The sequence below is a fragment of the Glaesserella parasuis genome (assembly GCF_017352235.1).
Taxonomy (GTDB): Bacteria; Pseudomonadota; Gammaproteobacteria; order Enterobacterales; family Pasteurellaceae; genus Glaesserella; species Glaesserella parasuis.
Window position 1 is genome coordinate 688,645 of record NZ_CP071487.1, and the last position, 115,343, is coordinate 803,987.

General features: G+C 39.3%; 112 protein-coding genes, 1 other RNA gene and 6 pseudogenes (2 of these 119 only partly in view). 67 read left to right on the forward strand and 52 right to left on the reverse strand.

What is annotated here, in order from left to right; all coding sequences use genetic code 11:
- Positions 1–1,278, forward strand: the 3' portion of a protein-coding gene (locus tag J1G47_RS03525) for an aminotransferase-like domain-containing protein (protein ID WP_207326758.1). The gene continues 264 nt to the left of window position 1, outside the view; 1,278 of the gene's 1,542 nt are visible here — the last part of the coding sequence; the start codon falls outside the window, past its left edge; it ends in the stop codon at positions 1,276–1,278.
- A gap of 3 nt (positions 1,279–1,281) precedes the next feature.
- Here the strand turns inward: J1G47_RS03525 and J1G47_RS11760 are convergent, their stop codons facing one another.
- The 4 genes from J1G47_RS11760 to J1G47_RS03540 all read right to left on the reverse strand — a co-directional run bounded on the left by J1G47_RS11760 (position 1,282) and on the right by J1G47_RS03540 (position 3,368).
- Entirely contained in the window at positions 1,282–1,734 is a 453-nt protein-coding gene (locus J1G47_RS11760; RefSeq protein ID WP_234924169.1) for a HipA domain-containing protein, read from the reverse strand.
- The gene (locus tag J1G47_RS11765; protein ID WP_234924170.1) at positions 1,670–2,161 is read right to left on the reverse strand and encodes a HipA N-terminal domain-containing protein; all 492 of its coding nucleotides are present in this window, start codon (positions 2,159–2,161) and stop codon (positions 1,670–1,672) included. Before J1G47_RS11765 ends, J1G47_RS11760 begins: the two co-directional genes overlap by 65 nt.
- On the reverse strand, positions 2,155–2,394 hold the full coding sequence (locus J1G47_RS03535) for a helix-turn-helix domain-containing protein (RefSeq protein ID WP_010786623.1): 240 nt from the start codon (positions 2,392–2,394) through the stop codon (positions 2,155–2,157). Before J1G47_RS03535 ends, J1G47_RS11765 begins: the two co-directional genes overlap by 7 nt.
- Before the next feature lie 146 nt (positions 2,395–2,540).
- Entirely contained in the window at positions 2,541–3,368 is an 828-nt protein-coding gene (locus tag J1G47_RS03540) for an alpha/beta hydrolase (protein WP_207326759.1), read from the reverse strand.
- Positions 3,369–3,498: 130 nt separating this feature from the next.
- Between J1G47_RS03540 and tldD the strand changes: the two genes are divergently transcribed.
- The 3 genes from tldD to nusG all read left to right on the forward strand — a co-directional run bounded on the left by tldD (position 3,499) and on the right by nusG (position 6,188).
- A complete protein-coding gene (tldD, locus tag J1G47_RS03545; RefSeq protein WP_207326760.1) occupies positions 3,499–4,944 on the forward strand; it encodes a metalloprotease TldD in 1,446 nt (481 codons plus the stop codon).
- Between the two features lie 253 nt (positions 4,945–5,197).
- Positions 5,198–5,608 carry a preprotein translocase subunit SecE gene (gene secE, locus J1G47_RS03550; RefSeq protein WP_112062755.1) on the forward strand — a complete coding sequence of 137 codons (411 nt, stop codon included), beginning with the start codon at positions 5,198–5,200 and terminating at the stop codon, positions 5,606–5,608.
- Position 5,609: 1 nt separating this feature from the next.
- Positions 5,610–6,188 carry a transcription termination/antitermination protein NusG gene (gene nusG / locus J1G47_RS03555; RefSeq protein ID WP_207326761.1) on the forward strand — a complete coding sequence of 193 codons (579 nt, stop codon included), beginning with the start codon at positions 5,610–5,612 and terminating at the stop codon, positions 6,186–6,188.
- Positions 6,189–6,313: 125 nt separating this feature from the next.
- Here nusG and J1G47_RS03560 read toward each other — a convergent pair whose 3' ends face one another.
- From J1G47_RS03560 to J1G47_RS03575, 4 genes and pseudogenes are all read right to left on the reverse strand, one after another.
- Positions 6,314–6,568, reverse strand: coding sequence for an alpha/beta hydrolase (locus J1G47_RS03560; protein WP_005713300.1), 255 nt, complete (start codon positions 6,566–6,568; stop codon positions 6,314–6,316).
- A gap of 281 nt (positions 6,569–6,849) precedes the next feature.
- Positions 6,850–8,302, reverse strand: a pseudogene (locus J1G47_RS03565) (FGGY-family carbohydrate kinase).
- A 68-nt stretch (positions 8,303–8,370) separates the two neighbouring features.
- A pseudogene (locus tag J1G47_RS03570) lies at positions 8,371–8,994 on the reverse strand (DctP family TRAP transporter solute-binding subunit); the annotation flags it as partial.
- A pseudogene (locus tag J1G47_RS03575) lies at positions 8,978–9,268 on the reverse strand (Ldh family oxidoreductase); the annotation flags it as partial. The pseudogenes J1G47_RS03570 and J1G47_RS03575, both read right to left, overlap by 17 nt.
- A gap of 224 nt (positions 9,269–9,492) precedes the next feature.
- Here J1G47_RS03575 and J1G47_RS03580 point away from each other — a divergent pair.
- On the forward strand, positions 9,493–10,281 hold the full coding sequence (locus J1G47_RS03580) for an IclR family transcriptional regulator (protein WP_176443931.1): 789 nt from the start codon (positions 9,493–9,495) through the stop codon (positions 10,279–10,281).
- 389 nt (positions 10,282–10,670) lie between these two features.
- Here J1G47_RS03580 and J1G47_RS12290 read toward each other — a convergent pair whose 3' ends face one another.
- Together J1G47_RS12290 and mobA are read right to left on the reverse strand one after the other, a co-directional pair.
- Positions 10,671–10,823, reverse strand: coding sequence for a hypothetical protein (locus J1G47_RS12290; protein ID WP_236932878.1), 153 nt, complete (start codon positions 10,821–10,823; stop codon positions 10,671–10,673).
- Positions 10,824–10,949: 126 nt separating this feature from the next.
- On the reverse strand, positions 10,950–12,062 hold the full coding sequence (mobA, locus tag J1G47_RS03590; RefSeq protein WP_207326762.1) for a molybdenum cofactor guanylyltransferase MobA: 1,113 nt from the start codon (positions 12,060–12,062) through the stop codon (positions 10,950–10,952).
- 84 nt (positions 12,063–12,146) lie between these two features.
- Between mobA and J1G47_RS03595 the strand changes: the two genes are divergently transcribed.
- Complete coding sequence (locus tag J1G47_RS03595; protein WP_010786615.1) at positions 12,147–12,416, forward strand: DUF1040 family protein; 270 nt, start codon at positions 12,147–12,149, stop codon at positions 12,414–12,416.
- Between the two features lie 38 nt (positions 12,417–12,454).
- Positions 12,455–13,093 carry a thiol:disulfide interchange protein DsbA gene (gene dsbA / locus J1G47_RS03600; protein ID WP_005713308.1) on the forward strand — a complete coding sequence of 213 codons (639 nt, stop codon included), beginning with the start codon at positions 12,455–12,457 and terminating at the stop codon, positions 13,091–13,093.
- 41 nt (positions 13,094–13,134) lie between these two features.
- Here the strand turns inward: dsbA and J1G47_RS03605 are convergent, their stop codons facing one another.
- From J1G47_RS03605 to J1G47_RS03620, 4 genes are all read right to left on the reverse strand, one after another.
- The gene (locus J1G47_RS03605) at positions 13,135–13,650 is read right to left on the reverse strand and encodes a protein disulfide oxidoreductase (RefSeq protein ID WP_020457609.1); all 516 of its coding nucleotides are present in this window, start codon (positions 13,648–13,650) and stop codon (positions 13,135–13,137) included.
- A 1-nt stretch (position 13,651) separates the two neighbouring features.
- On the reverse strand, positions 13,652–14,272 hold the full coding sequence (fabR, locus tag J1G47_RS03610) for an HTH-type transcriptional repressor FabR (RefSeq protein WP_035499694.1): 621 nt from the start codon (positions 14,270–14,272) through the stop codon (positions 13,652–13,654).
- Entirely contained in the window at positions 14,269–15,159 is an 891-nt protein-coding gene (oxyR, locus tag J1G47_RS03615) for a DNA-binding transcriptional regulator OxyR (protein ID WP_010786612.1), read from the reverse strand. Before oxyR ends, fabR begins: the two co-directional genes overlap by 4 nt.
- Before the next feature lie 123 nt (positions 15,160–15,282).
- Positions 15,283–16,089: a sulfite exporter TauE/SafE family protein gene (locus J1G47_RS03620; RefSeq protein ID WP_005713317.1), complete on the reverse strand. Its 807-nt coding sequence runs from the start codon at positions 16,087–16,089 to the stop codon at positions 15,283–15,285.
- Between the two features lie 252 nt (positions 16,090–16,341).
- On the opposite strand from J1G47_RS03620, the gene J1G47_RS03625 reads away from it, so the two are divergent.
- Together J1G47_RS03625 and J1G47_RS03630 are read left to right on the forward strand one after the other, a co-directional pair.
- Positions 16,342–18,033 carry a solute:sodium symporter family transporter gene (locus J1G47_RS03625; RefSeq protein WP_005713320.1) on the forward strand — a complete coding sequence of 564 codons (1,692 nt, stop codon included), beginning with the start codon at positions 16,342–16,344 and terminating at the stop codon, positions 18,031–18,033.
- A gap of 66 nt (positions 18,034–18,099) precedes the next feature.
- Complete coding sequence (locus J1G47_RS03630) at positions 18,100–19,548, forward strand: sulfatase-like hydrolase/transferase (RefSeq protein ID WP_015939923.1); 1,449 nt, start codon at positions 18,100–18,102, stop codon at positions 19,546–19,548.
- A 74-nt stretch (positions 19,549–19,622) separates the two neighbouring features.
- On the opposite strand, the gene rpe is transcribed toward J1G47_RS03630, so the two are convergent.
- Complete coding sequence (rpe, locus tag J1G47_RS03635) at positions 19,623–20,297, reverse strand: ribulose-phosphate 3-epimerase (RefSeq protein ID WP_010786606.1); 675 nt, start codon at positions 20,295–20,297, stop codon at positions 19,623–19,625.
- A gap of 213 nt (positions 20,298–20,510) precedes the next feature.
- Here rpe and J1G47_RS03640 point away from each other — a divergent pair, with 213 nt between their 5' ends.
- The 10 genes from J1G47_RS03640 to gntR all read left to right on the forward strand — a co-directional run bounded on the left by J1G47_RS03640 (position 20,511) and on the right by gntR (position 28,460).
- Positions 20,511–20,777, forward strand: coding sequence for a type B 50S ribosomal protein L31 (locus J1G47_RS03640; protein ID WP_005713327.1), 267 nt, complete (start codon positions 20,511–20,513; stop codon positions 20,775–20,777).
- 18 nt (positions 20,778–20,795) lie between these two features.
- Positions 20,796–20,921 (forward strand): type B 50S ribosomal protein L36, encoded by a 126-nt coding sequence (gene ykgO / locus J1G47_RS03645; protein ID WP_005713329.1) that lies wholly within the window; start codon positions 20,796–20,798, stop codon positions 20,919–20,921.
- Positions 20,922–21,092: 171 nt separating this feature from the next.
- Positions 21,093–21,650: a ferredoxin-type protein NapF gene (napF, locus tag J1G47_RS03650; RefSeq protein ID WP_160413265.1), complete on the forward strand. Its 558-nt coding sequence runs from the start codon at positions 21,093–21,095 to the stop codon at positions 21,648–21,650.
- A 52-nt stretch (positions 21,651–21,702) separates the two neighbouring features.
- Positions 21,703–21,987, forward strand: a complete 285-nt coding sequence (locus J1G47_RS03655; protein WP_005713334.1) for a chaperone NapD — start codon at positions 21,703–21,705, stop codon at positions 21,985–21,987.
- Between the two features lie 32 nt (positions 21,988–22,019).
- Complete coding sequence (gene napA / locus J1G47_RS03660; RefSeq protein ID WP_160416231.1) at positions 22,020–24,503, forward strand: nitrate reductase catalytic subunit NapA; 2,484 nt, start codon at positions 22,020–22,022, stop codon at positions 24,501–24,503.
- A 178-nt stretch (positions 24,504–24,681) separates the two neighbouring features.
- Positions 24,682–25,440: a ferredoxin-type protein NapG gene (gene napG, locus J1G47_RS03665; protein WP_005714270.1), complete on the forward strand. Its 759-nt coding sequence runs from the start codon at positions 24,682–24,684 to the stop codon at positions 25,438–25,440.
- Positions 25,440–26,309, forward strand: a complete 870-nt coding sequence (napH, locus tag J1G47_RS03670) for a quinol dehydrogenase ferredoxin subunit NapH (RefSeq protein WP_010786601.1) — start codon at positions 25,440–25,442, stop codon at positions 26,307–26,309. Before napG ends, napH begins: the two co-directional genes overlap by 1 nt.
- The gene (locus tag J1G47_RS03675; RefSeq protein ID WP_005714265.1) at positions 26,306–26,734 is read left to right on the forward strand and encodes a nitrate reductase cytochrome c-type subunit; all 429 of its coding nucleotides are present in this window, start codon (positions 26,306–26,308) and stop codon (positions 26,732–26,734) included. The genes napH and J1G47_RS03675 overlap by 4 nt, the downstream gene beginning before the upstream one ends.
- Positions 26,734–27,324 carry a cytochrome c3 family protein gene (locus tag J1G47_RS03680; protein ID WP_005714264.1) on the forward strand — a complete coding sequence of 197 codons (591 nt, stop codon included), beginning with the start codon at positions 26,734–26,736 and terminating at the stop codon, positions 27,322–27,324. The genes J1G47_RS03675 and J1G47_RS03680 overlap by 1 nt, the downstream gene beginning before the upstream one ends.
- Before the next feature lie 134 nt (positions 27,325–27,458).
- Entirely contained in the window at positions 27,459–28,460 is a 1,002-nt protein-coding gene (gntR, locus tag J1G47_RS03685) for a gluconate operon transcriptional repressor GntR (RefSeq protein WP_041603183.1), read from the forward strand.
- On the opposite strand, the gene J1G47_RS03690 is transcribed toward gntR, so the two are convergent.
- The gene (locus J1G47_RS03690; RefSeq protein ID WP_075605494.1) at positions 28,457–28,972 is read right to left on the reverse strand and encodes a gluconokinase; all 516 of its coding nucleotides are present in this window, start codon (positions 28,970–28,972) and stop codon (positions 28,457–28,459) included. The two genes, gntR and J1G47_RS03690, sit on opposite strands and share 4 nt — an antisense overlap.
- Before the next feature lie 197 nt (positions 28,973–29,169).
- Between J1G47_RS03690 and J1G47_RS03695 the strand changes: the two genes are divergently transcribed.
- Positions 29,170–30,519, forward strand: a complete 1,350-nt coding sequence (locus J1G47_RS03695; RefSeq protein WP_010786597.1) for a GntP family permease — start codon at positions 29,170–29,172, stop codon at positions 30,517–30,519.
- Positions 30,520–30,576: 57 nt separating this feature from the next.
- Here the strand turns inward: J1G47_RS03695 and J1G47_RS03700 are convergent, their stop codons facing one another.
- The gene (locus J1G47_RS03700) at positions 30,577–30,897 is read right to left on the reverse strand and encodes a MazG nucleotide pyrophosphohydrolase domain-containing protein (RefSeq protein WP_160413318.1); all 321 of its coding nucleotides are present in this window, start codon (positions 30,895–30,897) and stop codon (positions 30,577–30,579) included.
- A gap of 63 nt (positions 30,898–30,960) precedes the next feature.
- Between J1G47_RS03700 and J1G47_RS03705 the strand changes: the two genes are divergently transcribed.
- The 3 genes from J1G47_RS03705 to J1G47_RS12300 all read left to right on the forward strand — a co-directional run bounded on the left by J1G47_RS03705 (position 30,961) and on the right by J1G47_RS12300 (position 32,464).
- Complete coding sequence (locus tag J1G47_RS03705; RefSeq protein ID WP_010786596.1) at positions 30,961–31,521, forward strand: LOG family protein; 561 nt, start codon at positions 30,961–30,963, stop codon at positions 31,519–31,521.
- Between the two features lie 132 nt (positions 31,522–31,653).
- Positions 31,654–32,217 carry a transposase gene (locus J1G47_RS12295; RefSeq protein ID WP_457769181.1) on the forward strand — a complete coding sequence of 188 codons (564 nt, stop codon included), beginning with the start codon at positions 31,654–31,656 and terminating at the stop codon, positions 32,215–32,217.
- A gap of 73 nt (positions 32,218–32,290) precedes the next feature.
- Complete coding sequence (locus J1G47_RS12300) at positions 32,291–32,464, forward strand: hypothetical protein (protein WP_021115467.1); 174 nt, start codon at positions 32,291–32,293, stop codon at positions 32,462–32,464.
- A gap of 38 nt (positions 32,465–32,502) precedes the next feature.
- Here J1G47_RS12300 and J1G47_RS03715 read toward each other — a convergent pair whose 3' ends face one another.
- The 4 genes from J1G47_RS03715 to J1G47_RS03725 form a co-directional block, all read right to left on the reverse strand.
- Positions 32,503–33,057, reverse strand: coding sequence for an IS256 family transposase, variant Zn-binding type (locus J1G47_RS03715; RefSeq protein WP_418251393.1), 555 nt, complete (start codon positions 33,055–33,057; stop codon positions 32,503–32,505).
- The gene (locus tag J1G47_RS12305) at positions 33,009–33,137 is read right to left on the reverse strand and encodes a transposase-like zinc-binding domain-containing protein (protein WP_416037107.1); all 129 of its coding nucleotides are present in this window, start codon (positions 33,135–33,137) and stop codon (positions 33,009–33,011) included. Before J1G47_RS12305 ends, J1G47_RS03715 begins: the two co-directional genes overlap by 49 nt.
- Before the next feature lie 75 nt (positions 33,138–33,212).
- Positions 33,213–33,905 carry an L-ribulose-5-phosphate 4-epimerase gene (gene araD / locus J1G47_RS03720; protein ID WP_005712736.1) on the reverse strand — a complete coding sequence of 231 codons (693 nt, stop codon included), beginning with the start codon at positions 33,903–33,905 and terminating at the stop codon, positions 33,213–33,215.
- Positions 33,899–34,759: an L-ribulose-5-phosphate 3-epimerase gene (locus J1G47_RS03725; RefSeq protein WP_005712738.1), complete on the reverse strand. Its 861-nt coding sequence runs from the start codon at positions 34,757–34,759 to the stop codon at positions 33,899–33,901. Before J1G47_RS03725 ends, araD begins: the two co-directional genes overlap by 7 nt.
- A 332-nt stretch (positions 34,760–35,091) precedes the next feature.
- Between J1G47_RS03725 and J1G47_RS03730 the strand changes: the two genes are divergently transcribed.
- From J1G47_RS03730 to J1G47_RS03750, 5 genes are all read left to right on the forward strand, one after another.
- Complete coding sequence (locus J1G47_RS03730; RefSeq protein ID WP_005712744.1) at positions 35,092–36,888, forward strand: PTS ascorbate-specific subunit IIBC; 1,797 nt, start codon at positions 35,092–35,094, stop codon at positions 36,886–36,888.
- Positions 36,889–36,940: 52 nt separating this feature from the next.
- Positions 36,941–37,411 carry a PTS sugar transporter subunit IIA gene (locus J1G47_RS03735; RefSeq protein WP_005712747.1) on the forward strand — a complete coding sequence of 157 codons (471 nt, stop codon included), beginning with the start codon at positions 36,941–36,943 and terminating at the stop codon, positions 37,409–37,411.
- Between the two features lie 231 nt (positions 37,412–37,642).
- Positions 37,643–38,323, forward strand: coding sequence for a 3-keto-L-gulonate-6-phosphate decarboxylase UlaD (locus J1G47_RS03740; protein WP_005712749.1), 681 nt, complete (start codon positions 37,643–37,645; stop codon positions 38,321–38,323).
- Positions 38,324–38,618: 295 nt separating this feature from the next.
- Positions 38,619–39,062 (forward strand): type II 3-dehydroquinate dehydratase, encoded by a 444-nt coding sequence (aroQ, locus tag J1G47_RS03745; RefSeq protein WP_160403386.1) that lies wholly within the window; start codon positions 38,619–38,621, stop codon positions 39,060–39,062.
- 95 nt (positions 39,063–39,157) lie between these two features.
- Positions 39,158–39,634 carry a DUF805 domain-containing protein gene (locus J1G47_RS03750; RefSeq protein ID WP_005712752.1) on the forward strand — a complete coding sequence of 159 codons (477 nt, stop codon included), beginning with the start codon at positions 39,158–39,160 and terminating at the stop codon, positions 39,632–39,634.
- 274 nt (positions 39,635–39,908) lie between these two features.
- Here J1G47_RS03750 and J1G47_RS03755 read toward each other — a convergent pair whose 3' ends face one another.
- Positions 39,909–40,622 (reverse strand): hypothetical protein, encoded by a 714-nt coding sequence (locus tag J1G47_RS03755; RefSeq protein ID WP_207326763.1) that lies wholly within the window; start codon positions 40,620–40,622, stop codon positions 39,909–39,911.
- A gap of 60 nt (positions 40,623–40,682) precedes the next feature.
- Positions 40,683–41,159 carry a hypothetical protein gene (locus tag J1G47_RS11770; RefSeq protein WP_234924171.1) on the reverse strand — a complete coding sequence of 159 codons (477 nt, stop codon included), beginning with the start codon at positions 41,157–41,159 and terminating at the stop codon, positions 40,683–40,685.
- Between the two features lie 231 nt (positions 41,160–41,390).
- On the opposite strand from J1G47_RS11770, the gene mnmE reads away from it, so the two are divergent.
- Positions 41,391–42,749, forward strand: coding sequence for a tRNA uridine-5-carboxymethylaminomethyl(34) synthesis GTPase MnmE (gene mnmE / locus J1G47_RS03765; protein ID WP_021114457.1), 1,359 nt, complete (start codon positions 41,391–41,393; stop codon positions 42,747–42,749).
- Positions 42,750–42,845: 96 nt separating this feature from the next.
- On the opposite strand, the gene J1G47_RS03770 is transcribed toward mnmE, so the two are convergent.
- The 6 genes from J1G47_RS03770 to wecA all read right to left on the reverse strand — a co-directional run bounded on the left by J1G47_RS03770 (position 42,846) and on the right by wecA (position 49,191).
- Complete coding sequence (locus J1G47_RS03770; RefSeq protein WP_035491433.1) at positions 42,846–43,667, reverse strand: SDR family NAD(P)-dependent oxidoreductase; 822 nt, start codon at positions 43,665–43,667, stop codon at positions 42,846–42,848.
- Positions 43,664–45,385, reverse strand: coding sequence for a protein-disulfide reductase DsbD (locus tag J1G47_RS03775; protein WP_207326764.1), 1,722 nt, complete (start codon positions 45,383–45,385; stop codon positions 43,664–43,666). Before J1G47_RS03775 ends, J1G47_RS03770 begins: the two co-directional genes overlap by 4 nt.
- Positions 45,386–45,475: 90 nt before the next feature.
- Positions 45,476–46,720 carry a UDP-N-acetyl-D-mannosamine dehydrogenase gene (gene wecC / locus J1G47_RS03780; protein WP_207326765.1) on the reverse strand — a complete coding sequence of 415 codons (1,245 nt, stop codon included), beginning with the start codon at positions 46,718–46,720 and terminating at the stop codon, positions 45,476–45,478.
- On the reverse strand, positions 46,720–47,808 hold the full coding sequence (wecB, locus tag J1G47_RS03785) for a non-hydrolyzing UDP-N-acetylglucosamine 2-epimerase (protein ID WP_010786584.1): 1,089 nt from the start codon (positions 47,806–47,808) through the stop codon (positions 46,720–46,722). Before wecB ends, wecC begins: the two co-directional genes overlap by 1 nt.
- Before the next feature lie 54 nt (positions 47,809–47,862).
- Positions 47,863–48,114: a hypothetical protein gene (locus J1G47_RS03790; protein WP_010786583.1), complete on the reverse strand. Its 252-nt coding sequence runs from the start codon at positions 48,112–48,114 to the stop codon at positions 47,863–47,865.
- 69 nt (positions 48,115–48,183) lie between these two features.
- Positions 48,184–49,191 (reverse strand): UDP-N-acetylglucosamine--undecaprenyl-phosphate N-acetylglucosaminephosphotransferase, encoded by a 1,008-nt coding sequence (wecA, locus tag J1G47_RS03795; RefSeq protein WP_207326766.1) that lies wholly within the window; start codon positions 49,189–49,191, stop codon positions 48,184–48,186.
- Positions 49,192–49,335: 144 nt separating this feature from the next.
- Between wecA and hemL the strand changes: the two genes are divergently transcribed.
- Entirely contained in the window at positions 49,336–50,619 is a 1,284-nt protein-coding gene (gene hemL, locus J1G47_RS03800; RefSeq protein WP_075605458.1) for a glutamate-1-semialdehyde 2,1-aminomutase, read from the forward strand.
- Between the two features lie 426 nt (positions 50,620–51,045).
- On the opposite strand, the gene J1G47_RS03805 is transcribed toward hemL, so the two are convergent.
- Together J1G47_RS03805 and J1G47_RS03810 are read right to left on the reverse strand one after the other, a co-directional pair.
- Positions 51,046–52,050, reverse strand: a complete 1,005-nt coding sequence (locus J1G47_RS03805; RefSeq protein ID WP_026916430.1) for a virulence RhuM family protein — start codon at positions 52,048–52,050, stop codon at positions 51,046–51,048.
- A gap of 120 nt (positions 52,051–52,170) precedes the next feature.
- Positions 52,171–53,286 carry an efflux RND transporter periplasmic adaptor subunit gene (locus tag J1G47_RS03810; protein ID WP_035491420.1) on the reverse strand — a complete coding sequence of 372 codons (1,116 nt, stop codon included), beginning with the start codon at positions 53,284–53,286 and terminating at the stop codon, positions 52,171–52,173.
- A gap of 157 nt (positions 53,287–53,443) precedes the next feature.
- On the opposite strand from J1G47_RS03810, the pseudogene J1G47_RS03815 reads away from it, so the two are divergent.
- Positions 53,444–53,710, forward strand: a pseudogene (locus J1G47_RS03815) (aldo/keto reductase); the annotation flags it as partial.
- Positions 53,711–53,801: 91 nt separating this feature from the next.
- Here J1G47_RS03815 and J1G47_RS03820 read toward each other — a convergent pair.
- The 3 genes and pseudogenes from J1G47_RS03820 to J1G47_RS03825 form a co-directional block, all read right to left on the reverse strand.
- Positions 53,802–55,550, reverse strand: coding sequence for an ATP-dependent nuclease (locus tag J1G47_RS03820; protein ID WP_005712778.1), 1,749 nt, complete (start codon positions 55,548–55,550; stop codon positions 53,802–53,804).
- 111 nt (positions 55,551–55,661) lie between these two features.
- Positions 55,662–55,787, reverse strand: a complete 126-nt coding sequence (locus J1G47_RS12015) for a hypothetical protein (protein WP_005712780.1) — start codon at positions 55,785–55,787, stop codon at positions 55,662–55,664.
- A gap of 28 nt (positions 55,788–55,815) precedes the next feature.
- Positions 55,816–56,130 (reverse strand): annotated as a pseudogene (locus tag J1G47_RS03825) (DUF4143 domain-containing protein); the annotation flags it as partial.
- Between the two features lie 196 nt (positions 56,131–56,326).
- Here J1G47_RS03825 and J1G47_RS03830 point away from each other — a divergent pair.
- The 6 genes from J1G47_RS03830 to rraA all read left to right on the forward strand — a co-directional run bounded on the left by J1G47_RS03830 (position 56,327) and on the right by rraA (position 60,401).
- Complete coding sequence (locus tag J1G47_RS03830) at positions 56,327–56,770, forward strand: MarR family winged helix-turn-helix transcriptional regulator (RefSeq protein WP_207326767.1); 444 nt, start codon at positions 56,327–56,329, stop codon at positions 56,768–56,770.
- 117 nt (positions 56,771–56,887) lie between these two features.
- On the forward strand, positions 56,888–57,103 hold the full coding sequence (locus J1G47_RS11775; protein ID WP_010786574.1) for an ABC transporter six-transmembrane domain-containing protein: 216 nt from the start codon (positions 56,888–56,890) through the stop codon (positions 57,101–57,103).
- Between the two features lie 9 nt (positions 57,104–57,112).
- Complete coding sequence (gene ygfZ, locus J1G47_RS03840; RefSeq protein ID WP_010786573.1) at positions 57,113–58,003, forward strand: CAF17-like 4Fe-4S cluster assembly/insertion protein YgfZ; 891 nt, start codon at positions 57,113–57,115, stop codon at positions 58,001–58,003.
- Positions 58,003–58,590 (forward strand): ribonuclease HII, encoded by a 588-nt coding sequence (rnhB, locus tag J1G47_RS03845; RefSeq protein WP_075592750.1) that lies wholly within the window; start codon positions 58,003–58,005, stop codon positions 58,588–58,590. Before ygfZ ends, rnhB begins: the two co-directional genes overlap by 1 nt.
- Positions 58,587–59,837 (forward strand): paraquat-inducible protein A, encoded by a 1,251-nt coding sequence (locus J1G47_RS03850; protein WP_015939904.1) that lies wholly within the window; start codon positions 58,587–58,589, stop codon positions 59,835–59,837. The genes rnhB and J1G47_RS03850 overlap by 4 nt, the downstream gene beginning before the upstream one ends.
- Before the next feature lie 63 nt (positions 59,838–59,900).
- On the forward strand, positions 59,901–60,401 hold the full coding sequence (rraA, locus tag J1G47_RS03855; protein WP_005712787.1) for a ribonuclease E activity regulator RraA: 501 nt from the start codon (positions 59,901–59,903) through the stop codon (positions 60,399–60,401).
- Between the two features lie 390 nt (positions 60,402–60,791).
- Here the strand turns inward: rraA and J1G47_RS03860 are convergent, their stop codons facing one another.
- Entirely contained in the window at positions 60,792–63,560 is a 2,769-nt protein-coding gene (locus tag J1G47_RS03860) for an ESPR-type extended signal peptide-containing protein (RefSeq protein ID WP_207326768.1), read from the reverse strand.
- Positions 63,561–64,588: 1,028 nt separating this feature from the next.
- On the opposite strand from J1G47_RS03860, the gene frdA reads away from it, so the two are divergent.
- From frdA to ffs, 5 genes are all read left to right on the forward strand, one after another.
- Positions 64,589–66,373 (forward strand): fumarate reductase (quinol) flavoprotein subunit, encoded by a 1,785-nt coding sequence (frdA, locus tag J1G47_RS03865; RefSeq protein ID WP_112063042.1) that lies wholly within the window; start codon positions 64,589–64,591, stop codon positions 66,371–66,373.
- Between the two features lie 6 nt (positions 66,374–66,379).
- On the forward strand, positions 66,380–67,150 hold the full coding sequence (locus J1G47_RS03870; RefSeq protein ID WP_021112083.1) for a succinate dehydrogenase/fumarate reductase iron-sulfur subunit: 771 nt from the start codon (positions 66,380–66,382) through the stop codon (positions 67,148–67,150).
- A gap of 12 nt (positions 67,151–67,162) precedes the next feature.
- Entirely contained in the window at positions 67,163–67,555 is a 393-nt protein-coding gene (gene frdC, locus J1G47_RS03875) for a fumarate reductase subunit FrdC (protein ID WP_010785938.1), read from the forward strand.
- Positions 67,556–67,565: 10 nt separating this feature from the next.
- Complete coding sequence (gene frdD / locus J1G47_RS03880) at positions 67,566–67,910, forward strand: fumarate reductase subunit FrdD (protein ID WP_010785937.1); 345 nt, start codon at positions 67,566–67,568, stop codon at positions 67,908–67,910.
- A gap of 135 nt (positions 67,911–68,045) precedes the next feature.
- Positions 68,046–68,144, forward strand: an RNA gene (gene ffs / locus J1G47_RS03885) — signal recognition particle sRNA small type.
- An 84-nt stretch (positions 68,145–68,228) separates the two neighbouring features.
- On the opposite strand, the gene cysZ is transcribed toward ffs, so the two are convergent.
- The gene (cysZ, locus tag J1G47_RS03890) at positions 68,229–68,984 is read right to left on the reverse strand and encodes a sulfate transporter CysZ (RefSeq protein ID WP_075592525.1); all 756 of its coding nucleotides are present in this window, start codon (positions 68,982–68,984) and stop codon (positions 68,229–68,231) included.
- Positions 68,985–69,092: 108 nt separating this feature from the next.
- Here cysZ and zipA point away from each other — a divergent pair, with 108 nt between their 5' ends.
- Complete coding sequence (gene zipA, locus J1G47_RS03895) at positions 69,093–69,911, forward strand: cell division protein ZipA (RefSeq protein ID WP_005712716.1); 819 nt, start codon at positions 69,093–69,095, stop codon at positions 69,909–69,911.
- A 63-nt stretch (positions 69,912–69,974) separates the two neighbouring features.
- On the forward strand, positions 69,975–72,002 hold the full coding sequence (gene ligA, locus J1G47_RS03900) for an NAD-dependent DNA ligase LigA (RefSeq protein WP_012621494.1): 2,028 nt from the start codon (positions 69,975–69,977) through the stop codon (positions 72,000–72,002).
- Between the two features lie 57 nt (positions 72,003–72,059).
- On the opposite strand, the gene recQ is transcribed toward ligA, so the two are convergent.
- The 6 genes from recQ to J1G47_RS03930 form a co-directional block, all read right to left on the reverse strand.
- Positions 72,060–73,889 carry an ATP-dependent DNA helicase RecQ gene (gene recQ, locus J1G47_RS03905; RefSeq protein WP_207326769.1) on the reverse strand — a complete coding sequence of 610 codons (1,830 nt, stop codon included), beginning with the start codon at positions 73,887–73,889 and terminating at the stop codon, positions 72,060–72,062.
- Positions 73,889–74,197 (reverse strand): iron donor protein CyaY, encoded by a 309-nt coding sequence (gene cyaY, locus J1G47_RS03910; protein ID WP_012621496.1) that lies wholly within the window; start codon positions 74,195–74,197, stop codon positions 73,889–73,891. The genes recQ and cyaY overlap by 1 nt, the downstream gene beginning before the upstream one ends.
- A gap of 82 nt (positions 74,198–74,279) precedes the next feature.
- On the reverse strand, positions 74,280–74,909 hold the full coding sequence (lexA, locus tag J1G47_RS03915; RefSeq protein ID WP_012621497.1) for a transcriptional repressor LexA: 630 nt from the start codon (positions 74,907–74,909) through the stop codon (positions 74,280–74,282).
- Between the two features lie 294 nt (positions 74,910–75,203).
- The gene (locus J1G47_RS03920) at positions 75,204–75,701 is read right to left on the reverse strand and encodes a hypothetical protein (RefSeq protein WP_160402703.1); all 498 of its coding nucleotides are present in this window, start codon (positions 75,699–75,701) and stop codon (positions 75,204–75,206) included.
- Positions 75,702–75,838: 137 nt separating this feature from the next.
- The gene (locus tag J1G47_RS03925; protein WP_075605804.1) at positions 75,839–76,681 is read right to left on the reverse strand and encodes a hypothetical protein; all 843 of its coding nucleotides are present in this window, start codon (positions 76,679–76,681) and stop codon (positions 75,839–75,841) included.
- A gap of 1 nt (position 76,682) precedes the next feature.
- The gene (locus tag J1G47_RS03930) at positions 76,683–77,438 is read right to left on the reverse strand and encodes a tetratricopeptide repeat protein (protein WP_075592522.1); all 756 of its coding nucleotides are present in this window, start codon (positions 77,436–77,438) and stop codon (positions 76,683–76,685) included.
- A 306-nt stretch (positions 77,439–77,744) separates the two neighbouring features.
- Between J1G47_RS03930 and plsB the strand changes: the two genes are divergently transcribed.
- The 5 genes from plsB to J1G47_RS03955 all read left to right on the forward strand — a co-directional run bounded on the left by plsB (position 77,745) and on the right by J1G47_RS03955 (position 84,701).
- Positions 77,745–80,180: a glycerol-3-phosphate 1-O-acyltransferase PlsB gene (gene plsB, locus J1G47_RS03935; protein WP_160415884.1), complete on the forward strand. Its 2,436-nt coding sequence runs from the start codon at positions 77,745–77,747 to the stop codon at positions 80,178–80,180.
- A gap of 193 nt (positions 80,181–80,373) precedes the next feature.
- Positions 80,374–80,916 carry an adenine phosphoribosyltransferase gene (apt, locus tag J1G47_RS03940; RefSeq protein ID WP_005712695.1) on the forward strand — a complete coding sequence of 181 codons (543 nt, stop codon included), beginning with the start codon at positions 80,374–80,376 and terminating at the stop codon, positions 80,914–80,916.
- Between the two features lie 87 nt (positions 80,917–81,003).
- Positions 81,004–83,022 (forward strand): DNA polymerase III subunit gamma/tau, encoded by a 2,019-nt coding sequence (gene dnaX / locus J1G47_RS03945; RefSeq protein ID WP_207326770.1) that lies wholly within the window; start codon positions 81,004–81,006, stop codon positions 83,020–83,022.
- 5 nt (positions 83,023–83,027) lie between these two features.
- Complete coding sequence (locus tag J1G47_RS03950) at positions 83,028–83,924, forward strand: ABC transporter ATP-binding protein (RefSeq protein WP_005712691.1); 897 nt, start codon at positions 83,028–83,030, stop codon at positions 83,922–83,924.
- A gap of 21 nt (positions 83,925–83,945) precedes the next feature.
- A complete protein-coding gene (locus J1G47_RS03955) occupies positions 83,946–84,701 on the forward strand; it encodes an ABC transporter permease (RefSeq protein WP_021112098.1) in 756 nt (251 codons plus the stop codon).
- Between the two features lie 92 nt (positions 84,702–84,793).
- On the opposite strand, the gene J1G47_RS03960 is transcribed toward J1G47_RS03955, so the two are convergent.
- Positions 84,794–85,231 carry a type II toxin-antitoxin system HicB family antitoxin gene (locus J1G47_RS03960; protein ID WP_005712689.1) on the reverse strand — a complete coding sequence of 146 codons (438 nt, stop codon included), beginning with the start codon at positions 85,229–85,231 and terminating at the stop codon, positions 84,794–84,796.
- Between the two features lie 29 nt (positions 85,232–85,260).
- Complete coding sequence (locus tag J1G47_RS03965) at positions 85,261–85,446, reverse strand: type II toxin-antitoxin system HicA family toxin (protein WP_005712688.1); 186 nt, start codon at positions 85,444–85,446, stop codon at positions 85,261–85,263.
- 367 nt (positions 85,447–85,813) lie between these two features.
- Here J1G47_RS03965 and sbcB point away from each other — a divergent pair, with 367 nt between their 5' ends.
- The 3 genes from sbcB (at position 85,814) to J1G47_RS03980 (ending at position 89,376) form a co-directional block, all read left to right on the forward strand.
- On the forward strand, positions 85,814–87,364 hold the full coding sequence (gene sbcB / locus J1G47_RS03970; protein WP_075592516.1) for an exodeoxyribonuclease I: 1,551 nt from the start codon (positions 85,814–85,816) through the stop codon (positions 87,362–87,364).
- A gap of 82 nt (positions 87,365–87,446) precedes the next feature.
- Entirely contained in the window at positions 87,447–88,406 is a 960-nt protein-coding gene (locus tag J1G47_RS03975) for an SAM hydrolase/SAM-dependent halogenase family protein (RefSeq protein ID WP_075592515.1), read from the forward strand.
- A 148-nt stretch (positions 88,407–88,554) separates the two neighbouring features.
- Complete coding sequence (locus J1G47_RS03980; protein ID WP_160404892.1) at positions 88,555–89,376, forward strand: PHP domain-containing protein; 822 nt, start codon at positions 88,555–88,557, stop codon at positions 89,374–89,376.
- Between the two features lie 105 nt (positions 89,377–89,481).
- Here J1G47_RS03980 and ilvN read toward each other — a convergent pair whose 3' ends face one another.
- Positions 89,482–89,973: an acetolactate synthase small subunit gene (gene ilvN / locus J1G47_RS03985; RefSeq protein ID WP_160402719.1), complete on the reverse strand. Its 492-nt coding sequence runs from the start codon at positions 89,971–89,973 to the stop codon at positions 89,482–89,484.
- Positions 89,966–91,687: an acetolactate synthase 3 large subunit gene (locus tag J1G47_RS03990; protein ID WP_112063031.1), complete on the reverse strand. Its 1,722-nt coding sequence runs from the start codon at positions 91,685–91,687 to the stop codon at positions 89,966–89,968. Before J1G47_RS03990 ends, ilvN begins: the two co-directional genes overlap by 8 nt.
- A 312-nt stretch (positions 91,688–91,999) precedes the next feature.
- Here J1G47_RS03990 and leuB point away from each other — a divergent pair, with 312 nt between their 5' ends.
- A complete protein-coding gene (gene leuB, locus J1G47_RS03995; protein ID WP_010785919.1) occupies positions 92,000–93,082 on the forward strand; it encodes a 3-isopropylmalate dehydrogenase in 1,083 nt (360 codons plus the stop codon).
- 316 nt (positions 93,083–93,398) lie between these two features.
- On the opposite strand, the gene J1G47_RS04000 is transcribed toward leuB, so the two are convergent.
- The 3 genes from J1G47_RS04000 to J1G47_RS04010 all read right to left on the reverse strand — a co-directional run bounded on the left by J1G47_RS04000 (position 93,399) and on the right by J1G47_RS04010 (position 98,280).
- Positions 93,399–96,488 (reverse strand): efflux RND transporter permease subunit, encoded by a 3,090-nt coding sequence (locus J1G47_RS04000; protein WP_062923911.1) that lies wholly within the window; start codon positions 96,486–96,488, stop codon positions 93,399–93,401.
- Between the two features lie 11 nt (positions 96,489–96,499).
- Positions 96,500–97,705: an efflux RND transporter periplasmic adaptor subunit gene (locus tag J1G47_RS04005; RefSeq protein ID WP_021116833.1), complete on the reverse strand. Its 1,206-nt coding sequence runs from the start codon at positions 97,703–97,705 to the stop codon at positions 96,500–96,502.
- A gap of 62 nt (positions 97,706–97,767) precedes the next feature.
- Positions 97,768–98,280, reverse strand: coding sequence for a TetR/AcrR family transcriptional regulator (locus J1G47_RS04010; RefSeq protein ID WP_234924172.1), 513 nt, complete (start codon positions 98,278–98,280; stop codon positions 97,768–97,770).
- A 388-nt stretch (positions 98,281–98,668) separates the two neighbouring features.
- On the opposite strand from J1G47_RS04010, the gene purH reads away from it, so the two are divergent.
- The gene (gene purH, locus J1G47_RS04015) at positions 98,669–100,267 is read left to right on the forward strand and encodes a bifunctional phosphoribosylaminoimidazolecarboxamide formyltransferase/IMP cyclohydrolase (protein WP_207326771.1); all 1,599 of its coding nucleotides are present in this window, start codon (positions 98,669–98,671) and stop codon (positions 100,265–100,267) included.
- 75 nt (positions 100,268–100,342) lie between these two features.
- Here the strand turns inward: purH and metC are convergent, their stop codons facing one another.
- The 3 genes from metC to J1G47_RS04030 form a co-directional block, all read right to left on the reverse strand.
- The gene (gene metC, locus J1G47_RS04020; protein WP_075592491.1) at positions 100,343–101,533 is read right to left on the reverse strand and encodes a cystathionine beta-lyase; all 1,191 of its coding nucleotides are present in this window, start codon (positions 101,531–101,533) and stop codon (positions 100,343–100,345) included.
- The gene (locus J1G47_RS04025; protein ID WP_044009094.1) at positions 101,530–102,093 is read right to left on the reverse strand and encodes a methylated-DNA--[protein]-cysteine S-methyltransferase; all 564 of its coding nucleotides are present in this window, start codon (positions 102,091–102,093) and stop codon (positions 101,530–101,532) included. Before J1G47_RS04025 ends, metC begins: the two co-directional genes overlap by 4 nt.
- A gap of 544 nt (positions 102,094–102,637) precedes the next feature.
- The gene (locus tag J1G47_RS04030) at positions 102,638–103,915 is read right to left on the reverse strand and encodes an outer membrane protein transport protein (protein ID WP_021113857.1); all 1,278 of its coding nucleotides are present in this window, start codon (positions 103,913–103,915) and stop codon (positions 102,638–102,640) included.
- A 312-nt stretch (positions 103,916–104,227) separates the two neighbouring features.
- On the opposite strand from J1G47_RS04030, the gene J1G47_RS04035 reads away from it, so the two are divergent.
- The 13 genes and pseudogenes from J1G47_RS04035 to J1G47_RS04090 all read left to right on the forward strand — a co-directional run.
- Entirely contained in the window at positions 104,228–104,503 is a 276-nt protein-coding gene (locus J1G47_RS04035; protein WP_021118008.1) for a YfcZ/YiiS family protein, read from the forward strand.
- A 51-nt stretch (positions 104,504–104,554) separates the two neighbouring features.
- Positions 104,555–105,136, forward strand: a complete 582-nt coding sequence (locus tag J1G47_RS04040) for a Uma2 family endonuclease (RefSeq protein WP_005713681.1) — start codon at positions 104,555–104,557, stop codon at positions 105,134–105,136.
- Between the two features lie 188 nt (positions 105,137–105,324).
- A complete protein-coding gene (locus tag J1G47_RS04045; protein WP_044009091.1) occupies positions 105,325–106,005 on the forward strand; it encodes an acylneuraminate cytidylyltransferase family protein in 681 nt (226 codons plus the stop codon).
- A pseudogene (locus J1G47_RS11780) lies at positions 105,992–107,161 on the forward strand (flippase); the annotation flags it as partial. The gene J1G47_RS04045 and the pseudogene J1G47_RS11780, both read left to right, overlap by 14 nt.
- A gap of 78 nt (positions 107,162–107,239) precedes the next feature.
- Complete coding sequence (locus tag J1G47_RS11785) at positions 107,240–108,127, forward strand: glycosyltransferase family 52 (RefSeq protein WP_234924183.1); 888 nt, start codon at positions 107,240–107,242, stop codon at positions 108,125–108,127.
- The gene (locus tag J1G47_RS04055; RefSeq protein WP_160437336.1) at positions 108,124–109,218 is read left to right on the forward strand and encodes a hypothetical protein; all 1,095 of its coding nucleotides are present in this window, start codon (positions 108,124–108,126) and stop codon (positions 109,216–109,218) included. The genes J1G47_RS11785 and J1G47_RS04055 overlap by 4 nt, the downstream gene beginning before the upstream one ends.
- Entirely contained in the window at positions 109,218–110,291 is a 1,074-nt protein-coding gene (locus tag J1G47_RS04060) for a glycosyltransferase (RefSeq protein ID WP_051621642.1), read from the forward strand. The genes J1G47_RS04055 and J1G47_RS04060 overlap by 1 nt, the downstream gene beginning before the upstream one ends.
- Positions 110,267–110,953, forward strand: a complete 687-nt coding sequence (locus tag J1G47_RS04065; protein WP_207326773.1) for a glycosyltransferase family 25 protein — start codon at positions 110,267–110,269, stop codon at positions 110,951–110,953. Before J1G47_RS04060 ends, J1G47_RS04065 begins: the two co-directional genes overlap by 25 nt.
- 1 nt (position 110,954) lies before the next feature.
- Complete coding sequence (locus tag J1G47_RS04070; RefSeq protein WP_035493560.1) at positions 110,955–111,707, forward strand: glycosyltransferase family 2 protein; 753 nt, start codon at positions 110,955–110,957, stop codon at positions 111,705–111,707.
- 146 nt (positions 111,708–111,853) lie between these two features.
- Positions 111,854–112,981 carry a sugar transferase gene (locus J1G47_RS04075; RefSeq protein ID WP_234924173.1) on the forward strand — a complete coding sequence of 376 codons (1,128 nt, stop codon included), beginning with the start codon at positions 111,854–111,856 and terminating at the stop codon, positions 112,979–112,981.
- Between the two features lie 124 nt (positions 112,982–113,105).
- Positions 113,106–114,263: a polysaccharide export protein gene (locus J1G47_RS04080; RefSeq protein WP_207326774.1), complete on the forward strand. Its 1,158-nt coding sequence runs from the start codon at positions 113,106–113,108 to the stop codon at positions 114,261–114,263.
- A 3-nt stretch (positions 114,264–114,266) separates the two neighbouring features.
- Positions 114,267–114,710, forward strand: coding sequence for a low molecular weight protein-tyrosine-phosphatase (locus J1G47_RS04085; protein ID WP_010785901.1), 444 nt, complete (start codon positions 114,267–114,269; stop codon positions 114,708–114,710).
- 18 nt (positions 114,711–114,728) lie between these two features.
- A protein-coding gene (locus J1G47_RS04090; RefSeq protein ID WP_207326775.1) for a polysaccharide biosynthesis tyrosine autokinase crosses the window boundary here: on the forward strand, positions 114,729–115,343 show its 5' end (the start). Its footprint extends 1,473 nt past the window's final position; the window shows 615 of its 2,088 coding nt (coding positions 1–615); the start codon lies at positions 114,729–114,731; the stop codon falls past the right edge of the window.

The window sequence follows — 115,343 nt, forward strand, 5'->3', positions numbered from 1 at the left end:
TTAACTGAAATCCTGTTTAGTCTAATGCCATTCTCAATGGGGGCAAAGGGGTTGATTTATTCGGTGCAAAAGAGCGGTTATTTTGTTGCACCTTTTTACCCGTCTTCTCGTCCGCACGCCAATAGTGAAATTAGGTTGAACAAACAAGTCGAGATTAATTCGTTGGTGTTTCGTTATCTGAAATCCATTACGGATATTGTGCCTTTGGGGTCGCCTTTTCCGAGCCACGATTATCTCAATCCACCCAAATTGCTACAAATTCTAAGCCAGCTTAGCCGTGATAGAACGCAGATTGAGCCACAGCCTGTGTTGTCGGGCAATGTGGACTTGCGTAAATTAATCGCACAACGTTACCGCTTGCAAGGTGTTCCTACGCAAGCCGATGATATTGTGATTACGTCTGGCTGTTTAGACGCTTTGAACCTTTCGCTACAAGCCTTAACGCAACAGGGCGATTATATTTTATTACAGCAGACGGTATTTTATGGGGTGTGGCAGATTGCGGAAAAGTTAGGTTTAAATGTCGTCACCCTGCCCGACCACCCAAGCGGTTTTGACCTTGTGGCGTTTGAGCAAGCCTTACAGCGTTATCCGATCAAGGTTTGTTGGTTTATGCTCAACTGCCACAATCCGCTTGGGTTTACCGTTAGCCCTGAAATCAAACAGCGGATTGGGGAATTGTTAGCTCAATATCAAGTGCATTTAATTGAAGACGATGTGTATCAAGAGCTTTATTATCGGGGTAAAAAGCCCTTGCCGATAAAGGCGTTTGATGCACAAAACTGGGTGTTGCATTGTTCTTCTTTTTCTAAAATTTTAGGGGCAAACTTCCGTATCTGCTGGGTTCACGCAGGGCAATTTGCCGATAAAATCCAACATTTGCAACTGATGAGTACCATTTCTGCTAACGCTTTAATTCAACAAGCCTTGGTAGAATTTATCTCTAATCACCACTACGAGAAACATCTGCGACATCTTCGCCGTCATTTAGAAAAAAACAAAAAGCAGTGTTTGGATTACCTACGTCAGCACTTGCCTGCAAGTTGTCCTATCGAACACCACAGCAGCTGCTATTTCCTTTGGATACACCTGCCCGAACATTTGGATAGTATGCGGATTTATCAACAGTTACTCGAAGAAAAAATCAGCATTAGCCCAAGCGAGCTTTTTACTTTGCTTACTTCGCAGCATAAAGGGATTAGGGTTAATTGTTCGTTTGCTTGGAGCCAAGGGATCGAACAGGCGTTAGGGGTTTTGGTGAGGGTATTAACAAAATAGCGGTTACTTCATAGAAACTTTTTGCACCTGTTTCATTATGCCCGTGAATATTTGATCCCGTACATTTTCATCTATCTGTTTGGGTAGTGTTGTTGCTACGCTATCAATGGTTTCTTGCACTGTATCGCAAATTTGCTCTATCACTTGTTTCATATCACTTGAGCTAAATCCGACAAACTTAGCTGTGGCATAGAAATGTTCAGCATAAATTTTACTCCAATGCCATTTTTTTCCTTTTTGCGTGCTACGCAAGCTCATTGCCATTTGTAATTCACTGTGATGCCAACCTTTTCCGCCTAACATTGGATAAGCAGAAATTACGTCATACACAGGGGATAAGTGATAACGCCCTTGTTTTTCAATGGCGAGAGAAAAGTTTTTAGCGTGTCCATCAATGGCTGCCAGTAGCCAAAACAGAAATTGAAATAGAAATTCTGAAGTCCTGATTATTATCAATCATACCAAGCGGGGCATTGTATTGATAACTTTGTAGAATTTTCGTCATTTCACTTTCGTCTAATTCTGTGGCTTGAATTATTCGATGATTAGGAATTTGTTCATCTTCCCCTAAAAGAGTAATAGCACCCGCAGCATCGCGACCAATTTTAGCAAGTAAGTCAAAAGGTTGTTGTGTTTCAGCATTAAATCTTGTCGCAATTCTTGCTCGAATTTGAGGATTATCGGGCAGTAAATTATCAAAGAAATTAATCACTTCTTTGCCTTGATATGTTGCTCTTTGCAAGGGCATAGAAAGGGAAATCGGGCGAGCTAATGGGGAATTTAGCCAACTTTCAGCATAGGTAAAATGGTGGGAACCCGATAAAGTGCGGTCAAAATACCCAACCATTTCGCCATTCATTAATACTCGTAATCGCATTACCATTCATCATTCCCCTCTGTTTTTTCAGGACGAGGTTGGATATGTAGTTCATAGCCTAAACCTGAAAGTAACTTAAATAATGTTTCAATAGTGGCTTTATCGGTTTTTTTCTCAAAGGTGGAAATCGTGGCTTGTCTTAAAGCTACTTGATTTGCTATTTGCATTTGAGAAAGCTTTTTTTGCTTACGAATATCGCGTAGGCTATTTCCAAGCATATCTGGTGTCGTGATTAACATATTTCTTCCAAATTTATTTTATACTAAGTGAAGTATAATTTATGAAATATACGCTGTAAAGTATAACTATGGTTTTATACTTTATAGCGTATATAGATAATCTGAAATGATGTATAGAAGTATTGGGTATTTATTCCAATAACTTTTTAATGATTCATCAATGAAAACCGTAAAAACTCGACAAAATGATCCGCCCAGTGCATTTCGTGGTGGATTTCATTTGCCATAATTTTTAGACGAATATTATCGAGAGGATGTCCCGTGCGGATTAGTGCTTGGTAATAATGCAGCGTACAGTCAATATAAGCCTGATTCATATTTGAAATAAAATGTGAATCCACTTCATCGCCTTCATTCGTTCCCACTTGAATAAACACTTTGCTTGAGCAGTTGAGTGGGTGTGTATGAATAAATTCCATAAAGGCAGGTTCACTAAACCACGAGGCAAGAGAAAATACGCCTAAATGCCCGAATACTTCAGGATATTCCGCTCCCATATAAGCAGTGATAATACCGCCCATTGAGCTACCTGCAAGTAGAGTATGATCACGATCACGTTTAGTTCGGTAATGTTGATCGATGAAAGGCTTAACCGTTTCAACCACCCAACGCCCGTACGCCATTCCATATCCTCCAGCATTTTGGGTTTCAGGGGTAGAGCCTGTGTCTGTTGGCCACGGACCATATTCATCAAGACGATCAGGGCCTGCATTGTCAATACCAACAATGATCATCTTTGGAAATTCTTTGTGATTTTTAATCGTCGGAATCACTTTCCAAGAATGTCCCGAATAAGACTCTTTGCTATAAAAAATATTTTGTCCGTCGTGCATATATAACACAGGATAATGCCCTGCTTCTTCACGATACCCTTTGGGTAAAAGCACACGGATTCGGCGTTGTTGGTTGAGATAAGGTACATTTAGATAATGCTCTCGCATTTCAAGGAAATAATATTGAAGAGGATCTAGCATTGTAAAACTTCTTGGATAAAACAGATAATCGGGCGAAGTATATCACAAATCATCTTTCCCCTAAAAATTTCCCTATCATTTGCAAAAATCCGTTAAAATCTAACCGCTTGTTATTATTTAGAGAAAACCAATGTTAAACCAAGTTTCAAACAGTTTGCTGTTACCTAGCGGACTTCAATTATCCGATCTGACGAAAGTGTTGGATCATTTTTCTAGCCGTCAAATCGACTATGCTGATCTCTATTTTCAATTTAGCCAAGATGAGAGTTGGTCGTTAGAAGATAGCATTATCAAAGAAGGCGGTTTTTATATCGACCGTGGTGTCGGCGTGCGTGCGGTGTCAGGGGAAAAAACGGGCTTTGCTTATGCCGATCAAATCTCGCTCAGCCAGCTTGAGCAGTGTGCAATGGCAGCTCGTAGTATTACGCAAGAAAGCGGTCGGTTGTTGGTAAAACCTTTCAAAGAAACGACCGCTATCAAACGTTATGCCTCGATCAATCCCCTTGATACCTTAAGCCGTGAGCAGAAAGTTGAACTATTACACTTAGTCGATAAAGTGGCGAGAGCTGAAGATCCCCGTGTCATTCAAGTGAACGCAAATCTGTCCGCCGTATATGAAGAAATGTTAGTGTCTGCAACGGACAGCACTTTAGCAGCGGATATTCGCCCGTTAGTGCGTTTATCTATTTCGGTATTAGTAGAACAGAACGGTAAACGTGAGCGAGGCAGTGCAGGGGCTGGTGGACGCTTTGGCTTGGAATGGTTCTTAGCACCACACTATACAGGCGACAGTCGTGCCGTCTATCTTGCTAAAGAAGCCGTACGACAAGCGGTTGTGAATTTAGGTGCGGTCGCTGCACCTGCTGGCTCAATGCCGATTGTGCTTGGGGCTGGCTGGCCAGGGATTTTACTGCACGAAGCGGTCGGACACGGTTTAGAAGGCGATTTTAACCGCAAAGAATCATCAATGTTCACAAACAGAATCGGCGAACTTGTGACATCACCACTTTGTACCATTGTCGATGACGGTACTGTGCCAAATATGCGAGGTTCGATTACCGTTGATGATGAAGGTGTACCTTCACAACGTAATGTATTGATTGAAAACGGGATTTTAAAAGGCTATATGCAAGATAAGCTCAATGCTCGTTTAATGGGCGTTGCCCCAACAGGTAACGGTCGCCGTGAGTCTTATGCCCACTTACCAATGCCCCGTATGACCAACACCTATATGACAGAAGGCAATCACGAGTTCGACGAAATGATTGAATCTGTGGACTTTGGTTTATACGCTCCCCATTTCAGCGGCGGACAAGTGGACATTACCTCAGGCAAATTCGTATTCTCAACGTCCGAAGCCTATTTAATCGAAAAAGGCAAAATCACCAAACCAGCCACAGGGGCAACCTTAATTGGCAGCGGTATCGAAGCAATGCAACAGGTGTCAATGGTTGGCAAAAAAATGGAACTGGATTTAGGTATAGGCACTTGTGGTAAAGAAGGGCAATCTGTACCTGTTGGCGTTGGGCAACCTACGGTGAAGTTGGATAAGATTACTGTGGGGGGAAGGGGTTAGATGTGCTTTATTTTTGCTTACTAGTTGAAATTATCACAGATTGAATTTATGGTATTTTTTTAGAATGATTCTAAAAATAGATGACAAGGTTATAGTGCAAAGTAATAACGTACTTGAAAATCCTTGTAACACTCAAAAAATAATAAGATTCACAAGAAATTTGTGAAAAGATCGTGGCAACACCAGCAGAAAATGTTAGAATTGCACGCTTTATAATTGAATATTCACTTTTGTAATAAATTTTAGGTTGTATATGGCTAAAGAAATTCAAAACATAACCCTGGATAAAGTAGAAAAGGGTGTTAAAAGTAAAGGTATAAATAATGTATTATGGGTATTTTCAATTTCATTATTAACAATAGTAGCTATTGGAAATACCTATTTTGCAGAATACTTTTCATTAATTGTTCGTATATTGCTGTTAGTTGTACTATGTGTTGCTGCATTGGGTATTGCTGCAATGACTAACCAAGGTCAGCAATCAATTGGTTTTATCAAAGATTCGCGCCAAGAATTACGTAAAATTATTTGGCCAAATCGCCAAGAAACGACGCAAACAACTTTAATGGTTGTCGCAATGTGCGTTGTAGTGGCATTAGCATTATGGGGTATCGACTCTATTATTGTGTTAATTATTGATTTCCTAACAAATTTGAGATTCTAATATGAGCGAGATTGAAATAGTCGAACAAGAAAAAGATACAAGCAAAATGCGTTGGTTTGTATTACAAGCGTTTTCGGGCTTTGAAGCCCGTGTTGCAATGACTCTTCGTGAGTATATCAAATTGCATAATATGCAAGACCAATTTGGTGAGGTGCTCGTTCCCACAGAAGAGGTGGTTGAGAATGTTGGTGGACGCCGTCGTAAAACAGAACGCAAATTTTTCCCAGGTTATGTGTTAGTTCAAATGGAAATGAATGATGATACGTGGCATCTGGTAAAAAGCGTGCCGCGTGTAATGGGCTTTATCGGAGGTGCTGCGGATAAGCCTGCACCAATTTCTCAGAGTGAAGCAGAGCGTATCCTTAACCGTGTTCAAGAAACGGCGGATAAACCACGTCACAGAACAGAGTTCCACCCAGGTGAAGAAGTTCGTGTTAAAGAAGGTCCTTTTTCAGATTTTACAGGCACTGTGGAAGAGGTGGATTATGAAAAAGGTCGTGTCAAAGTGTCCGTTTCCATTTTTGGCCGAGCAACGCCTGTTGAACTTGAATTTAATCAGGTAGAGAAGCAAAATACTTAATAAATATTATTGCAATAAGTAAAGGAAGCCTATCGCTATTTTTAGCCAAATAGGCGGCATAGTAGACAGGCATGGCATTTTGTCTACTATGCCAAAGTTAAATGTTAAATAAATGTCTTATTTTTCTAATTCTTCTCTGTATATCCTTTTAATTTACAAATTAATTCAAGTATAAGCTCAAATTTATTCCAACCTTCCCGATCTAAAAAATGCCCCCCAGTTGGCAAACGGATATAGTCTGCTTTTAAATGTTTGGCTAAATCATCACTATATTGATGTGGCACAACAGTATCATCAAGCGAAGCGACAACATAAGATTTAAACGGCTGGCAGTCAGGTGAAACTGCATAAACATTAGAGAACGTGGTTAATTCAGGCAAATTGGGTAGAGGTTGATGGAATCCCGATACAAAAACTGCCCCCTTTCGTGCAGAGGGCTATTTCGCAGTTTGCTTGGCGGTACGCAAAAAAGTGTGAGTACGGAAATCGCTCGCCAAGTTGCCCGCCCGCCGTTTTCTTGCCCCGAACATCTGTTTGTATCGGTATACAACGGTTGTGGAGAGTGCAAAATTGCCTGTTTTGTAGGAGCCTTGGGATTGGAAATGTACAAGCGGTAAGAGCAGTTGCTAAATTTGCAATAAATCTTACCGCTTGAACTTATCTAGTGTAATGCTTTCAGCGTAGTAACTAACTGTTGATAACGCTGATATTTTTGTTGATAGGCTTCAAAATGTTCAGGATTTGGTTGCACTTGACGCATTGCTTGTTGCAATAGTTCTGGGGGATTTTCGTCAGCCGCTTCCATTGCCATCATCGCTGCCCCTAAGCAACCTGTTTCTTCAATATTTGGTACTTCTAAGATCACTCCTGTTAAATCCGCCAGCATTTGTAACCAAATTGGCGACTTCGTTGGCCCGCCTGTAACACGGAGTATCTGAGTATTCGGGAAGCGTTGTAGCATTCGGTTGAGATGATGCATTAAGCTGAACAGTACGCCTTCGTAAATGGCTTGGAGTAGATGAGCTTGTGTATGATATGCTTGTATTCCATAAAAACCTGCTTGCATACCTAAACCTGCGTTAGAGCCATAAAGGAATGGGACAAACAGTATAGAGCTAGCGGCAGGCACGAGTTCGGCAATCGTTTGATTAATGTGAGCGTAATCTAAATTCCACTGTTTGATAAACCATTCTAAATTACCCGCTGAAGTTGGGCTGGCTTCGTGGACGATAAATTTGCCCGCTTGTGCATAACGTCCGTAAACAAACGGTAAATCTTGGTTTGGATCGATATGGTCTGTGATACCACTGACAACCGACCAAGTACCGAGTACGGCATTAAGTTTGGTTTCATCATCTAACCCTGCACATAATGCGGTAGAGACGACATCGAATAAGCCGCCGACCACAGGTGTTCCCACCGCTAAACCACAAAAAGCGGAAGCCTTTTCGGTCACATAACCTGCCACTTGATTTGGGGCGATCACAAGCGGTAATTTATCAATGATTTCTTGCAAGCCAAGTATTTCAGCAAGTTGCGGATCGTATTTTCCTTCTGCCATATTGTAGAGATTGGACTCGGAAATATTGGTTTCTTCACAATGTAGTTCACCAGTAAGGCAAAAGCGTAAGTAGTCGTGTGACATTAATACAGAACCGATTTGTGCATAACGTTCTGGTTCGTGTTCTTTTATCCAACGTAAAATGGAAACGGGGTGCCCTGTCCATAAGGTTTGGCGGGTGATTGGGTAGAGTTTTTCTGGTATGCCTTCTTTTTGCCACTGTTTAACGATGTCGATAGAACGTTGGTCGGAAGATAAGATCGCTCTACCTAGTGGTTGTTTATTTTTATCCAGTAAAAACGCACCTTTTCCTTGAGCTGAAATGCCTACTCCTTTGATTGCGCTTGGCTCTACACCACTTTTTTTCAAGTGTTTGGCGAATAACATTAGCACAGACCTGCCAAAGTTGAGCCATATCCCTTTCTGCATAACCTGCTTTTTCGCTGATGACTGCCACATTTTCACGAGCAAGTCCGCAGATTTGTCCGTGACGATCAAACAGTGCTGCTTTAATAAAAGTGCCACCACAATCAATGCCTAAGTAGTAGTTCATTTGAGTTCCTTTTTATTTCTGTATTAGCAAATCCCCCTTTTGGGAAAAAGGGGGATAGAGAAGGTGTATTATTTCGCTAACCCATCAATTTTTTCAACTAATTCACTGCCGTTTTTCTCAATAAAGGCTTTGCGAACATTTGCTTCAATGATGGCTTTAAACGGTTTGTTATCTACTTCTTCAATCACTTGAATACCCGCTTTTTGTAATTTAGCGATGATCTCTTTTTCATTCTCTAAGTTAAGCTGGCGTTGATAGTTGCCTGCTTCTTTGGCAGCATCAAGAATTGCTTGTTGTAATTCTGGTGAGAAACTGTCGAATTTCGCTTTGTTCATTACAACAATTAATGGAGTATAACCGTGATTGGTTAAACTTAAATGTTTTTGTACTTCGTAAAGTTTAGCCGACCAGAAAATACCGATTGGGTGTTCTTGTGCATCTACTGCTCGTGTTTCAAGCGCAGTATAAAGTTCAGAAAGTGGCATTGGCACAGGATTTGCACCAAGTAGGCTAAATGCCTGAATATACATTGGGTTTTGGTTAGTACGGACTTTTAACCCCTTGATATCTTCAGGTGATTTAACTGGGTGTTTTGAGTTAGTAAATGAGCGGAACCCGACTTCCCAGAAAGCTAAGCCTTTTAATCCTTGTGCTTCTAAATCTTTTAATAAACCTTGACCGATTTCGCTGTTTTTTAGCAGTTAAGTTACCGATGGCTTGATGTGCGTCCCATTGTTCAATTGCCCCTAACGAAAGCACTTTGGTTGGCACTGCATCAGGAATAACATCGCCCTTTTCTAACTGTTGAATAAAACGAGGAAAACGGTTTACACCGTGAGAATAAACACCCGCTTGGGTAGTGTCAGCAAACATTGTGGCACACTCTTCTGCAATCTCTTCACGAACATTGCGGGCAAGTAGCACACGTTTAAATTCGGCTTTAAGCTCTTGATATGATACTTTCATTAGTAACCCCTTTGTTTCATATATCAAAATGATATTTCATAAATTAAACCTAAACAGATTAAAAGTCAATCAAACCATAAAAATAAAAACCATTTAAAATCAATATGTTATTTGTAAATTTTTAGTTTTGTGAGCAAGATCTCATTTTTATGGGATTGCATTCCAAAATATGAAACAGAAAAATATGCTATGATAGGAGGTATAAAATGAAATAGGAGAACAGAATGGCAGAGGAAAAAAGTGGTGGAAATCAAAGCCTTATTCGTGGTTTACGTTTAATGGATATTTTAAGTAACTTTCCAAATGGTTGCCCACTAGCGAAATTGGCTGAAATTTCAGAACTTAACAAAAGTACCGTACACCGTTTACTGCAAGGGTTACAAAACGAGGGGTATGTGAAAGCAGCAAGTTCTGTTGGTAGCTATCGTTTAACAACAAAATGTCTAAGTTTAGGGCAGAAAACCCTTGCTTCAATGAATATTATTCATTTAGCTTCCCCGCATTTAGAACGATTAAATCTTGCCTTAGGTGAAACCGTCAATTTTTCAAAGCGAGAAGACGATCACGCGATTATGATTTACAAGCTCGAGCCAACATTGGGTATGATGAAAACGCGTGCCTATATTGGGCAACATTTGCCACTTTATTGTTCTGCAATGGGTAAACTTTATCTTGCTTATGAAGAAAATAAAGAATATTTAGATCGTTATTGGCAGGCACATAGCGGTCAGATTGAGCAGAGAACTTGCAAAACCATTACGGACATTCAAGCTATGCGTCAAGAACTCAACGATATTCTTAAATCTGGTTTTGCAATGGATAGGGAAGAAAATGAACTTGGCGTGTGCTGCCTCGCTGTACCTGTATTTAATCACCTTGGCAGAGTGGAATATGCCATTTCAGTTTCAACTTCTATTCATCGTTTGAATGAATATACGATGGGGGATTTTATACGCGAGGTACAACAAACTGCACAAGCTATTTCGCAGGAGTTAGGGTGGAAGGAAATTTAATCTTACCAATGACTTACTATGTCTAATCTAAAGTAATTTAGAATATAAAGTATAGATTGGTGGCTAAGGAAGTGATTTACTATAAGCAGTAAACTATTATTTATGGTTATATGCTAATATAGATATCTGGCATAGTAGACGAAATAGTTGCTAATGTTTATTTTCTTTAAATATTAGCAACTCTTTTTATTTAAAAAATTATTTATAAACAACGTGTTATAGGTTTCGTTAACCCCTTGTGATTATTTGATTTCCACTTAAGTTTTCTAAATAATCCCTCTAAGTGATTTATTGTCTTTTCTATATTTAATTCAGAATATTTCTCATAGGTAAAAATAAAATCTATATAACGCTTTAAACTGGTATAAGTACTTCTTACATTACGATATTTATAAGGAATGTTGATAGGTTTGTTTTCCAGATGTGTAATCAGTCCAAATTTTTATTGGATCTAATTTATTCTTAAGGGAAAATGTTTTATGACACTTATGACAAAAATATCGTTGAATATTATTTGATGTCCTATGTTTTTTTATTTTCAGGCTTTGGCAAAATGGGCAGTTTTTTGTTCATGTTTCAAAAAGAGGGCTTAAAGCCTTGTACTATCGATATTATGTAGCAGTTGCTACATAAATTTTCCTACTATGTCGTTTATTAGCTCCAATACGTTACCCTTCCAAAACACCCACCATAAACTCCGCAATCTGCTCCACATTATTAATATCCAACAGATTTTCTCTTTCCAACGGATAATCCGTTGCGGTGGCAAGGGTGAAAGGATCTAACTCAGGTAAGGGTTTATCCATCTCTTTTCGGTGTAGCTGAATTTTCGGCAAGGTTTCGTGTTTGAAGCCTTCGACTAAAATCAGATCGACATTTTGTGTTTCCATCTGTTTTACCAGTACATTAAAAGACGCGAGAGTATTCGTTTCCACCATCATCGCCCAACGCTGTTCACACACAATCATTGTCGGATTTGCCCCTGCTAAACGTAGGCGATGGCTGTCTTTTCCTGCTTTATCGACATCGACATTATGATGAGAGTGCTTAATTAAACCTACTTTTATCCCTTTTTGATTTAACTGGGGAATGAGCTTTTCAAGTAAAGTGGTTTTGCCTGTGCCACTATAACCTGTCACTGCAAGCAACGGAACGCCCCCCTCTGTCCTGCGGAAATCTCCCCCCGCAAGCGGAGGGAGGGAATACGGAAGAAAATCTTCTGGGGTATTAAAATTGTTAAACGCCTGTTTTTGTTCGGAAAAATCAACGGCAATACTGCGTTGGCTTTGGAAAAACTGAAATAGACGGCGTTCGCCATTATTCAGGTAATCTTGTAATGCAGGTACGACAGAACGATGGATTAAAGCAAAAGTCGGGTGTGGGCGTTCACCGTCGTGGGCAAAGGCAATTTGAGCATTGTTGATCTGTAAGGCTGTACTTAGTTTTACGGCAAGATTTTCAGGTAAAAATGGGCTATCGCAAGGGACAAATAGCAAATATTCACTATCAATTTGCTCAAAGCCAGCTAACATACCGCTTAATGCCCCTTGAAAGCCTTCAAGACAATCGGCATAAAGCGGAATATCAGGATAGTGTTGCTGATACTGCGCTTGCAAGCGGTTCACATTCAACCAGATTTTGCAAATTTGTGGGGATAATCTTTCCAAAATATGAGAAATCAGAGGTTTACCTTGTAGAAGTTGCAATCCTTTTTGTACCCCATTCAAACGACGAGCAAGCCCCCCCGCTAAAATTACCCCTTGAATTTGATTAAATTGCATTTATTTTCCCCTTGTTTTTGCAAAATTGACCTTAAAAGTATATGATCCTGCCTAGTTTTTTCCAAATTTTTTAAGGATTTTCTGATGAAATGTAAACGTTTAGACGAAGTGTTAGAGCTATTAGGTGAACATTGGCGTAAAGAACCCGATCTTCACTTACTTGATTTATTACACAAACTTGCTGAAGAAGTTGGCAAACCGAATGATTTAGATGCACTGCGTGATGAAGTGTTAATTTATCAACTCAAAATGAGTGAAAAAGATAAAACCGAAGTGATCCCTGGTATCAAAAAAGATTATGAAGAAGATTTTAAAACCGCTTTATTAAAAGCGCGTGGAATTTTAAATGATTAATGTTGTCGTAGGATCGACTTTTTTAACTCGAGGAATTTATGAAGAAATTTGCTTTAAAAACCGTATTCATTGCCCTTTCTGCATTAGGGGCTTTTTCAACAACCGCAATGGCACAAGATCCTGTTGCAAATAAAGAGTATCTCGAAGTTCGCCAAGTGCCTTCGGCTCAAAAAGAGGTGTTAGAATTTTTCTCTTTCTATTGCCCACACTGCTATGATTTTGAATTGAATTACAAAATTCCAAGTAAAGTCAAAGCAGGTTTACCTGAAGGGGCTGTGTTAAAACAGTACCACGTTGATTTTTTAGGTCGTCAATCGACAGAATTAACACGAGCGTGGGCATTAGCAATGGCATTAGGCGCGGAAGATAAGGTGAAAACCCCATTATTTGAAGCGGCACAAAAAGATGCAATTAAATCAATGGACGACATTCGTGCGATTTTCTTAGCAAATGGCATTACCGCAGAACAATTTGACGGCGGCATTAATAGCTTTGCGGTGAATGGTTTAGTGACAAAACAAACTCAAGCTGCTGAAGAGTTTAAAGTGCGTGGCGTGCCAGCATTTTTTGTGAATGAACAATATCAGCTAAATCCAGAGGGTTTCTCCGACTCAGGCTCAACCAACGAATTTGTTCAACGTTATATTGATGCGATTTTATTTTTAGTGAAAAAATAGAGTGTATTTGCAAAACAAGCGTTCAGTCTGACCGCTTGTTTTTATCTCACCCAATCGGCTAACCATAACCGAATTTTAATCCCCCAATAGGTTGAGAAGCCAGTAGTGTGGCTAATCATTTTGCCATCTTTTACAATAATTAATGTCGGAGTCGCTTGAATATCCCAACTTTTTGAAAATGTTCCTATTGGATCATTGATAGTCACAAAATGATATTGATGAGTTTTCATATACTGTTTTACTTCATCATCACTTCCCGATTTGAGAGCAATACTTAAAACATTGGCGCCATCTAGTACAAGCTGAGAAATAGATGGGGAGGTATATTCACAAAATTTGCACCAACTGCCCCAAAAATAGAGTAACAGTGATTTTTGGTGGCTTAGTTGTGCAATAATTTGAGGATTTTTCTCCAAATCATATAAAACTTGTTCTGCAAATTGATGAGAGGGATTGGGTCTACGAAACCAATCTGCTGCAGTGTTGATCAATACAAATAAACTCACAAATAACAAAATATTTTTCATAGAACAGTTGATAATGCCATGCTTTTTCATTTTATTTCTTACCATCAGTATAAGCTGCAGCTCCTCTAGCTAGCATTCTTAATTGTGTAATTACACGTTGTTTTAATTTTTCTCGTTCTTGACTATTTAAGTCTAAAGCATGGGAACCTGCTGTGAAAACGAGAGTAACAAGTCCTTCAGATTGAATATAAGCTAGTTCCTGAGTTATTGCGTGATCTCTTTGTTGAATATATTCTGCGAGTTCTGCTACAAAATGCTGTATTTCACGTGACGTGGCAGTTCTAAATTCTTGCGAGGTTCCTGATCGTTCTCTCAGCAAAAGACGAAACATATTAGGGCGGTCTTCAATAAGTTCAAAAAAGGTTTCTACGGAGATAGCAATAACACTCCCCCCTTTTTCTAATCTTTTTCTAGCCTGGCGCATTAATTGACGTAAGATTAACCCTGATTCGTCTACCATTGCTAACCCCAATTCATCCATATCTTTAAAGTGTCGGTAAAAAGACGTGGGTGCAATGCCCGCTTCACGGGCAACTTCACGTAGACTTAAATTTGAAAAACTTTTGTCTGCAGTTAGCTGGTTAAATGCAGCATCAACTAATGCACGGCGAGTTTTCTCTTTTTGGATTGCTCTGATTCCACTACTCATTATTGAATCTCTGACATTATTTTTTGAATCTCTTTTGCAAGGCGTTCATATCGCAACCGTAACGGGGAGCCGGGGCGATAGATTAACCCAATTGTTCTATATGGTTCAGGATTATTAAAATGAATATAGTGTAAATTATCTGTTTTTCCAATTTTAGCTGCTAGTTCAGGGATAAACGCAATTCCTACATCTGCGGCAACCATATTACGTAATGTTTCTAAACTATTTGCTTTAAAGTGGCTGTTCTCTTTTGCTCCGATTGATAAGCAATAGTCCATCAACTGTGTTCGTAGACAATGTCCTCCATCTAGCATCAACATTTCTTGATCGCGTAATTTTGATAAGTCTATTGAGGTTGTTGTTGCCCATTTATGCTGATTGGATACTGCAAGTAGCATTTTTTCATTAAAAATAGGTATTTCGATAAATGGCGCGCTTTCTTTGTCAAAAGCTAAAATAACGCAATCTAGTTGTCCCGACTCAAGTTGTTCCACAAGTAATGATGTTTGTAGTTCATAAATATAAAGCTCTAATCTAGGGAAAAGTTGTTTTAGTTGAGGAAAAATTATCGGTGAAATATAAGGTCCTAATGTTGGAATGATACCAATATGTAAGGGGCCAGACATTACTTTACCTTGGTTGCTTGCCATTTCTCTAAGAATCTTCACTTCTCTTAACACAGTTTTTGCTTGTTCAACTAAGGTAAGCCCTGATTGGGTAAAGAGTACTTTCCGGCTAGTTCTTTCCAATAGCACAGTTCCGAGCTCATCTTCTAACTTACGAATCTGCCCACTCAGTGTGGGCTGGCTTACATTACAAGCATCAGCTGCTTTACGAAAATGTTTAAAATCAGCTAAAGCGATTAGATATTCTAGATCTCGGATATTCATATAATATTAGTCCCCATTAAATCAATAATTAAATTATGCCATATTTGATGACAAAATATTAATGTTTTAAATATACCATAGAGCATAACATCAAATTACGCTATCTAAATAATATTTACCAGCCTAATAACGAACACCCTGCAAGATCAACATATAACCAGCAATCACCAACAAAATACCGCTTAACAGCCTTTGCATTGTAAGCGGTTTTAAAATCCCTCTCAGCTTCATTGAAAAGAAACTGGTTAAAAATGAACATAGCACCACAATAGACACAACGGTAAAATTCACATATCCCACTTGCCAAGAGTTTTCTAAATAGACTGGTGGAATTTTGCTTAGATAACCGTATAAGTTTCCTAATCCACCAATAATCATCATATAGTTGCTATAAGCGGCGATTTGATGTGGTTTGACGCTTGGTAACAAACTAATAAGAGGTGCCATAATTGAGCCACCGCCAATACCTGTAATTCCTGCGACACTTCCACCAAATAAGCACACTGAAATTCCCTTAATGTTCTCTTTTAACGAGCTACAAGCGGTGGAATTCTCAGATTTTTTTGCGAGAATAAGACATAATGCAAGGACAACAAGTGTAGTCACAAACACTGCAACAATTGCCCAATTTGGAATGAAAAAACTGATTTCAAACCCAAGCTGAACGCCGATAATCATTCCAATTGACCACAGCAACAGAGATTTCATTTTGACAGGAACACGTTGTTTATAGAAATAGACTAAATTGATTGCCGCTGTTCCCATTACTGTCATTAAAGAGGTCGCCGCAACCATTTGTAACGAAAATTCAGGAAACAGCGTGTGTAAAATCGGCACCATTAGCACACCGCCGCCGATCCCAAACAGTGCTGACATTAAATTAGTCAGTATGCCACAGGCGATTAAAATCAAAATTGTGGTTATTGTCATAAATTCCCCCTAATATAGAGGTGTTGAAAGTCCTACAGCTTCTATTATGAAAGTGAAATCTGCTATCCCATTATGATCGTCCTCATATTTTTCCGAGTGAAATTTCATTATTTTCTAAATTTGTGAGCAAGATCACTTTACAGTTATGACAATTATCATAATTTATTTACATCTAACGAGATTATGCTAAAGCTGTTCTAAATTTCTAGAATAGCAACTTCATAAACTTTATCTGAAACTAAGGAGGACTATATGTTTCTTACGATAGTCAGTTTTATCATCGTAACCGCTGCAGTCGGTTTAATCTCTTGGTATAAAACCAAAGATGATGATTTAAGCACCTCAAAAGGTTATTTCCTTGCAGGGCGTGGATTGAGTGGTGCAGTCATCGGCTGCTCAATGGTATTAACCTCACTTTCAACGGAACAGTTAATCGGGATCAATGCAAACTCTTATGCAGGTAACTTCTCGATTATGGCGTGGACGGTACAATCTGTTATCCCACTCTGTTTCCTTGCATTATATCTGTTACCAAAATATATCCGTAACGGTTACACCACTATTCCAGAGTTCTTTGAAGCACGTTTTGACAGACAAACTCGTTTGATTATGTCCACGCTCTTCTTGTTCTTCTATCTTTTCATTGCTATTCCAACCGCACTTTATACAGGGGCGATTGCATTTAATAAAATCTTCAGCCTACAAGAAGTGTTTAATCTCAGCTATGGCGAAGCGATTACTTACACCGTAATTGCAATCGGTATCATCGGTGCAATTTACGCGATTTTCGGTGGTTTGAAAGCCGTTGCCGTATCGGATACTTGGAATGCGGTGATCTTAGTGATCGGTGCTTTACTTGTGCCTATCTTTGCCCTTGCTTATTTAGGTAACGGTAGCATTTCAGAAGGTTTACACATTATCAGCACAACCCACGTTGAAAAATTCAATGCTATCGGTAGTGCCACAGACGCTGTGCCTTGGCCAGCTATCTTCACGGGTATCTTAATCGTCAACTTCTTCTACTGGACAACAAACCAAGCGATAGTACAACGTGCGTTAGGGGCAAGAGATTTAAAAGCGGGTCAAAAAGGGATTTTAATTGCAGCACTTTTCCTCTTGTTGCTACCGTTAATCCTTAACTTACCGGGTTTATTGAGCTATCACATTCTGGGCGAAGGCTTAAAACCGATTGATGCCTCATACCCAAGTTTAGTCAATAAAGTGTTACCGACTTGGTTACAAGGATTCTTTGTGGCTGCATTATTCGGAGCGATTTTAAGTACCTTCAACTCATTCTTAAATTCAGCGGCAACCATCTACTGTAACGACTTATTGCCTGCGATTACCAAAGTAAAACGCAGCGATGAAGAACTTATTGCCTATGCGAAAAAAATCGGTACCGTAATGGCGATCATCACAATGATTGTTGCACCGTTATTAATGTTCGGTACAGACGGTATCTTCTTGTTTACTCGCCGTTTTGCAGGCTTCTTTAACATTCCTATCGTGGCACTCTTTGCCGTTGGATTGTTCAACCGCTATGTATCAGGTTTAGCGGCTCGTATTACCCTATTAGCTCACGTTGTACTTTACTTCACTTTAGTGTGGGTGATTAATGTCAAAGTGAATTTCGTGTATGTAATGGGTTCACTCTTTGTCTTTGATGTGGCGTTAATGCTTATCTTAGGTCAATTCTTAAAACGTGCGACCCCATACGAAGATAACCAAATCAACCATTCAAACGTGGACTTAACCCACTGGGAATATGCAAGAACAGCTGTGGCTTCATTAGTGTTAGGCTTAATTACCTTACACTTGGTGTTATCACCACTTGGTTTAGCTTCCGCAGAAGGTAATGCGACAATGATTATGGGCGTATGGGCTGTGGTGCAAGTGCTTATCCTGATTTTCTTCGGTAAAAAGAAAGTGGTAGATAAAGCGTAGCCCCCCTTCCGCCTTCGGCACCTTCCCCCGTAAACGGGGGAAGGAAATTCAAAAATGGATATTGCTATGAACAACATCGTTTACATTCTTTTAGACCAAGTCCGCAAAGATATGCTTGGTCCTTACGGACACCAAATTGTCAAAACCCCTAACCTTGACAGACTTGCAGCAGACGGTATTCGTTTCAATAATGCCTTTACGCCTGCTTCTGTGTGTGGACCTGCTCGAACATCATTGTTTACAGGCTTAATGCCATCTAGTCACGGGATTATTAAAAACGGTGAAAAAGGTGGCACAGGGGAAATCAGCCAACAAGCACCGAACATCTGTAATTTAGAAGGATACAACTCTTATGTCGTAGGAAAATGGCACGTTGGCACAAAATCTGTTCCTGAAGATTATGGAATTAAAGGACACAATTTTGATGGCTACGGTTACCCAGGTAGCCAAGTCTATAAAAATCTAGTGTTCAACCAACCGCCGACACACTCTAACCGTTATCGTGAATGGCTAGAAGAAAAAGGCTATGAAATCCCCGAAGTTAGCCGAGCTTACTTTGGCGATAACCCACATTTACGTGTACAAGAATTGTGCGGTTTACTTTCTGGTACAAAAGAAGAAACCATTGAATACTTCATCATTGACGAAGCGAAAAAATATATCCGCGAGTCGCTGGCTGAAGGCAAACCGTTCTTCACTTGGATTAACTTCTGGGGGCCACATACCCCTTGTATCGTGCCTGAGCCTTACTACTCAATGTACGATCCAAAAGATGTTGTGCTAGATGAAAGTTTCTTCAAACCGCTTGAAGGCAAACCAGGGCATTTCCGCACCATCTCAAAAATGTGGGGAATGTGGGAAGCCAGCGAAGAGAGTTGGAAAGAAGTGATCACGAAATTCTGGGGCTACATTACCTTAATCGATGATGCCATCGGTGAGCTGTTTACCTTCTTGGAAGAAAACGGCTTATACGAAAACACCTTCCTCGTTGCCACAGCGGATCACGGTGATGCAATGGGTGCACATCGTATGATTGAAAAAGGTGAGTTTATGTTTGAAACCACCTACAACGTCCCACTGATCATCAAAGACCCACAATCTAACCGTATCAATGAAGTTGATGACAATCTCGTCTATCTTCACGACCTCACCTCAACGGTCTATGATGTCGCAGGACAGGAAGTTCCGCCAGAGTTCCAAGGGGAAACCATTTTACCGATCACCAGAGAAAACAAAGAGAACGACCGCAAAGGCTTGCTCTGCCAACTTGCAGGACACTTTGTTTACTTTGAACAGCGTATGTGGCGACGTAAAGATTACAAACTGGTCTTCAACGCCACGGATTTGTGCGAACTTTATGATGTCCGCAAAGATCCTGAGGAAATGCACAATCTCTTCTATGATGACGCTTACAAAGCAATCAAAAAAGAGATGCTCGAAGAGATGCGTTTGGAAATGAAACGTCTGAACGACCCGCTTGAGAATTGGGTGTATCGGATTATTGATGAAATTTAAGGCCATTAAGGGGTTAACCTGATAGATATAATAAATAGTTTTACTCTGGTTAACCTCTTAGATATTTTACAGTATTATTTTACAGCCAACTCCGCTCTCATCTGATCAATCACAGCTTTATAATCTGGTTGATCGAAAATCGCAGAGCCTGCAACGAACATATCTGCCCCTGCTTCTGCAATTTCAGCAATGTTATTGACTTTCACACCGCCATCAACTTCCAAGCGAATGTTAAATCCACTGGCATCAATTCTGCGACGAGCTTCACGCAATTTATTCAAGGTAGATGGTAAGAATGCTTGTCCGCCAAAACCTGGATTTACCGACATCAATAAGATCACATCGACTTTATCCATCACATAGTCCAAGTAGCTTAATGGTGTTGCAGGATTAAATACTAAGCCTGATTTACAGCCGTGTTCACGGATAAGTTGTAATGAACGGTCAATATGCTCTGTTGCTTCTGGGTGGAAAGTGATGATGTCTGCCCCTGCTTTTGCAAAATCAGGGATTAAGCGATCAACAGGTTTTGCCATTAAATGTACATCAATCAGGCAAGTAATGCCGTAATCCCGTAGGGCTTTACAAATTGCAGGTCCGAAGGTTAAATTCGGCACATAGTGGTTGTCCATTACATCAAAATGAATTAAATCCGCCCCTGCTTTTAATACTTCTGCCACATCATCGCCTAAACGAGCAAGATCCGCAGATAAAATAGACGGAGCGATTAGATAAGGTTGTTTTGCCATTGTCTGATCTCCTACTTACAAAATAGCAATAGCCTAGCATATTTATCGCGAAGAAACTTAGATCCAGTTCGCAATTTCGTTATTTCCTTTCGTTTAAGTTGAAAAAATTAACAAAGACCATAAAAAAATTATAGCTTTTTTATTTTGTTTCAGGCAAAATAATCCCGTATTTAATTTATGGTTTTAAGTCTGAGTTTTTGACTAGGAGAATATATGAAAAAAGGGATTCACCCTGAAAATTATCGTGAAGTGTTATTTTACGACGGTAGTGTGCAACAAGGCTGGATTATCCGCTCTTGTGCGGCAACCAATAAAACAATGGTATGGGAAGATGGCAAAGAGTATCCGCTTTATCCATTAGATACTTCTTCTGCTTCTCACCCTGTTTATACGGGTAAACGCCGTGAAGCAAATACTGAAGGACGTGCAAGCAAATTCAATGAACGCTTTAAAGGCATTTCGAGCTTAACGAAAAAATAAGAAATAAAAGGGGACAAAATGAAAATTTTAAATTCGCTTAAATCAGCGAAATCACGCCACCCAGATTGCCAAGTGGTTCGTCGTAAGGGCAAATTATATGTGATTTGTAAAACGAACCCTCGCTTTAAGGCAAGACAGCGTTAAGAAAAGCATTATAAAATCAAATATATAGCGGTGAGAATTAAATCATTTTCACCGCTTTTTTATTGATTATTGTCAAATAACATTCATAAAATGTATTTTGTTTGCATTTTTTATGTTTTATAAATGTTACAATCATTAACATCAATAACCTATCCATTGAGTAAACTATTTTTGGCTAATTTTACAGAAACGACTTTACCTCGCCGTAGCTTTTTGCGTGGACATTTTTTGAAATCACTTCAGGACGAAAAAGTGGCTCAGCAAGGGCATCAAGCCGTTCGAGCACCTTGGACTGATCTTGCAAATTTTTTTGATAAATGCACCGCTTGCGATAAGTGTATTGCCGTGTGTGAAACACAAATTTTAGTGAAAGGGGCTGGCGGTTATCCCGAAGTCAATTTTATGAATGGACGGGGGGAATGTACTTTTTGTCAGGCGTGTGTGACTGCGTGTGAAGCTGGTGTGTTTCGTTCAACAGATGAGCGAGCTTGGTTTCATTATGTTGAAATTCAGCAAAGTTGTATGGCGTTTAGCGGTGTGGAATGCCGTAGTTGTGAAGATAGTTGTGAAAGCCGAGCCATTCGTTTTAAGCGACAAGTAGGGCGAGTGGCAATGCCTGAATTAAATGTGGAAAGTTGTAATGGTTGTGGGGCTTGTATGGCAGTTTGTCCGACACAAGCGGTCACTTTGGTGAGAAATGTCCAAAGCCCTCTCCCTCCGAAAGCCTAAAGGCTTTCTCCTCCCTCTCCCGTAAACGGGATAGGGATAAAAGAGAGTAATAATGAGAAATGTATCTGATAAATTGAACTATGACGAAGCGGACAACTGGTATGTTTGTAGCCTTGTAGTTCAAGTGAAACCTGAAAAGTTAGACTTGGTGAAGCAAGCCTTAACTGAGTTACCGAATACGGAAATCCACGGGGTGAAACTTGAAGAGAGTAAGCTCGTGGTTGTTTTGGAGTCCAGTTATCAACCTGATTTGGTTGATCGTATGGAGATGATTAAAGATATTGAAGGGGTTATCGTGGTGTCGCTGATTTATAGCCACCAAGATGAAACACTTTAATTTGGTATTACCTATTATTTTGTGGGGAATTTATGGAACTCAATCGTCGCGATTTTATGAAAGCAAATGCAGCGGCAGCAGCAGCTCTCGCTGCAGGTATTACGTTACCTGTGAAAAATGTGTACGCTAACGACAATAGCATTAAATGGGATAAAGCACCTTGCCGTTTCTGCGGTACGGGTTGTAGCGTACTTGTGGGTACGCAAAATGGGCGTATGGTCGCTTCTCAAGGTGACCCTGATGCAGAAGTAAACCGTGGTTTGAACTGTATTAAAGGTTACTTCCTGCCGAAAATTATGTACGGAAAAGACCGCTTAACCTCGCCAATGTTGCGTATGAAAGACGGTAAATACGACAAAAATGGTGAATTTACCCCTGTTTCTTGGGATCAAGCATTCACCATTATGGCGGAAAAATTCAAGAAAGCGATTAAAGAGCAAGGGCCAAATGGCGTGGGTATGTTCACTTCAGGTCAATCAACGATCTTTGAAGGGGTAGCAAAATCTAAACTGTTTAAAGCAGGCTTGCGTTCAAATAATATCGATCCAAATGCACGTCACTGTATGGCTTCAGCAGCGGTTGCGTTTATGCGTACCTTTGGTATGGACGAACCAATGGGTTGCTATGATGATATTGAAAAAGCCGATGCATTTGTGCTTTGGGGATCAAATATGGCGGAAATGCACCCGATCTTATGGTCGCGTATTTCTGACCGTCGTTTATCTAAACAAGATGCGAAAGTGGCAGTACTCTCTACTTTTGAACACCGTTCTTTTGAACTTGCAGATTTACCTATCGTATTTAAACCACAAGGTGATTTAGCGATTATGAACTATATCGCAAATTACTTAATTCAAAACAATGCGATTGACCAAGACTTTATCCAAAAACACACCAAATTCAAACGTGGTGAAACCGACATCGGTTACGGTTTGCGTGATAACCACCCATTAGAACAAGCAGCGAAAAATGCAAAAACCGCAGGTAAAATGCACGATAGTAGCTTTGAAGAGTTCAAACAGCTTGTTTCTGAATATACCTTAGATAAAGCTCACGAATTATCTGGCGTGCCAAAAGATCAGTTAGAAAGCCTTGCAAAAATGTATGCAGATCCAAACCTAAATATTGTTTCGTTCTGGACAATGGGCTTTAACCAACACGTTCGTGGTGTGTGGGCAAACCATCTTATCTATAACATTCACTTACTCACAGGCAAAATTTCTAAACCAGGTTGCGGACCTTTCTCATTAACAGGTCAGCCATCAGCCTGTGGTACAGCACGTGAAGTAGGAACATTTATTCACCGCTTACCAGCGGATTTAGTGGTGACTAACCCTGAACACGTTAAAACTGCAGAAAAATTATGGAAGTTACCAAACGGCGTTATCCAAACTAAAGTCGGCTTGCACGCCGTGGCACAGGACCGTGCATTAAAAGACGGCAAACTCAATGCTTACTGGGTAATGTGTAACAACAATATGCAATGTGGTCCGAATATTAACCAAGAGCGTATGCCGGGCTGGCGTGATGAACGCAACTTTATTGTGGTATCAGATCCATACCCAACAGTTTCAGCACTTTCTGCAGACCTAATTCTTCCAACAGCAATGTGGGTAGAAAAAGAAGGGGCTTATGGTAACGCAGAGCGTCGTACTCAATTCTGGTTCCAACAAGTGAAAGCACCAGGCGAAGCGAAATCAGACTTATGGCAATTAGTGGAGTTCTCTAAATACTTCACCACAGATGAAATGTGGCCAGCAGAAGTGTTAGCGGCAAACCCTGAGTACAAAGGTAAAACACTATTTGACGTGTTATATCGCAACGGTCAAGTTGATAAATTCCAAGTACCGGCAGATAAAGCAGGCTATATCAATGATGAAGCAGACCACTTCGGTTTCTACTTACAAAAAGGTTTATTTGAAGAGTACGCCGAATTTGGACGTGGTCACGGTCACGATTTAGCGAGCTTTGAAACTTACCACAAAGCACGTGGTTTACGTTGGCCAGTCGTGGACGGTAAAGAGACCTTATGGCGTTACCGTGAAGGCTACGACCCATATGTTCAAGCTGGGGAAGGCGTATCTTTCTACGGCAATAAAGATAAACGTGCAGTGATTTTAGCCGTACCGTATGAACCACCTGCGGAAGCACCAGATGCGGAATATGATTTATGGTTATCAACAGGGCGTGTACTTGAACACTGGCACTCAGGCTCAATGACCCGTCGTGTACCTGAATTACACCGTTCATTCCCGAATAACTTAGTGTGGATGCACCCAACGGACGCTCAAAAACGTGGTTTACGTCACGGCGACAAAGTGAAAGTGATTTCACGCCGTGGTGAGATGATCTCGCATTTAGATACTCGTGGTCGTAACAAAGTGCCTGAAGGCTTAATTTACACCACTTTCTTCGATGCAGGTCAGTTAGCCAATAAATTAACCTTAGATGCAACCGACCCAATCTCAAAAGAAACCGACTTCAAAAAATGTGCGGTTAAGGTTGTGAAGGCTTAGCCAAGAACACTTCCCCCACCTGTGGGGGAAGTGGTTGAGCGAAGCGAAACCGATGGGGGCATAGTTGATATCCCCCATCCCCGCCTGCGGCGGTACTTCCCCCATAAATGGGGGAAGAATATCAGATACCCCGTAGGCGGTTAGATTTGAGCAACAATTTGCAAATAAGGAACAGGCATTGAAACTCGATCCAAATCGTCGCCAATTTTTAAAAAATGCGACACGCACGGCAGGCGGTGTTTGTGGTGTGGGGATCATCTTAGCCTTACAACAAAACCAAAGCCTTGCTCGACAAGGCGTGGCACTGCGTCCACCAGGTGCATTAGCCGATGACAAAGATTTCACCGCCGCTTGTGTTCGCTGTGGACAATGTGTACAGGCTTGCCCTTACGATATGTTGCATTTGGCTTCATTGCTATCACCAATGGAAGCAGGAACACCTTACTTTATCGCTCGTGATAAACCGTGCGAAATGTGTCCTGATATTCCTTGTGTTAAGGCTTGCCCAAGCGGTGCGTTAGATCCAAATTTAACGAATATTGATGATGCTCGAATGGGTTTATCCGTTCTGCTGGATCACGAAACCTGTTTGAACTGGCAAGGCTTACGTTGTGATGTGTGTTATCGGGTTTGCCCGTTAATTGACAAGGCGATCACCCTTGAAATGCAACGCAACGATCGTACGGGTAAACACGCAATGTTTATCCCAACGGTACATTCCGATGCGTGTACAGGGTGTGGTAAGTGTGAAGAAGCCTGTGTGTTAGATGAAGCCGCAATCAAAGTATTACCAATGTCGTTGGCAAAAGGAATGTTAGGTAAACATTACCGACTTGGTTGGGAAGAAAAACAGAAAGCAGGACATTCTCTGCTTGATGAAACCAACCCAGAAGGCATTATTTCCCTACCAACACGAATGCCAGAGGGGGTGAAGTAATGGCAAATTCCCCGAAAGATGCAGGGCTTGAAGCCCGACAAAAACTCGGTTGGTGGCGTGCATATCGCTTTTTAATTTTACGCCGATTAAGCCAGCTCAGTGTAGTGTTAATGTTCTTAAGCGGTCCGATGTGGAATGTGTGGATCTTAAAAGGCAATTACAGCTCAAGTATGCTGTTTGATCTTATCCCCTTAACCGATCCACTAATTACCGCAGAAAGCCTTGCCACAGGCTATTTGCCTGAATGGAAAACCTTACTGGGGGCAGCGATTATCGTGGCAATATATGCCTTACTCGCCAGCAAGGTATTCTGTGGCTGGATTTGCCCTGTCAATGTTGTCACGGATTGTGCAGCTTGGCTACGACGAAAACTGGGGATCCGCCAATCTGCTAAATTACCCCGTTCATTACGTTACGGTATTTTAGCGATGATTTTAGTCGGGTCAGCAATTTCTGGCACATTATTATGGGAATGGATCAACCCCGTTGCAGCACTTGGTCGAGTGTTCGTCTTTGGTCTTGGTGCAACGCTTTGGTTAGTGTTAGCGGTTTTCTTATTTGATTTATTGATTGTGGAACACGGTTGGTGCGGACATCTCTGCCCAATCGGAGCGACCTACGGCTTAATCGGTGCAAAAAGCATTGTACGAGTAGGGGTTGTTGATCGTGCGAAGTGTGATCGCTGTATGGATTGCTTCCACGTTTGCCCTGAACCACAGGTACTACGCTTACCCTTAAATGGTAAACCCGAAGATAGCCAAATAGTGTTATCGAAAGATTGTATTAGTTGCGGACGTTGCGTTGATGTCTGTGCAGAAAATGTATTTAGTTTTACAACACGTTTTGAACGTGAACGGAGTGAAAAATGAAAAAATATCTCGCCCTATTATTAATCGCAGTAACAGGTGTGGCTTTTGCGAATGTGGAAAAAGTCCCGTCAAGTCCAGATAAAGGTGTTGAAGCGATTGAGCCAGCTTTCCACAATATGCCAAAAGATGAAGGAAAGTTACCGCTTAGCTATGTGAACCAGCCCCCAATGATCCCACATAGCATTAAAGGCTACCAAGTGACCAAAAACACCAACCAATGTTTAAACTGTCACGGCGTAGAGAACTATCGTACCACAGGTGCACCCCGCATTAGCCCAACACACTTTATGGATCGTGACGGCAAAGTAACTGGTGACACATCACCACGTCGTTATTTCTGCTTACAATGCCACGTTCCACAAGCAAATGTTGATCCAATTATCGAAAACCAATTTGAACCGACCAAAGCATTTGGGGGTAAATAATGTTTAAGCTCATCAAAAAATTTTGGACGTGGTTTAAAACCCCAAGCAAAATCGGTATCGGTTTTCTCATTGTCGTTTCTGCGATCGGCGGTATTTTATTCTGGGGTGGATTTAACACAGCATTAGAGCACACTAATACAGAAGAGTTTTGTTCAAGCTGTCATATGAATGATGTTGTTCCTGAGTATCGAGCATCTGCTCACTACTCAAACCGCAGTGGTGTTAAAGCGGACTGTGCAGATTGCCACTTACCGCACGAATTTATTCCGAAATGGACACGCAAAATTGTCGCATCTCGTGAAGTTTTTGCTCATCTAACAGGCAAAGTGGACACCAAAGAGAAATTTGAAGCACACCGCTTAGAAATGGCTCAACGTGAATGGGCGAGAATGAAAGCCAACAATTCACAAGAGTGCCGTAACTGCCATAACTTCAGCGATATGGACTTCACTCAGCAAAAAAATGTGGCGGCAAAAATGCACGCAATGGCTGAACAAGAAGGTAAAACTTGTATTGACTGCCATAAAGGGATTGCTCACCAGTTGCCAAATATGCACGGGGTGAAATCAGGTTTCTCTTCAGAGAAATAAGGAATACAAGCGGTGAGATTTGCAAAATTTTTTGCAAATCTCACCGCTTGATCATTTCTATTTATTGCCTCTCCATTGGAACCTCTCTTAAATTTCAGTAGAATAAGTCATCTATTCTTTTATCTATTCTATTTATGGCACCAAAACGTAAACGCCCAACGCTTCAACATATTGCCGATCATTTAGGGATTACTAAAATGACGATCAGTCGTTATTTGCGTAATCCAGAAGCAGTCGCACATCAAACAGGGCTGCGAATTGCAGAAGCGATTACAGAATTTGGCTATATTCCCAATCGAGCACCTGATATTTTATCGAATGCAAAAAGCCGAGCCATAGGAGTGTTGGTGCCTTCTTTAACCAACCAAGTCTTTGCTGATGTGATTAAAGGTATTGAATTAGTCACGGATAAGGCAGGTTATCAAACGATGTTAGCTCACTATGGTTATAGCCAAGAGAAAGAAGAACAGCGAATTGAGTCGTTACTCTCCTATAATGTGGATGGCATTATTCTGTCGGAAAATCACCATTCTAAACGTACTTTGAAGATGCTAGAGGTTGCGAATATTCCAGTGATTGAGATCATGGATAGTAGTGAAATTGGCATTCAACAAGCGGTCGGATTTGACAATATTTCTGCAGCACAATCTATGGTTGAAACTATGATTAGCCGTGGGCATAAAAATATTGTTTATTTTACTGCACGTATGGATAAACGGACAAAATTGAAAATGCAAGGCTATGAACAAGCCATGCGAAAATATCATTTAGAACCACATAGTTTGATTACCGATGAGCCTTCATCTTTTACCCTTGGTGCAAAACAACTTCAACAGGCATTGGCACAATATCCTGATATTGATGGTATTTTCTGTACCAATGATGATTTAGCGATTGGGGCATTGTTTGAATGTCAACGTCTAGGCATTAAGGTGCCAAAAGAGATGGCAATTGCAGGCTTTCATGGACATGATGTGGGGCAATCGCTTACCCCACAATTAGCAACGGTTATTACCCCTCGTTTAGAGATAGGCAAAGTTGCAGCTCAAGAACTATTGAATCGCCTAAAGGGTGAGCCACAGCAGAGTAGTATCATTAATTTAGGCTATCAGATTCATTTGGGCGAAAGTATTTAAAGCAACGGTTTGATGGCTTCAATACAACGTTCTACCACGGTTTCAAAAGGTGCATCAATATCAATAAAAATCACGTCCTTTTCATCTGCCTGTGGCTCTTCTAAGGTTGCAAATTGACTTTTCAGCATATCTGTTTTCATATAATGCCCTTTGCGTTGCTTCATGCGTTCTAACACCAATTCAAAATAGCCTTTCAGAAAGATAAATTTAACATCATTGTTGCCTTGTCGAATACGATCTCGATAGATTTTTTTCAACGCAGAACAGACGATAATACCTTTTTCACTTTTCTGTTCTAAGCTAAATGCCGCATCATTAATCCGTTCTAGCCAAGGTTCTCTGTCTTGATCATTGAGTGGAATGCCACTCCCCATTTTAATAATATTTGCTCTTGGATGAAGATCATCGCCATCAATCAATTTCATACCTAAACGGCGTGTGACTTCTGTCCCGATAGAGGTTTTCCCTGTACTTGATACGCCCATTAAAATAAATGCTTTCCCTTCTGACATAACGGTTCTCCTACAACAAAAAATGTTACCGATAACTGAATTTTTTCTATAATGTAACACGTTGATAGATTAAATCATAAGGTTTTTATTTAAAATTTGAACAAGATCACAGATTTAAAATAAATTTAAGAATAATGTTTACATTTTAGATACAAAATAATATGTTACCAGTAACAATTCATGCCTTAGGGGGTTATATGTTAATTTTTACGATGATTGTAGCGATTATTTTGCTACTTGTGATGATTATGAAATTTAAAGTGCACGCATTTGTGGCTTTAATTATTGTGAGTTTATTAACCGCATTAGCGACAGGGATCTCTGTCGATAAAATTTTACCAACCTTGTTAGGAGGCTTTGGCAGTACATTAGCATCTGTCGCCTTATTGGTCGGTTTAGGTGCGATGATCGGTCGATTACTTGAAATTACGGGCGGAGCAAAAGTCCTTGCCGATACCCTAATCAATAAATTTGGGGAAAAACGAGCTCCATTCGCTCTTGGTGTAGCCTCTTTACTTTTTGGCTTCCCTATCTTTTTTGATGCCGGACTTGTGGTGATGCTACCGATTATTTTTAGCGTAGCAAAACAGTTTGGTGGTTCAGTATTACGTTATGCATTACCATCAGCGGGCGCTTTTGCCGTGATGCACGCCTTCCTTCCTCCTCATCCAGGCCCTGTTGCTTCTGGTGATTTATTGGGGGCTAATATGGGATTGTTGGTGATTGTTGGATTAATCTGTGCGATTCCAACTTGGTATATTGGTACTTACTTATTCAGTATGTTTGTGAGTAAACGTATCCATGTGGATTTACCAAAAGCCTTTTTAAATTCATTAGCTGTAAATGAGACGGCAGTACAAAATCCGCCAAGTTTCAAACGTGTTCTGATTATCCTGTTATTACCGATCTTCTTGATTTTATTTGATACAGGATTGAATACATTAACCGTTGCTAAAGTGGTTGATGGTTCAGACCTGTGGGTTCAAAGTTTACGTTTGATTGGTAAAACACCCGTTGCCTTATTGATTACTTTAGTCGTGGCAATTCTGCTGTTAAAAGGCAATCGTAGCTATGAACAAATTGAAAAAATCTGTAACAACGCTTTAGGGCCGATCTGTTCTATTATTTTAGTAACAGGGGCTGGCGGTATGTTTGGTGGCGTGCTCCGTGCAAGCGGTATTGGTGATGAACTTTCTGCCTTAATGTCAGATACAGGTATGCCAATTATCGTAGCAGCATTTATTATCGCAACAACTTTCCGTGTCGCACAAGGTTCTGCAACAGTCGCATTAACCACAACAGCAGCATTAATTGCACCAATGGTTGCTGCAGATACAAGCCTAACTCAATTTGATCTCTGCTTTATTGTGATTTCTATTGCTTCTGGTGCGACAGTGCTTTCTCACGTAAACGATTCGGGTTTCTGGCTCGTAAGTCGCTTCTTAGAAATGGATGAAAAAACAACCTTGAAAACTTGGACAGCCCTTGAAACCTCTATTGGTGTTGTAGGTTTTATTATTGCTTATATTGGTAGTATTTTACTTTAGTTATTGATGTGACAAGCGGTGAGATTTGCAAAATTTTTTGCAAATCTCACCGCTTGCTTATTCTCCACGATAACGTTTGGTAAACTTCTGTTGATGTTTAGCCATCACATCTTCAATCGCAATATCGTATTTATCCGCTAAGATAAATAAGTTATCAAACACATCACCCAATTCTTCGATTAAATTTTCTTTTTTCTGTAAGGCATCTTGCTCAATTTCATCAGGGCGCTCTCGACCAATCTCAATAGCACGCACGGCACAGGCAACCTCGCCAATTTCTTCTGTGAGATAAGCAAGGCGACGAAAAACATCTCGCTCGTACCAATTCTGCTGTTGATAAAATTCCCTCACCCATTGTTGATATTCTTGAAAGTGCATTTTGTTCTCTCTCATTATTTGTTACCATCTGCCACTACTTTAACAAAACAGGAAGAAAAAGAAATGAAAATAACCGTCTATTGCGGAGCAAGTGTCGGGAATAATTTGGCTCACCAACAAGCGACGATTAAATTGGGTAAATGGATTGCAGAACATCAACATACGTTAGTCTATGGTGGTGGTAACGCGGGGTTGATGGGCTTATTGGCAAATACTGTGTTGGAAAATGGTGGTGAAGTGATTGGTATTATGCCAACCTTTTTACAGGAAAGAGAATTGGCACATAAGGGCTTGACGCAGATGATAACCGTCAATTCTATGCCTGAACGTAAGAGCAAAATGATAGAGTTAGGTGACGCTTATATTGCGTTAGCGGGCGGACCAGGTACATTAGAAGAGATCGCTGAAGTGATTTCGTGGGCGAGAATTGGTCAAAACCCCAATCCGTGTATTTTGTTTAATAGTGATGGCTATTATGATGATTTAAAAGCCTTTTTTGACAATATGGTAAAACAAGGCTTTCTCACTCAAACGGATAGAGACAAAACACTGTTTTCAGATAATTTGGTAGAAATTGAAAGTTTTATTCAAAGTTATACTCCACCAAAAGTGAGAGTATATTAATTGTCTGGGAGATATTTAACAGTTTTCTTTATAGGCAGGCTAATGTTTCTCGAGAGGGAAAAATGGCATAGTAGACAAACTGGCCACTAAAAATGGCTTAAAGCCTTATATTACAGACTTTAAGCCACTTTTTTGAATTATGAACCCAAAAAATGTCATTTTTGCCACAGTAGCGACATTCGCAAACATGGTATAAGAAATAATATTCAACGCTATAAATGTAATGCTTGTAATAAAACATTTACCCTTAAAAAGAAATTAAATCCACCACTATCACGTGATTTAAATATTATTGCGGATACCACCTTTTTTGGTCGTGAATTTGGTATTTTAGTCCTGATGGATTCGCTTTCTAAAAAAGTGGTTTACCATCGTGTCATCAAAACGGAAAAAGATGTGTATTACAGAATAGTATTTAATTCACTTCGTATGAAAGGCTATAACATTCAATCAATTACCTGCGACGGCAGACGGGGTATATTGAAAGATTTATTGGATACATCGACGCAAATGTGCCATTTTCATATGGTAGCTATTGTGATGAGAGCATTAAGAAAAAAACATCAATCTATAGCTGGAAAAGAATTAAAAATTATTGCATTGACTCTTAAACAGAGCGCTAAAAAAGACGTCTATTTACGATTACATCATTGGTATTTAAAACATAAAGCGTTTTTTAGAAGAACGGCCAGGTAAACCGAATGAAAAGGGATATTATCCTTATAAACATCGGAATGTAAGAAGTGCTTATCATAGTTTTAAACGTTATATGGATTATCTATTTACCTATGAAAAGCATGGCGATTTAAATATCGAAAAAACGACAAATAGACTTGAAAACTTATTTGGGCAACTAAAGGAAAAATTATCGCATCATACAGGATTAATGAAAAGACATAAGATTATGTTTATAAAGGATTTTTTAAATAAAAAGAGTTGGTAAGAATTAGGGAAAATAATTAAAACCAACACTTTTGTCTACTATGCCGATAATTCATTTTTTGAGCTTCTTGTGAGTGTTTTTGCAATTATTTTTAATTCTTTACCCGCTTGTGATTGATGTTTTTTTCTTAATTTCCTCATCACAATTGCCACCATATGAAACTGACACATCTGTACTGGCGTATTAAATAAATCTTTCATCAAACCACGTCTACCATCACAGACAATTGATTGAATTATATAGTCTTTTTCTCTTAACCCATTCAGGGCAAGTTTGTAGTAAATATCTTTTTCGGTTCGCACAAAATAATGGGAAATGACGTTGTTTGAATTTGAATCCATTAACACCAATACACCAAAATAACGACCGAAGAATGTCGTATCCATAATGATGTTCAAGTATCGATTTAAAGGTAGTTTTAAAGCTGTTGTAGGGGCTTTATCAATATATCTTTGAATAGTTCTGACTGAACAATGATATTTAACGGCAAGTTGTTGATAGGTTTGTTTTCCGGATGTGTAATCAGTCCAAATTTTTATTGGATCTAATTTATTCTTAAGGGAAAATGTTTTATGACCCTTATGACAAAATATCGTTGAATATTATTTGATGTACCATGTTTCTTTATTTTCAGACTTTGGCAAAATGGGCAGTTTTTTTGTTCATGTTTCAAAAAGAGGCTTAAAGCCTTGTACTATAAGGCGTTAAGCCTCTTTTTAGCAACAAATTTGTCTATTACACCGATTTATTACTGCCCATAATACGCATTCTTACCGTGTTTGCGTAAGTAATGCTTGTCTAACAGCTCTTGTTGCATTGAACCAATATTCGGACGGATTTGGTGGCTGACAAAATTCATATAGGCAACTTCTTCTAATACTACTGAGTTATGTACCGCATCAAATGCATCTTTACCCCAAGTGAAAGGTCCGTGAGAGTGAACTAGCACGCCAGGTACCATTGATGGCTCAATCGCACGTTTACGGAAAGTTTCAACAATCACTTTACCTGTTTCCAACTCATATTCGCCTGCGATTTCTTCTGGGGTCATACGGCGGGTGCAAGGTACAGAGCCGTAGAAGTAATCGCCTTGTGTTGTACCAAGTGCCAAAATATCTTCCCCTGCTTGCGCCCAAGCGGTTGCGTGGCGAGAGTGTGTATGAACCACGCCGCCAATTTCAGGGAATTGACGATAAAGCTCTAAGTGTGTTGGGGTATCTGAAGACGGTTTTTTCGTTCCCCAGACACGATTGCCTTGTAAATCAACAATCACAATGTCATCAGCTGTCATTACATCGTAATCTACGCCAGATGGTTTAACGGCAACTAAACCAGACTCGCGGTCGATTTCACTCACGTTACCCCAGGTGAATGTGACTAATTTATATTTTGGTAATTCTAAATTTGCTTTTAAAACACGTTCACGCAATTCTTTTAACATTCGAAGCCCCCTTCTTTCATTTTTTGTTCAATCCAACGGCGAGCATTGATGATCTCAGCAATCGGCTCTTCCGCTTTTTCTGTCCACATTTCAATTAAAAATGCCCCACGATAGTTCAATTCTGCAAGGGTTTTGAAGCAACTGACAAAATCCACGCAACCATCACCAAACGGTACATCACGGAATTGACCTTTACAGGTTTCAGTAACTTTGTAGGTATCTTTTAAGTGAATAGCCGAGATTTTGTCGATACCAAGTTTAAGCTCTTCCGCAACATTGTCGTTCCAAGCAGAAAGATTGCCTAAATCTGGGTAAACGGTAAACCACGGTGATTTGATGATCTCGTCCCATTTTTTCCAACGGGAAATCGAACTCATAAATTTAGTATCCATAATTTCAACCGCAATGGTCACTTGGTTACTTGCCGCTAACTCAACCGCCCATTCTAAGCCTTCTTGGAAACGTTGGATTGTACCTTCGTCTTGTTCTTCGTAATAGACATCATAGCCCGCAAGTTGAATGGTGCGAATACCGAGATCCACCGCTAATTGAATTGCCTTTTCCATAATTTCGTAGGCTTTTTGGCGAGTCGCTTCATCACGACTACCAAATGGGAAACGGCGATGCCCTGATAGGCACATTGATGGAATGGTTACACCTGTGTTCACTATCGCTTTCACAAGTTTTAAACGCTCTTTTTTACCCCAATCAAGGCGAGCAAGGCGTTCATCAGTTTCATCAATGGAAATTTCCACAAAGTCAAAACCACAGGTTTTGGCGATAGACAGTCTGTCTTGCCAGCTGATGTTTTTTGGCAAGGCTTTTTCATAGATACCTAGTTTATGTTTTCTCACGGGTTGCTCCTGTTTTTAAATCTCCCCTATCCCCCCTTTTTCAAAGGGGGGGAATATTCGGAGAGAGCATTATTATGTATTTGAATATTGATAAATTTGTTCTATTACATTATCCAGATTGCTTATAATTTCCTTGATATTCCCCCCCCCCTTTGAAAAAGGGGGGGAGGGGGGATTTCTAAGCCAAAATCACTTCCAGCCCTTTTTTTTAGTCGTATGAAATTGCTATTATGCACGATGTTAAATTCGTACTTATCGGAATTTCGACACTCAGCATTGCGCTGAGAGCAATTTTTCTCCATATATTTATTGATAAAATAAGAGGTACTCTTATGGAAATGCTCACAGATATCCTGCTCTTTTTAAAAGATCAGGTGTTAAATAAAGCACCATTCTTACTTGGTATCGTAGCCTGCTTGGGTTACATTCTTCTGAAAAAAGACACCACTACCGTGATTAAAGGGACAATCAAAACCATTGTTGGTTTTATGATTGTACAAGCGGGTTCGGGTTTCCTTGTAACCAACTTCAAACCCGTTATCGAAGGTTTATCTAAATTCCATAACTTAACAGGTGCAGTAATCGACCCTTACACCAGTATGCAAGCGACTATTCAAACAATGGCAGACAACTATGCATGGGTAGGTTATGCAGTTATCGGTGCATTATTATTAAATATCTTATTAGTGGTATTTAGAAAATTCACAGGTATCCGTACCATTATGCTTACAGGTCATATTATGTTCCAACAAGCAGGTCTTGTTGCGGTGTTCTATATGATCATCGGTGCTTCTATGTGGGAAACCATTATCTATACTTCTGTGTTAATGGCACTCTACTGGGGTATCTCTTCTAACATTATATATAAACCAACACAAGCGGTTACTGGCGGTGCAGGTTTCTCTATCGGTCACCAACAACAAATCGCGTCTTGGATTGCAGTAAAACTTGCACCGAAACTCGGTAACAAAGATGACTCAGTCGATCATATGAACCTACCAAAATGGTTACATATCTTCCACGACAGTATCTCTGCAACCGCGTTAGTAATGACAATCTTCTTCGGTATCATCTTACTTTCATTCGGTTTAGATAACTTGCAACAAATGGCAGGTAAAACCCACTGGTTTATGTACATTCTTGAAATGGGCTTGAAATTTGCAGTAGCAATTCAAATCATCGTAACTGGTGTGCGTATGTTCGTTGCAGAACTTTCAGAAGCATTCAAAGGTATCTCTGAACGTTTAATCCCGAACTCAGTACTTGCAATCGACTGTGCGGCAATCTATGCTTTCTCACCAAATGCGATGGTATTCGGTTTTATGTGGGGTGCAATCGGTCAGTTCGTGGCAGTAGGTATCCTATTAGGCTTTGGCTCACCAATTCTCATCATTCCAGGCTTTATCCCGATGTTCTTCTCTAACGCAACAATCGGTGTATTTGCAAACCAATTCGGTGGCTGGAAAGCAGTAATGAAAATCTGTTTCGTGATGGGTATGATCGAAGTATTAGGTTCTGCGTGGGTAATCCAAATGTTAGCAAGCCAAGGTACAACCTTCAACGGTTGGATGGGTATGGCTGACTGGGCGTTATTCTTCCCACCAATCCTACAAGGTATCATTAGCGTACCAGGCTTCTTCTTCATCATTGTTGCTCTAGCGATGGTTTATATGTTCTTCGCTTCTCGCAACTTACGCGCTGAAGAAGCAGAAGCTGCAGCAAAAGGCTTAACACTTGAACAATTAGACGGCTACGGCTTAGATGAAGTTCAAACTCAACAAGAAACAAAAGTAGAAGAAAAAGCAGAAGTATCACCTGCTCAAAGTGATGCAAAACCAGTTCGTATCTTAGCGGTATGTGGCTCAGGTCAAGGTTCATCAATGATGATGAAAATGAAGATCAAAGGCTACTTAGATAAACGTGGTATCCCAAATATTATGGACTCTTGTGCCGTAACGGACTACAAAGGCAAATTAAATGAAATCGACATTATCGTTTCATCTCAACACTTAGCAGCAGAAATTGAAGTGCCAGAAGGCAAAGTATTCTTAGGCGTGAAAAATATGTTAAACCCTAACTCATTCGGTGATGAACTCGTTGAGTTAATCAATAAACATAACGCTAAGTAACCTAGTCAATCCCCCCCTTTTCAAAGGGGGGAATTTATCCAAGAGGTGTACAATGAATTTAAAACAATCTTTAATTGAAAATAACTCAATCAAGCTTCATCAATCCGCAAGCAACTGGGAAGAAGCCATCAAAATCGGCACAGACTTACTTGTTACCGCTGGCACAATCGAACCACGTTATTACGACAATATTGTAAGCAAAATCAAAGAGATGGGACCTTACATCATTCTCGTACCAGGTTTAGCAATGCCACACGCTCGCCCAGAAGAAGGGGTAATCAAAACATCATTTGCACTTGTTACCCTTGACACACCAATCTATTTTGAAGGTGAAGACGAGCCTGTTGATGTACTTTTAACCCTTGCAGGTAGCGACTCAGATCAACATATGCAAGGCTTAATGGAAATCACCCAAGTGCTTGATGATCCAGATAGCGACACAGGCGTTGATTTAGATAAAATCCGCCGCTGTAAAACCGCAGAAGATGTGTATGCTGTGATTGATGCAGCATTAAACGGCTAATTCATACAAGCGGTTGGGAAAACGTTGTTTTTGGTAAATATTCAGCACACAAGAGAAATGTAGGGACGCCACGCTTGGCGTCCATTTCCCAAATATAGTAAAGATGATATTTAAAGGACGCCAAGCGTGGCGTCCCTACAATGTTGTTTTAATATTTATATAGTTTCGCTATTTCTTTCTCAAATCTAACCGCTTGCAACCCTAATTTTTAATCTTTAAAAGGAAAATAATATGTCAAAACCACTTCTCCAAATTGCCCTTGATTCTTTAAGTTTAGAAAAAGCTGTTGCTGATGCCAAACAAGCAGAAGATGTTGTCGATATTATCGAATGTGGCACAATCCTAGCTTGTGCAGAAGGTATGAAAGCCATTTCAACACTCAGAGCATTACACCCAAACCACATCATCGTATGTGACCTAAAAACCACCGATGGCGGTGCAATCCTTGCCAAAATGGCATTTGAAGCAGGAGCAGACTGGCTTACCGTTTCAGCAGCAGCTCACCCAGCAACCAAAGCAGCTTGTAAAAAAGTGGCAGATGAATTTAATGCCGCTCACCCTGAATTAAAAGTGAAAAAAGAAATTCAAATCGAAATCTACGGCAACTGGACAGTTGAAAAAGACGCACAAGAGTGGGTAGATTTAGGCGTAAAACAAGCGATTTACCACCGCTCACGCGATGCTGAATTAGCAGGAAAAGGCTGGACAGCAGAAGATATTGAATTAATGAAACAACTTTCTGCAAAAGGTTTAGAACTATCCATTACAGGCGGTATCGTTCCTGAAGAAATTCATCTTTTCAAAGAAGTTAAAAATGCCAAAGCCTTCATCGCAGGTCGTGCCTTAGTCGGTGAAAAAGGTAAAGCAACCGCTGAAGCAATTCGTGCGGAAATTGATAAATATTGGGCATAATACCGTTATTATCTTTAATGGCAATATAGTCAAATATATTGCCTTTTTTACATCCATCATTTATCCTAACCGCCCAATTCTTAAAAATAAAATAGGTTATCTAAAGTCTACAATAGCTCTTCCTTTTAATAACCCTCTTCTACCTACTGATTTGAAAGATATTATCGGAATAAATAAGAACTTTAAATCAGAAACAACTTTAATTAGATTAGTATTTTTTTTCTAAAAATATGCTTTAATATGTAATGTTATTATTGGTACATAAATTAAATACAAATATCCTATAGGAGAATGTATGAAAACCATTTTACTGTTAAACGGCCCCAACCTAAATATGCTCGGAAAGCGTGAACCTCATATCTACGGTTCACAAACGTTATCTGATATTGAGCAACATTTAAAACAACAAGCAGAAGCCCAAGGCTTTGCGTTTGACTATTTTCAAGCAAATGGTGAAGAACCTTTGATTAATCGCATTCATCAAAGCTTCCAAAAAGTTGATTTTATTATTATCAACCCAGGCGCATTTACTCACACCAGCATCGCCTTGCGTGATGCCTTATTATCTGTCGCTATTCCTTTTGTTGAAGTTCATCTATCCAATGTACACGCCCGTGAACCTTTCCGCCACCACTCTTATTTGAGCGATGTGGCAAAAGGGGTGATCTGTGGCTTAGGGGCAAAAGGTTACGACTATGCGTTAGATTATGCGATAAGCTATCTAACCCCCTCTTCATAGCTAATTATTAGGAATAATCCACATATTGAAGTTTACAAGTGGAAAAATAAACCTCATTATTCACAAAATTTAATCTAACCAAAGGAGGAAAATGAATGAAATGGTTTATTCACGCACTAAAAAACAGCTTTAATTTTAAGGGCAGAGCAAGACGAGCAGAGTATGGCTGGTTTATCTTAATCATCATTCTTATTGATCTCTGTTTTTCATTATTTAGCTCAGCTGCAACTGTATTACGAATGTTTAGTTTGGCGGAACTGCTCAATGGATTAAATCTATTGTTTGGATTGATTTTGATTATTCCATCAATCAGCCTTGTTACTCGCCGTTTACATGATCTAGGTTGTTCAGGTTGGTGGCAACTTTGTCAGCTAGCCATGTCAATTGTTCTAGTCATTGCAGGATATAATATTGAAGATGTCATAAACAATCATTTTTCAACGCTGAAAGCAGTTGTTATTATTGTAGTATTAATTATCACTGTTATTTTCTATCTGTTACTCTTCTTCATTGACGGAGATCGTTTTGAAAATAAATACGGTGCGGATCCTAAAGCTGTTGTAGATTCGTAAGCGGTACTGTCAGAAGAAAAATTTAACCACCCATAGCAATGATGACCACATGAAAGTGATACGTTTGGATTGATGTATTGAATAGCCCTCTACATCTATCATTTGCAATAGATTTAATTAAAAGAGGGCTTAAAACTTTGCACTATAAGGATTTAACTCTTCAACAACACTTTTTTCTACTATCAAACAAAAATGGTTAGCCTTTATAGACTATACGCTTGTTAATATATAATTAAAAGATTGTATATTCTGAGTTCCTTTTTTATATACATATTTATCCCTTCCAATAACGAGATTCATCCATTTCAAAATTCCCTCTAATCCCCCAAAACGTTGTATTGATGCAAGTGATTGAAAATGGAATACCTTTTTCTTGAGATGCAGAAACCAATGATTGCCCCTTAAAACGTACCTGATAATATCCATTATCTACCTGAATCAACTCTGCATTTGCGAATTCGAACCCCTCTTTTTTATCTACTTCGATGCTTAAACTGCCATTAACTTCAATATCAGCCAAAATAAAAAGATCTTCTCCAAAGAACTTAAATGATTGGGTCGAAAAATGCATTGGTTTAGCTGGATCTCGAGCAACCATCCCTGCAAGTCTATCTTTATCTACAAATGCAAGCCCTAGTCCACTCTCTCGCCAACCTCGATGTCGACCTTTCCCTCCCATATAATAAATACGGTTATCTCCTGCCGTCATGGACGATGCAAATATTGTTGCACTATAAAACTCCCCATCAAGGTATTTCTCTCTGCCTGCTCCAGCAGGAATCAATATATTATGTTCAGGTACAGCTTTGTTCCATTCCGTCAAATTTGTAGACCAGTACAGTTCTAAATTCAAAGTATCAAAATCCATCACTGAATTGTCACCTTGTTTATAAATAGATGCCAGTCCCAAATAGATATCATTATATTCAAATACCGTCATAGAGTAAGTTTGTTCACCATACCCTTGACCTCGGATCACCTCTTCCAATGGTGACCAGTGAATAAAATCATCACTGCGTGAGATAGCCAGAACCCGAAAGTTACTTGCCTATAAACGAGTAGTCAGCACATATTGATTAGTACGACTATCTTTAAAAACAGAGTTATGGCAATCAGCTCCTAAAATTGGGCTATTTTCCTTCCATTCAACTAACGGCGAGAAATGTATACCATCTGCTGAAAAAGCAACCGCCATTTTCTTATTATCTTCTTTACGAGTAATTAATTTAAAACGTTTATTTGGATCAACTTCCGTTGGTTCATATAAAATACCTGTTCCTGCCACATCTCGCATAATAATATTGTTCTCTTTACTCCCTTCAAAATCCACGATGCCCAACTTAGGTTTTTCCCACAGGATGCCATCATTAGAACGTGCATAAGCTAGCCCTACTTGACGATCTTTAGTGCTATATTGAGCAGAACGTACTTTAAACCCTGCTGAATTCGCAATAGATGGTGTGATAGCTAGAGCTGCAGCTCCACCTAACCCTAATAGAAGAGAACGACGAGTTAGATTTAACATATAACCTCCTGATAAATGAAAGAAGCTATACCATAATAAATTATAGATAATCCTTTCAATATCAATAAGTTATAAATGTGAACTAGATCACAAGAATTTACATGAGTAGATATCTACACTAAAAATGGCTTTCTCCTTTCGTCTAATCTCAACTCTAGTAAAATTTTATCTCAATCTCACCGCTTTTATGGGGTACAATACACTATTCTCATTATACTCAACTTATTTAGAATGAAAGAAACCATTGCTGCACAAGCCACTCCAATTGGACGTGGTGGAATTGGAATTTTGCGAGTATCGGGGCCTCTCGCTACAGAGGTTGCACAAGCGGTCTTAGGTAAATGCCCTAAGCCTCGTATTGCTGATTATCTTCCTTTTAAAGATGAAGATGGGACCGTGTTAGATCAGGGTATTGCCCTCTTTTTCAAAGCCCCTCATTCGTTTACTGGGGAAGATGTCCTTGAGCTACAAGGACACGGCGGACAAGTGATTTTAGACCTCTTACTCAACCGCATTTTAAAAGTAAAAGGGGTTCGTATTGCTCGAGCAGGTGAATTTTCTGAACAAGCCTTTTTAAACAATAAACTCGATCTTGCACAGGCAGAAGCCATTGCAGATTTAATTGATGCAACCTCTGAACAAGCGGCTCGTTCCGCTCTAAAATCATTACAAGGTGAATTTTCCAATAAAATCAATGAATTGGTTGATTCTGTTATCTATTTGAGAACCTATGTAGAAGCGGCTATTGATTTCCCTGATGAAGAGATCGATTTTTTAGCTGATGGTAAAATTGAAGCAAAACTGAATGAGATCATCGCTCAACTTGCTAATGTTCGTCAGGAGGCTAAGCAAGGTACAATTTTGCGAGAAGGTATGAAAGTTGTAATTGCAGGTAAACCTAATGCGGGCAAATCTAGCTTACTCAATGCGTTAGCTGGTCGTGAAGCGGCAATTGTTACCGATATTGCTGGGACAACCCGTGATGTGTTGCGTGAACATATTCATATTGATGGAATGCCGTTGCATATTATTGATACCGCAGGGTTGCGTGAAGCCAGTGATGAAGTAGAAAAGATCGGAATTAAACGTGCGTGGGACGAGATTGAACAGGCTGACCACGTTTTATTAATGATTGATAGCAATGAATCTCAAGCGGATAGTTTCCAACAAGAATGGGCGACATTTTTAGCGAAGTTGCCGAAAAACATTCCCGTGACTGTTATTCGTAATAAAGTGGATTTAACAGGAGAAGCAGAAAGTTTGGTTCAAGCAGATAATTTCACTGTGATTCGCCTGTCAGCACAAACTAAAGTTGGTGTGGATTTATTACGAGAACATCTAAAAAAATCAATGGGTTATCAAAGTTCTACCGAAGGTGGCTTTATTGCTCGTCGCCGCCATTTAGTTGCACTTGAAACAGCGGCAGAACATTTAGAACGTGGACACATTCAATTAACCCAGTTCTATGCAGGTGAATTATTGGCAGAAGAACTTCGAATGGTACAAAATGCCTTAAGCGAAATCACGGGGCAATTTACCTCAGATGATTTGCTCGGCAATATTTTTAGTTCCTTTTGTATCGGGAAATAATTATCGGCATAGTAGACAAAAGTGTCATTTTCATATGGTTACAATTGTGATGAGAAAGCTAACATAAAAAGCATCAATCATAGTAAGTTTCTACTATCATCCCCCACCCTTCCTACAACAAAAATCAAAGGCTTTTGTAGGCAGAATGCGTCTTAGCCACCAAAATAGTTTGGTTGGGAAGGTCACTTGATAGCGTGCTTTGGGCTGTTTGGCATTGAGTGCGTCTAAACAAACTTTAGCACATTCAATGGCTGGTAGCGTAAAGGGGTTGGCATTTCCTTTGGTGTTTAGGCGTGCCAACTGTTGCTGATAGGCTTCTTTGTGGAATGAATTTTCTATATCAATATATTGCTGTAATTTCACCACAGAATTAGGGCGGAATTTGCTTTGAATAGGGCCTGGTTCGATCAGGCTGACATAGATATTCGAGCCGTGCAATTCGTGGCGAAGGGTGTCTGCCATACCTTCTAAAGCAAATTTAGTGCTGTTGTAAGCCCCACGAAAGTGCATTGCGGCAAAGCCTAAAATGCTACTATTGATTAAAATCCGTCCGTGATTTTGTTGGCGAAATAGCTTTAAAGCGTAGTTCATCACTTCCCACGCCCCAAATACGTTGGTTTCAAAAATTTCACGCAAGGCTTCACGGGGAATGTCTTCCACTGTCCCTGGCTGTCCATAACCTGCATTGCAAAAAACTGCATCTAAACCACCGCTTTGTTGAATATAATCAAAGACTTGGGCAATTTGGGCTGAGTTAGTCACATCAAGTTCAACACATTCAAAGCCTTCAAATTGCAGACGTTGTACATCTTCCGCTTTGCGACAACTGGCAATTACTCGCCAGCCTTGTTGTTTGAGATAATGGGCTGTTGCATAACCTATGCCCGACGAACAGCCTGTAATTAAGATGGTTTTCATTGTGTTAATCCGTTTAACCATTGAACAAAGTCACCTGCCTGCATAAAACCTGTCACACGAGATTGGCTCAATTCCCTGCCTTGCTCATCAAAGAAAAGGATAGTCGGCAAGCCCAGCACTTGAAAATGCTTCATCAATTCATCATTTTCACCAGAGTTTTTTGTCATATCGATCTGCAACACTGCCATTTCTGCCAATTTCGCCTGCACCTTTGGATCAACGAAAGTATATTTTTCAAACTCTTTACAAGCCACGCACCAGTCGGCATACAGGTCGAGCATCACTTTTTTACCTTTGTTAGCGGTCAGTTGTTGCTCTAATTCTGCAAGGGAGTGAATGCGTTTAAAATGGTTGCTTTGAGTTTGGTTTACTGGCGTAGGTTGCCACGCAAGATCTAGCCAAGGTTTGCTCGCAACGACCAAGGTTGCCAATACAAGCAAACGAAACACTTTTTTCCAGCCCTGCAAACCATCGCACTGCTCATTTAACCAGAGTAAAAAGACTATCGCCAGAGCCGACCACAGCAGTGGCTCAATAACAGTGGGTAGCACACGAGAGAGCAAAAAGACAGGCAGAGCCAACATTACGAAGCCAAACAGCGTTTTTACTTTCAGCAACCAATCCCCCGATTTTGGCAAAATGCGGTTGCCGAAAAGGGTCACTAACATCAGTGGAATGCCCATTCCTAAGGCTAATAGGTAGAGAGCTAAACCGCCTGTCAGTAAGTCACCGCTTTGTGCCACATAGAGCAATGCACCAGATAGGGGTGCTGATGTGCAAGGGGAAGCAACTAGCCCTGCGATCATTCCCATTACAAATACGCTAAAAAACGATCCGCCCTGTTGCTGTTGGCTTAGTTGATTTAATTTTTGTTGCCAACGGTGTGGAAGTTGTAGGGTAAAGAGACCAAACATCGACATTGCGAGCAAAATAAAGAGCAACGAAAGCCCAATCAGTACAGGCGGACTTTGCAAAGCGACTTGAAAAGGCAAGCCAATCGCCGCAACCAGTAGCCCTAAGAGCGTGTAAGTGACTGCCATTCCTTGCACATAGCTTAAACTGAGCAAAAACGCGCGTAGGCTATTCGGACGCTGTTTACTGCCGATCACAATCGCAGACAGTAGTGGCAACATCGGTAACACACAAGGCGTAAAGGCAAGCCCCAGCCCTAACACAAAGAACCAAAAAATAGCAAGGCGATTTTCGGCTAAGGTTTCGGCAAGTTGGTTCTGTTCGGCTTTAGGTTGAGCGACAGAAATAGCGGTAATATCTGCGGTATTTTTTGCAACATTATCAGCGGAAGTCGCCGCTTGTAAATCAAGGGTCACTTCTTCAGGGGGATAGCAAAAGCCTTTGGTGCAACCTTGATAACGCACCAGCACTTGCCCAGTCGCATTCGCTTCAAGGGCAACGGGGATTGTTAGCTGATTGCGATAAATTTCTACTTCCCCAAAAAACTCATCTTGGTAACGCTCTGCCGTTGGAAATTGTGGCTCGCCCAGTTTGGCATTGTTTGACGAAATAGCGATCTCTTTTTTATAGAGATAGTAGCCATCGGCAATCTGCCAAGCGAGTTGCAGTTGATCCGCTTGCTGTTGAGATGAAAACGCAAATGCCTGATCGCTGGGTAGAAATTTAGGTTGTGAGCTAAATAGGCTTGCAGTAGCAGGCAAATAAAATGTACTCAAGGAAAAGAGTGTAAAAATAATTTTAAACATAGATAATTTTATCCCTTCAAGATAAAGTGAATTGTAGATGATTGCTTTATATATACAAGCTCTTTCACTTAATCAGAGTAATAAACCAAATTAATTTGTCCACGATCCCCTTGTATCCACCAACCATGTAGGAGATAGATGTCTTTTAGCATGTTGCTGAAATGCCAGATGATCTACTAAGAACACGACAACATCCGCTGTGATACCTTGAACAAAATCCACCCATTCTACTTTTTCTGCAAGGGAAGCTGGCAATTGAGCTATATGTGGTTCAACCACCCATAATTTACCTTGATGCCAATCGGCAAAGTATTCTGTAATTGCTAGGGCTGGGCTCTCTCGCAGATCGGATACGTTAGCTTTAAAGGTAATCCCTAAACAAGCTAATGTCAGATCAGAAATTTTACGATTTGTTGCAACGGCACATTCGGCTAGGCAACTTTTTATTTTATCAATAACCCAAAAAGCTTTACTATCATTGACTTCTCGTGCAGTACGAATCAAGCGTGCATGTTCTGATTGAGCAACAATAAACCATGGATCGATAGCAATACAATGCCCTCCAACCCCAGCTCCAGGTTGTAAAATACTTACGCGAGGGTGGCGGTTCGCTATGCGGATCAACTCCCAAACATTGACATTGAGTTGATCACAAATCATTGATAGCTCATTGGCAAAAGCAATATTCACATCTCGAAAACTGTTTTCAGTGAGTTTACACATCTCAGCCAGCCGAGAGTCAGTAGTAATACATTCTCCTTTTACAAAAAGCTGATACAACGCTACCGCTTGTTGTGTGCAGTTCGGGGTCAATCCGCCAATCACACGGTCGTTATGATAGAGCTCATGCCAAATATTGCTAGGCAATACTCGCTCAGGACAATAAGCGACCGCCACATCTGTGGGAATAGATAAATCAGGGCGTTCTTTTTCAATCCATTGAGCAAGTTGTTCAGTTGTTCCTACGGGAGAGGTAGATTCTAATACTACTAAATTCCCTTGTCTTAAGTAGGGTGCGATACTTTTCACTGCTGATTGTATTGCGGTTAAATCTGGTTGACGGTTTGCCTGTAGAGGGGTGGGAACTGCAATAATAAATGCATCGGCAAAGGTTGGTTCCGTGCTTGCATAAAAATGCCCTGAACTTACCGCTTGTAATACAGCTTGAGCTAGTTCAGGTTCATGTAGATGACTTCGACCTTGATTAATTTGTTCGATCACACGAGGGTTGCAATCAATGCCAATCACTTGTAGCCCTGCAAGTGCAAAAGCCGCTGCTGTAGGTAAACCGATATAGCCCAGTCCTACAACGACTATTTTTTCAAATACAGCCATTACATTGTTCCTTGTGCAAGTTGTTTTATCACCGCAACAATACGTTCACTCGCTTTACCGTCACCGTATGGGTTTTGAGCATGGCTCATTTGTTGGTATTGTTGTGGATCGTTTAATAATGCCTTCACACTTTGAACAATATACTCGGTATTAGTTCCTACTAACTTCACTGTGCCAGCTAACACAGCTTCAGGACGTTCGGTGATTTCTCGCATTAATAGCACTGGCTTCTGTAATGCGGGTGCTTCTTCTTGAATGCCGCCAGAATCAGTTAAAATTAGATAGGCTTTTTGCATTAAATAGATAAAAGGCAAATAAGGTTGAGGCTCAAGTAAAAAGAGATTATCAATATTTGCTAACAAACGTTGGGTAGGCTCAATTACGTTAGGATTAAGGTGAACAGGATAGACAATCTGTATGTCAGTATGCTGTTCTGCTAATATTCGCAAAGCATGGCAAATCCGTTTAAATCCATCGCCAAAGTTCTCTCGGCGATGTCCTGTGACTAAGATCAGTTTTTTATGTAGATCTAAAAAGGGAAACTGCTGCTGCATCTGTTGAGCGAGCGGTCGATTTTGTATGATTTTTTGCGACATCATCATTAAAGCGTCAATAACCGTATTTCCCGTTACCCAAATACGATCTTCTGCATGATGTTCTGCCAATAAATTAGCTTTAGCCTTATCTGTTGGGGCAAAATGATAGTTGGCTAACACGCTGGTTAAATGACGGTTAGCTTCTTCAGGGTAAGGGGAAAAACGATTTCCTGTACGTAATCCTGCCTCGATATGGGCAATCGGTACACGCTGATAATAGCATGCCAAGCTGGCAGCAAATGTGGTAGTTGTATCGCCGTGAACTAAAACAAGATCTGGCTGAGATTGAGACAACACCTCACTTACTCCTAGTAAAATACGGCTTGTAATATTTGCCAGATCTTGCCCTGATTTCATGATATTTAGATCAAAGTCAGGTTGAATATCAAACAAAGATAACACAGGATTGAGTAGTTGGCGGTGTTGTCCTGTTACACAAACTTGAATAGCAAAAGCCTCTTCCTGTTGCAATCTTTTAATAAGAGGAGCCATTTTTATTGCCTCTGGTCGAGTACCAAAGACCGCTAAGATACGATATGCCACAAGCTAGTTTTTCTTACGATTAATGAACAACACAACGAAAAAGCCTAGCAGTAACCCAATACCGCCACCAATAGCTGTCCATAACAGCTGATCTTTAGGGGCTTCAAATTGTGCCTCAGCTTTCCAATAAGCTGTTTGCGTTGTTGCACCAAACCAACCCGCTACACCGCCAATAGCAGAAAGCATTAATAATAAAAATAAAGATGTAAAAAATAGTCCTACACTAGAACGTTGTGTTTTCACTTGCTCACTCATTAAATTATTCCTCTAAACAGTTTGTTTTCTTCTTGCACGGCGTTTGTGGCGACGAACAAATCGAGTAATTCACCACGCCTGGACAATAGAATAAGAATATAGAAAGAAAAGGAAAACAAAGGCAACAAACATTACCCATTGGTTCCAGTAATAAACTTCGCCAATTACGCCGAAGGTCGCACAAAGCCCTGCACCAAAGGTAATTACCGCTAACGCTTGGTGTGAGGTTAAACCTGCACGCATCATCAAATGGTGAATATGCAAGCGGTCTGGTCTGAATGGACTTTTACCTTTTTTCAAACGGCGGAAGAAAACCGCAACCATATCAATTAATGGCACGGCAATCAGCCATAAACCTGTTATTGGGCTGATGGGGTGTCTTTGTCCTTGTGTGCTGAGTAGTAAAATCCAGATGATGGTAAAACCAATTAGGGTACTGCCCGAATCGCCCATAAAGACTTTCCATTTTGCCCCAAAAACGCTGAGATTAAACATTGCGTAAGGCAGTAACACCAAGATAATACCAAAGCACCAATAGGCTAGCGTATATTGCTCGTCAAGTAACATTAATGTGCCTAATCCAGCAAAACTTACCGAAGAAAGTCCTGCGAGCAAGCCATCAATACCATCAATCATATTGAACGCATTAATCATGCCGATGGTGATAAAGACGGTTAGTACGACACCTAATGCCCCAATTTCCAAGCTAAAAGGAGCGTTCAGTTGTTCTAGGTTTTCAATGGATAAACCGCTGTAAATCATTGCCCCAGCGAGTACGGCTTGGATACTTGCACGCAGAAATGGACTAAGATCAAAGCGATCATCTAACACGCCAATCATTAACAAAATGGTTAATGCGATCAAATACAGCTCTGGCAATCGCATCTGTTCCCATTCCAATAAGTAGAAAGCGAGATTGCCAAGATAAAGGGCAATACCACCAATTAAGGGAATGACACCTTGATGGTGTTTACGGAAATTGGGCTTATCGACTAAACCAATTTTTTCCGCCACAGGACGCATTGCAATAAGTGAGATAAAAGAAACCAAAAATACAGCAATAAATGTCAGCCACATATACTCGGTTTATCCTTTCAATAAGGGAAAACTAAAATGCTGGCTAGCATAGCATAACCGCTGAAACACTCAATTTTTTTCACGCAGAAAGCGTAATTTACAGTAAAATAACTCCATTTTACGTGATTCACGTTAAGGATTCTTATGACAACATCTCAATCTCTTTTTGAAAAAGCACAACGTGTTATCCCAGGTGGGGTGAACTCGCCTGTGCGAGCTTTTAAAGGTGTCGGTGGTACGCCCGTGTTTATTGACAGTGCGAAAGGTGCTTATATTACGGATAGCGAAGGCAAGCGTTATATTGACTACGTTGGCTCTTGGGGGCCAATGGTACTTGGGCATAATCACCCAGCCATTATTGATGCCGTACTCAAAGCCGTACCCAACGGATTAAGTTTTGGTGCGCCGACAGCCATTGAAATTGAGTTAGCTGAATTAGTTTGCAAACTCGTACCGTCAATCGAAATGGTGCGTATGGTCAGCTCTGGCACAGAAGCGACAATGTCTGCTATCCGCCTTGCTCGTGGCTATACGAAACGTGACAAAATCATTAAATTTGAAGGCTGTTACCACGGTCACTCAGATTCACTATTAGTTAAAGCAGGTTCAGGGGCATTAACCTTAGGTCAGCCAAGCTCTCCAGGGGTACCTGAAGATTTTGCAAAACATACACTCACTTGCGAATACAATAATTTAGCATCGGTTAAACAAGCCTTTGAACAATATCCAAACGACATTGCCTGTCTAATCATTGAGCCTGTGGCGGGTAATATGAACTGCATTCCGCCAAAAGAAGGCTTCTTGCAAGGCTTGCGTGAACTCTGTACTCAATATGGTGCCGTATTTATTATTGACGAAGTGATGACAGGCTTCCGTGTTGCACTTGGTGGTGCTCAAAGTTACTACGGCGTAACCCCAGATTTAACCACGCTTGGTAAAATCATCGGTGGTGGTATGCCGGTTGGGGCGTTTGGCGGTAAAAAAGAGATTATGGAATTTATCGCACCAACAGGCCCTGTTTACCAAGCAGGTACGCTTTCAGGTAACCCGATTGCAATGTCCGCTGGTTTGGCTTGCTTAACGGAGCTATCAAAAGCAGGTAATGAGCAACTGCTTGCAGAGAAAACTAAAACCCTTGCGGAAGGTTTCAAAGCCTTAGCGGATAAACACGGTATTCCGATGACAGTTCAGTATGTTGGCGGTATGTTTGGTCTATTCTTTACCGAACAAGCCAAAATAGAAAGCTATCAAGATGTGATGAAATGTGATGTGAAGGCGTTTAATACCTTCTTCCATAAAATGTTAGAGAAAGGTGTCTATCTTGCACCATCAGCCTTTGAAGCAGGTTTTATGTCTTTAGCACATAGCGACGAAGATATTGCTTATACGCTTGAAATGGCGGATTTGGCGTTGGCTGAGATGAAGTAATATTATAAGTGGTATTTAGAAATATCTATTTGTTTTATACCACTTGGTAATTAAATAAGCGGTATTCTCTTATGAAGATTTTGCAAATAAATAGATAATCAGCTTGTAGGGTGGGTCTTGACCCACCATATAACCGTAACATATTGATTTTATTGGTAGGTTAAAACCCACCCTACAATATTCAATCTGTTTAATATATAGTTTGTCAGCGGTCTGAGATGTAATGCCCCCATATTGGAGGCATTACATATTAACTTAGTTATTGCATTTTGTTTACAGATGGTATCACAATCCAAAATATCATACCTATTGCAATTCCAGCAGCTATAGCTAAGCTAGATGAAAATAACCCAACAAGCCAATAAGTGATACCTCCGAATAATATGCCAGCAAAAATACCGAATCTCCCCAGAACCTACCACTCTTTTACTCTTCCCCTTTCAACAAGCGGTCAAAATCGCTTTCAAAATGTTGATCTTGAATAACACGATATTTTTCAAACTCGCTCAAGGCGTGGGCTTTGGCGATTTCGACGGTAACTTTGCCTGCGTCTTGCAATATGGCTCGGTCAGTGGCGTCTAAAAAGCGGTTGAGTCTGGTTTCCCAATCTTGCATTGTCATCGGAATTTGGCGTAACGCCATATCTTCTGCCATATCCAAATAAGCGGATACCAACCGTTGGAGTTGAGCCAGCTCATTGTCGGATAAATAATTTTTCGCCACCACTACATCAAAAGGATAAATTTTGCCCTGTGGTGCATCTTTCCAAGTGGTCAAGCCCATATTCGGCTTGCTGGCGTTTGCTCGTTCCACAATCAATTCTGCGGCGGTATGACCGTGAATTGCCCAATGTAACTTGTTTTGCACCGTGGCAAAAAAACGTTTGGTCGCGGTGGCAGTGCGGTCGTAATCAATGGAAGTCGCATAAATATCGGTGATTTTTTGGTAAAACTTGCGTTCTGACAGGCGAATTTCTCGGATACGGGCAAGTTGTTCTTCAAAATACTTTTTGCCTAAACGTGTGCCGTCATTTTTCAACCGCTCATCGTCCATCGCAAAGCCTTTGATGGTGTAAGTTTGAATAATCTCGGTCGCCCATTTGCGAAATTGCACCGCTCGCTCGGAATTGACTTTATAGCCCACGGCAATAATCGCCGAAAGATTATAGTGTTTGGTCTGGTAATTTTTACCGTCATCGGCAGTTATTCGAAAATTTCTAATAACTGAATTTTCGTCTAACTCATTATCATCAAATACTTTTTTTAGATGATAATTAATCGTAGGCACTTCAACATCATAAAGCTGCCCCATCATTTTTTGGCTCAGCCAAACATTTTCGTCCGCATAAATGGCATTGACTTGGCTCTCGCCTGTAGCGGTCATAAAGGTGAGATATTCAGCCACTGAAGAAACAATTTCTGATTTGGTCATACAAGCTCCTTACTGAAATCTTGTTTAGTCTAATGACATTTGCAACACTGGCAAAGGGGGAAAAGCATTTTTTCGATGCAGATCGCAAAAATTTGTGAAAATCCGACCGCACTTCCCCCACTACTTCACCATCGGCTCAACCCGATCCCCTTCGTTAATCAACGCCCCAGCCTTTTGTACCACTTGCTCGCCCACTTTCAAGCCAGATAGGATTTCGGCTGTGCCTTGATTGACTTCGCCTAGGCTAATCGGGCGGCGTTCTATTTGTTGATTGCGATTGACCACCATCACAAAGGCGGTTCCGTCAGCGTTAAAATTGACCGCACTTAACGGCAAGGTGGTTTGGGCTTGCATTTCGGGCAGTTTGATTAAGACTAAAGCCGGTGTGCCGAGCGTGATTTGGGCTGGGGTTTGCAGCTGAATACGCACTTTGCCGGTACGACTTGTTTGGGCAATTTGGGAAGAAAGCAAGCGAATTTGACCGCTTGTCGTTTGGTCAAGCACTTGAATTTCCGCCTGCAAGCCCGTTTTGAGCAAAGATAGGTCTTCCGCACTGACATCAACGGTAACTTCCAACTCACCATTGCGTGCAAGATGAAACAAGGCGTTGCTGTCCGTTAAATTGCCCACTTCCGCACGGCGTTGCGTGATAATGCCGTCTGCGGGGGCAAGCACCTCGGCTTTTTTGCGTTGATAACGGCTGTCGTCAAGCTGTGCCTGTACCTGAGCGATTTCCGCATTCGCCGCCCGAACCGCCGCGCGAGCGGCACGGGCTTTCGCCTGTTGTTGCTCCAACTCCTGACGGCTTATGGCATCGCTTTTAATCAAGGTTTGATAACGTTTCAGCGTAGTTTCCGCCTCAGTTAAAGCGGATTGCTGCGAAACCAAATTCGCCTTAGCTCGCTGTAAATTCGCATCATTCTGACGCAACTGCGATTGCACATTACTTGTTTCCAGCGTGGCTAAAACCTGCCCTTTTTTAACCACATCGCCCACTTCCACATTGACCGATTGAATTTGCAAACCAAGCAATGCCGTTCCAACAGCAACATCTTCTTTCGCCGTAATCGCCCCCGAAAGACGCAACGTCTGCGTTAATGTGGCAGGTTGCACCTGAACCATATTTACTTTCATTAACGCTGCTTTGGTTTGCTCGTTGGCTTGCTCATTGTTTTGCTCTTGGCAAGCGGTTAGAAATAAGATGGGTAAGACAGATAATAAAATCAATTTTTTCATTTTAAAGTCTCAAAAATTACTAGTTTGCGGCATTATTCGTTATTTTTAAGACTAAATCAAGTAAATTTTAGGACTGTTTTGTTATGTTCTCAAAAATTCCACCAATGCCCTAAACAGCGGTGAATTTTATCGGTGGTTGGGGTAATAAAGATGGTAAATTTTCAGTAACCAAATTTTAATCCAAATTTCCCAAAAAGACAGTAAATCGGTAGCTCAAGTGGTCTTATGTTGGCTTAATCAAAGTAGCGTGGCGATTATTCCCAAATCAGTCAAAGTAGAACGTATGATCAAAAACTGTGAGATTTTTGATTTCACTCTTGATGAGCAAGATTTAGCCCAAATTACCACACTCAACCGTGATGAAATCATCTTCAATCACCGTGATCCGAATATGGTGAAATGGTTGGCGGAGTATCGTGGGTAATATTTGAAGTGAGGTCGATTTTTACAAAGTTTTGGGAGAATTTGACTGCTTGTGAAGGATGCCGTCTGAAACTTCAGACGGCATTTTTATATCAACCCAGATCTAAAGCTAACATGAATTTTCTTTTCAAATCATTTAATTTATCTGCATTTATTTCGTTATTCTCTAATTTCTTAAGTATTTCAAGTGGTTTTAAGTCAGCTCTTGATGGTAAATTTAATCCTAAATAGGACTCGATACATTGTGGTATGAAAACTGGCTCTGCAATTTTACAATTACAATCATAGTTTTTAAGCATATCATTTATAGCCTGATGATGGTTTTTATTTAAATCATCATCAAGTATCAATCCATATGGGATGCCAAAAATATCAAGAAGAGTCATATAACGATGAAAATTAAATTTACCAATAACATCAACAACAGCTATACGATGTTTTGTAAATGTATGCCAATCATGGTTGTTTGCCAATAACCAATTAAATAACGCCTTTTCGGTCGGACCTTCTACCAATAATACTTTATCTGCAAAGAACATTGATGAGCGTTCTGAATCCAGCCAAAGTTGATAACGAAATTTTTCATTTTGGATTTCTATTTCATTATTTTGTTCAGAGTTCTTTAATAGTTCTTTTGCTGTCTTCTTCCTATCATCGGGAATATTTGCATTATTCACAAAATTTTGTAAGCAAATTTTAAAATCCAAGCCACTTGAAAAAATATTGCCCAATTCTTCCAATTTTATTTGCCCTAAAGATGTTAATCCATCTTTTTTGTGAACTCGTCCTATCTGGCACAAACTGTCTGTTGCTTTTCCTACAAAAATAGGTGAATGGCTAGTGATGATGACTTGTTGCTCGTTGCCTTCTCCTAATCTTCTCAAATGATATGCCATATTTTCTTGTTGTGTTGGGTGTAAAAATGCTTCAGGTTCTTCAAATAGAATTAATGTAAAATCAGGGTTAAAATCATTCTTCTCCTGAGTAGTATTGTTTTCATTGGATATTTCAGGCACTAATTTAATTAATTCATATAAAAAAGAACGCTGGAATCCATGTCCATATCTATCAAGAGATAAAGCATAATCACCTAACATAGAATCAACAAATGAATGTCTAATGAGATTTTTTGTAATATCTTCTGGAGAGATAGCACCAATAGACATATCAAACTTAATCCCCCAGCTTGAAATAGCACTATTTATAGGATTTGCTATTTGATCCAAAAAACCATTTTTATTTTTAGCTTCATCATTAAACTCATCAAATGAAGTTATTACTTTTTGATAAGCGGGACTATTAACCAAAGCTTTTTTTAACATCAAATTCAGCATATCTCTCAATGGAGATGCTCCAGATGTTTTCATTTGTTCGCTAGCTGATATAAAAGCAGGAATATAAATGATTTGTCCTAATTTTGCAGAGCCAATATTTTTAGCTCCATAAAATAGTGATTCGTCAATTACACCATCAACAATCCCATATATATTACTCTGTCTTGGTTTTACTTTCTCTTTAGAAATAAAATACTTACGAACAGTTAAATGCTTTTCTTTAGTTCCTTTATATTTATCTGCTAATGCATTCCATTCGTTATCTGTTAATTCAAATTTAAGTTCAACCCAACTTTCGACTTCTATCTCATTTTCTAATACACTACTGTTAAATTTAGGCTCATCATCTTTAGTCCATGCGACATCTTCATAAAAAGCTCGTAATGCAGCCATAATATTGCTTTTACCTGCATTATTTGCACCAACTAACATCGTATAGTTATGAACTTCTATTTCAACATCATGAATAGAACGGAAATTTTTAATATGGATTTTTCGTAACTTCATAAGTTTTTCTCCTAAAACATCATATATGCCTGTTCTATATTACATCAGCAATACATAGCCAATCGCCGTCTACCCTAAAAGTATCTTCAAAAACTCCCTCAAAATCAAGAGCTATCCCCCTTCAAAAGTATTGTTCTCAAATTCATCTATCGTCACCACATATTTCGGGTAGTTGTCTTGAATTTTGAACAATTTTCCACGATTTTGCACACGATAGCCAATCAAGGCGTTTCGCAAACCTAAATCTTCAAAATAGGAAAAAATTTTATATCAATTCCTTTATACAACACCCATACAACGGCACATTCACCATCCAATCCTGTTCCCTAAAATCCGCCATTGAAAAACGAAAAGCCTGTTCGGGTTGGAATTGTTCTACGTACACTTTCAAACTTTTGGCTTTCAAATTTTCTTCGGCTTTGACTTCAATGGGGATTACGGTTTGTTTGCGTTGTAGTACAAAATCTACTTCTGCCGTGCCTTTTTCTGTTGCCCAATAAAAAACGGGATTTTCTTGGGTTGCAAGCAATTGTTGTAACACATATTGCTCGGTTAAAGCCCCTTTAAATTTAGGCAGCAAAAACATTTTTATCAACGAAAATCTTGCTAAAAACACACTTTTTCCAATGAAAAAGTGAATATAAATAACATTTTTTCAATTGATAAAAAGATATTCCGCCTTTTAAAAAGCAAATTTTAATACCAATATCTCTTGCCTTTTCTCTTTCTCACATCTAAAATAGCACTCAATTTAGTAATTTTTAGGACTTTAAACAATGAGCAACTTCGATAAACTAGGCAAACAAATCAGTGAAGTAGATGCCACAATGGACGCTTGGATCGCCAAATTAGGCTTGGGTTATAACCATTTTGCGGTGCTGTTTTCGTTGGCGGCGGCGGAAAATGGGCAGTGTACGCAAAAGCAGATTTGCGATGAATGGCTGTTGCCGAAACAGACGGTGTTTAATGTTTGCAAGGAATATAAGGAAAAAGGCTGGATTGAGTTTAGCGAAAGTGCGGTGGATAAACGGGAAAAAATAATGCATTTGACCGCAGACGGCAAGGCGAAGGCGGAACCGGTTTGGCAGGCGACACAGCAGTTGGCGGATAAAACTTTTGCAAAATTAGGCGAGAAAAAGACCGCTCAACTATTTGCGTTGTTGGCGGAATTTTGCACGGTTTGCCGTGAGCAAATCGACAAAACGGATACGGTGGCTTGATGTCCTTAGCAAATCTTGAACCGACCTTTGAGCCACCCCTCGAACCAACAATGTTCCGTTCGCTCAAAACCCTTGCTTTGCAACATAAAAAAACGGCTGTTCGCCACATTCGGCTTGGTGGCGGCGGAAAATCTGCTGTTGTTGATTTATCCTTTGGTGGGCAGTTTTGCGGTAAATGCGGTGCTAAATGGGCAGCTGGTTTCTGCGCTCGCTTACGCCTTGATTGTGCTGATTATTTGGGGGAAAGCTTGGAGTAACAAATTTCCCCCAGCAAATCAATTTATCCCATCGGGCAAATCGTGTATGATCCGCCTGTTTTTAACCCTATTTTGAGATAATAAGATGAAATGTGAATGTCAAAAAGTGACACATCAACAGCCTGAATTGTGTGTGGCTTTAACTCAATATCGCTTGATTGAAGTAGCTGGGATTGATGCGGAAAAATATCTGCAAGGACAGCTTACTTGTGATGTAGCGAAACTTGCTGTTGGTGAGCAGAGCTTAACTTGCCATTGCGATCCGAAAGGAAAAATGAGTGCGTTGTTCCGTTTATATCGTGCAACGGCGGAGCAATTTTTCCTGATTATTCAACAAGATCTGTTGCCTGAAGCACTGGTGCAGTTGAAGAAATATGCGGTGTTTTCCAAAGTGACCTTTACCGAATTAGATCAGGCTCTGTTTGGAACGACAAGCGGTGAGATCATTGCAAAATTTAACGAAAATGTGACCGCTTGTTACCTTGACGAAGAGCCTAAACGGGCGATCTTTTGGGGCGATATTGTGGTGGAAACCAATGGCGATAGTCGTTTGTGGAATCTGATTGATATTCAGCAGGGCGTGCCCTTACTCTACAAGGCTAATCAGTTTGAGCTAATTCCACAGGCAACCAATCTGCAACTACTTGATAAAGCCATTTCCTTTACCAAAGGGTGCTATATCGGGCAGGAAACGGTGGCTCGTGCGAAATATCGTGGGGCAAATAAACGGGCGATGTTTACCTTTGTGGGTAATGTGGAAGGTGAGATCGAACTGCCAGCGATCGCCTCTAGCATTGAAATGCAGTTGGGCGAGAACTGGAAAAGCACGGGGGTAATTTTAGCGGTACAGCGTTATCAACAACAGCTTTGGTTGCAAGTGGTGCTGAATAAAGAACTTGAGCCAGAAGCCAATTTCCGTGTCGGCAATGTCAGCTTGGCATTATTTGAATTGCCTTATAGTTTGGAAGAAAACTGATGTTTGAATATCCAAAAGCAAAGCTCATTGCAGGGGTAGATGAAGTCGGGCGTGGGCCTTTGGTTGGAGCGGTGGTAACGGCTGCCGTTATTCTTGATCCTAATCAGCCGATTGAAGGGCTTGCCGACTCGAAGAAACTCTCGGAAAAACGCCGTCTTGCGTTGGCGGAAGAAATTAAAGCGAAGGCATTGTGTTGGTCTTTAGGGCGAGCAGAGCCTGATGAAATCGACCAACTGAATATTTTGCACGCCACAATGTTGGCAATGCAACGAGCGGTTGCAGGGCTTCGTATTCAGCCTGATTTTGTGTTAGTGGACGGAAATCGTATTCCAACCTTGCCTATGCCAGCACAAGCGGTCGTGAAAGGTGATAGTCTTGTTGCTGAAATCAGTGCTGCATCTATTTTAGCCAAAGTGGCACGGGATCAGGAAATGGACGAAATCGATAAACAGTATCCTGAGTACGGCTTTGCACAGCATAAAGGCTACCCAACCAAGCTACATTTTGAAAAATTAGAAAGCTTGGGCGTAACCCCTTATCACCGTAAGAGTTTTGCCCCTGTTGCACAACGATTAACCAAAGAATGAAAAAAGACGAGATTTACTTACAGCGATGCCTTGAATGTGATAGCGTTGTCAGCATAGCAAAAGATCTACCCAATCAGACCGCTTGTTGCCCGAATTGCAATGAAGTATTGCAATCTGGTAACCGTTGGAGCTTGCGACGTTGTGCCATTATCGCCTTATCTATTCTTATTTTATTGCCTTTTGGCTTATGGCTGCCGTTGATGAATATCGACCTACTAGGCGTACCGATTTATGCGTCCGTCTGGGGTGGGGTATGGAAAATGGCGACGGAAGGCTTTCCCTACACAGCATTTATGATTTTGCTCTGTTCGGTGATTATGCCTTTTGCCTTTGCTGGCTTGGTATTGTTGATCTTTATTCAACGGCTAATCCACCATAGACCACGCTACACCTTGATTTTACTCAGCAAAGCGAAACAGTGGGTGATGTTAGATGTTTATCTCGTGGCGATTGCCGTGGCGGCATTTAAAGTGCGTGAATATGCCAAGTTGGAGTTTGACTACTACATTATCGCATTCATAATGACAGCGATTTTAACCACGTTACTGTTTATCAAAATCGATCCGAAACGTTGGTGGGAACTGTTTTATCCTGAATATCATACGCTGCCTGCTGATCACCCTTGCCAACCAAGTATCTGCTCGGCTTGCGAATATACCTTTGATGAAAATATCGTGGATAAAAAAGGACGACATCGTTGCCCACGTTGTGAAAGCAATTTAGATGTGTCCGATAGCATTAAACTACAACGGGTATGGGCAACCTTGATTGCTGGTTTTGTGATGATGATCCCTGCCAACCTTTTGCCGATTTCCTCTACCGAATTTGCAGGGACAACTTCCGCAGATACATTAATGGGCGGGGTGATTTTATTTATGGAAATGGGCAGTTACTTAATTGCAGCCATTATCTTTATTGCTAGTATTGCCGTGCCGTTTAGTAAAGTTGCCGTGATTTTCTACTTGTTGCTTGCGATCCATTACCGCTGGAAACACCCAATTCACTGGCAGATGAAACTACTACACTATGTTCACTTTGTCGGACGCTGGTCAATGTTAGACTTGTTTGTCCTTGCATTGATGATGTCTTTGGTTGAACGAGGGCAAATTATCAGCTTCTCGGTGGGCGAAGCCGCTTTCTATTTTGGGGCAGCCGTTTTTCTAACAATGATTTCATCATCAAACATTGATGCCAGAATGTTATGGCGGATACATCGAGAGCATAATACAACCCAGTCAAGCGGTTAGATTTGAACAAAATTTTGCAAAGGTTTATACTTCCACCAATAAAATTGAAAAAAGGAGCAAGTTATGCGTGTTGATACTTCTGAACTTTGTGATATTTATTCCGATCAGGTTGATGTCGTCGAACCTATTTTTTCTAGCTTTGGCGGACTTTCATCTTTCTACGGCAAAATCACCACAGTAAAATGCTTTGAAAGCAATGGCTTAATTGCAGAAGTGTTGGAAGAAGAAGGTCAAGGACGAGTGCTTTTAGTCGATGGTGGTGGTGTAGTGCGTCGAGCATTAATTGATGCAGAACTCGCCCAACTTGCCGTGGATAATGGCTGGGAAGGTATTATTGTCAATGGTGCAGTACGTCAATTAGATGTATTAGAAACCTTAGATATTGGTATTCAAGCCCTCGCCCCAATTCCTGTTGGAGCTGATGACTCAATGGTGGGTGAAGTTGATACCCCTGTCAATTTTGGTGGAGTGACCTTTTTACCTGAAGATTATGTCTATGCGGATTTAACAGGGATTGTGTTATCGCCAGAGTTGCTGGATTTACAATCAGAGGATATAGAATAATTCTTGTATTTTCCTTTGCATGTATCGGAATGGGAGTAATATAAAATAGCCACTAAAAAGTGGCTTAAAGTCTCTTATAGCGGCATTATGTAGCAGTTGAATAAAAAAAACAAAATGCAATATTAACCGCAGTAAATTTTCAATGATCTTAATCGCTAAGGACCTTTATTTTAGTGAATTTTAGCCGTTTTTCCCCACGTTTCATTCATTATAAAAAATACCTGTGTCTGAATGTACTATTTTAGAAACAGGTATTTACACAAATTGTGGGAGAGGCTCTTAGAGACATAGTTTGCAGAAAAACCAACACTTTTGTCTACTATGCCAAACAATGCCATTGTTAAAATAACAATGGCATTGAGCATGAAATTCTAATTTATAGGTGCTAGATTACCACACAAAACCTACCCCTCCTCCAATCGCAGTATCCCGCTGAGTATTACTGCTAACAGACGCTCGAATAAGCCATTTGCCATTATCAGAAATTTTGGAATAACCTATAGCATAGGCAGATTGCCCGCGATATTGTGCATTAGAAACAGAAATAGCACTTTTACCTGGTAAAGAAATTTGTGGCAAATTAGCCATCGCCACAGCAGAAGCAATACCCGCTCTTGCATTAACATCAACACGACCAATATCTCTTGATAATTGATTAAATCCTGTATTCACAGAAGAAACCACTTTGTTGAGCTGACGCACATTCACAATATCGCCCTCAGCACTACCATCTCCAACGTTGGTAATTCTGGCGCCATTCATATTTACAACTGGATTTCCTTTCTGATCTTTACCTAAAGATACTTTCGTATCGCCATTACTAATTGAAGTAATGTCGCTTAAATCTCCAGACACGCTCACATTGTAAATATTCTGACCATTTGCCCCCGTTTTTGAAGTCACTTTCACATTTTTACCCGCTTCAACCTCTGTTTTTGAAGCTGCTGCCTTAGTATTTAACTGGCTCACATTTACCGCATCAGTATCTGCTGTACCAGCCGCCACATTGGTAATTTTCGCATCATTAACATTAACTGTTTTATTTGTAGAACCTGCAGACAAGGTAATCTTAGCCCCATTCGCCTTGGTGGCGTCGTTACCATTGGCAATCGAGGTAATGCCTTTTAATTCCGAATTTCCAGTTGGACCCGCAGGGTCTTGTGATCCCGTTGGACCCGTAGGTCCTTGTGGTCCCGTTGGACCCGCAGGGCCTTGTGGTCCTGCTGGACCCGTATCACCTTTGTCACCCTTAGGTCCCTGAATACCTTGTTCACCTTTAGGACCCTGTTCACCCTTTGGTCCCGCTGGACCCGCAGGACCTTGAGGGCCCATTGGTCCTGCTTCACCACGGTCACCCCTATCACCTTTTGCTCCTGCCTCTCCTTTTGGACCTGCAGGACCAGGTGCACCTCGTGGTCCAGTTGGACCTACTGGACCCGCAGGGCCAGTTTCACCTTTAGGACCTGCTACCCCTGGAGGCCCTTGTTCCCCTCTATCACCTTTCGCACCATTTTTACCGTCTTTCCCCTTAGTAATAGTATCAGTGCTGCCATCCGTATAAGTAATTTTCAAATCACCATCTACCATTTCAGTCTTTGTAATTAACTTACCAATAATCGTAGAAATCGTAATATTTCCGTCCTTTTGTTCTAATTTAATATTCTTTCCAGCGGTAAAGGTTACGGTTGCCATATCGCTCATTTTGATAAGATATGGAGTATTAGGAGTCGTTGCTTCACCCCCCATTCCCTTAGCAATTTCAAGTTTCCAACCTAAATTGTCAATCTTATCAATTTTATTTTTGACATCTTGCTCTAATTTAACCGTAATCGTATCGCCACTAGCATGGGAAGTAAGACCGTTGTCGCCTTTTACCTTGAGCGTACCATTCCACAAGCCAACCGCTGGTTGTGGTTGTGCTTGTTCGTTGGTATTGCCTGCAATTTTCATCGTCAAAGATTTAAGCTGTGCCACGTTTACCGCATCGGTTAATTCTTTACCTGCCGCCACATTGACGATTTGGCGTTTGATGTTGTCATTACCCACAGAAACCGCACCAATAGGAATAGAATTGTTATCAACACTTTCTGTAGATTTAAAGCCGTTAGCGACAGTGCTTGCCCCTGTTGTGACAGAATGAGCTTGTTTTAACCCCTCTACACCGCCAGCTATACTTGCATTAGAACCATAACCCAATGCCACACCGCCACCCACGGTGACAACGGTATTATTACCAAGTGCGGTTGCTCTAGCAGCACCATCATTTATCGTGGCACTTTCACCCACAGCAACAGAGTGCGTACCACCGGCAGAGGCTTTATAACCCAAGGCAGTAGAATGACTTTTAGCACTTGCTTGGTATCCAATTGCCACTAATTGTCCATCTGTCACATTGATATTGGCACCCACAACAACAGAGTCTGCCCCTGTTGTTTTCGCAGAATTACCTATCGCAATGGAATCTGTCCCAGCACCGTTCGACTCCCTACCAAGAGCAACGGCGTTCTTTCCAGCAGTTGCACCACCACCAACCGCAATACCGTACTCAGCGGTAGAACTACTTCTCGCACCGATAGCAATAGATTGTAACTTACTTGCAATAGCAAGGTTACCTACTACAACTGTTTGAGTACCTTCCCCTTTGGCTTGTCCGCCTAAGACAACAGATTCCTTTCCCGCTTTTGACTCTTTCCCGATGGCAATTGCTTCCTGCCCACTTACTTTAGTATTGTAGCCTATCGTAATAGTGTTTACCTGTGTTCCTGAATCTGCTTTATAACCTATCGCAACATTATGCCTAGCTTTAGCTTTTGCGAGCTGACCGATAGCAATAGCACCATACCCAGCCTCACTAGTTTTACCAATACCAATAGTACCGTCGTCAGTTCCTAAATTCGATTTAGTAGCACCATCTATAAGATATGGTTGTCCTGTGTGTTTTACACCTAATACTGGATTAAAAAATATACTTAGTAATACTAGACTTAAAAAACTTAATTTAAATTTATCTTGCTGTTTATCTAAAAAATAATCTGAGGTGCATACTTGAGCTCTTTTATCCGTGTAAGCGGATGTTTTGGTATGAGACTTTACTAACTCAGACACAACCACCCAAGCCTGTTGAACATGACTCCAAATAACTCTAAATATTTTATTCATAATAATCTTCTCTACTGTTTTTCCTAATAAAACATCGTAAACCTTTATTTACATTTTCAGGATGTACAAATGCCCCCATCGCCCTCGCTTTCGCTCGGGCACTTCCCCCGCAAGCGGGGGAAGTTAACTCCTTGACAAACCATATATTAGATGGATTGAATATTGTAGGGTGGGTTTTAACCCACCAATAAAATCAATATGTTACGGCTACATGGTGGGTCAAGACCCACCCTACAAGCTGTTTTTCCTAATAAAAAATCATAAACCTTTATTTACATTTTCAGGATGTACAAATGCCCCCGCACGCTATTGTAAAAAAAAAAAAACAAGAGTTACACAAAACTAAGAATAAAATAACAAGAATTTTTCAACTTTTATCAATAAAAGCTAGAAATAATAGGCGGAAATCTAATGAAAGCGGTGATTTAGATAGGATATTTTGCATAGTAGACAATGTTGGTAAAAAGTGGGCTAAAGCCTTATAGCACAAGGCTTTAAGCTCACTTTTTGAAGAATATGCTCATTTAAATATAGAAAAAACAACAAATAGGTTGGAAGGGTTATTTAAAGAACTGAAGCAGAAATTATCGGTTCATAGCGGATTAACGAAAAAGCATAAGATTATGTTTATAAAGGATTTTTTGAATAAAAAGAGTTGGTAATAATTAGGGAAAATAATTAAAACCAACTCGTTTGTCTACTTATATTGCATTGGTATATCTTCTTCCATTTTAGAACGCTATCAATTATACAACATCATTATGTAGATGAAATGCTAAAAATCAAACGAAAATCTGAGAATAAAGTGAAAGATATTTCCGTATTAAATGCTCAAATATCCTTAAAAATCACCTACTTAATGAGATTAATTATCACTACATAGCATTCTGAAAATTATTTTTTGAGATAGATCACAAAACTATTTTTTTGTGTTACAAAATTGTAAAAATTCATTATAAAATATCCAAATTAATGGCAAAATGCTTCCATATTAGGTTTATATACTTTACTTTCCCAAGGAGGAAATCGTGCAAACTGTCAATGTAGATGTTGCAATTGTGGGTGCAGGTGGCGGTGGTTTAAGAGCCGCAATCGCAGCAGCAGAAGCTAACCCGAATTTGAAAATTGCATTAATTTCAAAAGTTTATCCTATGCGTAGCCATACGGTTGCTGCAGAAGGTGGGGCGGCGGCAGTCGCTAAAGAGGAAGACTCTTACGATAAACACTTCCACGATACTGTGGCAGGAGGTGACTGGCTTTGTGAACAAGACGTGGTGGAGTATTTCGTTGAGCATTCCCCTGTTGAAATGACCCAATTAGAGCGTTGGGGCTGTCCGTGGAGCCGTAAAGCAGACGGTGATGTGAACGTTCGCCGTTTCGGTGGTATGAAAATTGAACGTACTTGGTTCGCAGCCGATAAAACAGGTTTCCACCTATTACACACCCTATTCCAAACCTCAATTAAATATCCACAAATTATCCGTTTTGATGAGCATTTTGTCGTGGATATTCTCGTTGATGATGGTCAAGCGCGTGGCTGTGTTGCAATGAATATGATGGAAGGAACTTTTGTTCAGATCAATGCAAATGCGGTAGTTATCGCAACAGGTGGTGGTTGCCGTGCTTATCGTTTCAACACCAACGGCGGTATCGTAACAGGTGACGGTTTATCAATGGCTTATCGTCACGGCGTGCCACTTCGTGATATGGAATTTGTACAATATCACCCAACAGGCTTACCAAACACAGGTATCTTAATGACCGAAGGTTGTCGTGGTGAAGGCGGTATCTTAGTCAATAAAGATGGTTATCGTTACTTACAAGATTATGGTCTAGGCCCTGAAACTCCAGTTGGCAAACCAGAAAATAAATATATGGAATTAGGCCCTCGTGATAAAGTTTCCCAAGCATTCTGGCAAGAGTGGCGTAAAGGTAACACCTTAAAAACTGCCAAAGGTGTTGATGTGGTTCATCTTGACCTACGTCACTTAGGTGAAAAATATTTACACGAACGTCTGCCATTTATCTGTGAATTAGCAAAAGCCTACGAAGGCGTAGATCCAGCGAAAGCACCAATTCCAGTTCGTCCAGTTGTTCACTATACAATGGGTGGTATTGAAGTTGATCAGCACGCAGAAACCTGTATCGAAGGCTTATTTGCAGTGGGCGAATGTGCATCTTCTGGTTTACACGGTGCAAACCGCTTAGGTTCTAACTCATTAGCAGAACTTGTGGTATTCGGTAAAGTTGCAGGTGAAATGGCTGCAAAACGTGCTGTTGAAGCGACCGCTCGTAATCAAGCCGTAATTGACGCTCAAGCAAAAGATGTCTTAGAACGTGTTTATGCCTTAGCCCGTCAAGAGGGTGAAGAGTCTTGGTCACAAATCCGTAACGAAATGGGCGACTCAATGGAAGAGGGTTGTGGTATCTACCGTACTCAAGAAAGTATGGAAAAAACCGTAGCGAAAATTGCAGAGTTAAAAGAGCGTTACAAACGTATCAAAGTGAAAGACAGCTCAAGTGTATTTAATACAGACTTGCTCTACAAAATTGAACTTGGTTATATCCTTGACGTAGCACAATCTATCTCATCTTCTGCGGTAGAACGTAAAGAGTCTCGTGGTGCACACCAACGTTTAGACTACGTTGAACGTGATGATGTGAACTACTTAAAACACACCCTTGCATTCTACAATGCAGACGGCGCACCAACAATCAAATACAGCGACGTGAAAATTACCACATCACAACCAGCTAAACGTGTTTATGGTGCAGAAGCAGAAGCTCAAGAAAAAGCAGCGAAAAAGGAGTAACAGAAGATGACTAACCAAAGTAAAATGACGGTAGAAGTACTTCGTTATAACCCTGAACAAGATAACGAACCGTACTTATCAAAATATGAAGTGCCTTACGATAGCCAAACTTCGTTACTTGATGCACTTGGCTACATCAAAGATGAATTAGAGCCAGAGCTTTCGTACCGTTGGTCTTGCCGTATGGCGATCTGTGGCTCTTGCGGTATGATGGTAAACGGCAAACCAAAGCTTGCATGTAAAACATTCTTACGCGATTACAGGGGTTATATGCGAATTGAACCGCTTGCAAACTTCCCGATTGAACGTGACTTAGTTGTTGATTTAAGCCACTTCATCGAAAGTTTAGAAAGCATCAAGCCATACATTATTGACAACAAAGCGCCTGAACTTGATGGCAAACCACACCCATCAGCAGAGCTTGCGAAAAGCCGTACCAAACAAACCCCAGCACAACTTGAGAAATACCGTACATTCTCAATGTGTATCAACTGTGGTTTATGTTATGCCGCTTGCCCACAATTTGGCTTAAACCCTGAATTTGTTGGCCCAGCAGCATTAACCTTAGCTCACCGTTACAACCTAGATAACCGTGATAATGGTAAAGCGGAACGTATGAAAATTATCAACGGCAAAAACGGTGTATGGAGCTGTACATTCGTCGGCTACTGCTCTGAAGTTTGTCCGAAGCATGTTGGTCCAGCCTCTGCGGTAAACCAAGGTAAGATCGAAAGTGCTAAAGATTATGTCTTTGCAATGTTAAAACCGCAAAAGTAAGGAGAGAGTAAAATGACAACAACAGCAAGTAAACGCAAAAAATATGTGCGTGAAGTGAAACCAACTTGGTGGAAAGCGTTAGATTTTTACAAATTCTACGTTTTGCGTGAAAGTACCTCTGTACCAACAGTTTGGTTCTGTTTAGTGCTATTTTATGGTCTAGTCTGTTTAGGTAATGGCACCTTTGCAACCACTTTTGTCGGTTTCTTACAAAACCCAGTGGTAGTGATCTTAAACATCATCACTCTAGGTGCAGTATTACTAAACAGCTTTACCTTCTTCGGTATGGCACCTCAAATGATGAACGTGATTATCAAAAATGAACGTATTGACGTAAAATTAGTTTCACGCGTCTTTTGGGGAATCACTGCCGTAGTAAGTATTCTTGCATTAATTTTAGTATAGGGAGTCAAAAATGGACAAACTCAATCCTCCACGTTCAAATGAACCATTAGTATGGTTACTTTTCGGTGCAGGCGGTGCGATCAGTGCAATCTTCTTCCCTGTGCTTGTATTAATCTTAGGTTTCTTACTGCCATTCGGACTGATTACACCAGATAATATTATTTCATTTGCACACACTTGGATCGGTAAATTAGCAATTCTTGCATTACTGATTTTCCCAATGTGGTGTGGTATGCACCGTGTTCACTTAGGTTTACACGACTTTAAAATTCACGTTCCTGCAGGCGGTTGGATTTTCTATGGTTTATCTGCACTTTATAGTGTATTAGTGATTTTTGCGGTGATTAATTTATAAGTTAAAGTCTTGTTGAGCAGCTATTCCCTGTAAGAAATAGCTATTTATAGTAGACATTTTTCTTGTCTTCTTTGAGATAAGCTCATATAATTAGGACATCTACAGTATAAATGTAGATGTCTTTCTATGAGGAAACTTTGGGCTTCTCGCAGTAGTCTTTAATTTACTTGGTCAGGTTCGGAAGAAAGCAGCCAGAATTAGAATAGCTAAGTGCCGAGTCTATGCTTAAAGTTTCCTCTCCCTTAACTAGTCTTTTGGGAGAAGAAAACATACGCACTGCTTTATAAGATTAGTTCCTCTGTTAATGTCGGCTTTCCGTTAATCATGCAGAGCTCTTTTGTACTCATTAACCCACATTGCTGTAGCACCACACACCGCAACAGGCATTACCACTAAGTTAATAAATGGCAACATCGTAAAAATACTTACCAAAGCCCCAAAAGTAAAATTCATTGTACGATATTGTGCTAATGCATTTCGCATACGTTGAAATTGAATTTTATGGTTATCAAAAGGGTAGTCGCAATATTGAATTGCAATTAACCAAGCCCCGAAAATAAATGCCAAGATAGGGATAATAGTCTGCCCTAAAACAGGTATAAAACCTAATAAAAATAAGGCAACCAAACGCGGAATGCTATACCACATTTTTTGCCACTCACGTTTGAGCATACGAGGTACATCTTTTAACATTTCATGAAAACTCATTTCCGTGAGATTTTCATCCGTAAGTTGTTGCTCAACTTTTTCTGCGAGTAACGCATTAAATGGGGCAGCAATAAAATTCGCTAAAGTGGTAAAAGCAAAGTAGAAAGCCACTAAAATCATTAAAAAAGCTAATGGAATAAGGATAAAGCTCAACCATTCTAACCACGATGGCAAGAGCGAATCTAACATTCCTCCTACATTGGCAAAAAAGAGCCAAACTAGGCTAATCATCAACACTGCATTGATAATCACAGGAAAAATAATAAATGGCATTAACTGACGTTGTAACATTAAACGCCAACCATAAATAAAATAATGAAAACCTGCTTTAATTTCAGAATCAAAAGAAGAAAAGAACGACAACATATTAACCTTTCTATTCAATTTTTTAAAAGAAATATGGTAAGCTATGCGTACATTTTCACAAAGTGTTAAATTTCAATTTTGATGATTTTATGAGCTAAAGAGGGCAAAATGGAAACTCATATTCTTTTCTTTATTTTAGCAGGATTATTAATCGCTGTTTTAATTGGATACAGTATTTGGTCTGCACGCAGAGAAAAATCTCGTATTTTTTCAAATACCTTTTCTACTCGTCCACCTTCGTCTCCAATTAGCAATGAAATTACAGCAGATATTCCAACAACGCTAAATCCTCAAGGTGTCGTAGCTCAGCAACCATTCAATACTGAAACACCTGCTGATTTTATTCAATCTCAGCAAGAAGTTGAGAATAGTGTCAAAAATATTCGTATTAGTTTACAAACTCAAGAAATATCTCAACCTCTATATCAAGAGACTATGCCAGAATCTCCATCTGAAGCATATCAACAAAATCAGATACAAGAACAGACTGTCCAAGTAGAGCAAGTTGAAACAATAGAACAAACTACGGAGCATAATATAATCACTTTGTATGTTGTTGCACCAGAAGGCGTTCAATTTCAAGGTAATGCCATTGTACAAAATTTAGAAATGTTAGGTTTTCATTTTGGTGAATATCAGATCTTCCACCGTCATTTAGATAATCCTGCAAGCCCTGTATTGTTCAGCGTGGCCAATATGATGCAACCAGGAGTCTTTGATTTAGCAAGAATGGAACAGTTTTCTACCGTGGGATTAGTATTCTTTATGCACCTACCTTCAGTAGGTAATGATCTAGCTAATTTAAAATTAATGATTCGTACCGTAGAGAGCTTTGCTCAATCTGTCGGCGGTTTTGTCTTAGATGAACAACATCAAATTTTTAACGATGAATCTCGCCAAAATTATCTACTACGAGTAGCCAATTAATTTGCAGTACATTGTTTAAATATGACCGCTTGCAAGCGGTCTTTTTTATCGAGAAATTTACAGATGCCACACTCTATTGAAACCCAACTTGAACATTTGCGTGAAAAATTGCGTGAATATGAATACCACTACCACGTTTTAGATAATCCGCTTGTACCCGATGCAGAATATGATCGCTTGATGAACGAGTTAAAAAATCTGGAATGGCAACACCCCGAATTGATTACGTCCGATTCACCGACACAACGGGTTGGTGCTAAGCCGTTAGATGGTTTTGCTCAAATTACCCACGAAATTCCAATGCTTTCTCTGGATAACGCCTTTTCAGATGATGACCTCACAGGCTTTTTGCGTCGTATTGAAGATCGTATTGCGATCAACAGTAATCAAATTGAATTTTGTTGTGAGCCTAAACTTGATGGCTTAGCGGTGAGTATTCTTTATGTTGATGGAGTACTAACTCAAGCTGCAACCCGTGGCGACGGAACAACAGGGGAAGATATTACCGCCAATATCCGCACGATCCGCAATATTCCGTTAAAACTGAAAACCAATAATCCTCCGCATCGTTTAGAAGTGCGTGGTGAAGTTTTTATGCCACAGCAAGGATTTGAGCAGTTAAATGAAAAAGCACTGGCAAAAGGTGAGAAGACCTTTGCTAACCCTCGTAATGCAGCGGCAGGTTCACTTCGTCAGCTCGATCCGAAAATCACTAGCCAACGCCCGTTAATGTTGAATGCCTATAACATTGGGGTTTATGAAAGTGATGATGAACTCCCAACGACACATTTTGACCGCTTGCAGTGGTTAAAAACCTTGGGGATTCCTGTCAATGCTGAAATTACCTTAGCAACAGGTTCTCAAGCCTTGACTGCGTTTTATCAAAAAATCCAAGCCAAACGTAGTTCGCTGGGTTACGACATTGACGGCACGGTGTTGAAAGTCAATGAGATTACATTGCAAGAACAGCTTGGCTTTATCTCAAAAGCACCTCGTTGGGCAATTGCTTACAAATTCCCTGCACAAGAAGAGATGACGATTCTGAACGATGTTGAATTTCAGGTCGGCAGAACAGGGGCAATTACCCCAGTGGCAAAATTAGAGCCCGTCTTTGTAGCTGGGGTAACAGTGAGCAATGCCACCTTACATAACGGTGATGAGATTGAGCGTTTAGGGATCGCAATTGGGGATACCGTGATTATTCGCCGAGCAGGTGATGTTATTCCGCAAATTGTGGGCGTTGTGGCTGAACGTCGTCCTGACAATGCAAAAAAAATTGCTTTTCCAACCGCTTGTCCTGTGTGTAACTCAGCTGTAGTACGTGTTGAGGGCGAAGCGGTTGCTCGTTGTACTGGGGGATTATTCTGCGGAGCCCAACGTAAAGAGGCGTTAAAGCATTTCGTTTCACGCAAAGCAATGGATATTGACGGCGTGGGTGAAAAACTGATTGAACAACTGATGGAACGTGAGCTGATCCATACCCCGGCAGATCTGTTTAAACTCGATCACACCACCTTAATGCGTTTAGATCGAATGGGAGAAAAATCCGCCAATAACGCACTACAAAGTATCGAAAAGGCAAAAAATACCACCCTTGCCCGCTTCTTATTTGCTTTGGGTATTCGAGATGTGGGCGAATCTACCGCACAAAATCTCGCAAATCACTTTGGTACGCTTGATGCGATTCGCCAAGCGGATTTAGACACGCTAAAACAGGTACAAGATGTAGGGGAAGTTGTGGCAAACCGCCTATTCCAATTCTGGCAAGAACCACATAATGTTGAAGTCGTGGAGGATCTGATTGCTCAAGGGGTGACGTGGCAAGATGTGGTGCCACAAGAGATTGCTGACAATCCATTAAAAGATAAAACAGTGGTACTAACAGGGACATTAACACAGCTCACCCGTGATCAAGCAAAAGCCTTGTTACAGCAACTCGGTTGTAAAGTATCTGGCAGTGTATCAAGTAAAACGGATTATTTGATTGCAGGGGAAAAGGCTGGTTCAAAATTGGCAAAAGCACAGGAATTGGGAGTGAAAATTTTGAGTGAGGACGAGTTAATTGGATATTTTACGACTATAGTATCGTAATATGTGAAGCAAGAGTTTGATTTTAACTTTAGGGCTAATCTAATACAGCCCCTAAAGTTAATCACAAACAATACTTTCTATATGATATAAATGCTCTCTAATAAGCCCTAAAAACGCCTCTCCAAACCTCTCCAGTTTTCTCTCACCTACCCCATTAATGGAAAGCATTTCATCTGCCGTCGTTGGCATAAATTCTGCCATTTCTTGTAGGGTAGCGTCATTGAAAACCACATAAGGAGGGATATTTTCCTTATCGGCAATCTGTTTGCGTAAAAAGCGTAAACGGGCAAAAAGATCTTTATCATACCGCTTGCTAGTTTGCTGTTTCTGCATATAAGTTGTCGCCGAAAAACTTAAACGTGGGGAAGCCAGTGCCAAGGCTGTTTCACCGCGTAAAATGGGGCGAGCTTGTTCTGTGAGTTGTAGGGCAGAATGATTAACAATGTTTTGGCGAATAAAGCCAAGATGAATGAGCTGGCGAGTTACGCTAATCCAATATTCTTGAGATTTATCCTTGCCAATCCCATAGACAGATAGAGTGTCGTGTTGATATTCACGGATTTTTTGCTGATTTAAGCCCCGAAGAACTGCAATAATATGATGTAAGCCGAAGCGTTGTCCTGTGCGGTAAATAACGGACATCACTTTTTGGGCATCAACTAAGCCATCATACTTTTTCGGTGGATCAAGGCAAATGTCACAATTTTGACAAGCAACTTGGCGTGTTTCACCAAAATAGTTGAGTAACACAAGGCGACGGCAAGTTTGTGATTCGGCAAAAGCCCCAATGGCTTGCAATTTATGTTGCTCAATTTGACGTTGTTCACTTTCTGGTTTTTCTAGTAATACCTTGTGTAGCCAACCATAATCCGCAGGATCGTAAAATAACACCGCTTCCGCAGGAAGATCATCTCTCCCTGCTCGTCCTGTTTCTTGATAATAGGCTTCAATGCTTCTTGGCAGATCAAAATGCACAACAAAACGCACATTGGATTTGTTGATCCCCATTCCAAAGGCAACAGTAGCAACGACAATTTGAATATTATCTCGTTGAAACGCATTTTGAACGGTTTCCCGTTGTTGCATCGTCATTCCTGCGTGATAGCCCATTACAGAAAAACGGTGAGAAGAAAGTTTTTCCGTGAGTTCTTCAACTTTCTTACGGCTATTACAATAAACAATCCCACTTTTCCCTTGCTGACTACTGATAAATTTGATCAGTTGATCCACAGGTTTAAATTTTTCTTGCACCGTATAGCGAATGTTAGGACGATCAAAACTTCCTAAATAAGTATGGGGATCTTCTAACTTAAGATGATGAATAATATCAAAACGGGTTGTCGGATCTGCGGTTGCAGTCAGCGCAACAAGCGGTATATTTGGGAAAGTTTTTCGCAAACCGCCTAACAAGGTGTATTCAGGGCGAAAATCGTGTCCCCATTGAGATACGCAATGGGCTTCATCGACTGCAATCAGGCTAATTTTGCACAATGAGATAAATTGAAAAAAATTTGATGTCATTACCTTTTCGGGTGAAAGGTAAAGTAGCTTGAGTTGTCCCGAAATCGCTTTTTGTTCAACCGCTTGCTGTTCTTCAATAGTTTGAGTGGAATTGATATAGCCAGCTTCAACACCATTGATAAGCAGTTGATCTACCTGATCTTTCATTAGCGAAATCAAAGGTGAGATCACGAGAGTTATGCCTTCAAAACAGAGGGCTGGCACTTGATAACAAAGGGATTTTCCGCCCCCTGTTGTCATAATCACCAAGCAATCTTTGCCCGACAAGATCGCTTCAATCACTTCTGATTGACCTTGTCGGAAAGATTGGTAGCCGAAAACGTTATGTAAAACCGTTTCAGCTTTGGCAAGCGGTGTAACTGACATTAGCTAAAAGAGATTGTTTCGCCGTGACGAGCGACAGCCTCTTCTAAATGTGTCCAAAATGAACGCCCTTCCGCACTGACCCAATCGCCATCACGGTAAGCAAAGTGATAACCACCTAATTTGCTTGCCAGCCAGAGTTCAAGCATTGCTTCTTGCTTGTTAATGACAATTTGTGAATCATCATCAAAAGTAATGGTAAAAACCGCCCCTTGTGTTTCACAATCGACATCGCAACCTTGTTCTTCAAGTTGCTCTTCAATTTGTTCCCACACTTGTTCAATCGCTTGATGAAATTCTGCTAAATTCATAAATAATCTCTTCGTAAAGCCAAAATTTGAAAGGCGTTATTTTGGATTTTTCTGAACACTTTTTCAATAGAAATCTGAAAGGTTACATCCACGCATTACTACGAATAACGCCTACGGCAATGCCTTCGATTTCAATATAAGATTGACGAGGATCGACGACAATCGGCTCTAATTCATCATTTTCTGGGTGTAAATAGATTAAATCGCCTTTTTTCTCTAAGCGTTTGACGGTGACTTCATCATCAACACGGGCGACAACGACTTGCCCATTACGAACAGATTTAGTTTTATGCACTGCGAGTAAATCACCATCTAAGATACCAATTTTTTCCATTGAGTTCCCATTCACCTTAAGAAGATAATCGGCAGCTGGCGAGAACATTGCCCCATTCACAGGATAATGTTTTTCGATATGTTCAATGGCTTCAATCGGCGTACCTGCTGCAACTTTACCAATTAAAGGCAAACCTTCTTCATCGTTTGCTGCTTCATCTTCCACTAAAATACGGATCCCACGCGAAGTCCCTGAAAGCATTTCAATATAGCCTTTACGAGCAAGGGCTTTAAGGTGTTCTTCTGCGGCATTTGGTGATTTAAACCCAATTTCACGAGCAATTTCTACACGAGTTGGTGGCATACCCGTACTTTCAATATGATTTTTTACAAATTCAAAGATTTCTTGCTGACGAGCCGTTAGGTGCTGACGTTTCATAAGTTCCTCACTGTCTTTATATACAGAAATTTATGATATTATATACAGTAAAATTTCATTTGCAACGAAATAATTTTAGATTTCTGTAAGAAATGAAGAATGGAGTTAGCTTAATTAACGGCACGGACACACTGCGTGTGTCCGTTGTCATTAGTTGAAATGATTGCAAAGACAGCTCGCTTGGTGTCCTTGTTTATTTTGTATTCATCTCTGCATATTTATCACAACCTGCTTGGCTTCCCATATCGCAAGAAATGCCAAAATAGGCTTTGGCATAATATTTTAAATCCATATCTAGAAAAAAACATTTGCCTGTTTGAAAAAGCGTTCAGCACCATTATTAGCCTGTAATTCTTCTCTAATCTGTTGGATTTTATCTTGGGCAACTTTATCAAGTATCTCATCTTTGTCTTTAAGAACAACTAATTCCATTTTTAAGTGTTCAATATCCTTAAAAACTTCTTTGGAATATTGATCGCGAGCATGATTCTCTAGTAAAGCAATATATTCTGTTAAGATTTTTTCCGCTTTAGCAATATCTGGGGTTGTTCCAATACCTAAATAATACAATATGGCAAGTCCCAGGTAACTATTTCTGTAAATATTAAAATTATATCTTTTAGTATTTTCATAATATTTATCAGCCCAATAAAATGCCTTTTCCCAGTTATGGTTATCTTTATCATTAAAATAGAAATCGATTAAATCCAGCTGAGCAGGAAGATAATCCATTTTAGCTAATTCTTCTAATACAGGGATAGGGATATTTTTATAGTCATATTTTGCCGGCATATCTCCAAGTGATGCTGCTTTAGCTAAAAATGTTTTTCTTTCATAACTGTTACGATCATAGGTATAAGCTAATGCTCTATATGCTGGTGCAAAGTTTTGATTTGCTGCACGGCTAAACCATTTTTTTTGCTTCCTCTTTATTTTTTTTCTTTCCGATAATACCTACCCAATATATATTGAGCAATCGGATAATTTTTTTCCGCAAGCTGTTTTAATCTATCGATTGGGAAAATATCTAGTTCTGCTTTAGCTAACTTATCACCATAAAAATCAATTTGATGAATTAAGGTTTCTAATCGACTAATATCTTTATGATCGGGATAAATCTGTGTGTAATAATAACCACCGCCACAAACAGCAGCGAGTAAAGTGAGTGCGGTTAGAATTTTGGTTGTTTTTTTCATTTTAGATCCGTTGCCATTAGCAATATTTATGGCTAGTTCTTGTTCTAGTTTAAATTTTAATGCTTCTAACTGATCAGAATAATAAAACTTTTTAGGTTCTGGCTTATCGTCAGAATATACATCAGCAAATTCCTTTTCATTCATGACTCCCATTTCAACTGAAGAGTAATTATGTAAAGGTAATAAAGATACTAATTTAAAATATCGACTCCAAAGTATTTTTAGCTCTTTATCACTTAAACAATAAATAGAAATAAGCCATAATAACCTATTGGGTATTGCAATAATGATTTTCTTTACATTGTCTTCTTTATATTTCTTTGGCAGAAAAAACTTATTATCAATTTTAGATAAAGCACTTTCTAATTGTTTAAAAAAATTAAGATATTTAGTTTTATTGGTAAAATCCACAGCATTATTATTTTCTCTAGCAGATAAAATAATATATTCATCTATTTCATTTTCATCTAACTCATTAATATAGAATTGTAAATTCCTGATTTCCTTTTCTATATCAATCCAAATAAATTGGATAACTTTAGAAATCAATCCAAAGCTTGCCCCAGAAAATTCCATATTATTTCCCCCCGTTTAATTCACGATATAAATCACAAACATCTCGATAACCATTATCACAGGCTTTTCCAATCCACATTTTGGCAGCAGCACCATTTTGTCGAACACCTTTTCCTAAGACGTACATAAGCCCTAACGCTGCCTGAGCTTGTGCATCCCCTTGTTCGGCTGCTTTTTGAACCCATTTGAATGCTTGCTGATAATTTTGTCTAACGCCTTGACCTTTGTCGTACATCAAAGCTAAATTAAATTGAGCCCTTGCATCCCCTTGTTCAGCCGCTTTTTGATACCATTTGACTGCTTGGTGATAATCTTGGCGAACACCTCGCCCATTGTCGTACATTACACCTAAATTATATTCTGCCTGTGCAACACCTTGTTCAGCCGCTTTTTGATACCATTTAAATGCCTGATGATAATCTTGGTGAACACCGTCTCCATTGGAGAACATCAAACCTAAATTAAATTGAGCCTCTGCATAGCCTTGTTCAGCCGCTTTTTGATACCATTTGGCTGCTTGGTGATAATCTTGACTAACACCGTCTCCATTGTTATACATCAAACCTAAATTAAATTGAGATGATGCATCCCCTTGTTCAGCTAATTCCTTAAAAATAGGAAAAGCGGCTTGATAATTTTGTTGCTTATCATATTGGACTGCACGGCTAAATTTTTCTTCTGCGGTTTCAGCATAAACATTGCTGGCAATGGCAAAGGAGAGTAATAAGGTAGAGAGTAGGGTTTTACGAAGTGTCATTTTGTTTTCCTTTTGACTATGGTTTTAAGACGACAAAATTGTACAAAAAAAAACAAAATGCAATCAAGATGTAATCAGCGGTTTTTTGTTGGAATTTATGATAAACGGTGGATTTTTAGGCAGTTCTTTTGGGTTGGTTCCGGCATTGTTCCCTACACCTATTCTCTTAAAATGGGCTTTGGGGCGAATGCGATATAATATCTTTCTTATTCCTCAACTTTTATGAATAAACTCAGATTTCCTTAAGAAATTTATGCTAAACTGCACATCGTTTTAATCCGATCATAACTATAAAAGGATATAAAAATGTCTATGCTATTAAACCTGTATCGTAAAGCATTGAACCTACCGCTTTCGCTGTTAGTGAAAACACGTTCAATTCCTACAGATCCTGTGAATGAATTAGGGCTGAAGTTAGATCAACCTATTGTGTATGTGTTGCCCTACACCTCACAAACGGATCTGTTAATTTTGCAAAAAAACTGTCAAGCCCTGAACCTGCCTGATCCGCTGGTAAACAATGATATTCAAGGGGTATCTTTGCCTCGTTTTGTCTTTTTAGATGAAGGGCGTCGTTTCTTTAAATCTAAAGGGGCAAAAAGTGAAACAGAGTTGGTTTTCTATCGTTATTTAGATTTAAACCGTAATGATGAGCAGTTAGACATTCAAGTGGTGCCTGTTTCTGTGCTATGGGGGCGAGCACCGGGTAAAGAGAAAGGTTTGCCAGTATTACGTCTGCTGGGAACTTTCCAACGTTTAGTGACAATGCTGTGGTTTGGGCGTGATAATTTTATCCGTTTTTCACAAGCGGTTTCTTTACGCTATATGATTACCAATCACGGAACCGATAAAAATCTGGCTCAAAAATTGGCTCGTGTGGCAAAAATGCACTTTGCTAAACAGCGTTATTCGGCAACAGGCCCTCAGTTGCCTGATCGTCAAGCGATGTTCAATAAGTTACTGCAATCCCCTGCAATTTTAGCAGCGATTGAAGATGAAGCGAAAAAACCGAAAAGTTCGCCTGAAAAAGCTCGCAAAGAAGCGGAGAAAATTCTTGATGAAATCGCTGCAAATGTTCGTCACGACAGTTTAAGAAGCGCAGATCGTGTGCTAAGTTGGTTGTGGAATAAACTCTATCAAGGGATCAACGTGCAATATGCAGAGCGTGTGCGTAAATTGGCATTAGAAGGACACGAGTTAGTATATGTGCCGTGCCACCGTAGCCATATGGACTATCTGCTTCTCTCTTATATTCTGTATCATCAAGGCTTAGTGCCGCCACATATTGCTGCTGGGAACAACCTAAACTTCTGGCCTGCAGGTCCTATTTTTAGAAGTTGGGGAGCGTTCTTTATTCGTCGTACTTTCAAGGGCAATCGTCTGTATTCTACGATTTTCCGTGAATACCTTGCGGAGCTGTTCTACCGTGGTTATTCCGTGGAATACTTTATCGAGGGCGGTCGCTCACGGACTGGTCGTTTGCTTGATCCAAAAACAGGAATGATGTCGATGACGTTACAAGCATTGCAACGTGGCTTAACTCGCCCGATCAGCATTGTGCCTGTTTATATTGGTTATGAACACGTTTTAGAAGTAGATACTTACGCTAAAGAATTACGAGGTGCAGAGAAAGAGAAAGAGAATGCTGGCTTGGTGTTACGTGTGATTAAGAAACTGAAAAAACTAGGGCAAGGCTATGTGAATTTTGGCGAACCTATTCCACTTAATCACTATCTCAATCAGTATTTTCCTGAATGGAAAGAACCGCTTACAGATGAAAATGGTCGTCCAAAATGGTTAAATAGTGCCGTTGAAGCGGTATCTAAACAAGTGATGGTGCATATTAATAATGCCGCCGCAGTCAATGCAAAAAATCTCATTGGCTCTGTGTTGCTTGCTTCACGCCAACGTTCTTTAACGCGTGAACAGCTTATTGAGCAGGTTGAAAGCTATATGCAACTGTTCAAAAATGTACCTTATACAGCGGAAGTCACTTTGCCAACGGATACAGCTGAAGCGATGTTAGATCACGTTATTAATTTACCTCGTTCAGGTGTTATCTCAGAAAAAGACAACTTTGGTGAAATTATCCGTTTAGATCGTCAATCTGCAGTATTAATGACCTATTATCGCAATAACATTCAGCATTTATTTGTTTTTCCATCATTGGTCGCAAGTATTGTGTTACATCACGAGACGGTATCTCAAGATTTGATTATCCAGAGTGTTAATCGCATTTATCCGTTCTTACAAGCAGAACTCTTTATGCACTTTAAAACAGAGGAAGTTCGTGGGCATATTGAGGCAATTTTAGCGGAATTTGTTGCTCAAAATCTGATTAAAAATGAAAGCGATATGTTTGTGATTAACCGCCAACGTATCCGTTCATTACAGTTACACTCTTCAGGTGTCCGTGAGTTATTACAACGTTATTACATCAGCTTGAGTATTTTGATTGAGCAACCTGAAATTAGTCGAAATGAGCTTGAACAAGAAAGCCGTTCAATTGCACAACGTCTGTCTGTGCTACACGGTATTAATGCTCCAGAGTTCTTTGATAAAGCATTGTTCTCGACCTTTAGTGCCACATTGAAAGAACAGGGGTATTTTGATGAAGAAGGGGATACGATCGTATCAAAAGTTCAATCTACTGAAGAGTTGATCAGGGGATTGATCTCCGTTGAAATTCAACATACTGTTCAAGGAGCGATGGTCAAGTTGGAAGAGGTAAATAATATATAAATATAGGGCGCTTTCTAATTAAATATTGTAGGAATACTTGGTGAGTTGTGTTCCTACATTTCTTTTCTTGTGGAACAGCTACAAAATATAAAATTTTTTGCAATAACCGACCGCTTCTATCATTTTTTCCTTGTAATTCCTGCAAATTTTGCTACATTCCACAGGTTATTTTTCTTGTTTAAAAGGTCAAAAAATGAACCAACAACTTGAGTTAATCAAATCTTCCATTAAATCTATTCCTGACTATCCAAAAGCAGGCATTATCTTCCGTGATATTACTTCTTTATTAGAAGTGCCTGCCGCATTCCAAGCCTCTGTTGATGCAATTGTGGCTGAGTTTAAAGATAAAGGGATCACCAAAATTGTGGGGGCTGAATCTCGTGGATTTATCTTTGGTGCGCCAGTGGCATTAGCTTTAGGTGTGCCTTTTGTACTTGTGCGCAAACCGAAAAAATTACCTCGTGCGGTAATTTCGCAATCTTATGCCCTTGAGTACGGCGAAGATACCTTAGAGATCCATACAGACTCTGTTCAAGCTGGGGATAATGTGCTTGTCATTGATGATTTACTTGCAACTGGCGGTACGGTGGAAGCAACAGTACAACTTATTCGCCGTTTAGGTGGTACAGTTGAGAATGCAGCCTTTGTGATTTGGTTGCCTGATCTTGACGGTAAAGAACGCTTAGAGAAAATCGGTGTCAATTCTTATACCTTAGTGAGCTTTGAAGGTCACTAATCTTATATTTCTCCCTTTGCAATCCCCCCTTTGTAAAAGGGGGGGTAGGGGGGATTTCAAGAGCTACGCAACATCTAAAGAGGTCAAATGTCCTATCAAGTTCTAGCACGCAAATGGCGACCACAGCGGTTTAGCGAAGTGGTCGGGCAACAACACGTTTTATCCGCTCTCGAAAATGGTTTACGAGAAGGGCGGTTACATCACGCTTATCTTTTTTCAGGAACGCGTGGTGTAGGGAAAACGTCAATTGCTCGTCTATTTGCAAAAGGCTTGAACTGTGAAACGGGGATCAGTGCTGATCCCTGTGGTCAATGTGCGAACTGTAAAGCCATTGAAGAAGGGCGATTTATCGATCTGATTGAAATTGACGCGGCTTCACGCACGAAGGTCGAAGATACCCGTGAATTGCTCGACAATGTGCAATACAAACCAACCGTCGGACGTTTTAAGGTCTATTTGATTGACGAAGTGCATATGCTTTCTCGTCACAGCTTCAATGCGTTATTAAAAACCCTTGAAGAACCGCCTGAATATGTCAAATTCTTACTTGCGACCACGGATCCGCAAAAACTGCCGATTACCATTCTTTCTCGTTGTATGCAGTTCCATTTGCGTGCGTTGGAACAATCGCAAATTCAGCAACACCTTGAATTTATCTTAACCCAAGAGCAAATTCCCTACGAATTGTCAGCACTTGCTAAACTAGCAAAAGCGGCACAAGGCAGTATTCGTGATGCGTTGAGCTTAAGCGATCAGGCGATTGCCGTCAGCAATGCGAATATCACTTTGCCGATTGTAAGCCAAATGCTCGGCTTAATTGACGATCATCAACCGTTAGAATTGGTGCAAGCCCTTGCAAATGCGGACGGCGAAAAAGCCATGGCAGTAATTCAGTCTGTGGCGGAAAAAGGTGTCGATTGGCAACAACTGTTAAGCGATACGGCAGAAACCTTGCACCAAATTGCGATGTTGCAGTTGTTGAAACATCCTCATCAAGAAGAAACCCCACTGCATTTTTTAGCGAAACAGATCTCTCCAGAAGATGTGCAGTTTTTCTATCAAGTAATGCTTTCAGGCAAAAAAGAGTTGCCTTTTGCCCCTGAGCAACGTTCAGGCGTGGAAATGACTATTTTAAGAGCCTTGGCTTTCCACCCTAAAAATATTGCAACCACGATAAAAGTTGCTACACCTACACCAACAACGCCCGTTGCACCTGTGCAATCGCCAAATAGCATTAGCCAGTTAAGAGAACGTTTAGCTCAACAGCAAAATTCAGCTCAAACTGTGACAACACAAGCGGTTAATACTGAACAACATTTTGCAAAAAATCTCGCTCAACCAACCGCTTCCCCAACTGAAACGAATACAGAAAGCATATCGCCTGCCTTAAAAGCAATGCAAGCTCGTCAGCAATTAAAAGCGAAACAAGAGCAACAAGACGAAAAAAAAAAGTCTGATTTAACTCCCATTCAACCACCAAAAACGATGAATAAAAAGAGCGTTCAGCAAGGTTTAATGAACCTAGTGACCGCTCAAGATCAACGGCAACAAATAGAAGAAACACCTCAAAAAAATATCGCTTCACAAAATGATGAAGACTACCGTTGGACGTGGCTTAATCCTGAGTTAGAAAATCAAGAGGAAGCCCCGAAGCCTTCAGAAATTAAGCAAGCCATTTTGCAAGAGCGAACACCTAAGCTAGTTAAAAAAACGATTGAGCTTGGTTGTGAACGAGATAAATGGAGCCGAATTGTAAACAGTTTAAAACTGGGCGGAGTTTCTCGTCAGCTCGCTTTAAACAGCTATTTAGAAAGCCATAACAACAATCATCTTTTGTTGGTTTTAAACCCCACAATGGCACATTTAAACAGCAATGAAGCGACCCAAAGTTTATACAATGCCCTCTCACAACAAGGCTTTAGTAGTGAAATGCGAATAGGCGAAAGTGATGAGTTCCAAACCCCATTAGAAATTCGTCGAGTTATTTTTGAACAGCTCACGCAAGAGGCTAAACAAGCACTACAAGCGGACGAAAAGTTAAAACTTTTACAACAAGCCTTTGATGCTCAAATGGACGAAGCAACTATTCGGGCAGTGGCGGAGTAGAAAATATGTACGCACTCGAAATAAAAAACCTAATCAAACAATATCCAACAGGTGTTCAAGCTCTTAAAGGCATAGATCTCTGTGTTGAACAGGGAGACTTTTATGCATTGCTTGGGCATAATGGTGCTGGCAAGTCCACGACGATTGGAATTATTAGCTCACTAGTGAATAAAACAAGTGGGACAATAAAAGTGTTTGGCTACGATCTTGATAAACAAAAAATTCAATTAAAACAACAGATTGGATTAGTTCCCCAAGAGTTTAATTTCAATCAGTTTGAAAAAGTGATCGACGTTTTAATTAACCAAGCAGGATTTTATGGCATTAAGCGTAGTCAAGCCTTAATCCAAGCGGAAATTTGGTTGAAAAAATTAGACTTATGGGAAAAACGTGATCATTTTACCCGTGAATTATCAGGCGGTATGAAACGCCGAGTGATGATTGCCCGTGCATTAATGCATAACCCTAAACTGCTGATTTTAGATGAACCAACAGCAGGGGTAGATATTGAACTTCGCCGTAGTTTGTGGGATTTTTTGCGAGAGCTTAATCAGCAAGGGACAACCATTATTCTGACTACGCACTATTTAGAAGAAGCGGAAACTCTGTGCCGTAATATCGGAATTATTCAGCAAGGGCAAATCATCGAGAATACCTCAATGAAAGCGTTATTGGCAAAACTCGAAACGGAGATCTTTTTGCTAGATTTAAGTGAAAACCGACCGCTTGTTATTGACGGTTATCCGTTTAAATGGGTAGATGAAACCACTATCGAAGTAGAAGTAAACCGAAAACAAGGGTTAAACAACTTATTCCAACAGCTTAGTTCACAACATATTGAAGTGTTAAGTATGCGAAATAAGTCCAACCGCTTGGAAGAGTTGTTTATGCAATTAAAATAGCCAATAAAATTAGATAAATATATGATCGGATTTTCAACACTCGCAATAAAAGAAACAAAACGTGTCTTACGCATTTGGCGACAAACATTAGTACCGCCAATTATTACAACGACACTCTATTTTTTAATCTTCGGTAAACTTATCGGACACCGTATCGGTGAGATGAGCGGTGTAAGCTATATGCAATTTATTGCTCCTGGGTTAATAATGATGTCAGCAATTACCGCTTCTTACACCAACACAGCTTCATCATTTTTCCTAAGCAAATTTGTTCGCAACATTGAAGAGTTGCTTGTGTCACCGCTATCTACCCATACGATTATTTGGGGATATGTGGCAGGCAGTATAATGCGAGGCGTAATGGTCGGTATCCTTGTGACAGCGGTGACATTGTGCTTTGTTTCTTATCAAATATACTCTTGGGGCATCATTATCCTTACGATGTTGATGACGACTATTGCCTTTGCTCTAGGGGGATTGATTAATGCGGTATTTGCGAAAACCTTTGATGACATTGGCATTATCCCTACCTTTGTACTAACACCCTTAACCTATCTTGGCGGTGTGTTTTATTCCATTAGCTTATTGCCTGAATTTTGGCAACAAGTGTCCCAATTTAACCCGATTGTTTATATGATCAGCGGTTTTCGCTATGGCTTTTTAGGTATTAGCGATGTGTCGATCTACTATACTTTTGCTGTGTTAATCTTATTTATCCTAGCACTTTACGCTTGGGTTTATGGCTTAATTGAGAGAGGGGTTGGGTTGAGGTCTTAAGGATTATTAAGTAGGGGAGCCGTGCTTGGCGTCCAAAACACAAATGTCACGCTTGATGATGTTTTGATTTCCCCTAACTTTTCTTAAAATGATTAAACCTGTTGAGAGGTTAATTCTCGTTGAGAAGCGACTGCTAAAAAATGGCTTCTATCTCGATAAAAATTACTATGTGAAACACGATTGTCAATTCTGTCTAGCAGGTATTGTGGTAAGACTATGTTTACTCGTTGCTTTTTTCCCAAGAATGCAGAAATATCTATATCAACAAGCAACCAACTATCACAGTGGGAAAAATCTTCTTGTTGTTTGTAGTGGATAAATCCCTTATCTTGAAGCGTGCTAATATCAAACTCATCTTCTACCATCATTTCTAACATTGTATGAATGGCATCTTTTACATTAGGGATAATTTCATCAATTGCATCGGCCGCACTAAAGCAACTATATTCATCAGTAAATAGTGCAGGTACACAAAGTCCAAATGCTTCATTCTCATTATGTGGAGTTTCTACACCAACGGTAAATAACATAATCCTCTCCTTTGCTAAGCTCGGCAGAGCTATAAAAGCCCTGCCGATTTTTTGATGGAACGCAAAGTGCCAATAGGTAAATCTTGTTTGGGGTGTGGTACAGGAAATCGTTTTCCTGTAATCGGTGATTGCCATATTTGGTGATCGCCTTTTCCGTGCCTAACAAAGAAACAACCAGCTTCTTTCAATTCCTTGATTAAGTCGCTTGAGTGCATTCGTCCTCCTTTGTCTTAATCAAGAGCAATTATATACACACAAATACACACAATCAATGCGTATTGTTTAATCTTTTTGACTTTTTGGCTCCACATTTAGCAATTTCTACTCTATACTTGCTTGTATAAAAAGGTTTGTGTAATAGATGATAATAAACAAAAATAATAAAAAGGGCATAAAAAAACCCGATACCAAAAAACAGTATCGGGGGAGGTCTTACCTAAGGAAATGAAAAATAAAACTAGCACATTATGCGTATTCTAAGACTACCCCAATAAAATTTAGTTCAATAAAATGCTAAAAAATTTAAAAAAATTATATCTTATTGAAATAATTAATAAATTAATGAGATAACGAGGCGAATAAATGGTTCAAACCACCTTTTTTATTTACGATTACGAAAGTTTTGGTGTCGATCCTGCTACAGATCGTCCTGCACAATTTGCAGGGATCCGCACCGATAGCGATTTCAACATTATCGGTGAACCCGTGATGTTCTACTGCCAACAAACAGAAGATTATTTGCCTTCACCAGAAGCTGTGATGGTAACAGGGATTACACCACAGCTTTGTAATCAACAAGGGCTACCTGAACCTGAATTTGCCGCTCGTATTCACGCCGAATTTAGCCAACCTAACACCTGCGTAATGGGATATAACAACATTCGCTATGATGATGAAATGACCCGTTATACCTTTTTCCGCAATTTTTTCGATCCTTATGAATATAGCTGGAAAAACGGCAATTCTCGTTGGGATCTTCTTGATGTTGTGCGTGCCTGTTATGCTTTACGTCCAGAAGGGATAGAATGGGCGTATGATGATGAAGGTATGCCGAGCTTTAAATTAGAAAATTTGACCAAAGCAAATGGTATTGCTCACGACAACGCTCACGATGCAATGGCTGATGTGTATGCTACTATTGCAATGGCAAAGTTAATCAAACAAAAACAACCTAAATTATTCGACTTTTTCCTGCAAAATCGAGGTAAAAAAGCCCTAGAAGAGATGATTGATGTCGGTGAAATGACACCGCTTGTTCACGTTTCTGGAATGTTAGGCAACTATCGAGGTAACACCGCTTGGGTTGTGCCATTGGCTTGGCATCCGACTAATCGAAACGCAGTGATTGTATGTGATCTATCGGGGAATATAAACGACCTATTGAATGAGCCAAGCGAAATATTGCGTGAACGTCTTTATACCAAAAAAGTAGAATTAGAAGCTCAAGGGCTTTATGCTGTTCCACTAAAACTCGTGCATATTAATAAATGCCCAATTTTAGCTCCAGCCAAAACGTTACTGTCTGAAAATGCAACACGTTTAGGCATTGATCGTCTAGCCTGTTTAGAAAATTTAAAACGGCTAAAATCACAAAAAAACCTTGTGCGAGAAAAGGTTCTCGATATTTTTTCTGAAGAAAGAAACTATCCAACGTCAAATAATATAGAAACCACGTTATACGATGGCTTTTTTGAACCTGCAGATAAAAACAATATGGCAATCTTACGAAGCCTAAAACCTGAAGAGCTTGCACATCACGGTTTGAAATTTAGCGATCCTAGAATTGAGCCTCTGCTTTTCCATTATCGAGCAAGACACTACGCAGAAACCTTAACACGGGCAGAACAAGTACGTTGGCAAAAGTATTGCTATCAACAACTTGAAGCAAAAGCAGAGGCCTTTGAACAAGCACTTGATCTGTTATCGGCTCAATATCACGATAATTCTGAAAAGATAAAATTATTGACGGATCTCACCGCTTACGCAGCACAATTAATGCAGCCTAAAGCCACCAAATCCGTCAATTCACCAGCTTCAGAGCTATTAGTATCGGAATTAAATCAACTTGCTGATCAAGGGCTGAGTAAAGCGGATAAATTAAAAGCGATTGGGGCTTTGCTTAATAAAAAATAAACTTATTCTCGCTATAGACAATGGCTAGGCAAACGATTACTATCACTCCAATTTTTACAAACACGACGATAAGGAAAACGATATGAATAAAACATTACTTGCTCTTGCCCTTGTGGCTTTTTCTGCAACTTCTTTTGCAACAACAAACGGAAAACAAGCGGTCGCTTCTAAGGAAACAAAAGCTGCAAATGCCCTCGTATTACAAACAGACTTCGGTTTAAAAGATGGTGCAGTATCTGCAATGCAAGGGGTGGCTTTTGGGGTTGATCGCGAGTTAAAAATGTTTGATTTAACTCACGAAATTCCTGCATATAATATTTGGGAAGCCTCTTATCGTTTATACCAAACCGCAACCTATTGGCCTGCTGGCACAGTTTTTGTGAGCGTTGTTGATCCAGGGGTTGGCACAGATCGTAAATCGGTCGTATTAAAAACCAAAACAGGACACTATTTTGTGACCCCAGATAATGGCACATTAACGTTAGTGGCAGAATTTTTAGGGATTGGGAGCATTCGTGAAATTGATGAAACAAAACACCGCTTGGAAGGTTCTGAAAAATCTTATACTTTCCACGGTCGTGATGTCTATGCTTATACAGGGGCAAAATTAGCATCCGGGCAGATCAGTTTTGAAGAAGTCGGTGCAGAGTTACCTGCCAAAGTCACCGAAATTGGCTACCAAAAACCTGCTATTGAAGAAGGTACATTAAAAGGCAACATTCCTGTACTAGATATGCAATATGGCAATGTTTGGACAAATATCAGCCACGAATTACTTGAGCAATCAGGTATTCAAAAAGATGGCAAAGTCTGTGTTGAAATCAAAGAAACAACGGCAGATGAGGTCAAAGTCCGTTATAGTGGCTCAATGCCATATAAGAGTAGCTTCGGTGATGTCGAAGAAGGCAGACCATTGATGTACCTTAATAGCCTATTGAATGTTTCTTTTGCCTTAAATATGGATAATTTTGCGGACAAATACAAAATTAAATCAGGGGCAGAATGGTCTGTTTCTGTGAAGTCCTGTGAAAAACAACAATAAAGAAAATAATCGTAGGGACACACTGCGTGTGTCCGTCAACGTATGTCTGTTGATACGAATTGCGGTTTTTGTTGGAACGAATGGACACACGCAGTATGTCCCTACAAAATGGTATATTGTTATGGTTGGAGGGATTAAGGATAATTAAATGAAATATGATTTACATAGCCATAGCACTGCGTCCGACGGCGTGCTTACCCCCACAGAACTCGTTAAACGAGCGGTGGAACAAGGTGTAACAATGTTAGCCTTAACCGATCACGATACCGTCGCTGGTATCGCCGAAGCGAAAACTTTTGCCCAGAACCGACCGCTTACCTTTATCAGTGGTGTAGAAATTTCTGTGTTATGGGAGGGGAAAAGCCTTCACCTCACTGCCTTAAATATCGACGAAACCCACCCTGCTGTCGTCAATTTACTTGCTCGCCAGAAACAATTACGCCAAGAACGAGCCGAATTGATTGGCGAAAAGCTCTCCAAAGCAGGTATCCCTAACGCATATCAAGGGGCAAAAGCCCTTGCAAGCGGTGCAGTTACCCGTGCTCACTACGCCCGTTTTCTTGTGGCAGAAGGCTATGCTCGCAATGATGAACACGCCTTCAAACGCTATCTAGGGATCGGCAAAACGGCTTATGTAAAGCCCGTATGGTGCAGCACCGAAGAAGCCATCGCAGCGACGCACCAAGCTGGTGGCGTTATCTGTTTTGCACACCCATTACGCTATAAATTAACAACGAAATGGATCCGCCGTTTTATTGAAGAGTTTAAACAGGCTGGCGGAGATGGCATAGAGGTAACGGGAGCTGCCCAAACTCCAGACCAGCGTCAGCTTCTTGCTCGTTGGGCAAAAGAGTTTGATCTCTATGCCTCTGTCGGCTCAGATTTCCACTACCCAGCAGGTTGGGTTGAGTTAGGGAAGGATTTGATATTACCTTCAAGCTGTAAGCCGATTTGGGCATTGTTTAGTTAATTGATTTATATTAGGTGAAGTGCATAGTAGGAATGATTTTAACTAAAAGTGTGTGTACTCACATCGATTGATGTTGTATCTACTATGCTATTTATTTAATCAATTTTATAAACTGTTTTTTTCCCCTCGAGCCAAACTAATCACCCCAGAACGAACGATTTCAATAACCGTTGTTTCTGCTTTCACTGTTTCAATAAAAGCATTGAGTTTATCGCTCGTACCAGAAAGCTGAATGGTGTATTGTTTTGGCGTGATGTCCACGATTTGTCCACGGAAAATGTCAACCATTCGCTTAATTTCATCTCGTGTATTACCCACAGCCCGAACTTTTAGCAGAAGCACTTCTCGTTCAATATGTTCGCAATGGCTAAGATTTGTCACTTTGAATATATCAATGAGTTTATGCAGTTGCTTTTCGATCTGCTCTAAGACTTGTTCATCGCCTTGTGCCACAATGGTCATTCGAGATAAACTCGGATCATCCGTTGGGGCAACCGTAAGACTTTCAATATTAAAACCACGTTGAGAGAAAAGCCCAACGACACGGGATAAAGCCCCCGATTCATTTTCTAATAGGACGGATAATATTCTACGCATCTGTTCTCTCCGTTTTACTTAACATCATATCTTTCATTGATTCACCACGAATTTGCATTGGGTAAACGTGTTCTGTTTCATCTACTAACACATCAACGAAAACAAGTTTATCTTTAATTGCAAAGGCTTGTGCTAATTTTTCCTCTAATTCATCAGTGGTGTTAATTTGAATACCGACGTGTCCATAAGCCTCTGCCAGTTTGACAAAGTCAGGTAGTGAGTTCATATAAGATTGGGAATGGCGACCTGCATAAATAATATCCTGCCACTGTTTCACCATACCTAAGAAGCGGTTGTTTAAACTCACAATCACCACAGGGGTATCATATTGTTTTGCCGTAGAAAGTTCTTGAATATTCATTTGAATACTACCGTCACCTGTGACACAAACAACCGTTGCTTCAGGGTGTGCAAATTTCACTCCCATAGCCGCAGGTAAGCCAAAGCCCATTGTGCCTAAACCACCAGAGTTAATCCAACGACGCGGTTTATCGAAAGGATAATGTAACGCAGCAAACATTTGATGTTGTCCTACGTCAGAAGCAATATAGGCATCGCCATTTGTTAATTTATAAATGGTTTGAATAACCTGTTGAGGTTTAATCACATCACTTTGCTCAAAACGTAAACATTGACGAGCTTTCCACTCATTAATTTGTTGCCACCAAGCGGTCAGATCTGCTTGACCTTTTGCCAGATTTTCTTCACTTAACAATGCTAAAAATTCTTCTAATACAAATTTTGCATCGCCGACAATGGGAATATATGCAGGGACGGTTTTAGAAATAGAGGTAGGATCAATATCAATGTGGATCACTTTAGCATTTGGGCAGTATTTTGCGAGATTATTGGTAGTACGATCATCAAAACGCACACCGATACCCAAAATTAAATCACTTTCGTGCATTGCATTGTTAGCTTCATAGGTACCGTGCATACCTAACATACCTAGGAATTGCTTATCTGTACTTGGATATGCTCCTAATCCCATTAGAGAACTTGTGACAGGTAGATTTAATTTCTGAGCAAATTCGATCAACTCTTTATTTGACTCCGAAATCACTGTACCGCCACCTACAAAAAGTACAGGTTTTTTAGCCACTAAGAGCACTTTTAATGCCTTCTTAATTTGCCCTTTGTGTCCTTGTAGCGTGGGGTTGTAAGAACGTAATGATACAGAATCAGGGTAGTAGTAACTGAATTTATTTGCTGGATTTACCATATCCTTTGGCACATCAATAACGACAGGGCCAGGGCGACCTGTTGAAGCGATATAAAATGCTTTTTTGATGATCTCAGGAATTTCTTCTGGATTGGTGACGAGGAAACTATGTTTAACCACAGGGCGAGAAATACCAACCATATCACATTCTTGGAAAGCATCTGTTCCGATAAGGCTTGAAGGCACTTGTCCTGAAAAAACGACCAGTGGAATGGAATCTGTGTAGGCGGTTGCAATCCCTGTGATCGCATTTGTTGCCCCTGGGCCAGATGTGACTAATACACAACCGACTTTACCTGTAGAACGTGCATAGCCATCAGCCATATGTACAGCTGCTTGTTCGTGACGGACAAGAACGTGTTTGATTCCCCCTAAGGTGTGAATTGCATCATAAATATCAAGGACTGAGCCACCTGGGTAACCAAAAACGTATTCCACGCCTTCGTCACGCAAGGATTGCACAATCATTTCCGCTCCTGAGAGTTTTTTCATTGAATCCTCCAACAAAATTAACATAAGGTTTACACCATAAAAACAATGTTGGGCATTTTGCAAAAAATCTGACCGCTTGTCTAGCATTAAAAACAATGTTTTCTTTAATTTTTAGATTTAAATTCTAAAAAATAATAAAAATTGATTTTTTATAAAAAAATGTTGTTCTTTTATTTATTTTTATTAATATAACTTATATTTTATAAATTTTTATAGGTTTATTGTTAGGTCTTTTTACTAAAAAGCTCCGTGTGAGATTAAAAATCTTGTACACTGAAATACATTTCTATTTTCAAATATTGAGGTATTTATATGCAAAACTACAACATTGCCGTGTTAAGTGGTGACGGGATTGGCCCTGAGATTATGGCTCAAGCGATTAAAGTGCTTGATACTGTTCAACAAAAGTACGGGTTTAAATTAAATTATAACTATTATGATATTGGTGGCGTTGCCATTGATAATCACGGAAAAGCATTACCAGAAAGCACATTAAAAGGGTGTGAAGAAGCCGACGCTATTTTGTTTGGCTCTGTAGGCGGTCCAAAATGGGAACATCTTCCACCAAATGAGCAACCAGAGCGTGGTGCTTTGTTACCACTTCGTAAACACTTTGCATTATTCTGCAATCTTCGCCCTGCTACACTTTATAAAGGCTTAGAACAATTTTGCCCATTGCGTGCGGACATTGCAGCAAAAGGCTTTGATATGGTAACAGTCCGTGAATTAACGGGTGGTATCTATTTTGGGCAGCCTAAAGGTCGTGAAGGCGAGGGAGAAAATGAGAAAGCTTTTGATACGGAAGTTTATCACCGTTATGAAATTGAACGTATTGCAAAAGTGGCATTTGAAACGGCAATGAAACGCACCAAACACGTTACTTCCGTCGATAAAGCCAATGTGTTAATGAGTTCAATCCTTTGGCGTGAAACCGTAAATGAAGTAGCAAAACAATATCCTGAAGTGAAGCTGGATCATATTTATATTGACAATGCAACAATGCAGTTAATCAAGCAACCTGATTTCTTTGATGTGTTGCTTTGCTCTAATATCTTTGGCGATATTATTTCTGACGAGTGTGCGATGATTACTGGCTCTATGGGAATGCTACCTTCTGCGAGTTTAAATGAAAAAGGATTTGGTTTATACGAACCAGCGGGTGGTTCAGCGCCAGATATTGCAGGTAAAAATATTGCTAACCCAATCGCACAAATTCTTTCTGCAGCGATGATGTTACGTCATAGTTTTGGTTTGGAAGAATCTGCGAAAGCGATTGAAAATGCGGTTCAAAAAGTATTAGCCGAGGGTTACCGCACGGCAGATCTTGCTGATCATACTACGATGCCCGTAACTACCTCGGAGATGGGAAATTTGATCGAACAATATATTAGCTAAGGTTATACCATTTTATTTATGGTTAAAAAGGTACATTAGTTCTTCTAAAAACAGTATCCAAAGTCACGATAAATTGGCATAGTAGACAAAATAGTTGCTGATTCGTCAAAAACTATGCCAAGTGGACAAAATTGTTGCTAATATTTATTTTGTCTATTACACCAATAAATTACATCTTTTATTAAAAAAGGTTAAAGCTTCATCAGGCTTTAACCTTTTTACTATGTCGCTATGTCTTGGCTACTGCACTATCAAAAAAATAAGCAACCCTTACCGAGTTGCTTATTAATTTTACCGCTACATCAGGAATTAAAGTTTAATCCTTAGCATATTTCGCTTCATCAAACTCTCTCAACGGCGTATGCTCACTACCTAAATAGGTATATATCACAGGCAATACAAACAGTGTAAAGAGTGTACCGATAGCTAAACCTGCGACAATCACCATACCAATACTAAAGCGAGCAATCGCACCAGCCCCTGAAGCATAAAGCAGAGGAATAAGACCTGCGATCATCGCGGCAGTCGTCATCATAATCGGACGTAAGCGGATAGTTGCAGCGTGGAAAATAGCATCACGGCGAGATTTTCCGTGAAGCAACTGCTCTTCTTTTGCCACTTCACACATCAAGATACCGTGTTTCGTTATTAAGCCTACGAGGGTGATTAAGCCTACTTGAGAATAAATATTCAAGGTTGCACCTGATACTTTCATAATGCCCAAAATATTCATCACCAATAATGCACCACTAATTGCTAACGGAACAGAAACTAAAATCACCAACGGATCACGCCACGATTCAAACTGAATAGCTAAGACGATATAAATCATCACAACTGCCAGCACAAAGGTAAACATTAATGCGTTACCCTCTTGGATATATTGACGAGATTCGGCTTTAAAATCGTATTGATAGCCTGATGGCAAAGAACGAGCTAACTCAGCTTCAGCCCATTTTACGGCATCACCAATAGAACCCGACACCACACCGCCAATTGTTGCCGAGTTAAGCTGGTTCATTCGGCTGAGGGAAGCTGGTTCTGTACTTAATTCCATTGTGACAAAAGAACCCAATGGGATAGATTGTCCGCTCGCTGTTGTCACATAGTAGTTCATTAAATCTTCTGGATTTAATCGGTCATTTCTCACCGCTTGCGATACAATCGGATAAGCTCTGGAATCAATATCAACACGAGTAACTATAGCCCCCGACAAGAACGAACCTAAAGTGCCACTCACCTGTTGCATCGTTACGCCATAAGTCCCCATTTTCTCACGGTCAAACTTCATCTTCATCGTTGCCGTGTTAAATTTAAGGTCTAAGTTAGCGAAGAAAAATTGCCCTGACGCTTGTGCTTTGGCTAAAATTTCACTGGCGACTTCTGCAAGTTTTTCATAGCTATCTGCAGTCGTAATAACCAGTGAGAACGGCAGTCCACTTTCACCTGTCTGAATTTCAGGGAAAGCAACGGCGTTAATATCCATACCAACCACTTGTTTTGCCATACCTGCAACAATGTCTTTCACTTCAAACTGCGATTTGCTACGTTCAGACCAATCTTTTAAAGAGATAATCGACAATGAACTGTTGCCACCGTTAAAGCCTGCAATCGACATTGCGCCGTGAACCTCAGGCAATTTAACCACTTTCTCATTAAAAGGTTTTATCACTTCCTGCGTATAATCCAAGTTAGTATTTGCGGGACCAGATCCAAAAGCAACCACAACACCACGATCTTCAGAAGGTGCAACCTCACTAGACAATGAAGTAAACAAGAATGGTAAGCTCGCAAAAATAGCAATCGCAAAGAACAGCATAAAGCCACGCACTGCCATCACTGCTGAAAGCATATTTTGATAACAGCTTGTCATCTTATCTAACATAGCGTGAATGCATTTGACTAAACGCCCTTCTTCACCCCCTTTATGTTCTTTTAACACACGGCTAGACATCATCGGCGAAAGGGTTAATGCTGCAATCCCCGAAATAAATACAGCACCAGCAAGGGTTAAAGCAAACTCTTTAAACAGAGATCCTGTAACCCCTTCCATTAATGCCATCGGTGAATATACCGCCGCAAGAGTAATGGTCATTGAAATGACAGGCAATGCAATCTCACGCGTCCCAATAATTGCCGCATCGAAAGGCGGTTTACCCTCTTTAACGTGACGCTCTACATTTTCCAATACCACAATCGCATCATCTACCACCAAACCAATTGCCAAAATCAATCCTAGCAAGGTGAGCAAGTTGATCGAGAACCCAAGCATCTGTAATAAGAATAACACCCCAATCAATGAAATCGGGATAGTGATAACAGGGATAATCATCGCACGGAGTGAACCTAAGAATAGGATAATCACAATAAGCACAATGATTGTTGCTTCACCAATGGTTTTAATTACCTCAGAAATAGAGCTATTAATCGCAATAGTGCTGTCATACAAAATCTCAGCTTTAATGGAAGCGGGCAGATTCTTCTCAATTTGTGCAAATAACGGATAGATATTTTTGGCAACGGTTAATTTGTTTGCCGTTGCTGCAGACTCAACAGCAATCACCACTGCATCTTTGCCATTTGCTGTGGCTCGAGCATTATCTGAAGATTTATTCAGTTCAACGGTCGCAATATCTTTTAACTTAATTTGCATACCATCTGCTTTGGTTGCCACAGTAATGTTTGCCAGCTCTTCTACCGTTGGAGTTGTCGATAACACCTTGTTTTTATAGACAGTGTAATAACCATTTGCACTGCCTGCCGCCGTCGAAAGGTTATTTGCACTTAATGCCGATAACACATTCGCACCTGAAAGGTTATAGCCAGCCATTCTATCTGGATCTAACCAAATGCGTAAGCCAAAGGTTGAACCACCAAAGATACCAACGCTAGACACCCCATTGATCGTAAAAAATTGCGGTTTCACCACGCGATTTAGGTAGTCCGTAACTTGTGGAGATGAAAGATCATCAGAGGTAAAACGAATATACATAAACGCATCATTTGATCCCGATGATACGCTGATCGCAGGATCATCAATGCCACTAGGCAAGCTTCCACGAATTGCATTTACTTTAGAAGAAATATCCGATAACGCCTCTTGAGGATTGGTATTTAACTTCATCTTTGCCGTTACCGTCGTAGTACTTGGTGAACTTGATGAAGTCATATAGTCGATGTTATCTGCCTGTGCAACAGCTTCTTCAATTTGTGACGTAACAAGTGCTTGCATTAAACTTGCATCTGCACCCGCATAATTAACACTCACAGTAACAATTGAGATCGTCATCTCAGGATATTCACGCACTTGTAGCTTGCTAATAGACTGTAAGCCTAAGATTGTAATCAATAGGCTAATACAGATAGCAAGTACGGGGCGTTTGATAAAAATGTCGGTAAATTTCACAGCTTACCCCATTACAGTTTTGTTTTTGTCGCTGGTGCAATAACCCCAACAGGTTGTACATCAGAAATTTGAATTAAGGCGTTATTTTTTAAACGTTGTAAGCCACCAGTGACAATCACATCACCGGCTTTTAAGCCTTTGCTCAAATGAGAATAGACTCCACTGCGTTCAGCCGTCGTAACTTCCATCTGTTTAGCACGATAGATTTTATTGATGTCTAAACTTTTGTTCATTTCAGCCATTTTAGTCACTTTTTCCTTATCTTCATCAGATAATGGTTGAAGCACATAAACAGTTTCGCCATACATTGTATAAGTAACCGCAATTTGTGGCACAACAACCTGATCGTATAAGGTTGGTAATGCAACATTTAAGCGAGCAAACATACCTGAAAGCAACTTATCTTGCCCTTCTGTGACCACTGCTTCAAGATTAATCAAACCAGTTGATGTATCCACCGCAGGATCGATAGCGGTAATTTTCGCAGGGAAAGTACGAGCAGGTAGAGCATCAATGGTTGCGGTCACTTTTTGCCCAACAAAAATATCTTCTAAGTTAGTCTGAGGTAAGGTAAAACGAATTTTCATCGCAGACTGATCTTCCACACGCACAATTCCTGTGCCAATCGTCACATATTGCCCTACATTCACATTCACAATACCCGCTTCACCGTCGAAAGGCGCATAAATTTGACGACGCTCAATCTGAGCTTTTGTCGCCTCAATAGTCGCCACAAGTTGCTCATAAGTTGCTTTGGCATTATCAAATTCCGCTTTTGAAGCACTGCTTGACGCTACTAAGTTACGATAGCGATTATAGTTTGCTCTCGCTGTCGATAACTGAGCTTCTGTCGCTTTCAAACTGGCTTGTTCCGCACTGCTATCAATTTCAACTAATAGCTGACCTTTTTTCACTTTATCGCCAGACTTCACCAAAACTTTAGTGACCGTGCCAGCCGCCTGTGAACTTAACATAGCCCCTTGATTCGGACGAATAGAACCAACCGCAGAAATAACAGGTGTCCATTCTCTATTTTTAACGGTCATCACTGTTACATTGCTCACAGGCTCAGGCATATTCGCCGCAGCTTCAGCCTTTTTCATCGAAATAAACTGTTGCATACCAACAACACCACCAAACACGATAAGCACAACCAATAAGGTCACAACAATAGCAAACTGCTTACCCTTCGTTGTCTTTTTCATATTTATTATCATATTTTCTCCATATCAATTTTGATTAAATCGTAATCGCTTTCCAAGTACGGATAATCACTTCTTCAAGCATCTCTTGAGCATAAGGTTGATTTAACATTAACTGCTGATACATTCAACTCCCACGCTGTTTTCATACTAATTGCAAGTAAAACAAAAGGCGGTAAGTTCGCAATAATATTTTGCGATTGCCCCTGCTTGACAAATTTATTCCACGTCACCCAATCTGCATTCAAACATTCCACCATTGTCGCTTGAAATTGTGGTAGCGACTCGTACTGATGCATATTTTTAACAATATTAGGGTTATCCAACATAAACTGCCAAGTTGCATTCCACAATTTTTTATATTGCTCAAACAGAGGCAAATCAGGATCATATTCCCGATCTACCGCAGAATGAAACGTATTAAACAAATACAACACAAGCTGATTAAGCAAAGTCTCTTTATCCTTAAAATAAAGATAGATCGTACCCACAGATACCCCAGCTTCTTTTGCAATTTTGTGGGTCGAAAGATTTTGAACCCCTTCTTTTGCCATCAACCTATCTGTTGCATTGAGAATACGTATTGCCACCTCATTTTGAGGAAAAATATCCTTAAACATAAAAAAACAAATTAGTTACTGAACGTTCGTTCATTTTACTGAGAAAAAAAGATTTTCGCAAAATCTAAAGTTCAAGTTTTGTAAATAATGGATTTACGCAAACGATTGCGTTATAATTTAACCGAAAATATTCCACAGATCGGATCCCCCTCTTTAGCAAAGAGGGGTTAGGGGAGATTTGGCAGACGACATAATCGAAGTGAGAGAGTGAAACTTCACAATATAAAAAGCAAGTATTCCTTTTCTTTAATTACTTATTTTCTTCGTCATTCACTTCTGCCAAATCTCCCCCTGCCCCTCTTTGCTAAAGAGGGGAGATCGATGATTAACGTTCAATCAATACACAAAGGAACCCATAATGGCTCATCGTCCAATCCAACAAGTATTATTAAGTGTGTCTGACAAAACAGGCATTGTCGAATTTGCTCAAGGCTTAGTTCAACGTGGTGTAAAACTACTCTCAACCGGCGGAACAGCAAAATTACTCGCAGACAACGGTTTACCTGTAACCGAAGTATCGGACTACACAGGCTTCCCAGAAATGATGGACGGACGTGTTAAAACCCTACACCCGAAAGTACACGGTGGGATCTTAGGTCGCCGAGGCACAGACGATGAAATTATGGCACAACACGGCATTGAACGAATTGATATGGTCGTGGTTAATCTCTACCCATTTGCCGCCACCGTTGCTAAACCGAACTGCACCCTTGAAGATGCGGTCGAAAATATCGACATCGGAGGGCCAACAATGGTGCGTTCTGCGGCGAAAAATCATAAAGATGTTGCGATTGTCGTCAATAACAACGACTTTAACGCTATTCTTGCTGAAATGGATCAAAACCAAAACTCACTTACCTTAGAAACCCGTTTCAACCTTGCAATCAAAGCCTTTGAACACACCGCTCAATACGACGCAATGATCGCCAACTACTTCGGACAAAAAGTACCACCATATCAAGGTGCTGAGGAAGAAGATATTACCCAAGTGTGCGGACAGTTCCCACGCACATTAAACTTAAATTTCACCCGTAAACAGACAATGCGTTACGGTGAAAACAGCCACCAAAACGCCGCATTCTATGTTGAAAACGAACTGAAAGAAGCGTCTGTAGCAACCGCAGTTCAACTACAAGGCAAAGCCCTTTCTTACAACAACATTGCTGATACTGACGCAGCCCTTGAATGTGTTAAAGAATTTAACGAGCCAGCTTGTGTGATCGTTAAACACGCCAACCCTTGCGGTGTTGCTCTTGGCAAAGATATTTTAGAAGCCTACAACCGAGCTTACCAAACCGACCCAACCTCTGCCTTTGGTGGCATTATCGCCTTTAACCGTGAATTAGATGGCGAAACGGCACAAACGATTGCAGATCGCCAGTTTGTTGAAGTGATCATCGCCCCAACCATCTCTGAAGCAGCCAAAGAAGTCTTAGCGAAAAAGAAAAACGTTCGTGTATTAGCGTGTGGCGAATTTAGCGAAGCACAACCACGTTTAGACTTCAAACGTGTCAATGGTGGCTTACTAGTCCAAGATGCCGATCAAGGGCAAGTTGCTGTTGAAGATTTACAATTTGTGTCTGAACGCAAACCAACCCAAGAAGAATTAGACGATTTACTCTTCTGCTGGAAAGTGGCGAAATACGTCAAATCCAATGCGATTGTCTATGCCAAAAACAAACAAACGATTGGTATCGGTGCAGGACAAATGAGCCGAGTTTATTCAGCGAAAATCGCAGGGATCAAAGCGGAAGACGAAGGCTTACAAGTGGCAGGTTGTGTAATGGCATCTGATGCCTTCTTTCCATTCCGTGACGGCATTGACGCAGCGGCAAAAGTCGGCATTACTTGCGTTATCCACCCAGGTGGCTCAATGCGAGATCAAGAAGTGATCGACGCCGCCAACGAACACGGAATGGCAATGGTACTAACGGGAATGCGCCACTTCCGTCATTGAAATCCCTATCAGCCTTTTGGGAACTTTCCTCCGTAAGCGGGGGAAGGTATGAAAACAAATATATTCTGAAGATATTTACGATGTAATTCGCTCAAGCCCAGCTTCAAGATCAGCAATCAAATCTTCCACATCTTCCAAACCAATATGAACACGAATGAGTGTCCCTGTTAATTTACGTTCAATGGCTGGGCGAATACGTTCAATCTCTTTAGGTTGATTTGCCAAAATTAACGACTCAAATCCGCCCCAAGAATATGCCATTGAGAAAATCTCAAAATGGTCGAGAAAATTCGCAAGCTCTTCATTAGATAAAGTTTTACAAAGTTCAAAGGAAAATAGACCGCTTGAACCTTTAAAATCACGTTTAAAATATGCGTTTCCAGGGCAACTTGGCAGCGCTGGGTGATAAACCGCTTTTACTTCAGAGCGTTGAGCCAGCCATTGAGCAACGATAAGACTATTTTCTTCGTGTTGTTTTAAGCGAATGCCCAAAGTGCGTAAGCCACGAGCGGTAACATAAGCAGAATCCGCATCAACCATTTGCCCCATTAAATAAGAGTGTTCGCGTAGCTGATCCCAACAACGAGCATTTGAAACGGCAGTACCAATCATTGTGTCAGAATGCCCCACAAGGTATTTTGTTCCTGCTTGGATTGAAATATCAATGCCGTGTTCAAGGGCTGGAAAAAGAATGCCTGCAGACCAAGTATTATCAATCATAATCACAATTTCAGGATTTATTGCTCTTGCCGTACGAACAATCGCTGGAATATCAGGAACTTCCATTGTCAGTGAACTTGGTGATTCAAGAAAAAGCACTTTGGTATTTGGCTGAATAAGCGTTGCAATGCCTTCTGCAATTAATGGATCATAGAAAGTGGTTGAAACGCCCATTTTCTTCAATACGATATGACAAAAATCTTGCGTTGGTTCATAGGCTGCTCCAGTCATCAGAACGTGATCGCCTTGTTGTACAAAAGATAAAATCGCATTACTAACCGCCGCTGCACCGCAAGGGTAAAGGTAGCAGCCTGCCCCATTTTCCAGTTCGCACATTGCATCTTGTAGAGCAAAGTGGGTTAGCGTACCACGTCTGCCGTAAAATAAAGCCCCTTTATAGCGGTTTTTAGTCGCTTCTTTTTTATCTGCAACAGAGTCAAATACAAGGGAAGAGGCTCGTTGAATAACGCTATTTACAGAACCTTGGGTGTAACGTTTTTTTCGCCCTGCGTGAACAAGTTGAGTTGCTAAGTTGTGCTTTGTCATATTGATGTCCATTTTTTATGTTTTGGGTTTACAAATTCAGTGCCTTTATTTTGATAAGAAATACCTTCTAATTCAAGTAGATAACGTTTAGTAGGAAGCCCACCACCAAAACCAGTAAGCGCTTGCGTTTTGCCTAACACTCGGTGGCAAGGTATTAAAATTGAAATTGGATTTCGTCCAACTGCACCGCCAACGGCTCTAACGGCGTTAGGATTATTTAACTGCTTGGCAATATCGCCGTAGCTTACTGTTTTACCATAAGGAATCTCAAGCAATATTTCCCAGACTGCTTGCTGAAAAGCAGTACCCTGAGGGTTTAAAAAATCCAACTGACAAAATGCTACTTTTTCCCCTGAAAAATAGCGGTCTAATACCTGCACTGTTTTGCAAAATAGTTGTTGAATTTCACCGCTTGCCTGTTCTGAACTTTTCCATTGTTGAAGGTTAAGTGTTTGTTGCTCTTGTTCAAATTCAATGCCAAGTAAACCTGTTTGGTTTGCAATAAGAAGCAATCTCCCCACTGGCGAATCATAAAATTGATAGAATATCTGAAATTTCATAGGATTATCCTAAAACAAAAGGCGTGCCACTTAGTGTACACGCCTCAGGTTGCTGACAAACCATATATTAGATGGATTGAATATTGTAGGGTGGGTTTTAACCCACCAATAAAATCAATATGTTACGGCTATATGGTGGGTCAAGACCCACCCTACAAGCTACTTTAGCAATAATCTGACGCGTATCACTTAGTGTACACACCTCAGGCTGCTGACAAACCATATATTAGATGGATTGAATATTGTAGGGTGGGTTTTAACCCACTAATAAAATCAATATGTTACGGCTATATGGTGGGTCAAGACCCACCCTACAAGCTACTTTAGCAATAATCTGACGCGTATCACTTAGTGTACACACCTCAGGCTGCTGACAAACCATATATTAGATGGATTGAATATTGTAGGGTGGGTTTTAACCCACCAATAAAATCAATATGTTACGGCTATATGGTGGGTCAAGACCCACCCTACAAGCTACTTTGGCAATAATCTGACACGTGCCACTTAGTGTACACGCCTTTGAGGTTACATCAAATGAAAATTAGAATTTGTAGTTTACGTTTAAGCCGTAAAGGTTAGCAGTTGATTTAACTTTAAATTCACCCACTGCACTTGTAACTGCTGTAACTTGGCTCTCAGTAAAGGTATTTTTGCTACCACTCAAATGTGCATAAGAGAGGTCAACAGATAAATTCGGGGTAAAGCGATAAGTTGCACCTAAAGTGTACCATGTACGATATGTATCAGGGATTGAGATAGATGGATGTGCCACGCTTGCACTTTCATCATAAGCAATACCTGCACGTAATGTTAATGCCTCAATCACATCATAAGACACGCCTAACGCAATGCGAGAGTTATTATTGAACTTCTTATCTTTTTGTAACAATACTTTACCGTTGTTATCTGTTGCACGAAGCTCTCGGAAGCTATTCCAATGTGTCTTTTTATAGCTATATTGTACAGCCAATTTCTCAGTAAGTTTATGATAACCTGAGATTTCCCAATATGCTGGTAACTCAAGGTTTAAGCGACCTGGAATTTCAACATTGGCACTTTGAGTACCCACATATTTCCCTTTGAAACGTAAATCCACTGGAGAATGGTATGCAACACCAAGACGGTTGTTTTCATTAATATCATAGGTTAAGCCCACATTCCAACGAAAGCCCCATTTATCGCCTTTTAATCGACTTGCTGTCGCTGTCGGTGCCATAGGATTCAAAGCACCAAAATGGCGCTCTAATGTTGCTTTTGCATGTACTGCATTTAAGCCAGCACCAAAGCTAAATCCGTAGCCAAGATCATAAGCACTGCTGAAGTTATAGTTTACCGCACTAAGTTTTGTTTTACCTGCTAATACGCCAGCACTATAGGTTTTCTCAAATTCTGATTTTAAGCCATAATTAACATTAACACCGCCACCCACAGCAAAACGCTCAGAGATTGGGGCAACAACATATAAATTAGGGACAATTGCACTTGGAATAATGTCTTTTGCATTTGCATTTCCTGTTGCTGATGATGGAATCGCTCTTCCATTTACTGTTCTATTAAAAGAACCTTTAAAAGAACCTTCAACATCAACATCGGCATCAACATAAACCCCACCTGCAGAAATTTCTACTTGTTTGAATTTGGTCATTAATGCTGGGTTTGTTGCCACAACAGAAGCGTTATCTGCAACTGCCGCATTACCTGCATACGCCATACCCAAACCAGAAGTTGACACTTCAGCTAATTGGAACGCTGCCGCAGAAGCACCAGCTGCAGAAAAAGTAAAGATAGAAGCAAGAGCTGTTTTAGTAAATTTATTCATTAGGTAATCCTTTATAGAATCGACTGTATCAAAATTAATTTATTTCACGTAAAAAATAAATTAAAGAACTGAAATGAAAATATATTGTCATTCTATGTAGCTTAATCATCGGTCGCAATAAAATTCCTCTAAAATACAAAGAGTTCCGACCAGTCAAATAAAAAGATGACATCTTAAAATGGATGTTTTTTAAACTAAAAATTGTTGTTGTTGTTGTTGTTGTTGTTGTTGTTGTTGTTGTTGTTGTTGTTGGAAAAAGGTAGTACAATCAGTGGTATAAGAATACAGTTTGCCAGTTTCGAGAGGTAAAATATGTCCGAATGTAATTCAAGTTCCTGCTGTTCTATTGATGTGGGAACTATTATTGATAACAGTGATTGTGCTGTAAATTTTACTCAACTTTACACTACTAAAGCAGAAGCTGAAGACGCTTTAGCATTTTTAACCAGCAAAGCTCGATCAACAGAATCTGAGCCTTGTGAGATTACCAGTGAAATTATTTCTACAGAAAATGGCTTCCAACTTACCGCTTGTTTCAAATTTAGCTACCAAGTTGAATCAATGATTTTTGAGTTGGGAATGAGATAGCGAAGCGCTAGATAAAACTCACATAAACAGCTAAGTAATTCGGAGCTTAATATGAATGAAATCACAAGCCTTAGCCAATTAGATTTAAATGGCAGTTATAGCTATGGCGATTATTTAAAATGGAAATTTCAAGAGCGCGTTGAAATTATCAAAGGCAAAATAATGGCAATGTCGCCAGCGCCTAATCGATTACATCAACGGATTTCGATGAAATTAACAAAAGCATTCTTAGATGTTTTTGATAGTCATCAGTGTGAATTATATGTTGCTCCCTTTGATGTTCGTTTTCCAGACAGCAATGGCAAAATCAAAACAGTAGTGCAACCCGATTTGTGTGTCATTTGTGACCCGAATAAATTGGACGAAAAAGGCTGTATCGGCGCGCCAGATCTAATCGTTGAAATTCTCTCCCCAGGTAATTCAAAAAGAGAGATGAAAGACAAATACGAACTCTATCAAGAACAAGGCGTAAGTGAATATTGGATAGTCCGCCCTGAAGAACAACATATCCAAATTTATGTGCTAGAAAACGGACGCTACATAGGTGTGCAACCTGTGGTGGAAGGTGATGTAGTTACATCAATAAAATTTCCAGCGTTGAGTTTTGATACGAGTGGGTTGTATGAGTTGTGATTGAAATTAGGGGAATGTATACAAATATACAAAGAGATTTCCCCCATCCGCCCTTCGGGCACCTTCCCCCGTAAACGGGGGAAGTATTAAAAAAGTAATGTAGTCTGAAGGTAAAAATTCTTCCCCCATTTATGGGGGAAGTCCCCGAGCGATAGCGAGGGGGATGGGGGCGTGTAAAGGAGATAAATATGAAAAAAGTAGCCATTATCCCAGCAAGAGCTGGTTCAAAAGGAATCAAAGATAAGAATCTACAACTTGTTGGAGGAATATCTCTAGTTGGGCGAGCCATTTTAGCCGCTCAAGAATCAGAGGCTTTTGACGAAATTATTGTAACCTCAGATGGTGATAAAATTCTTGCCGAAGCAGAAAAATATGGAGCAATGCCATTTCGCCGCCCTGTAGAATTAGCTCAAAGTGATACGAGAACAATTGATACCATTTTACATTGTGTAACAACACTTGGATTAACAGAAGGTATCACTGCACACTTCCAACCAACTAGTCCATTACGTTCAGGCTTGGATATTCGTAATGCCATGGAATTATTCTTGGCAGGAAATTGCAAATCAGTCGTGTCAGCATGTGAATGTGAACACCACCCTTATAAATCGTTTATTTTGGATGAAAATCATAAAATTCTGCCTATTAATCAATTAAGCGATTTTGAAGCTCCTCGTCAGTCGTTGCCTAAAGCTTATAGAGCAAATGGTGCAATTTACATCAACGATACCGCAAGTTTATTAAAAGAAAAAAATTTCTTTATTCCTGAAGTGAAGTTTTATTTAATGCCAAGTTACCGCTCTATTGATATTGATACAACATTGGATCTGCAACTTGCTGAAAGTTTGGTAAACAATGAAAGTTATTAAAGATAGTGCAATCTATCTATTTGGAGAGTTAGTTTCAAAATCAATTCCTTTTCTTTTACTGCCCTATTTATCTAGAAAATTAGGTGTAGAAGGATTTGGAGAACTCTCTTATTATCAAACATTTTTAGCATTATTTGCTATTTTTATTGGACTAAGCCAAGATGGTGCTGTTGCCCGCTATTTTTATCGATATGGAAAACGTTCTTTAGATTTAGTGGTAACAACGGGGTATGCTTATACTATTACGATAGGAGCTTTAGGGCTAATTGCCTGTTGGGTAGCAAAATCTGAAATTATGTTTTATTTAGTATTAAGTAGCATATTTCAAGTATTTCTAGTAGTACAACTTAGTATAAGACAATGCCAAAAACAAGCGCTTCCTTATACGCTGATTCAATTAGGCTCTGCAATAACCAATGCAGTATTCACAGTGTTCATGTTAGAAATCTATGAAACAGCGTTGGTAGAAAAGCGTATTTTAGCAGTACTATGTAGCAATATTTTTATTGCTGCTCTAGCTTATGTTATTTATAAGCGAAAGACGGTTACTAAAATTTTTAATATCGCACAATATAAGCTCGCATTATGGTATGTAATTGCTTTCGGATTTCCAATGATATTTCATCACGGAAGTTTCTTTATAAAAGGACAGTTAGATAGGATATTTATTTATCACAGATTTAGCGAAGCTGATCTTGGTTTGTATGCGATGGGGGTACAAATTGCGAGTATTTTGTCGGTAGTCATTTTGGCAATAAACAAAGCATTAGTTCCTTATTTATTTGAAAGATTAAAACAAGGCACAGTAACATTAAAACATTTAGAAAAATGGGCAATGTATTCATTGTTTATTGTACCAATACCTTCATTGATAACACTATTAATTCCCGAACAACTATTTTTATGGTTGTTAGGTGAGCAGTTTCAGGGAGTGAAATACTATGTGGCACTATTCTTGCTTTCAACAAGTTTGATTATTCCCTATTTATTTTTAGTAAATTATTTATTTTATCATGGAAAAACAAAACAGATTTCATATTGCTCTGTTTTATCGACAGGGATTTATTTGATTGCACTAGGTGGGTTAATGTTTACGGAGATTAGCTATATACCTTGGGCGAGTGTTTTAAGTAGTGTAATCATTTTGTATGTTCTAGGTAAATCTAGTAATAGGGATTTTAAAAATGAAAAAAAATTAATAATTGTTAATTCTATGTTTGGATTAGTATATTCAATGATTTTGTTTGGTCATAAAAATGTAACTTTTGTAGTTAGTGATGGGATATCTAAAAAGATAAGAGAGAAACTATTAAAATTAGGCGTTGATGTATTTTATATTCCTTATCCAAAAGGAATTTTAAGTTATTTAAAATATATTTTAATATCTAGTATATTTAGTTTTTTTATTAGATATAAATATTCTGAATGCATTGGTCATGATCATTTATTTATATCTAATTTGCTAGCTAAACCATACGTTCTAATTGAAGATGGGTATGGTAATTATGCAAATTTAGGACCTAAACGAGGGGTTATATACAGTATTATATATAGAAAATGGTTGGGGTTAGGTCGAAGCGTCTTCTGTAAAAAAATTATTCTGACTGGCAGAAATATAATCCCTAGTGATATTTTGAATAAGGTTGTAACTATTCCTATATCTATTCTAGAACGTCCTTATATGCAGAGACGAAGTTGTATTATTAGTAAGTTGTTTGGCGTTGATCATACTTTGCTAGATAATGTTAAGTTTGTTATATATACACAACCGCTATATCAAGATGGATTTATCTCCAGAGAAGAGCATATTAATATATATTTAAGAATCATAAGAGATTCCATAAGGAATTTATCTGTCAATGAGTTTATATTATTGAAACCTCATCCAAGAGATAGTATAAACTATGAGGAGTTATTGAGCGAATATAAAAATTTATTATTTTTAGATAAGGATATTCCATCAGAATTTTTGGGGTTAATATATCCTAATTATAGCTTCCTTAAAGGAATATCTTTATTTTCTAGCTCTGGGTTAGGAGATGATAACCATACTTTTGTTGCTTCTAAATATTTAGATTCTCAGCAGATTATTAAAATGAAAATTCCAACGGATTTAATATGAATATAGTAATGCCCTTTTTGTTTATACTAGGTGTATCTATTATAAACTTTGGTTTGTTAACAATAATATTTTCGGCGTTAATTTTGTTAGGTGGGAAAAGGTTATTATTGAGATATTCCCTTTCTGAATGTTGTATTTACATTATTTTTATTGGGTATTTAATTATCGGATGGGAATTTTTTGAAGATAGCAATGATAAACTATATTTAATTTCTTTTTTGTATTTTTGTATTGCTGTTATCTTTGCTAAGATATTTTTAGGATTTGAAAGAGTTTATTATATAAAAGCTATAGAGTACTTTATCTATTTTTACATAGCAATTATTATTTTGCAATATATCTTATTTTTTACATTTAAAATATATCTTGATTTCCACAATATTATTACTTTGGGAGAATATCATAGTAGGATTGATAGTAATACTATTTCTAGTTTGGGGATGATTAGAGCTACAGGGTTGTCAATTGAACCATCAAATGCATCTTCTACTATAGCATATTTGATATGTTTATATTTTGTTTTGGAAGATAATATATCTAAAAAATATCTAATATTATCTCCAGCGATTACATTATCATTCACATCAATATTAGTATTTATTCCTGTTTATTTTTTTAGTATATTATCAGGAAGTTTTAAAAAAAATAGCATACTTTATTTATTATTAGGTTGTATTGTTTTATATATCGGATATATAATTCTAGAATATAGGCTATCTTATGATGATTATGATGCAATTTCTTTTAGGAGCCTTATAATTTATTTTTTATTAGAAAGTAATTGGGTGAATTTATTGATTGGTCATGGTATTTATATGTCAGAAATCCCAATTCAATTGGGCAATTATACATTGTACCATTCAAATATAAGGGATGCAGGGTTGTTTTTTAATTTAATATTCTCTTTTGGGATACCTATAACTGTGATATTTTATTACATTTTTTTAAAAAAGTTATTTTCAATATCCATTCTTTCTGCGGTTTTATTTGTTGCATTAGGAATGCTCAAATTTGATTATATGCAACCTATTTTCTGGTTTGTCATGAGTATTATAGCTACGTATAAACCTAATAATCTAAGGAGATATTAGTGAATAAAAAAATTTTGATTGTTTCTCCTGCCTTAGTTTATGGAGGAGGAGAAAGTTACCTATTACAATTAAATAATATACTTAACCAATTAGGTTTTTTTACAGAATTTATTGTATCCAATGAGCGTTTGTTCAAAAATTTAGAATGTAATAATAAAAAACTTATTATGGCAAAAAATCAACATATAGCAGCGCTAAAATGTATCTTTTTAATCAGAAAAATTTTACGGGAGCACCAATATGATTTTGTAATTTTAAATGGCTTATCAGAGATAGGAGTTTTTTCTAATTTTATCTCGCATGAGAAGATCATTGTAATTGGGCATAGTAATGAAGAATGGTTAATATATAAACCTTATCGTATAGGTGTATTACATACTTTAAAAAGAGTAATTTCATATAAGTTTGATAAAAAATTATTTTTATTTATTGCTTTGAATGATATCACTGTTTCTAATACTAGATTATATGGGAATTTATATAAGAAAACAGTGAAGATTTATACAGGTATTGAGGCAATGAATGTAGTCAATGAATCTGATCCTAATATAATCTTTTTTGGTAGAATAGGTAGACTTATAGAAAAGAAAGGTAATCGTAATTTAATAAAAGCTTTTAGTGTTATTCATAAAGTATATCCTAATACTAAATTAGTATTTGCGGGAGATGGGTATAAGAGAAAAGAATTAGAGCAGTTGGCAAAAGATTTAGATATAAGTGATTCGGTTATATTTATGGGAGAAGTTAATCCGCAACAGTTTTATTCTAAAATAGATTGTATGATATCTCCTTCATTAAGCGAAGCCTTTCCAATGATTTTATTAGAGGCTATGTCATTAAAGATTCCTATTATATCTACTAATGTTGGAGGATGTACAGAAATTCTAGTTGATGGAAAAACCGCTAGATTGATTTCCCCTAATAATGTTTTAGAGTTACAAAAAGCAATGGTAGACTATATACAAAATAAAGAAACATACAAAAAGTTTTCAGAAGAGGCTTATAGTGTGTATTTGTCTAAATTTTCAACATTTTCATTTCTAAAGCAATGGGAGATGGTTTTAAAATCATGATTGTAGAGGATACTGTATTAGTTAAAGTAATTTCATTAAAAGATGAAATAGAAAAAAGACAACATATTATTAACGAGTTAAAAGAAGTCATGAATTTCTCTTTTTTTGATGCTATTGATGGAAGAGATTTATTGTCTATGAAATACTTTAAATATCTTAGGAGGTTAAGAGGTAGAGCTAAGAATAGAGGATATATCACTCCAAGTGAATTAGGATGTACGTTAAGTCATTTTTCCGTGTATCGTGATTTTTTAAATAGTGATAAGGAATGGTTATTAGTTCTAGAAGATGATGTAACTATAAATAGTAATTTATTTTTTCTATTGGAGAGTATTATTAATCAAAATTATAGTGACTATATTAATATTCTGGGGGGACAGGAGGGGTTGAAAAGACCTAGAGTGCTAGAGTTTCTTTTTCGAGAAAATATAAAAATTCTTAATTCCCCTTTTTATGGATTCTTTTTATATCGAACGTGTAGTTATTTGGTTTCTAGAGCTGTTGTGGAAAGATTGTATCATGTACATAAAAAGTTTTGTTATTTAGCAGATGATTGGGGGAATCTTGCTATTCAATCTAGTATCAAAGGTTTTACATATTGTAAGATTTTTTCTCATCCTGAAGATTTATCTAATTCTAAAATAGAGTGTGAAAGGAAATAACATGAATAATAAAGTCTCAATTATAACCCCTTGTTATAATTCTGAAAAATTCTTGTATGATGTATATAACTCTCTTTGTTGTCAGACTTTTAAGAATTTTGAATGGATTGTAGTTAATGATGCTTCTAATGATTCCACGAATGATATTATTGTCTCTTTCATTAAAGAGTCTAAGTTAGATATTCTTTATATAATAAATGATAAAAATGAAGGTGTATCATCATCTAGAAATAAAGGATTAGATTTAGCAACAGGAGATTATATTTGTTTCTTAGATTCTGATGATATTTGGTTGGAAAATAAATTATGGGTTCAATTGGATTTCATGACTAAGAATAATTTATATATATCATATATGGATTATAATCAAGTGAATGCTAACCTTGGGTTTGTTAAAAAAATAATTTCTCCAAATGAGTGTAATTTTCAACGTTTATTAAAATCTAATGTGATTGGAAACCTTACTTGTATGTTTAAGTCTGATATAGCTAAAAATATTAGGTTTGTTAATCATGGTCATGAGGATTATATTTTCTGGTTAAGTATTTTAAATTTAGGTTATAAAGCTCATAAAGTCGTAAGTAATAGTATACTCTGTCATCACCAAGTTTATCAAGGATCATTGTCCTCTAATAAATACAAAGCAGCTAAATGGCAATGGAGTATATATAGAAATATATTAAAACTAAGTACATTAAAATCTGTTTATTATTTTATTCATTATGCAATGAATGGAATTGTAAAACATATGTAATTGTCAAAATTGATAAGGAAAAATTAGTGAATAGTCTACAGAGATATGTTAATTTACTTAATAAATTACTCCCCAATATATTTTTTCAGATGATAGTAATGTTCATATTGGACGTTATATTTCCTATCATGTTATTAGGGGTAAATGTGGATGGTAAATTTATTATTCCATTAATTATTAGTCAATTCATTATTTTAGCGCTATTTATAATATTGATGCGTTATCCTGGTAACCGTTCTGTCGGGTTTATTCCTAGTTCTGTTATCTCAGTTTATGGATGTCTTATTTTATTCTTAGCTATTTTTAGATTAAACTACTCCTCTCTATTGCTTATTTCTAGTTTTTTTATGAGCTTGCTTTCAGGTTTCATTCTATATTTTATTACGATACGGTTTTCAAAAAAACGTATTGCCATTATCCCCTTAGGTAACATACAGAATTTAGAAAAAATCACCACCGTAGATTGGATAAAATTAGAAAAACCAGATTTATCAGAAAAAACTTATGATGCAATTGTTGTCGATCTTTATTCAGAAGATCTAGCAGAAGAGTGGCAGAAATTTTTAGCTGAAACTGCGTTAATGAATATCAAAATATATAACGCTAAAAATTTAGAGGAATCATTAACAGGTCGTGTTAGATCTCGTTATTTTTATGAAAATAACTTAGGAACTCTTCAACCATCAGGAATTTATCAGATCATTAAAAGAGTCATTGATGTCATTGCTGTATTAATCACTTTACCAATTACTATTTGTATTATGCTTATCACAGCAATTGCTATTCGTTTAGAAAGTAAAGGAAATGTTCTTTTTATACAAAAACGTGTAGGTCAAGGCAGGAAAGAATTTAATCTTTATAAATTCAGAAGTATGTGTCAAGATTCTGAAAAAGATGGTGCAAAATTTGCCACAACAAATGATATGCGTATAACAAAGGTAGGGAAATTTATTCGCAAAACGCGTATTGATGAATTGCCGCAATTTTTTAATGTATTAAAAGGGGACATGAGTTTAATAGGGCCACGGCCAGAACAGAAAGTATTTGTAGATAAGTTTATTAAAGAAATTCCTTTTTATAACTATCGACATATTGTAAAACCAGGTATTTCAGGTTGGGCACAAGTAATTCAAGGCTATACTGCCGACGTAAATGACACAAAAATAAAGCTACAATATGATTTATATTATATTAAGAATTTTTCTATTTGGTTAGATATTCTCATTGTTTTCAAGACAATTAAAACAATGCTCACTGGATTTGGTGCAAGGTAGGCAACGATATAAACTAATACATAAAACCTTAAGTAACAAACACTCTACATTATTGAGAATTTTTACAAAATCAAACCACTTGTTATAATAGACTTCTATTAATTATATAAATAAGGAACAAACTATGCGTAAACTAACTCAAGCTCTTATCGCCACCGGAATTGCTTTATCTTTATCTGGATGTGCTACAGTTTATCCTACGACACAATCTCCTATTAATTCAAATGTAAAAGTAAGAGGAGAAAAAGTAGATATTGCTAAAGTTGTTGATGCTTATTTAATTACCCCGTCTTTGGTTAAGCAATTAGCGCCTCGTGTATCTGTGGCTAAAGTTAATGCTCGATTAGAACAACAATTGAAAAGTTATCAATATAAAATTGGTGTAGGCGACATATTAAATGTCACAGTGTGGGATCACCCAGAGTTGACAACACCTGCAGGTGCTTATCGTTCAGCTGCTGAATCAGGTAACCAAGTCCATGCCAATGGAACGATTTTTTACCCTTATGTCGGAAAAGTTGAGGTTGTAGGACTAACGGTTAATCAGGTGAGAGATAAATTGGCGAAGCAGCTATCTGCCTATGTTACCGATCCTCAAATTGAAGTGACTGTTGCAGCATATCAATCTAAAAAAGCATATATAACAGGCGAAATCAAGAATCCAGGACAGCAATTTTTAACTAATATTCCTCTAACTTTGTTAGATGCTGTAAATAAGGCTGGAGGATTGTCTGATAATGCGGATTGGCATAATGTGACTATTACTCGTCATGGCAAAGAGGAGAAAGTCTCTTTAGCAGAATTGATTCAATTTGGTAATTTAACGCAGAATCGTTTGTTATCTGATGGCGATGTGGTTCATATTCCACGCAATGATGCGAATAAGGTGTTTATTGTGGGGGAAGTGTCAAAACCTCAGATGTTGAAAATTACTCATTATGGTATGACGTTAACTGAAGCAATTGCTCAAAGTGGGGGAATTGATAAATTATCTGCAGATGCAACGGGTATTTTTGTTATTCGTGGTCAACGTGATGTAAATAAGTCAACGGTTTCAAATGAAGCTGAAAAAACAGATAAGATTGCAGATATTTATCAATTGGATTTGACTAATGCAACTTCCTATGTATTAGGAACAGAGTTTTATTTAAAACCTTATGACATTGTTTATGTGACAACAGCGCCAGCAACTCGTTGGAATAGAGTGATTGCCCATGTTGTTCCGTCATTATCTGGTTTCAATAATCTAACAGAGTCTATCTTAAGAGTGAGGAATTGGTAATTAATGTTTGGAAGTATTTTAGTTGTTTGTATCGGTAATATATGCCGCTCCCCCGTCGGAGAAAAATTATTAAAACAATATTTTCCTGAAAAGCGTATTTTTTCAGCAGGTATTTCAGCTGAGCGTAGCCATTTAGTTGGAAAAGGTGTAGATCCAACAATGCAACAAGTTGCTATTTCTCGTGGAGTGGATCTTTCTGAACATCGTTCACAGCAATTAACGTCTGAACTATGTAAGAATGTAGACTTGATTCTTGTCATGGAAAAAGGTCATATTGACTTGGTTCGACAAATTTCACCAGAAAGTTCTGGAAAAGTCATGTTATTTGGTCATTGGTTGGATAGCAATAAAGATATTCCAGATCCTTATCGTCAAAGTGAAGATATGTTCCGAGAGGTTTATGCATTGATTGAGGATGCAGCATTGAGATGGAAATTGAAACTCTAATTTTAAGGCAGTTAAAAGATGAATGAAAATAATCATGATGAAATTGATTTAGTAAAGTTGTTGGGGGCTTTATTAGATTATAAGTGGTGGATAGCTCTTTTTACATTGTTGGTGACGTTATTTGGTGTTGCTTATGTTTTACTAGCTCCGCCTGTTTACACTGCGAATGCTTCAATTCAAGTAGAAAGTAAATCTTCAAGGGGGCTTTTAAACGATTTCCCAGGAATTTTAGAGGGTGAATCATCTTCAAGTACTGAAATTGCAATTTTAAAATCAAGAATGGTTTTATCTAATACTGTTGAGCAACTTAATTTAACTACGGTAGTTGAACCTCAATTCTCGATCCCTTTTCTTAGTAAAGGTCTTCATCGTTTGATGGGATATGAACCACAATTGTCGCTCTCTTTATTTGAGCTTAAGAATCCTCAGATGAAAGAGATGATTTTGGAGGTTGGGGAGAATGCTGGAGAGTTCTCATTATTTTTCGCAGATGAAAAAGTTCTTGAAGGGAGCATTGGGAAAAAGTATCAAACGGAAGATTTTTCGTTTGCGATTTCTGAATTAGAGGCTAAGCCAGGACAATTATTTAAAATTAAAAAGAATGATGTGTTGTTAGCAATTAACTCTTTACAA

Excerpts from the sequence above, each read along its gene's own strand:
- J1G47_RS11765 (WP_234924170.1), bottom strand. The coding sequence starts at position 2,161 with ATGGTAATGCGATTACGAGTATTAATGAATGGCGAAATGGTTGGGTAT.
- J1G47_RS03930 (WP_075592522.1), bottom strand. The coding sequence starts at position 77,438 with ATGACACTTCGTAAAACCCTACTCTCTACCTTATTACTCTCCTTTGCC.
- leuB (WP_010785919.1), top strand. The coding sequence starts at position 92,000 with ATGCAAAACTACAACATTGCCGTGTTAAGTGGTGACGGGATTGGCCCT.
- purH (WP_207326771.1), top strand. The coding sequence starts at position 98,669 with ATGGCTCATCGTCCAATCCAACAAGTATTATTAAGTGTGTCTGACAAA.
- J1G47_RS03580 (WP_176443931.1), top strand. The coding sequence starts at position 9,493 with ATGGCAGAGGAAAAAAGTGGTGGAAATCAAAGCCTTATTCGTGGTTTA.
- J1G47_RS04025 (WP_044009094.1), bottom strand. The coding sequence starts at position 102,093 with ATGAAATTTCAGATATTCTATCAATTTTATGATTCGCCAGTGGGGAGA.
- frdC (WP_010785938.1), top strand. The coding sequence starts at position 67,163 with ATGACAACAACAGCAAGTAAACGCAAAAAATATGTGCGTGAAGTGAAA.
- wecC (WP_207326765.1), bottom strand. The coding sequence starts at position 46,720 with ATGGCTGTATTTGAAAAAATAGTCGTTGTAGGACTGGGCTATATCGGT.
- J1G47_RS03680 (WP_005714264.1), top strand. The coding sequence starts at position 26,734 with ATGTTTAAGCTCATCAAAAAATTTTGGACGTGGTTTAAAACCCCAAGC.
- J1G47_RS03805 (WP_026916430.1), bottom strand. The coding sequence starts at position 52,050 with ATGACCAAATCAGAAATTGTTTCTTCAGTGGCTGAATATCTCACCTTT.
- araD (WP_005712736.1), bottom strand. The coding sequence starts at position 33,905 with ATGTTAAAAGAATTGCGTGAACGTGTTTTAAAAGCAAATTTAGAATTA.
- recQ (WP_207326769.1), bottom strand. The coding sequence starts at position 73,889 with ATGTCAGTTACACCGCTTGCCAAAGCTGAAACGGTTTTACATAACGTT.
- J1G47_RS03775 (WP_207326764.1), bottom strand. The coding sequence starts at position 45,385 with ATGTTTAAAATTATTTTTACACTCTTTTCCTTGAGTACATTTTATTTG.
- J1G47_RS04030 (WP_021113857.1), bottom strand. The coding sequence starts at position 103,915 with ATGAATAAATTTACTAAAACAGCTCTTGCTTCTATCTTTACTTTTTCT.
- J1G47_RS03690 (WP_075605494.1), bottom strand. The coding sequence starts at position 28,972 with ATGTCAGAAGGGAAAGCATTTATTTTAATGGGCGTATCAAGTACAGGG.
- J1G47_RS03675 (WP_005714265.1), top strand. The coding sequence starts at position 26,306 with ATGAAAAAATATCTCGCCCTATTATTAATCGCAGTAACAGGTGTGGCT.
- napH (WP_010786601.1), top strand. The coding sequence starts at position 25,440 with ATGGCAAATTCCCCGAAAGATGCAGGGCTTGAAGCCCGACAAAAACTC.
- cyaY (WP_012621496.1), bottom strand. The coding sequence starts at position 74,197 with ATGAATTTAGCAGAATTTCATCAAGCGATTGAACAAGTGTGGGAACAA.
- plsB (WP_160415884.1), top strand. The coding sequence starts at position 77,745 with ATGTCTATGCTATTAAACCTGTATCGTAAAGCATTGAACCTACCGCTT.
- J1G47_RS03620 (WP_005713317.1), bottom strand. The coding sequence starts at position 16,089 with ATGACAATAACCACAATTTTGATTTTAATCGCCTGTGGCATACTGACT.
- wecA (WP_207326766.1), bottom strand. The coding sequence starts at position 49,191 with ATGTGGCTGACATTTATTGCTGTATTTTTGGTTTCTTTTATCTCACTT.
- J1G47_RS04040 (WP_005713681.1), top strand. The coding sequence starts at position 104,555 with ATGAATGAAATCACAAGCCTTAGCCAATTAGATTTAAATGGCAGTTAT.
- J1G47_RS03535 (WP_010786623.1), bottom strand. The coding sequence starts at position 2,394 with ATGTTAATCACGACACCAGATATGCTTGGAAATAGCCTACGCGATATT.
- J1G47_RS03630 (WP_015939923.1), top strand. The coding sequence starts at position 18,100 with ATGAACAACATCGTTTACATTCTTTTAGACCAAGTCCGCAAAGATATG.
- J1G47_RS03640 (WP_005713327.1), top strand. The coding sequence starts at position 20,511 with ATGAAAAAAGGGATTCACCCTGAAAATTATCGTGAAGTGTTATTTTAC.
- J1G47_RS03810 (WP_035491420.1), bottom strand. The coding sequence starts at position 53,286 with ATGAAAAAATTGATTTTATTATCTGTCTTACCCATCTTATTTCTAACC.
- wecB (WP_010786584.1), bottom strand. The coding sequence starts at position 47,808 with ATGGCTCCTCTTATTAAAAGATTGCAACAGGAAGAGGCTTTTGCTATT.
- J1G47_RS04085 (WP_010785901.1), top strand. The coding sequence starts at position 114,267 with ATGTTTGGAAGTATTTTAGTTGTTTGTATCGGTAATATATGCCGCTCC.
- aroQ (WP_160403386.1), top strand. The coding sequence starts at position 38,619 with ATGAAAACCATTTTACTGTTAAACGGCCCCAACCTAAATATGCTCGGA.
- J1G47_RS03695 (WP_010786597.1), top strand. The coding sequence starts at position 29,170 with ATGTTAATTTTTACGATGATTGTAGCGATTATTTTGCTACTTGTGATG.
- J1G47_RS03965 (WP_005712688.1), bottom strand. The coding sequence starts at position 85,446 with ATGCACTCAAGCGACTTAATCAAGGAATTGAAAGAAGCTGGTTGTTTC.
- secE (WP_112062755.1), top strand. The coding sequence starts at position 5,198 with ATGGCTAAAGAAATTCAAAACATAACCCTGGATAAAGTAGAAAAGGGT.
- J1G47_RS03730 (WP_005712744.1), top strand. The coding sequence starts at position 35,092 with ATGGAAATGCTCACAGATATCCTGCTCTTTTTAAAAGATCAGGTGTTA.
- J1G47_RS03960 (WP_005712689.1), bottom strand. The coding sequence starts at position 85,231 with ATGTTATTTACCGTTGGTGTAGAAACTCCACATAATGAGAATGAAGCA.
- J1G47_RS03980 (WP_160404892.1), top strand. The coding sequence starts at position 88,555 with ATGAAATATGATTTACATAGCCATAGCACTGCGTCCGACGGCGTGCTT.
- apt (WP_005712695.1), top strand. The coding sequence starts at position 80,374 with ATGAACCAACAACTTGAGTTAATCAAATCTTCCATTAAATCTATTCCT.
- J1G47_RS12300 (WP_021115467.1), top strand. The coding sequence starts at position 32,291 with ATGGATTATCTATTTACCTATGAAAAGCATGGCGATTTAAATATCGAA.
- J1G47_RS03850 (WP_015939904.1), top strand. The coding sequence starts at position 58,587 with ATGAAAAAAGACGAGATTTACTTACAGCGATGCCTTGAATGTGATAGC.
- metC (WP_075592491.1), bottom strand. The coding sequence starts at position 101,533 with ATGACAAAGCACAACTTAGCAACTCAACTTGTTCACGCAGGGCGAAAA.
- mnmE (WP_021114457.1), top strand. The coding sequence starts at position 41,391 with ATGAAAGAAACCATTGCTGCACAAGCCACTCCAATTGGACGTGGTGGA.
- J1G47_RS04045 (WP_044009091.1), top strand. The coding sequence starts at position 105,325 with ATGAAAAAAGTAGCCATTATCCCAGCAAGAGCTGGTTCAAAAGGAATC.
- J1G47_RS04070 (WP_035493560.1), top strand. The coding sequence starts at position 110,955 with ATGAATAATAAAGTCTCAATTATAACCCCTTGTTATAATTCTGAAAAA.
- J1G47_RS11785 (WP_234924183.1), top strand. The coding sequence starts at position 107,240 with ATGATTTTGTTTGGTCATAAAAATGTAACTTTTGTAGTTAGTGATGGG.
- J1G47_RS03540 (WP_207326759.1), bottom strand. The coding sequence starts at position 3,368 with ATGCTAGATCCTCTTCAATATTATTTCCTTGAAATGCGAGAGCATTAT.
- J1G47_RS03790 (WP_010786583.1), bottom strand. The coding sequence starts at position 48,114 with ATGAGTGAGCAAGTGAAAACACAACGTTCTAGTGTAGGACTATTTTTT.
- mobA (WP_207326762.1), bottom strand. The coding sequence starts at position 12,062 with ATGCAATTTAATCAAATTCAAGGGGTAATTTTAGCGGGGGGGCTTGCT.
- ligA (WP_012621494.1), top strand. The coding sequence starts at position 69,975 with ATGCCACACTCTATTGAAACCCAACTTGAACATTTGCGTGAAAAATTG.
- rnhB (WP_075592750.1), top strand. The coding sequence starts at position 58,003 with ATGTTTGAATATCCAAAAGCAAAGCTCATTGCAGGGGTAGATGAAGTC.
- J1G47_RS04035 (WP_021118008.1), top strand. The coding sequence starts at position 104,228 with ATGTCCGAATGTAATTCAAGTTCCTGCTGTTCTATTGATGTGGGAACT.
- ygfZ (WP_010786573.1), top strand. The coding sequence starts at position 57,113 with ATGAAATGTGAATGTCAAAAAGTGACACATCAACAGCCTGAATTGTGT.
- J1G47_RS03595 (WP_010786615.1), top strand. The coding sequence starts at position 12,147 with ATGAAATGTAAACGTTTAGACGAAGTGTTAGAGCTATTAGGTGAACAT.
- J1G47_RS03990 (WP_112063031.1), bottom strand. The coding sequence starts at position 91,687 with ATGAAAAAACTCTCAGGAGCGGAAATGATTGTGCAATCCTTGCGTGAC.
- rraA (WP_005712787.1), top strand. The coding sequence starts at position 59,901 with ATGCGTGTTGATACTTCTGAACTTTGTGATATTTATTCCGATCAGGTT.
- rpe (WP_010786606.1), bottom strand. The coding sequence starts at position 20,297 with ATGGCAAAACAACCTTATCTAATCGCTCCGTCTATTTTATCTGCGGAT.
- J1G47_RS04065 (WP_207326773.1), top strand. The coding sequence starts at position 110,267 with ATGGGAGATGGTTTTAAAATCATGATTGTAGAGGATACTGTATTAGTT.
- J1G47_RS03735 (WP_005712747.1), top strand. The coding sequence starts at position 36,941 with ATGAATTTAAAACAATCTTTAATTGAAAATAACTCAATCAAGCTTCAT.
- gntR (WP_041603183.1), top strand. The coding sequence starts at position 27,459 with ATGGCACCAAAACGTAAACGCCCAACGCTTCAACATATTGCCGATCAT.
- cysZ (WP_075592525.1), bottom strand. The coding sequence starts at position 68,984 with ATGTTGTCGTTCTTTTCTTCTTTTGATTCTGAAATTAAAGCAGGTTTT.
- tldD (WP_207326760.1), top strand. The coding sequence starts at position 3,499 with ATGTTAAACCAAGTTTCAAACAGTTTGCTGTTACCTAGCGGACTTCAA.
- J1G47_RS03770 (WP_035491433.1), bottom strand. The coding sequence starts at position 43,667 with ATGAAAACCATCTTAATTACAGGCTGTTCGTCGGGCATAGGTTATGCA.
- hemL (WP_075605458.1), top strand. The coding sequence starts at position 49,336 with ATGACAACATCTCAATCTCTTTTTGAAAAAGCACAACGTGTTATCCCA.
- frdD (WP_010785937.1), top strand. The coding sequence starts at position 67,566 with ATGGACAAACTCAATCCTCCACGTTCAAATGAACCATTAGTATGGTTA.
- J1G47_RS03750 (WP_005712752.1), top strand. The coding sequence starts at position 39,158 with ATGAAATGGTTTATTCACGCACTAAAAAACAGCTTTAATTTTAAGGGC.
- J1G47_RS04055 (WP_160437336.1), top strand. The coding sequence starts at position 108,124 with ATGAATATAGTAATGCCCTTTTTGTTTATACTAGGTGTATCTATTATA.
- J1G47_RS03820 (WP_005712778.1), bottom strand. The coding sequence starts at position 55,550 with ATGAAGTTACGAAAAATCCATATTAAAAATTTCCGTTCTATTCATGAT.
- J1G47_RS03740 (WP_005712749.1), top strand. The coding sequence starts at position 37,643 with ATGTCAAAACCACTTCTCCAAATTGCCCTTGATTCTTTAAGTTTAGAA.
- J1G47_RS04005 (WP_021116833.1), bottom strand. The coding sequence starts at position 97,705 with ATGATAATAAATATGAAAAAGACAACGAAGGGTAAGCAGTTTGCTATT.
- dnaX (WP_207326770.1), top strand. The coding sequence starts at position 81,004 with ATGTCCTATCAAGTTCTAGCACGCAAATGGCGACCACAGCGGTTTAGC.
- J1G47_RS03870 (WP_021112083.1), top strand. The coding sequence starts at position 66,380 with ATGACTAACCAAAGTAAAATGACGGTAGAAGTACTTCGTTATAACCCT.
- J1G47_RS11770 (WP_234924171.1), bottom strand. The coding sequence starts at position 41,159 with ATGTTAAATCTAACTCGTCGTTCTCTTCTATTAGGGTTAGGTGGAGCT.
- zipA (WP_005712716.1), top strand. The coding sequence starts at position 69,093 with ATGGAAACTCATATTCTTTTCTTTATTTTAGCAGGATTATTAATCGCT.
- napA (WP_160416231.1), top strand. The coding sequence starts at position 22,020 with ATGGAACTCAATCGTCGCGATTTTATGAAAGCAAATGCAGCGGCAGCA.
- J1G47_RS03830 (WP_207326767.1), top strand. The coding sequence starts at position 56,327 with ATGAGCAACTTCGATAAACTAGGCAAACAAATCAGTGAAGTAGATGCC.
- ilvN (WP_160402719.1), bottom strand. The coding sequence starts at position 89,973 with ATGCGTAGAATATTATCCGTCCTATTAGAAAATGAATCGGGGGCTTTA.
- J1G47_RS03625 (WP_005713320.1), top strand. The coding sequence starts at position 16,342 with ATGTTTCTTACGATAGTCAGTTTTATCATCGTAACCGCTGCAGTCGGT.
- J1G47_RS03955 (WP_021112098.1), top strand. The coding sequence starts at position 83,946 with ATGATCGGATTTTCAACACTCGCAATAAAAGAAACAAAACGTGTCTTA.
- J1G47_RS03860 (WP_207326768.1), bottom strand. The coding sequence starts at position 63,560 with ATGAATAAAATATTTAGAGTTATTTGGAGTCATGTTCAACAGGCTTGG.
- J1G47_RS03700 (WP_160413318.1), bottom strand. The coding sequence starts at position 30,897 with ATGCACTTTCAAGAATATCAACAATGGGTGAGGGAATTTTATCAACAG.
- dsbA (WP_005713308.1), top strand. The coding sequence starts at position 12,455 with ATGAAGAAATTTGCTTTAAAAACCGTATTCATTGCCCTTTCTGCATTA.
- J1G47_RS03705 (WP_010786596.1), top strand. The coding sequence starts at position 30,961 with ATGAAAATAACCGTCTATTGCGGAGCAAGTGTCGGGAATAATTTGGCT.
- J1G47_RS03925 (WP_075605804.1), bottom strand. The coding sequence starts at position 76,681 with ATGGAATTTTCTGGGGCAAGCTTTGGATTGATTTCTAAAGTTATCCAA.
- J1G47_RS04080 (WP_207326774.1), top strand. The coding sequence starts at position 113,106 with ATGCGTAAACTAACTCAAGCTCTTATCGCCACCGGAATTGCTTTATCT.
- J1G47_RS03950 (WP_005712691.1), top strand. The coding sequence starts at position 83,028 with ATGTACGCACTCGAAATAAAAAACCTAATCAAACAATATCCAACAGGT.
- ykgO (WP_005713329.1), top strand. The coding sequence starts at position 20,796 with ATGAAAATTTTAAATTCGCTTAAATCAGCGAAATCACGCCACCCAGAT.
- oxyR (WP_010786612.1), bottom strand. The coding sequence starts at position 15,159 with ATGAATATCCGAGATCTAGAATATCTAATCGCTTTAGCTGATTTTAAA.
- J1G47_RS03605 (WP_020457609.1), bottom strand. The coding sequence starts at position 13,650 with ATGAAAAAGCATGGCATTATCAACTGTTCTATGAAAAATATTTTGTTA.
- sbcB (WP_075592516.1), top strand. The coding sequence starts at position 85,814 with ATGGTTCAAACCACCTTTTTTATTTACGATTACGAAAGTTTTGGTGTC.
- J1G47_RS03655 (WP_005713334.1), top strand. The coding sequence starts at position 21,703 with ATGAGAAATGTATCTGATAAATTGAACTATGACGAAGCGGACAACTGG.
- J1G47_RS03920 (WP_160402703.1), bottom strand. The coding sequence starts at position 75,701 with ATGCCGGCAAAATATGACTATAAAAATATCCCTATCCCTGTATTAGAA.
- J1G47_RS03975 (WP_075592515.1), top strand. The coding sequence starts at position 87,447 with ATGAATAAAACATTACTTGCTCTTGCCCTTGTGGCTTTTTCTGCAACT.
- nusG (WP_207326761.1), top strand. The coding sequence starts at position 5,610 with ATGAGCGAGATTGAAATAGTCGAACAAGAAAAAGATACAAGCAAAATG.
- lexA (WP_012621497.1), bottom strand. The coding sequence starts at position 74,909 with ATGAAACGTCAGCACCTAACGGCTCGTCAGCAAGAAATCTTTGAATTT.